Raw genomic sequence first — 111,855 nt, forward strand, 5'->3', positions numbered from 1 at the left:
GAGGACATCCGCGCCATGCAGCGCGCCATGGCGAAGCGCTGCCTCGATCACCAGCGGATGCGCCGAGCAGATCGAGGTGATCCCTCCCTTGCCGCCCGCCGCCCGCCGCGCCCCGATGGCCGCGAATCTCTTGGTCGCGCAGCTCATGCGCGTGTACCGGCCCTGGCGATGAAAGCCTCGGCATCGGCGAGCCGATGAATGCCTTCCATGGGTCCCTTCCGTGTTACGGCCAGCGCGCCGCAGGCGTTGGCGATGCGCAGCGCCTCGGCAGGCACGGCGCCGCGCAGCCAGAAGGATACGAAGGCGGCTCCGAAGCAGTCGCCGGCGCCAGTCGGGTCCACTTCCTCGACGGCGAATCCGGGCATTGCGACCGAGCGCTGGCGATCGTGATAGACGGCGCCGTCAGCGCCTCTCTTCAGCACGATGCAGGCTATGCCCCGACCAAGCAGCTCAGCGATCGCGCCCTGCTCGTCGCCCGCTGAAGAGAACAGGAGCAACTCGTTGCCGCTTGGCAGAAAGACGTCGGTCAGCGCCAGCACCTTGTCCAGCGCGGGGCGCATGCCGGAAACCTGCAGGATCTCGCGGCGGACGTTGGGGTCGAAGGACACTGTGCCGCCCCTGGCCTTCACGGCCGCGGTCGCGGCGAGCACAACGTCGGTCGCCTTGTCCGAGAACAGCGACGAGCCCATGACATGAAAGTGGTCGGCGTCGGCAAGCAAGTGTCTTGCGGCATCATCGATGGCCAGCAGGCCCGCCGCGCTGTTGCGGATGTTGAAGACGAAATGCCTGGAGGCGTCGGCTCTATAGGTGACGAAAGCGGTGCCAGTGGCGTGGCCTCCATGGATTGCGATCGCCGAAACGTCCGCGCCGAGCCGGCGCAGTCGGTCTATGTTCAGTTCGCCGAAATCGTCTCTGCCGACGGCCCCGATGAGCCCCGCTGGCTGGCCAAGCGCTGCCGCTTGGCCGATGAAGATCGCGGGCGCGCCGGATGGGAACGGCCCCACCAGTGGCCCGGGTTCGAGAAAGCTCTGGCCGATCCGATCCGCCATGATCTCGACGAGGATCTCGCCGGCGGAAACCAGCTTCTTCATCACGTCCTCCCGGCAGTTGCCGCGTGTGGCGTAACCTTGAAGCGGAATAAGTCGCGTCATTCTTTACGTCAATCAATAAATTTACGCACGTAATTATTTTCGTCAGCGAATTGAAACTTGAAGCGCTTCCTGTAAAGTTTTTGAACTTGCAGTCCCGGGTCGGCGCACCGTATGGAAGGCGCCGGGACGGCGCATGGACCAGGCAGGAAATCCGTGGCGCGAGGGCTTTGAATGTCGATGACGCACAAGACTATGGAGGATTTCGCCCGCTCCTGCGGCGTCTCCAGACCGACACTGTCGAAATTCTTCGACGATCCGACCAGCGTCAAGCCGGCAACGCGTAAGCGTATCGAGGATGCGTTGCGCTCGTCCGACTACCAGCCGAACCTCTTCGCGCGCAATCTCAACCGCAAACGCACCCGCAGCATCGGCATTGTCGTGCCGACGGTGACCGACCCCTTCTATTCAGAGATGGTCAGCCGCATCGAGCTCAGGCTGCGCGACGAAGGCTACTGGCCGGTCGTCATTTCCTCGCATGGCTCGACCGAACTCGAGATCGAAGCCACCCGAACCATCTTGTCGCTGAAGGTGTCCGGAGCGCTGATCGCGCCGCTGGGCAAACGATCCGATCAGAGAACCCTGGAAAGGCTCACGCAGACCATCCCGATTGTTTATTTCGACACTTTCCTGGAAGGTGACACGCCCTTCGTGGGCAACAACAACGCAAAAAGCGTCGCGACGATCGTGGATTATCTTTGCCGTTCCGGCGATGCCCCGGTCTATTTCGATATCCCGCACGTCAATCACAATTCGGCGGAACGATTGAGCAGCTATGTCGCCTCGATGCAGCGACTGGGGTTCGAGCCGATCGTCTTCGGCGACACCGACGACTATACTTGGGACTTCGAGCGCATCGGCTACGAGCAGACGGAGAAGCTGCTCGGCAATGGCGGCCTGCCGGGCAAGACCATCCTGTGCGCCAACGACCGCCTGGCCTTCGGCGTGATGGCGGCGGCTTTCTCGAAAGGGCTGAAGGTGGGCCGTAAGCCGGGTTGCGACCTGCGCATCGCAGCCCATGATGATCATCCACTCAGCCGCTATACCTGCCCAGCGCTCACCACCATGGCGCAGGATTTCGCCGCCATGGCCGGCCGCAGTGTCGAGACGCTGCTTGCAATGCTCGACGAGGATGCGGCCGCCGTGACGCCGAAGGTCAGCCTCGATGCAACGCTTGTAATGCGCCAATCGGCCTAGACCCCTTCAAATGCCGGATCGAAATTGCGCCAGGCCGCAACAGCAGCCTCGACCGCCTGACGCGACGCCGGACCATGGCGGCCCATCGAGACGAAGCCGTGGATCTGGCCCGGCCAGCGTTTGATCACGATCGGGACGCCGTCCATTTCGAGCCGCCTTGCATAGGCCTCGCCCTCGTCGGCGAGAATGTCGCGGCCTGCGATGGCGACAAAGGCGGGAGCGGCCCCGGCAAGGCTCTTGACCTTGAGCGGCGAGACGCGCCAGTCATTGATGTCGGCGGCGTCACGGACATAGTGGTCGCGGAACCAGGCCATGGTCCTGGCCGTGAGGCCAAAACCTTCGCCGAAGCGGCGATAGCTGTCCGCCTTTTGGGCGGCATCGGTGTTGGGATAGAACAAGAGCTGCGCGGTCAAAGGGCATGTGTCATTGCGGGCAAGCAGCGCCAGCACCGCGGCGAGGTTGCCGCCGGCGCTGTCGCCGGCGACGGCGATGCGGCCGGCGTTGATGCCAAGCCCACCGGGCATATCCTGCATGAAGGAGAGAACGGCACTGCAATCCTTGACCGCAGCCGGAAACTTGTGCTCCGGCGCCAGCCGGTAGTCCGGCGAAACGACAACACAGGCGGCGATGTTGGCGTACCAGCGGCAGATCTCGTCATGCGAATCGAGATTGCCGATCACCCAGCCGCCACCGTGCAGATAGAGCAGCGCCGGCGCGTCGGCCGCCGCAGCGCCCTGCCCGCGATAAACGCGAAGGTTGAGAGGGCCACCGGGCCCGGCAATGGTTTGTTCGCTCACCGAAGCGACCGGCTCGCGCTCGCCTTGCAGGCTCGGAAAGCCTTCCTCGTAGGCGCGTCGCGCCTGCTCGGGTGTGCCGGTCTCGAAGGGCGGCTCATGCGCCTGTCGGCCAAGGTCGAGGACCTTCCGCGCCTGCGGGTCGAGCGATAGGGGCGACGTCGGCATGGGACCGCCTCAGGCCAGCAGGCTCGCAGCCTCGTCCTCGCCAAGCAGCGGCGGCTGGTCGACAGTGCCGGCGATGGTGACCGAGTTGCGGCTCTCGCCCGAGGCGAGGATGGCCTCCATGATCTCCAGCACATGCAGCGCCAGCTCGCCGGACGCGCGCGGCTTTCTCTTCTGCGACAACGAACGCGCCAGGTCGGCGACACCGAGCATGCGGTAATTGGCGCGATCCGGCGCCGCATAAGGCCAGTTGCGCGCGCCATAGAGCTCGGTTTCGCTGGCGAAATCCGTCCACTCGGCACCACGCGCGGAAAGCGAGACCGTGCCGCCGAAAGTGTCGGGGTCGGGCAGCCTGAGCGACCCTTCGGTGCCGTGCAGTTCGATGGGGTGGTTGGAGTGCTTGAAGACATCCCAGGAGGCACCGAAAGTGACGGTGGCGCCGGAGCGGAATTCGAGCAGTGACAGGATGTTGGTCGGCGTGCCGACCCTGAAGCTGGTATTCTTGTAAGGGCCGTCGGCGGTGATCAGCCGCTCCTCCTGCCCGCGCGTGGCCATCGCCATGACACGGGTCACTGGACCGAGCAGGTTGACGAGCATCGTCAGATAGTACGGCCCCATGTCGAAGACCGGGCCGCCGCCTGGCTGGTAGTAGAATTGCGGGTTGGGATGCCAGTGCTCCATGCCGCGCCCCATCATGAAGGCGGTGCCGGTGACGGCGCGGCCGATCGCGCCCTCATCCATCAACCGGCGCGCGCGGCGCCCGGCGGCGCCGAGGAAGGTGTCGGGAGCCGAGCCCAGCAGCAATCCCCGTTTCGCCGCCTCCGCCACCAGCTTGCGGCCGTCGCTGGCCGAGGTGGCGAGCGGCTTTTCGGTGAAGACATGCTTTCCCGCCGAGAGCGCCGAAAACGAGATGTCGAAATGCGCCGCGGGAATGGTGAGGTTGAGGACGAGATCGACCTCCGGGTCGGCGAGCAACGCGTCGACGCCGAGCGCGCGAATGCCATATTCCTTCCCGCGCAAGACAGCCATCTCGGCGGAGATATCGGCGCAAGCGCGCAGTTCCACGCCGGCAAAAAGCGCCGCGTTGCGCAGATAGGTCATCGAGATGTTACCGCATCCGATGACGCCGATACCGAGCTTCGCTCCTGAATTTGCTTGCATTTCCCTTTCGACCTCCCAATCGGCGACACCCGAGACAAGCCGTCGCGATGGCGACGGACAATTTTCGTGACTCGCTATAGCGCATTTTAAATCTTGACGCGCGTAAAATTTTTATAGAGCATGTGAAAACGATGGCCGCATCGCGGGCCGCCGACTTTGTAAATCAAGAGATTAGGGAATTATGAGCCTAGGGACCAAAGTGCGCCTCGCGCGCCTCTTTTCGCATCCATCGGGGAATCTCTTTGGCGGCGCCGTCGACCACTTCGTCGGCTATGGCGACGTGCGCAAAGGCGGCCTTGCCGATCTGCCCGGCGCGCTGGCCCGCGTCATGGCGGGCAAGCCCGATTACGTCAGCATCCAGCCCGGCGCCGCGCGCCATCTGTGGCCGCAATATGCGGGCAAGGCTGCCCTGGTGATCCAGGCCGGCTGCTTCACGCCGGACGACCGTATCAGCGAATTGATCGCAACGCCCGAGGACGCGGTGCGCGCTGGCGCCGATGCCTTGGCCGTAGCCATTCCGGTGCGCGGCGCGACCGAAGGCAAATACATTCGCTGGCTGACTGATTCGGTGAATGCGGCGGCCCGCTACGGCATGCCGGTTGTGGCGCATATCTATCCGCGCGATTTCACCGACGGCGCAAAGATCGTCTTCACCCCCGACGAGATCGCCTATGCGGCGCGCATCGGCTACGAGTCCGGCGTCGACGTCATCAAGATCGGCTACACGGGCGACTTCGAGTCCTTCCGGGAAACCGTGCGAACCTGCCCGGTGCCGGTCGTCATCGCGGGTGGCCCGAAGACCGATACGCTCCTCGGCGCGCTCCAGCAGACGGCGGACGCCATCCGCGCCGGCGCGCGCGGCGCCGTGGTGGGCCGCAATCTCTGGGGGCACGGCGATCCTCAGAAGGCAGCACTTGCCTTTCGGGGCGTCATCCATGACGGGCTTTCGGCGCAAGAAGCGCTTGCGAAGGCGGGCGCCTGAACGATGAGCGCCGTCCCCTCGATCCTCGGCTTCGGCGCCATTGCGATCGACGACATCGTCTATGTCGATCAGCCGTTGTCGGCGGGCAAGGGGAAGGTTCTGCAAAGCACGCGCGCTTTCGGCGGCAATGTCGCGACGGCTCTTGCCGCCGTCGCGAGGCTCGGCGGAAGCGCCGGCTTCATCGGGTGGCTGGGCAGCGCCGATGACGATGCCGCCTTGTGCGACCTCATCGCCAGCGGCGTCGAAACCGCGTTCGCGCCACGCCACCCCGACGCGCGCCCGGTGCGCTCGCGCATCACCGTCGGCTCGGACGGGGACCGGTTCATCGCCTATGACGACGACGCGATGCTGGGCACCGCGCCGGACTTTCCGGACGAGATCCTCAGCCGCGCGAGCGTCCTGATCGTCGACAGCTACGCCGTACGGTCGCTGAATGTCGTGGCACGGGCTCGCGATCTCGGCCTCGCGGTCCTCGGCGATATCGAATGGAGCGCCGGCCCAGCCACGGACAGGCTGATGGCGCTCTGCGACCACCTCATTCTCCCGCTCGGTTTTGCGCGGACCGCCACGGGTCGCCGAGCGCCCGCCGAGATGCTTGATGCCTTGTGGTCGCCGTCGCGCTTCGCCGTGGTTCTGACCGATGGCGGCCGGGGCGTCTATTATCGAGGGCGCGAGGAGACGGCGCTCTGGCACCTGCCTCCGCACCGGGTTGCGATCGTCGATTCGACCGGTGCCGGTGACTGCTTCCACGGCGCCTATGCCCTTGCGTTGACGCGCGGCGCCGACACTGCGGGCCGGGTGGCATTCGCTGCCGCGGCGGCGGCGCTTTCGATAACCGGGCGTGGCGGACGCGAGGCGCTTCCGACCGACAACCAAGTCAAGGAATTGCTGGCATCGGCGAGCGCGCCATCGGCGGTCGAACTGAAATATGCGCAGCTCGATACCGGAACATAGGCTGAAAACCACCCGAGGAAATTTTCACAAGCAAAAAAGCCAAGGCGAAAAAGCAAAAATCATCGGCTTTGACTTGTGGAGGGAGGAACATGGCGGAAGTCATTCTTGAGAATATCTGCAAAACCTACGGGAACAGTTTTCGTGCGATCGACCGATTGAACCTGTCGATCGAGGATGGCGAGTTCCTGATCCTGGTTGGGCCGTCCGGCTGCGGCAAATCCACCGCCTTGCGGATGATCGCGGGATTGGAGGACATCACCAGCGGCAGCCTTCGCATCGGCGGCGTCGACGTCGTCGACATGCCGCCCAAGGACCGCGACATCGCGATGGTCTTCCAGAGCTACGCGCTCTACCCGCATATGACGGTGTTCGAAAACATCGCCTTCTCGATGCGGCTGGCGGGCAAGCCGAAGGCCGAGCGCAAGAAGCGCGTGGACGAGATCGCCAAGACCCTTCAGCTGACGTCGCTGCTGGACAGCAAGCCCGCCAACCTTTCCGGCGGACAGCGTCAGCGGGTCGCCATGGGCCGCGCCATGGTGCGCGAGCCCGCTGCCTTTCTCATGGACGAGCCGCTCTCCAATCTGGACGCGAAACTGCGCGTGCAGATGCGCGCCGAGATCACCAGCCTGCAGAAGCAGCTCGGCGTGACGACCATTTACGTCACCCACGATCAGACCGAAGCGATGACCATGGGCGACAGGGTCGCGGTGCTGAAAGGCGGCGTGCTGCAGCAGGTCGACACACCGAAGCGGCTCTATGAATCGCCGGTGAACGCCTTCGTGGCCGGCTTTATCGGCTCGCCTTCGATGAACCTTTTCGAAGCGACACTGACGGGCGACGAACTGACGGCCGGCACCTTTGCCATCCGGCTGCAGGACGCAGCCTTCGCGCGAAGGCCGAGCTTGAAGTCGTATGCGGGGCGCAAGATCGTGTTCGGGATCCGGCCGGAGCATCTCTATGACAGCAGCCTCGATTCCGGCCGCAAGTACCAGACGCTGCCGGCAAAGGTGACCTCGATCGAAGAGCTCGGGTCCGAACACATCGTCCATCTCAACATCGACGCGGTCCGGGTGGACTCAGGCGACCCGGACGCGGTGAAGGATTTCGGCCTGGCGTCGAACGCGGTGGCGAAATTCGAGCCGGAAAGTGCGGTCCGCTCCGGCTCGGAAATCCGGTTGGCCCTGGATGATACCAAGCTCCATTTCTTCGATCCCGAGACGCATGTGGCGATCTGAAGATTTGCGGCAAGGCCAGCAGGCGGGAGCGAGGCGCCTGCGAATGACGACTGCTGAATGACCAGACGATCTTCCGCATTGTGCGGCCGATCTCAAAGAAGGAGGAGAAAATGACGTTTCGGATAAAGCCCATAATGCTGAAGGTGGCCGCGGCCGCATGGTTGCTTGGCGCAACCAGCGCCATGGCGGACACGACCCTGGAATTCACGCAATGGTGGGAGCCCGAGCTGCCCGCTGGTTCCTTGCGCAAGATCATGGATGATTTCGAAGCCGCGAATCCCGGCATCAAGGTGACGCTGGTCAGCGGCCCCTATGCCGCCACGCGGGATCAGATCTCGGTCGGCGCGGCGACCGGAACGCTGAGCGACGTCGTCGGCCTCGATGGCGCCTGGGTGAACAATCTGAATGCGCAGAACGCGCTCGCCGACATGAACCCGATGATGGACGCCAGCAAGTTCGACAAGGCGCAAGTCGCGGACATTATCAAGGTGGACGGCAAGGCCGTGATGTTCCCGGTCGCTTCCTTCGTCTATCCGGTCTTCGTCAATCTGGACCTTGCCGCCCAAGCGGGCGTGACCAAGCTGCCATCGACCCGCGCGGAGTTCCTCGAAGCCGCCAAGAAGATGACCCATGCCGACAAGAACCAGTATGGCTGGGTGCTGCCGCTGTCGCTGCAGTCGCCGTCCGGCGTGCAGAACGACATGATGTCGTGGGTCTGGGCATCGGGTCAGTCGATGATGGCTGACGGCAAGCCCGCCCTCGACGGCAAGCCGGTGGTGGACATGCTTACCTTCGTCAAGTCGCTCAACGACGCAGGCACCATCTCGCCCGGCATCGCCACCAAGACCGAGCAGGAAAAGGTCGAGGAATTCGTCAACGACCGGGTCGGGATGATGGTCGACTCGCTTGCGCATGTGAATCTCATCCGCAAACGCAATCCCAAACTGAACTTCGACATCATCCCGGTCCCGGTCGTGGAGGGCTATACGGGCAAGCGCGGCCTTCCCTATGCCTCCTGGGGCATCGGCATCTCCGCCGGTTCGAAGCATCAGGAGGAGGCCTGGAAGCTCGTCCAATATCTGATGAGCGAGAAGGTCAACGCCAAGCTTGTATCACTGGCCAACGCTTTCCCGGGCAACGTCAACGCCAAGCCTGATTTCGTGACCTCGGACAAGGCTTTCGGCAAGGCTTTCGAAATCTTCAAGACCGGTTACCTCGCCAACGAGTTCACGGGTCTGCCGGTGGCGGAAGACCTGATGACCCAGTTCGACGTCGAAGCCCAGAAGATGCTGGCCGGCGAGCAGTCTCCGGAACAAGCGGCGGCCAACGCTCAAAAAGGATGGACGGCGAAATTCTGATCGGCCTGTTTACGATCTTCGACCGGGAGGCCTGGCTTCGGGCGGGCCTCTCGGCAGCAACGCACCGGCAACGCGAGTGTTCGCGAAGCTCACCTTCTCTCGAAGGTGTATTCAAGGTTGGCATATGACCCGGCAGAAGCGCTCCCGTCACAGACTTAAACGAACGGTCGCACCGTACCTCTATTTGTCGCCCTCGCTGGTGATTATCGGCCTGCTGATGCTGCTGCCGATGGTGGCGGTGATTTCGTATTCGTTCCAGAACAGCGCGGTGCTGCGCCGCGACCCGTCTTTCGCCGGACTGAAACACTACCAGGCGATCTTTGCCGATCCGGTGTTCTGGGCCTCGCTATGGCACACGCTCTACTTCACCTGCATGAGCGTCATTTTCCACATGACCATCGGCATGATCTTCGCGCTCATGCTGAACAGCGATCGCATCAATCCGACGCTGCGCAATATCCTGCGCGTGCTCTACATTCTGCCCTGGCTCTTCACCGCGGTGATCATCGCTGTGATCTGGCGCCTGCTGCTCGAGCCCAACGGTGTCGTCAACAGCATTCTGATGCAGTTGGGCATCATCGGTTCCAAGATCGAGTGGTTTTCCTCGCCCGAGACCGCGCTGCATGCCGTCACCTTCGCCAATATCTGGGCGGGCTACCCGCTCTTCATGGTCAGCCTGCTCGCAGGCCTGCAGGGCATTCCCAAGGATTTCTACGAGGCCGCCGATATCGACGGAGCGAAGGCCTACCAGAAGCTGATCTTCATCACCATCCCGCAGCTGATGCCGATTATCATCAGCATCTCGCTGCTCGACTTCATCTGGACGATGCAGGTCTTCCCGTTGATCTGGATCACGACGGGCGGCGGTCCGATCTACTCGACCGAGGTGCTCAGCACCTACACCTACAAGCTGGCGTTCTCGAGCTACAACCTGTCCCAGGCGTCGGCGAGCGCCGTGGTCATCCTGCTGATCTCGCTTGGCCTGACGCTGTTCTACATCCGTTATCAGAAGGCCCGGTAATCACCATGAGGAAAAGGCACACGACGAAGGACAGGCTGATCACCGTCGCGCTGCATGTCGCGCTTGCAGCGGGGCTGTTTTTCGCGGCCTTCCCGATCTACTGGATGCTCACCAGCTCGTTCAAGTCGAACACCGAGATCTTCGCCCTGCCGCCGACCATCCTGCCGAAAGCCTTCACGCTGGAAGCCTATGCGGCGATCCTTGGCGACCCGGTCAAGCTGCGCTTCTTCTTCAACAGCTACTTCGTGGCCTTCGCGGTGACTGTGCTGACGGTGCTGATCGCCCTGCTGGCGGCCTATGGGTTCAGCCGCTTCAATTTCCGAGGCAAGGGCAGCCTGAACACCCTCATCATCAGCACGCAGACCATCCCGCCGATCACGCTTCTGATCCCCTTCTTCGGGCTCGTCGTCTCGTATCGCATCTTCGACACCTATACCGCGCTGATCCTCACCTATCTGGTCTTCACCCTGCCCTACGCGATCCTTTTGATGACGGGCTATCTGAACACCTTGCCCCGCGATCTCGACGAAGCTGTCGCCGTCGACGGCGGCACCAGTTGGACAGCGCTCTGGCGGGTGATCGTGCCGATCTCGCTGCCCGGCATCGTGGCGACGTCGGTCTACACCTTCCTTCTGTGCTGGAACGAATTCCTCTTCGCGCTGACGCTGACGAAGTCGACGTCCATGCGCACCGTCCCGATCGGCATTCAGCTTTTGATGGGGCAGCACGCTTTCGAATGGAACCAGATGATGGCGATGAGCGTGCTCGGCTCGCTGCCGCTCTTGCTGATCTACCTCATTGCCCAGAGGTTCTTCCTCGCTGGCATGACCGCGGGCTCGGTCAAATAGACACGTCCCGCGGAGAACCAAGGATTGAAAGGATGAACGTGAAAGACCTCAAAGTCGGCTGCCAGACCTTCACCTGGGAAATGCTGGGAGACCGGTTCACCGGCGGCCCCGACGATCTCATCAAGGCGATCGCCGATGGCGGCTATGCCGGCATCGAGATCACCGACACGATGATCGGCCGCTATGCCGGCAAGCCGGCCGAATTCGCCGCCGCGCTGAAGGCGTCCGGCCTGACGCTCGTGTCCTTCGCCTTTGGTTCGAACAGCGGCTTCACGCTCAAAGAGAAGATCGGCGAGGACCTCGACACAGCCCAGCGCTGGATCGACTTCGCCGCCGCCTTTCCGGGCGCGCTGGTGTCGATGGGCTCGGCGACCATCGTGTCGGATGGGCCGCGCAAGGACAAGTTCGCGATTGCCGCGGAAGTCTACAACCGTGCCGGCGAGCTCGGCCGCAAGGCCGGCGTCCAGGTCGCGGTGCATCCGAGCTCGCACCATAACACGCTGCTGTTCGACCGTACCGACTATGACAGCATCTTTGGGTTGATCGACGCTTCGCTGGTCGGCTGGGTGCCGGACACGGGGCACATCTTGCGCGGCCACAAGGACATGGCCGACACGCTCACGACCTATCGCGACCGCATCCGCTACATGCATCTGAAAGATGTCGATGCGAACGGCACTTGGGCGATGCTCGGCAAGGGCGTCTGCGACACGGCAAAGGTGATCGAGATCGCAAGTGCTGCCCCCAACTTCAACGGCTGGCTGGTGCTTGAGGAAGAATCCGAGACCGCCGCCGCCGATCCAGCCGGCGCGGTCAAGACCAACCGCCAGACCATGCGCGGCTACGGAGCCTGACGATGATCGTCAAGAAAGACCGTCGCCTTCGTGTCGGTGTGCTCGGCTGCGGGCCGATCGCGCAGTTCGCGCATCTGGAATCCTGCGTGAAGGCAAGCAACGCCGACCTCTACGCGATCTGCGATGCGGCGCCCGATCTGCTGGCGCGGATGGGCGCCACCTACGAGCCGCGCAAGATGTATGGCGACTATGATGAGATGCTCGCCGATCCGGAGCTCGAGGCGGTGATTGTCGCCACATCGGACGCCTATCACGTGCCGATGTCGATCAAGGCGCTGGAAGCGGGCAAGCATGTGCTGTGCGAAAAGCCGATCGGTGTCTCGGTCGAGGAAGGCGAGAAGCTTGCCGAAGCGGTCAAACGCTCGGGCAAGGTGCTGCAGGTCGGGCACATGAAGCGCTTCGACCCGGCGCTGGAAGCGGCGCGCGATTTCGTGCGCGACGAGATGGGCGAGATCCTGGCGCTCAAGGCTTGGTATTGCGATTCCACCCATCGCTACACCAACACCGACGCGGTGCAGCCGCTGCCCATCACAAGCAAGCTGGCGAAGAAGCCGGGCGGCAATCCAAAGGCGGACCTGCGGCAGTATTTCATGCTGGCGCATGGCTCGCATCTCGTCGACACGGCGCGCTTCCTGTGTGGCGAGATCACCGCCGTTCGTGCCCGCCTCAACGAGCGCTTCGGCGCCTATTGCTGGTTCGTCGAGACCGAATTCGCCAATGGCGCGCTCGGCCATCTCGACCTCACCGTCGCCGTGCGCATGGACTGGCACGAAGGCTTCCAGCTCTATGGCCAGAACGGCTCGGTGATCGCGAAGACTTTCAATCCCTGGTATTTCCGCGCCAGCGAGGTCGACATCTTCCACGAGAAGGACGCGACATCGCGAAAACCGCTCGGCGCCGACGGCCATTTCTTCCGTCGCCAGTTGGAAGGCCTGGCCGACACGGTGCTCAACGGCGCGCCGCAACGCGGCGCCACGGTTGACGACGGGCTCGCCTCGATCCGCGCCATGGTGGCGATCGCCCGCTCGGTCGAGAGCGGCGAGCGCGTCGCGCTCGCCAGCGTGACGGGAGCGGTCTGATGCAGGTCGGCGTGTTCGCCAAGACTTTCCCGGGCAGCGAGCCGACCGGCGTGCTTGCCGCTGTCCGTGATGCGGGCTTCGCGGCCGCCCAGTTCAACCTCGCCTGCGCCGGCCTGCCCTTGATGCCGGACGTGGTTCCGGACGCGGCGATCGACGCCATCGGTGCCGCTGCCAGGGCGACCGGGATCGGTCTTGTCGCTCTCTCCGGCACCTACAACATGGCGCACCCGGACATCCGGATGCGAGAGGATGGACTGCGACGGCTGGCGGTCGTCATCGAAACAGCAGCCAGACTCTCGATCCCACTTGTCACGCTCTGCACCGGGACGCGCAACGTCGAGGACCAGTGGGCGCATCATCCCGACAATGCCGATCCCTCGGCCTGGGCCGACATGGCGCGTGAGATGGAAAAGGCTTTGCTGATCGCCGACCGTCATGGCGTCGATCTCGGCATCGAGCCGGAGCAGGCCAACATCGTCACGTCCGCGGACGACGCGGTGCGGCTGATCGGCGAGATGGGCTCGCAGCGGCTGCGCATCGTGCTCGATCCAGCCAATCTGTTCGAGCGAGCGAATGCCGAACAGGCACGCTTAATCGTTGCCCAAGCGGTCGAGCGCGCGGCTGGCCATGTCTCTCTGGCGCACGCCAAGGACCGCTTCGCCGATGGTCGCTTCGCCACGGCCGGACAGGGCGTCGTCGACTTCGCCGAGTTCATCGCCCGGCTGAAAGCCACAGGCTTCGACGGGCCGCTGGTGACGCATGGGCTATCGGCCGGGGAGGCGCCGGGCGTCGCGCGTTTCCTCAAGGAGCTGGTGTGATGGCGGGCCAGATTGCGCTTCTTCGCGACGGCGCGACGCTGCTCGGCACCGACACGGGCGAAGGCCCGGCGGTGGTGTTCCAGCACGGGCTCGGCGGCGGTGAGGCGCAGGTCGCGCAGACTTTTCCCACCGGCTTCCGCCGCATCACGCTGGAATGCCGCGGCCATGGCGGCTCCGGCCTCGGTGAACGGCGGCCGTTCTCGTTCGAAATGTTCGCCGACGATGTGCTTGCCGCCGCCGACCGGGCCGGCCTCGACCGCTTCGTTGCCGGCGGCGTTTCGATGGGAGCGGGAATTGCGCTTCGTCTCGCCTGCCGTCATCCGGAGCGCGTCGCCGGCCTGATCCTGGTGCGGCCGGCATGGACATTTTCGCCAGCGCCGCAGAACATGCAGCCGATCGCCGAGGTCGCCGAGCTCATCCTCGAACATGGCGCCGACGAGGCAAGGACGATCTTCCTACGATCGGACACTGCTGCACGGCTCTATCGCGAGGCGCCCGACAATCTCTCTTCGCTGCTTGGCTATTTCGACCGGCCCGACGCCAAAGCCTTCGCGCAGGTGCTTGCCGACATCGCCGGCGATGGACCCGGCGTTTCGGAACGCGACGCTGCCGCGCTCGACATTCCGGCGCTGGTCATCGGCAACGAAATCGATGCCGTGCACCCATTGTCGACTGCCTATGCACTGGCTGCGGCAATACCCGGCGCGACCTTCACGAAAGTAACGCCCAAGGCGCGCGACAGCGCGAAGCATTTCGCCGAGCTGCACGAGCAGATCAGCTTCTTTCTTCACTCCCACTCGAAAGCCCGGAGCCTCATTCCGTCATGATCGCCAAACCTCTCTCCGGTCCCGCGGCCATAGCCGCATTGCCGCGCAACCGGCTCATCGGCGAATTCTCGCTGTGGTCGGCGGATCTCGCCAACATGGAGCGCGACCTGAAGCGGATCGAAGCCCATGCCGACCTGCACCACATCGATGTGGCGGACGCCCGCTTCACGCCCGGCTTCCTGTTCTTCCCGGATCTGGTGGCGCGCATCGCCAGGCTGACGGCCAAACCGATCCACGTGCACCTGATGGTCGAGGCGGAAATTGTCGAGGCGCAGACGCGCCAGTTCATCGAGGCCGGCGCCGACCTCGTCACCATCCACGCCGAAAACGGCGAGGCCGGGTTGCGCGCGGTCAAGCTGGCGCATGAGCTCGGCGCCGAGGCGGGCGTGGTGCTAAGGCTCGAAACACCGGTCGGCGCGATCGAGCCGTTCCTGCCTGACGTCGCCTTCGTGACGCTGCTCGGCACCTCGATCGGCGTCAAGGGACAAAGCCTGTCCGAAAAAGCCTGCCCGCGACTGATCGAGGCACGCGCGCTGATGCGACAGGCCGGCCGCGAGGCCGACATCATTTTGGCAGCCGATGGCGGCATTCGCCATGAGACGGTGCCGCTGCTGCGCGCCGCAGGCGCCGACACTGTGGTGCTCGGCTCGCTCGCCTTTGGCGATCCCGACCTCGCGCGGCGCATGGCCTGGCTGCACGGACTGAAGGCCGCCGCCTGATGAGCACGCTTGCGCTTGCCTTTGACCTCGGCGGCACGGAGCTGCGCGGCGCGCTGATCGGGCGCGGCGGCGAGGTTGTGGCGCGCGTTTCGGAACCGACGATGGCTGAAGCGGGATCGGAGACGGTCATCGGCCGGATCATCGCGCTCGCCAAAAAACTGCTGGACGACCACCCGCAGGCCAAAGTGATCGGCATCGGCGCCTGCGCGCCTGGTCCTCTCGACCCCAAGGCAGGCATCGTCATCGGACCGCCGACGCTCTCCGGCTGGCACAACGTGCCGATGATCGACATTTTGAGCCGGCAGTTCGGCCTGCCGGTGCGGCTGGAGAACGATGCCAACGCGGCAGCGCTCGGCGAATGGCGCTTCGGCGCCGGACGCGGCGCCGGCTCGCTGGTCTTCGTCACCGTGTCGACCGGCATCGGCGGCGGCGTGATCGCCGACGGCCACATCTACCACGGCAGGCGCGGCCTGGCGGCCGAAATCGGCCACATGACGATCACCGGAGAAAGCGATCGCTGCTTCTGCGGCAATATCGGCTGCTTCGAGGCCGTCGCTTCGGGCACCGCTCTCGGGCGCCGGGCGACGCGGCTCACCGCGCCTGGCGACGGATCGGTGCTGAGACGTCTTTCCAATGACCGCGATGTCTCGGCCCGGCATGTCATCGAAGCCGCGCGGACAGGGGACGCGGCAGCGCGCGATCTGGTCGAGGCCGAGGCGAAATGGCTCGGCATCGGCTTTACCAACCTTCTGCATCTCTATTCGCCCGAGGTGATCGTCATGGGCGGCGGACTCGCGAACGGCTTCGACCTGCTGGCGCCGGGGATCAGGGCAACGATCGAGGAGCGCGCCATGCAGGCCTATCGCGACGTACCGATCGTGCCGGCCGAGCTCGGCGACCGCGCCGGGCTGGTGGGTGCGGCAAGCCTGATCCTGTGGGAAGGTGAGCCGGGCACCGCGTTGGCCATGGTGCAGAACGACTAAACCGGGGCGCGCCGGAGAAGCCCGGCGCGCCCCGGGGGCGGTAAGTTCGGCCGAAGCTGGAGTTGCGCAGGGCGTGCAAATCTATCAATCGGCGAAGATCATCGAAGGGCGCCTTCCCCATATCTCAGGCCATAAAAATGCACGGCATTCCATTTTAATTCTTGACGTACGTAAAATTTTTTCCAAACATGCGATAACGCTGATGAGATATCGTCAGCGCTCTGGGAGGAGCAACGCCTGACATGAAAGAAACCCGATCCGGGCGCCTTGTGCGCGCACCAGCTTGTCTTTCCAACGCAAGCGCCGGGCTCGCGTGTGTTTCGTCAGCCATGCCGTTCGCAGAACAACGAGCCGACAATCAGAAATCCGGAGGAGGAAGATATATGCGCATGTTCAATTGCCTGGCGCTCGGCGCTGGGCTGCTTGCCACGCCGCTTGCCGTGCCCGCGCACGCCGAGGACGCCAAGGTCGCGGCGATCGTCAAAGGCCTCGACAATCCGTTCTTCCAGACCATGCAGAAGGGCATCGAGGAACAGGCCAAGGCCGACGGCGTTGGTGTCACCGTGCAGGCCGCCGCCAATATGGGCGATGCGACGGGGCAGGCCGACAAGCTGACAGCCATGGCCCTGCAGGATTACGATTGCTATCTGGTCAATCCGATCAGCGTCTCCAACCTAGTGCAGGCGCTTGTGCCGGTCGCCCAGAAGAAGAAGCCGATCGTCAACATCGACTCGACGATCGACGCCGATCAGGCCAAGGCCGCGGGCTTCGCCGTCTCGACTTATATCGGCACCGACAACGTCGCCGCCGGCGCGCTGGCTGGCGAGGAGATGCTGAAGCTGGTGCCGAAAGGGTCGAAGGTGGCGCTGATTGCCGGTATCGTCGGCGACGTCGGCTCGAACGCCCGCACCAAGGGCTTCAAGCAGGCGGTCGAGGGTAAGCTGGAAGTGGTGGTTATGGTGAGCGCCGATTGGGATCGCGAGAAGGCGCTGACTGCTGCCACCGATATCCTGGCCGCCCACCCTGACCTCGCCGGCTTCTTCGCCGCCAACGACATCATGGCGCTCGGCGTCGAGCGGGCCGTGCAGACGTCCGGCAAGGACGTCAAGGTGATCGGCCTCGACGGCATTGTCGACGCGCTGAAATCGGTCGCCGCCGGCGAACTCACGGCCACCGTCGCGCAATACCCCTATGTGGTTGGCGCGATGGGCGTCGAGGCGTGCAAGCTTGCCGCCATGGGAAAGGAACTTCCCGCCAACGTGCCTGCGCCGGTGCTCCTCATCAACAAGGACAATGCGGAAGCCTCGCTGAAGAACTTCCCGCGTCCAGGCGGCGACTATCCGGATCCCTTGCGTGAGATGCTGAAGTGAGCGTTCCAGCCGACAACGCGCCCGCCTCCCGACAGGCGGGCGTCCGCGAGGAGAGCCGCCCCTCCCTGGCGGCTCTCCTCATCGATCCTTCCTTCTGGGCCGACTGGGCATCCGTCGTCGGCCTGGTCGGTCTCGTCATCCTGTTTGGCGTCACCTCGCCAGTCTTCCTCAGCGTTGCCAACATGCAGGCGATGCTGCTTGCCGCCGCGATCCTGGTGGTGCTGTCGATCGGCCAGACCTTCGTTGTCGCCACGTCCGGCATTGACCTCTCGCTTGCAGCCTCCGTCATGCTCGGCGCGGTCATCCTCGGCTTGGTCCATGCGGCGGGCCTCGGCATCTTCGCCGCCTGCGCGCTCGCGGTGCTCGCCACCAGCGCCATAGGCTTCATGAACGGCGTGCTGATCACCGCCGGGCGGATTCCCGATTTCGTGGTGACGCTCGGCACGCTCTCCGGCATCACTGGTCTTGGCCTCATCCTGTCGGGCGGCGAGCCGACCATGGTGGGCTCGACGTTCCTGCTCAAGCTCGCGTCAGGCTATCTCGGGCCGTTCGGCTATCCGGTCTGGGTGGCGATCGCGGCAGTCCTTGTCGCGCATGTTGCGCTCTACCACACGCGGTTCGGCGTGCATCTGCTTGCCACCGGCGGCCAGGCCGAGAGCGCCAGCGCGCTCGGCATTCGCACGAACCGGGTCAAGATCGCCGCCTATACGATCTCCGGCTTCTGCGCCGGCATCGCGTCGATCCTTCTGGTGGCGCGCATCGGCTCGGCCGAGCCGCAGATCAACACGAGCCTGCTCCTGAACTCCGTGGCGGCCGTGGTGTTGGGTGGCGTCAGCCTGTTTGGCGGCCGCGCCAGCATTCTGGGACCGGCCATCGGCGCGCTGATGCTGACGGCCCTCGTCAACGGGCTGACGCTGCTCAGCGTCTCGGCCTTCTATCAACCACTTGCCGTGGGCGTGATCGTGGTCCTGGCGGCGCTGATCATGCGATATCAGAAATGAGCACCGTCAATCACATCGCGCCTTCCGAGGCGATCCTCGCCTGCCAGGGACTGAGCAAGCATTTCGGCGGCATCCGCGCCTTCACCGATGTCGGGTTTCAAGCCCGGCGAGGTGAGGTCACCGCGGTGATCGGCGACAACGGCGCCGGCAAGTCGACGCTCATCCGCTGTCTGGTCGGCGTGCATATCCCCGACGGCGGCACGATCTATTTCGACGGCCGCCAGCACCCGTTCTCCAATCCGGACGAGGCGCGCAAATCGGGCATCGAGACAGTGCACCAGAACCTGGCGCTGATCGACGAATTGACGGTGACGCAGAACCTTTTCCTCAACCGTGAGATCGTGCGCCGCATCGGCCCGTTCGCCCTGCTCGACCGCAAGGCGATGAAAGACCAGGCGCGCGCCATGCTGTCGCGGCTGTCGATCAACGTGCCGTCCGTGACCCAGCGCGTCCGGCGTCTCTCGGGCGGTCAGAGGCAGGCGATCTCGATCTGCCGCGCCGCGGGGTCCGGCGCCAAGCTGGTGGTTATGGACGAGCCGACGGCGGCGCTTGGCGTGCAGGAAACGGCAAATGTCGAGGCCCTTATCCGCAAGCTGCGCGAGCAGGGCGTAAGCGTCATCCTGATCAGCCACAATTTCGATCAGGTGCGACGGCTCTCCGACCAGATCTGGGTGATGCGCGCCGGCAAGATGGTGGCGACGGTGCGCTCGTCCGAAACCACCGGCAACGAGCTCGTGGCGCTGGTGACCGGCGCGGCGTGACGGCCGCGCCGCGCATGGAATTTGAAACAAACTAGCGAAGGAGTTTGCCGTGGCGCTGATCCGTGTCGGGCTCGTGGGTCTTGGAGAGGTCGCGCAATCGATCCATCTGCCGGTGCTGGTCGACCAGCGCGACCGCTGGGTCATCGCCGGCGCCCATGACGTATCACCGAGCCTGGTGAAACTCATCACCTCGCAATACCCAACCGCCAAGGCCTATGAAAGCGCCGAGGCGCTGATCAATTCGCCGGACATCGACACGGTCTTCGTGCTCTCATCGGACGACACGCACAGCCGCTTCGTCCGCGCCGCGATTGCAGCCAACAAGCATGTCCTGCTCGAAAAGCCCGCCTGTCTGACGGTGCGCGAGATCGACGAGCTGATGGCGCTGAGCAAGGACTACGAAAGGACGATCTTCGTCGGCTACATGCGCCGCTACGCGCCGGCCTATCTGGCGGCGCGAGACGAGTTGCCGACGCACGAAGACATCACCCATGTGCGCATTTTCGATCTGATCTCCGAGGGTCGGCATTTCCTGAAGAAGAGCCAGAATATCCTCTATCCGCGGGACATCGATCCGGCGATTCTTGAGCGCGGCGCAAAGGAACGGGACACGCTTATCCGCGAGGTGGTCGGAAAAGACGCCTCGGCCGAGCTCGTGCGCGCCTATCGCGGCCTGACCGCGCTCTCCTCGCACCACATTTCAGCCATGCGCGGCTTGATTGGCGAGCCGCGGCGCGTGGTGGCGGCGCACCGCACCAATGGCGGCGCCAACACCAGCGTCACCTTCGACTATGGCCACTTCGCCTGCCTCTATGACGCGGTGGTCGACGATCTCGGCCTGTTCGAAGCCATGATCGAAGTGCGCTCCAACACCAAACGGGTACGGATCATCTACGACACGCCCTATATCCGCAGCCTGCCGACGCGCCTGGAGGTGACGGAGGCCGGGCCGCTCGGCCCAGTGACGAAGGCCTTCGGACCGCTCTATGGCGATGCCTTCTCCAACGAGCTGGAGACATTCCACCGCCATATCATGGAGGGCACCAAGCCGGTCACCGATCTTGCGGACTCACGACGCGACCTTGCGCTGATGGCCGAGATCATCGCGCGGATGAGAGAGAGCGGCGGAAGATAAGGTCGCCGGCCGCGATATGTAGGGGGCAGACCCGCCCGGGGTCCGACCGGCAAGCCTGCGATTTGGCCTTTTTGAAGGACACGGAGGCGCAGGCCATGGTCAACGAATCCATCGTTCGTTCTTGTCAGTGCGACGGAGATGGCGGGGCACCATGTGGCTGCCCCCGCCAGAAAGATCAGCAATCGGCGCTTCAAGTCACCCTGCGTTCCTGAATTGGAAGCCGCTGAGCACTTGCTCGTTGGGATCGATCGGACCCAGATTCTTGACGATCCGGAATCGATTGTTCTGTGCCTGCGCGATGTACATGTTCATGCGAACATGGTGTTGTCCGGGAACCATCTCGGCCGGACCGCCTGGGCCTTCGGCGATCCGCACGTGATCGAGCGCCTGTATAACCGCATCTCGCTCGACACTGCCTGCTTCCTTCACCGCAGCTTCCCACATCTTGATTGCCCGGTAGTGGCCGGTGCACCCGCTGCCCGCGGTCAAGGTGGCGCCGCCTGGGAACCGCTCGCTATAGCGGCGCAAGAGCGCGCGGCCTAACGGTTCGTCGAGTTCCTGGTAGTAGTCGAGGCAGCTGTAGAGGCCCTCGATCTGCTCGGACGGCACCAGATTGAAGAAGTTCTCGTCGAAGTAAGTGCAGACGATTCTGCCGCCGCGTTTGCCGAAACCGGCCTTGTGCAGTTCTTCGAGGAATGGCGTCAGGCCCGGCGGGACAATGGTGTTGAAGACCACGTCGGTGCCGCTTGCCATGATCTGCTGCACCGTCCGCCGGAAATCGACGGTGTCGAGCGGGAAATACTCCTCACCGACGATCTCGCCGCCATTGGCGTGCACCGCCCGACTGGCGGCCTTATTGAGCAGATGCGGCCAGATGTAGTCAGCCGACGGCAGATAGAACCGCTTCGCCCCGGTGCTCTTCATCAGCCATGGGATCAGCGGGTCGACCTGCTGCGCGGGCACGGGGCCCGTGCAGAAGATCAGGGGATCATTTTCCTGTCCCTCATACTGCTCGGTATAGATGTAGAGCGTCCTGCCCCGCGTGACCGCCTCGCTTTTGATGGCCAGGCGGGTCGAACTGTAGATACCGCCGACGACCACATCGACCTTGTCGATGTCGACCAGTTTCGCGGCCTTTGCCTTGGCGACACTGTCGGTAGTCTCGCCATCCTCGATGACGAGTTCCACCGGCCGGCCGAGGAGGCCGCCTGTGGCATTGATATCGTCGACGAGCATCGTGGTGAGGTTGGCGTTTGCGATGCCCATGAAAGACAATGGGCCTGTCAGTTCGGCGATGAGGCCGACCTTGATGGGGTTCGGATCCATTTGAAATCTCCGATTACCGGTTTCGTGTTCTGGATTTTGCCGGACGCGCCGCCGCCGACGGCAGGCGACGCGCGGCGCGGACCTCAGGCCTCGTAGTGGCCGAGCAGCAGTGCCGCCTGCGGCTTGCCGACATGGCCGGCTTCCTGCAGGATCGCCGGCACCTCCGGATCCGACACGAAATTCTTCCAGCCCTCGGCGTCCCAATCGAAGATCGCCCAGACGCGGTCCGGTTCGCTCGGGTCGCGGAACACGGTTGCGCCGTTCGAGCCGTGCAGCCGGCGCTTGTCGGCGCCCTTGGTCGAAAAGATGCGGATGAAGTGGTCGACGTCCGCCACCTTGGTCGTTGCGAGAAGCATCGGATTACCCTCCTGTCGGTCGCGGCCACCATTGGTCCGTCGACAGGAGCACGATGCGCGCCTCGCAGCAGGCGCACATGGGGTGAATTCCCTATGCCGGCATTTCGCCCGGCCGTACAAGGCCATGCTCGACCGCGTAGAGCGCGGCCGCGCCACGCGTGCCCACGCCGATCTTGGCATAGAGTGCCTGGATGTGATGGTCCGCGGTCTTGGGCGAGATATCCAGCTTCCGAGCCACTTCCTTCGCCGTAAGCCCAGCGGCGATCAGGCGCAGCACCTCGATTTCGCGCGGCGTCATGCCGGCCAGCGCCTGCGGCAATGCCCGGCGCGACTGCTGCCCGGCGAATGACAACACGGCTTCGGCGGCGTCGGGGCAGATACAGCCGTCACGAACAGCCGCGCGCAGCTGTGCCGCCGCCGCCTCGCTGGACAGCGCCTTGCGGTGCGGACGCTCCTCGCGTGACGTTTGGAAGGCTTCGGCAGCGGCCAAGATCCTCGCCGCCGGAGAGAGGTCGGAGCCGCCGACCTTGCGGTGATATCCCGAACCATCCAAGCATTCGTGATGACGCGACACGAGCGCGCCCATCGCATCGCCGTCATGGCCGAAGGAAGCCAGCGCCCGCTCCCCGTAATAGGCATGCAGTCGCGCCGCGTCGCGCTCGCGCACCGACAGCGGGCCGTTGCGCATCCAGGTCGCCACAGGCACTACGAGCTCTCCGATGTCATGGATGCAGCCCGACCAGCGCAGCGCGCGGACATCGGCGGCGGGCAGACCGATCCTTGCTCCAGCGCCCGCGGCCAGCTCCGACACCATCCGCGAATGGCCCTGCGTGAATGGCATGCGCATGTCGATCATGTCGGCGATGGCGAGGAACGCCTCGTCGCAAGCCCCTTCGTCCAGCGTCACCGGCGGATCCGGCTCCAGCGCTAGAATCGTCTCGCGGTCGATCGTCGCGCCGATACCCCGCATCAGCGTCGCGGCGTTGGCCGAGACGAGCCGGGCCAGATCGGCTTCGTATGGGCCGTCGGCACGACTGGCGATGGTGTCGGCCATCCCGTCGATGCCGACGGCATCGCTGAGCGCGATCGCATCCTGCGCCAGTGTGATCAGGCGCACGGCGGGCAGGACCTCCTCGCCGCTCAGTCCACGCGGCAGGCCCTTGCCGTCCCAGCGCTCGTAGATCTGTCCGAGATTGCGCCGGATCTCGTCGGACAGGCCGAGCCGCTCGCCGATCCGCTGGGCAACCTCGCAATGCGCCGTCAGAACCGGGCGCGCCACGGCGAGCGCCTGCGACATCGCGGCCTCGAACGCCTTGGCCTGCGCGTCAGGTGCGAGATCATAATAGAACCGCTTGAAGGCCTGCACGAAGACCCTGCCCAGTTCCGCACGGTTACCCATGTCGAGACCGACAAGATCCTGGCGAAGCGCGATTTCGTCGCCGAAGAGACCCGAGAGAAGGTCGGTGTCCGCGTTGCAGCCGACATAACGCAGCATGGATTGGTGATAGGCATTGCGCCGAACCTGCTCCGAAACGCCAGCAAGCTCGGCGATCCGCATTGCCAGCACGCAGGATTTCAGCGCGAAGTCGCGGGAATGGCCTGTCGCGAGATCCGAGGCATAAGCGAGGACCATCATGAAGTCTGCTCGGCGTATCGAGACTTCTGTCATCGCACACCCTCAGCCAGGTTATGCCAACTCGGCGCACCAAAATGGTCAAACGTCGACAATGTCTCAGCTTGAAATTTCCGACGTGGACAAACCAGCCTTGACGAGACCTCTTATACCAGCAACTCCTAATGTAGGTAAGCGTTTGATTTCCTCGCGGATAACAGCCGCTTTCGGCTATTCGGCCGCGACCCGCTGACCGCCAGCGCGGCGCAACAGCGCATAACCCGCCTCTTCGACCGCCTGCGCGGCGCGTTTGCGGATCGCTTCGGACACGAGAACGCCATCGGCGAAATCCTTGTCCGTCGCATAAACCCCTGTCGGCAAGGCAAGAGCCTCGAAGAATCCGAACAGCGGCCGAAGCTGATGCTCGACGATCAGCGCGTGCCGTTCGCCGCCGCCGGTGGCGAGCAGCAGCACCGGCTTGCCCCTGAGCGCGGACGGATCGAGCAGGTCGAAGAAGTGCTTGAACAGGCCCGTATAGCTGCCCTTGTAGGTCGGTGATCCGACCACCAGCACATCGGCGTTGACGACCTTGTCGAGGACGTCGCGGCCCTGCTGATCGAGATCGCGCGCCCATTTGGCGCTGCCGAGCGAGGCGCCGACATCCTCGATGTCATAGGTGCTCGCCGACAGATTATTGCGAGCCGCGATATCCCTGACGACATGCTCGACGAAGCCGCGCGTCTTCGACGGCCGTGTGAAATTTCCGGAGAAACCGACAACGGTTGGATTGGGCATGCTGCGGCACTCTCTCGGTATGTCGACACCAAATGTCTAATATCTATAAATTTTATAGACTCCGACCCGCCTTTGAAGGAACCGTCGACCCTTGCAGGGCTTGGCCCCGAACAATTTTTCCATGGATCGAACAGATTATGGATACCGACGGCGAGACACGCATAGGCAGCTTGCCGATCAGCAGGGGAAAAGGACGCCAGGACTCGGGCGCCATCCTCTCTTCAGCCCTGCGGATGAACCTGCGGCAGGGCGGCGGCGAGCGATCGCTCGAACGCATCGACTACCGTGTCGATCTGGGTCTCGGTGATGATCAGCGGCGGACAGAAGGCGATCGCATCGCCCATGTTGCGCGAGATCACGCCATTCTGCTGCAGGAAGCCGTTGACCAGCGCGCCGAGCGCCGCCGGCTTGCCCCAGGGCGCCTTCGTCGCCTTGTCGGCGACGAGCTCGACGGCGGCGATGAGGCCGACGCCGCGCACCTCGCCCACCAGCGGATGCGAGGCAAGCTTGCGCAGCCTTGCCTGCAGATGCGCGCCGACCTTGCGCGCATTGCCGACGAGGTCGCGCTCCTCGATCAGCTTGATGTTCTCCAGCGCGACCGCCGCGGCGACCGGATGACCGCCGCCGGTGAAGCCGTGACCGAAAGTGCCGATGCGGTTGCTCTCGTCGGCGATCGGCTCGAACACATGATCGTTGATGAGCAGCGCCGAGATCGGCAGATAGGAGGAGGAAATCTGCTTCGACAGCACCATGATGTCTGGCCTGATGCCGAAGGTCTGCGAGCCGAACATTTCGCCGGTGCGGCCGAAACCGCAGATCACCTCGTCGGCCACCAGCAGGATGCCGTATTTCGACAGCACCGCCTGGATCTTCTCCCAATAGTCGGCGGGCGGGACGACGACGCCGCCGGCGCCCATGATCGGCTCGCCGATGAAGGCGGCGATCGTTTCAGGCCCCTCGGCAAGGATGAGCTTTTCCAGCTCGTCTGCGAGCCGGGCGGAAAGCTGTTCCTCGCTTTCGCCGGGCTCCGCGTCGCGCCAGTGATGCGGCGTCGACGTGTGCAGGATGTTGGCGATCGGCAGATCGAAGGAGAGATGGTTGTTGGGCAGACCGGTCAGGCTCGCCGAGGCGATGGTGACGCCATGATAGCCGCGCTTGCGGCTGATGATCTTCTTGCGCGCCGGCTGTCCGAGCGCATTCGAGCGATACCAGATCATCTTGATCGCGGTATCGTTGGCCTCGGAGCCGGAATTGGTGAAATAGGCTTTGCTCATCGGCACCGGCGCCATCTGCACCAGCTTCTCGGCCAGGTCGATCAGCGGCGCATGCGCCTTCGAGCCGAAGTCGTGATAAAAGGGCAGCTTCGACATCTGTCTTGTCGCGGCTTCGACCAGCCGCTTTTCCGAGAAACCGACGGCGACGCTCCACAAGCCCGCCATCGCCTCGATGTAGCGATTGCCGGCAATGTCCTCGACATAGACGCCATCGCCCTTTTCGATGACCAGCGGACCTGTTTCCTGGTGCTTGCGGGCGTTGGTGTAGCCATGCATGTGGTAGCGGATATCGCGGGCTTCGGGGGAATTCGGTCGGGGGTCCATCATGGTGGGTCCTGTCTGGGGGTCCAAAGCGGAAATAGAACGAGATTCCTCGTTGAGAAATCCGAAAGTTCCGCGTTGCATTGTCACGGCTGATGCGTCATCGCGAAGGCTGATCGCAAGAGCCGCGAAGCCGGTATCGATAGCGCCAACAAGCCGCGACCGTCGCGGAACTGATGGCGCAGCAGGGTTAGCACATGGAACAAGTCGACTGCATTATCGCCGGCGCAGGCGTGATTGGTCTGGCGGTCGCGCGCGCATTGGCCGCCAAAGGTCTCGACACGCTTGTCCTCGAAGCCGCGGATGCCATCGGCACCGAGACGAGCTCGCGCAATTCGGAAGTCATCCATGCCGGGATCTATTATCCGCAAGGGTCGCTGAAGGCCCGGCTCTGCGTCGCTGGCCGCGACATGCTCTATCGATACTGTGCGGAACGCGCGATCCCGAATCGCCGCGCAGGCAAGCTGATCGTCGCGACCGACGAGGCCCAGGACCCCGTGCTTGCCACGATCCAGGCTGGCGCCGCTGCCTGCGGCGTCGACGATTTACGCTTCGTCTCCGCCGCCGAAGCGCAAGCCCTGGAGCCGGCGCTTCACTGCACCATGGCGCTGCTTTCGCCGTCCACTGGCATCATCGACAGCCACGCGCTCATGCTCGGGCTGCTCGGCGACGCCGAGGACAGCGGCGCGACGCTGTCGCTCAACACCCGCATCGTCTCGGGCCGCGTCGAGCCGAGCAGGATCGTGGTGCGGACGATGGACGCGGCGAGCGGCGAGCAGTTCGAGATCGCCGCACCGCGCCTTGTCAATGCTGCCGGCCTGGGCGCCGTCGCCCTGGCAGGCTCGCTCGAAGGGTTCGGCCGGCAATTCCTGCCAACGCTTCGCTACGCCAAGGGCAATTATTTCTCGGTTGCCGGGCGCGCCCCCTTTTCACATCTTATCTATCCCGTGCCTGAGCCCGGCGGGCTCGGCGTCCATCTTACGCTCGATCTTGCGGGCGCAGCACGCTTCGGACCGGACGTCGAGTGGACGGACACGATCGACTATCGCGTCGATCCGGCGCGCGGCGAGCGCTTCTATGCCGCGATCCGCAGATATTGGCCTGATCTGCCCGATGGCAGCCTGCAGGCGGCCTATAGCGGCATCCGGCCGAAGCTCTCCGGCCCAGGCGACGCCAACAGCGATTTCGTTATCCAGGATGCCGCAACGCATGGCATCGACGGCCTCGTCAATTTGTTCGGCATCGAAAGCCCCGGCCTGACTGCCAGCCTGGCGATAGCCGAGCATGTGATGTGCATCGTCGCGCCCAAGACGGGCTGACGGCGCCGCGACGTCAAGACGCGGCGCCCTCGCACTCAATGCCGGCGCCCATGTCCAACGAGGCGGTATCTGAAGCGATCGCGCACGAATTCGTTGAAGAATTGGCCTTTAGAGAAAGCTGCCTTGAAGGCCATGTAGAGCTCGGGTTCCACATCCTCATAGTCGTAGCGGTCGCCGCTCGGAACGAACCACACCGAAAGGACTCGCCGCGACGGATCGTAGTGAATGTTCTGGATTGCGGTGGAAGGCATGGCCGGCATCCTGCTTCCATCCTAACCCTTCACGCATCCCCAGGTTCCGCGGGCCGGGAGCGGCCTTGCACACGTGCTCCGATCGCCTATCTGAGCCGCATGTCATCAGCCAAACGCCCGACCAAGGAGAGCGCCTGCCAGGGCGATCTCTTTGGCGCGCCCGGACGCGCGCTGCCCGCAAGCCTGCCCGAGGGCTTCTCCTACAAGCCGGACCTGATCACCCGCGACGAAGAGCACGAACTGGTCAGCCACATCGAGGGCCTGCCTTTCAAGCCATTCGATTTTCACGGCCATCTTGCCAACAGGCAGGTCGTCGGCTTCGGCCTGCGCTACGACTATGAGCGCCGCCAAGTGCTCGAAGCGCCGCCCATTCCGGATTTCATGCTGCCGCTGCGCGCCAAGGTCGCCGAATTCGCGGGCGTCGCGGCGAGCGAATTCGCGCAGCTGCTGATCAACGAATATCGCCCAGGCGCTGGCATAGGCTGGCACAAGGATAAGCCGCATTTCGAGCTGGTCGCTGGCGTTTCCCTGCTGGCGCCCTGCAGCTTCCGGCTGCGCTGCAAGAGCGGCGCGGCATGGGACCGTGAAACGATCGAGGTCGAGCCAAGGTCCGTCTATCTCATGGCCGGCCCGGCGCGAAACGAGTGGGAACACTCCATCCCGCCCGTCGAACAACACCGGTACTCCGTGACCTTCCGGACAATGCGCGTCGGCTGAAGGGCCAGGCGTCCAGATGATCCGCTATCGCGCCAAAAACAGAAATGGAGCGGCTCACCGTTTCACTGAAGCGATGAACCGCGTCGGCCCTTATTTCTTGATCGGAAACGTCAGTTCCTGTTGGGAAGTGTCGACGACGAAGACGGCCAGCAGCTTTGCCGGTTTCGTTTTGCTGGCATTTTCGCTGACGCCATGGCGGTCGCCGGGCATTTCCGAAAAGCTCTCGCCGGCCTTGTAGACTGTAACGGGACCGTCATTGACCTGGCTGCGGATCTCGCCTTCCAGCACGGTGGCGTAGATGAAGGCGGACTGGGGATGCGTGTGGCCCTCGGAGAAGCCGCCGGGAGCATATTCGACGAGAACGCCTTTCATGCTCTTGCCGGGCACATTCGGCAGCTCATGGTCGTAGACCAGGGTGACCTTTGCGCCTTTGCCGCCGCCGGGGGTGTCGTTGGCGAAAGCCAAAGCGGGCAGAAACGCCGCGAGAATTGCGGCGGCAGCGAGTGACTTGATCATTTCGATTGTCCTTTCACGGTTGGATGCCGCCGGATGAAGGGCGGCGGGCGGTCATTTTTTTGGCTGGGCAGCGAACCACTGATCGAAACCGACGCGGCCGATGCGGGGATGGTCGTCGGAAACGAGCGAGCCGTCCTGCAGTCTGGTTCCGAAGTACCGCGCTTCCGGATCGGCTATGACGGTGCGCGTGTCGCCGATCGCCTTGAGGTAGCGGGCGACAAAATCGCACAGCCGCAGGCGCTCCGGACCAGATATCTCGACGATGCCGTTGACCGGCGCGGCAAGAGCGGCGTCCGTCACGAAGTCAGCGACGTCGTCGGAAGCGATCGGCTGAAGGTAGCCCGTCGACAGGCGCGTCGTATCGCCGATCGTGCCTTCCTTGGCGATGCCGCCTAGAAACTCGAAGAACTGAGTGGAACGCACGATCGTATAGGGAATGCCGCCTTCCCGGATGATCTTTTCTTGACCGACCTTGGCGCGAAGATAGCCGCTGTCGGGCAATCGGTCCGTCCCGATGATGGACAGCGCGACGTGATGTTTGACGCCAGCGGCCTTTTCGGCGGCAATCAGGTTCCTCTCCGACGTCTGGAAAAATTCGAGCACGGCCTTGTGCTCGAATGAAGGAGAATTTGCGAGGTCGACAACCACCTCGGCCCCGGTCAACACAGCAGCCAGTCCCTCGCCGGTAATGGTGTTGACGCCGGTGTTGGGCGAGGCCGCAATCACCTCGTGACCGCGCTTGCGCAGGCGTTCTGCGGTCTTGGAACCGATCAGGCCGGTTCCCCCGATGATGACAATTTTCATGTGATGACTCCGTTTGCGCCGCTCTTGCGGCACGCTCCTTGTTCGATGGTTCGTCAGGGCGAGCGGCCTGATCGGTCGATCATAACCAGCCTTTCCTTTATTAAGGATATCAGATATCCTTAAGGATGGATAATATCCTTAATTGCCGAAGTGTAAAGCCCCTCTGTGTTGAGCGGCGCGCTTCGAGCTTGAGCAGTTTCAGCAGAGGGTTCGATGCCGCTTGTCCTGACCAACATCCTCGGAATCGCGGGTATCGTCGTCTGGCACCTCCAGGGCAGCAGCCGCCCGACAGGTCGGCTGATCGTCCAGATCCTTTTCTTTGTCGGGATGAGTTCGGTGCTCTATCTGGGCGGCATCTCTCCGCAGCATGTCGACGACACCGAGCTGCGGGGCTTCGTCGCGCTGCTCGCCAAATCGGCCATGATCCTGTGGTGGACGCACCTGGCATGGACGACTATTGGCCTCGTCCACTTCTTGCTGATGCTCAAGCGCGGGCCGCGGGAAGCGCATCTCGTCCAGGATATGGCCGTCGGCGTCATCTATCCCGGCGTGGCGCTATCCATCATAGGCTTCGTTTTCGGCGTGCCGGTCGGCACTTTGGTCGCAACCTCGGGCATCGTCGCGATCGTATTCGGCCTCGCCTTGCAAAACACTTTGGGCGATGTCTTCTCGGGCATCGCGCTGACGCTTGGCAGGACTTATGCGATAGGCGACTGGATCCAGTTGAAGGATGGCGCGGAAGGCCGTGTCATCGAAACCAATTGGCGCTCCGCCAAACTGCTCACCGCGCAGTATAATGTCGTGGTGGTGCCGAACAGCGTGCTGGCCAGGCAAGCGGTGACCAATCTCAGCCGTCCCGACGACACGCGCCAGATCACATTGGGCGTGCGCATCGCCCTCGCAACGCCGACTTTTGTCGAACAGGTGATGTGGTCCGTGCTTGATGGCAGCGCGCGGATCGTCAAAGACCCGCCGCCATTTGTTGTTTTGAAAACGATCGATGCGGTCGCGATCGAAGTCGACTTGCTGTTCCGCATCACAGACCCCGCCGATTGGGCAACGGCCCGCAACGAAATCATCGGCCTCCTCTACAGCCACTGCAAGGCAAAAGGCCTTTCGTTCGCCGCACCGGCGGAAAGCCTCGTCTTCAACATGGCCGCGATGGCTCAGGGTATCGATGCGCGTTCATCCAGCGCGGCCTAACACCCACGCGAAAGTGTCCTTCCAGAGCTTTGCGGGGGTTTCCCGCACGAGCATGCGCTCGAGATCCGAGAGTGTGACGCTGCGCAGTTTTTCACGCCAGGCTTCGTCGGCCTCCCACATGATGCGCGCGACGGCGCACGGACCGCTGTAGCAATAGTCGTCGGGCAGGCAAGGATTGTTCGTGCGGATATTGTTGCACACGAAGGTGCGCGTCTCGCCTTCCACTGCCTCGACGATGTCCAGGAAAGTCACCTGCCCTGGCGACTTTGCAAGGCGGTATCCGCCCGATGGACCCAGGGTCGTATCGACGAGCCCCGCCTGCGACAGGCTCTGCAATGCCTTGGAGAGATATTCTTTCGGAAGTCCATGGAGTTCCGCCAGCGCCTTGGTGGACAGATAGCGCCCCTCAGGCAGACCGGAGAGAATGGCGCAGCAATGCAGCGCCCATTCAACCTGGCTTTTCAAAATCATAGTCTTTTCCGGGAACGACCGATCACCGCATATTAAGGATAAATAATATCCCTATTATAGCACTGTGTAAACATCGAGGGCGTAAGAGGACTGCGATGGGGGAACCATCACCGGGCCCCGGGGTTGTGTCGTCAGATTTCGAGATCGAAAGGAAAGACGATGCGCACCTTGACGATGGTCCTGGCGCTGTCGGCAATTGCATTGGCGCAGCCCGTTTCTGCTCAACGCGCCGATCCGCAGCCGCCGCAAGCCCCGCCTCCTGCTCAGGAGCCTATCCCGCACCAGCCGCAGCCCGGCCAGGACGATGCCGCCCAGAACGTCACCAATATCGTGGTGGTGGCGATCGAGGACCTGCCTTCGGAAGTGAAGGCGCAGGCGGAGGCCGTGGTCACCAGGACGACGGCAAAGGAGTTGGCCAAGCTGCAGAACTCGGTCGACGCCTCGCCGGAGGCAACGTCGGTCCTGCATGCGAACGGGCTGAATTCCTCGCAGGTCGTCGCCGCCAACATCGACGGTGACGGCACGCTGACGCTGATCATCCAGACGACGGCCTGACCTTTGGGGGCATGACCCGGCCGAACGGCCGCCGTCGCCTTCGATCCTCACTCTTGCGGAGGTCGCCATGACCGAAGCCGCAGTTCGCAACTTCACCCTGAATTTCGGGCCGCAGCACCCGTCCGCGCATGGCGTGCTGCGGCTGGTGCTGGAATTGGACGGCGAGATCGTCGACCGCGCCGATCCGCATATCGGCCTGCTCCATCGCGGCACCGAGAAGCTGATCGAGTACAAGAACTACCTGCAGGCGCTGCCCTATTTCGACCGGCTCGACTATGTCGCGCCGATGAACCAGGAGCATGCCTTCTGCCTTGCCGCCGAAAAGCTGCTGGAAATATCGGTTCCCCGGCGCGGGCAACTCATCCGCGTGCTGTTTTGCGAGATCGGCCGGTTGCTCTCGCATCTTCTCAACGTCACCACGCAGGCCATGGATATCGGCGCCCTGACCCCGCCCCTCTGGGGTTTCGCCGAACGCGAGAAGCTGATGGTGTTTTATGAACGCGCATCCGGCGCCCGCATGCACGCGAATTATTTCCGCGTCGGCGGCGTGCACCAGGATCTGCCGGAGCAGCTCCTGGACGACATCTGGAATTTCTGCGATCCGTTTCTGAAGGTCTGCGACAATCTCGAAGGCCTGCTTACCGACAACCGCATTTTCAAGCAGCGCAACGTCGATATCGGCGCGATTTCGCTCGATGACGCCTGGGCTCTGGGTTTCTCCGGCCCGATGGTGCGCGGCTCGGGCGCCGCCTGGGACCTGCGCAAGGCGCAGCCCTATGAATGCTATCCCGAGATGGAGTTCGATATCCCGGTCGGCAAGAACGGCGACTGCTACGACCGCTATCTGGTACGCATGGAGGAGATGCGCCAGTCGGTGCGCATCATGCGGCAGTGCCTGGAGAAGCTGCGCTCAGCCGATGGCCAGGGCCCGGTCGCGGTGGCCAATCAGAAGATCACGCCGCCGCCGCGCGCCACCATGAAGCGCTCCATGGAAGCGACCATCCATCATTTCAAGCTTTATACCGAAGGCCACCGCGTGCCGCGTGGCGAGGTCTATGCCGCGGTTGAGGCGCCGAAGGGCGAGTTCGGCGTCTATCTGGTCTCCGACGGCGGCAACATTCCCTATCGCTGCAAGATACGCGCGCCATCCTTCGCCCATCTGCAGGCGATGGATTTCCTGTCGCGCGGGCACATGGTGGCGGATGTCGCGGCGATCATCGGTTCGCTCGACATCGTCTTCGGCGAGATCGACCGCTAGCGCAACGAGGGCGGAGAACTCGCCAGGTCTCCGTTACTCCTATCAAGATCTCGAACCAATGCCCCGGTGCGCAGGTGCACGCCTAGTGCATGAACACAGCTCTCAGCCACGCAAGGATGCCCGCACCCGGAGAGACCGCCGCGCGCACGCGCGATGCCGCCCAGCGTGCCGGCATGTTGGCGCCGACATGGCAATGGCAGACAACCTCATGCAGTTGCCAGTCGCTCATCTCGAAGAAGCGCTTGGCTTCGCCATACGTGTCATCCTGCAGGCCCTGCGCACGGAAGATCGGATCTTCGAATGCGACGGTGATCGCCGATCCGTCGGTGCGCATTCTTTCACGCACGTCGGGTGGAGCGTATTCGGTGCCCGCCAACGCCGTGAGGCGGCGGCTGGGGCTTTGTTCGAGAAGTTGCGCCCAGCGCTCAAGGCGCTGGCCCCGATTGGCGATGAGAGCCGGTGCTTCGGCCTGAACGTCAGCAACGGCGTTGATTTGGTCAAGGGTTTGGTGCTTCACGGCCGTCTCCTGTATCGACAGATGATCACCCGCCCACACTGGGAACTAAGGCGCCGCCCAACGCCGGCAAGGGCCGAAAGGGACCCGCGGAATCATTTGATCGTTCTCGCGGCGCGATCGTGTGGGAACCATCCGCTGGCGCGGCCGTTCTGCCAGCTTGCGCCGCCGATCGCTCCTGACGAAACCGTCTGAATACGGCGATCGCCTTCATCATTTCAGGTCGGGCAGGACATCCCGCTTGTCGGGATCGCGCAGAGCCTGGCAAGGCGCCGAGCGGAAGGAAAAAGCGATGGCCATTCTCCCCAATCCGGACCCGTCTCCAACGCTGGTGCCGACGCCTCCGCCCATCCCGGAACCCAAGCCGTTGCGCGAGCCGGATCCGGATCGGCTTCCCGATGAGGCGCCGATCCCCAATCCCGATGAGAATGACGCGCCGCCCAAGCATTCCACGCCCAGGCGGCGCAAGTATTGACCCCGTTGCGGGAGGCGCGCCGAACGCACCTCCCGAGCATCGTCATTCTCCGCGCATCGTCGCCTGGAAGGTCGGCAGATGCTTCTTCTGCGCCTCGATCATGCGCTCGCGGTAGACGCCGTAGATGACGTCCGTGTCGTGCAGCGTGACGCCCGCGATGGTCGGCGAGGCGAAGACCGGCAGCTCGATGCCGCGCTTCGACAATTGCTCGGCCGTGCGCGCCAAGAGCTCATGCGCCATGATCATCGCCAGCACCGTCGACGAGCCCGCCACCGGACGGCTCCAGCCTTCGACCGGCACGACCGCATCCTCGATCGGCGAGCAGGTGTCGATGACGAGGTCGGCGGCATCCGCCAGCCTTTTGCCGGAGGAATGCGTGGCCGGCTTGTCGAGATTGTTCTTGCTGGTGACGGCAACGACGAAGATGCCGCGCTTCTTGGCGTAGAGCGCCGTGTCGATGCCCGACGAATTGCGGCCGCTATGACCGAAGATGATGATGGAATCGCCCTTGTTCAGCGGCTGATGGTCCAAGAACTTCTCGGCATATTTTTCGGTCCGCTCCAGCCACAACAGCTCGCGCACGCCGCCGGCGCCGAGCACATTGTGCCACATCACACGCGGGTCGGTCAGCGGGTTGAAGCCGACGAAGCTGCCATAGCGCGGGAACATCTCCTGCGCCGGCAGCACCGAATGGCCCGAGCCGTAGAGATGCACCAGCCCGCCATTTTGCAGCGTGTCGGCGAAACGGCTCGCAGCCTGGCCGAAGGCTTCGGCATTCGCCTTTGAAGCCTGTTCGAGAAGAGCCGTGAGGCGTGGGATGTAGAGATCGGACACTTTGGTACTCCTGTTGATCGTGTCAGCTTCTGGTGTTTGGGAGGCGGCCGGCGCGCAGCGTCGAGCGGATCTCGTAGCGGTCGCCGCGCATGACCGAGACGGTGAATTCGAACGGTCCGCGCTCGTCGATGGTGATGCGTTCGACGACGAAGGCGGGACTGCCCGCAGGCAGCTCGAGCAGCTCGGCGTCGGCCGCGCTGACCGCGCCGACGCGGTAATTCTCGCGCGCCTCGACCGGCACGATGCCGTATTGCCGCTCCAGCGCCTCGTAGAGCGAGCCCTTGAGCAGGCCGGCATCGAGGAAGCCCGGCACGCGCGCCGCCGCCAGTTGCGCCGTCTGGATGCCGATCGGCTCGTTGTTGCCGAGCCGCAGCCGCCGGATCCGCACGATGGGATCGCCCTCCTCGATCTCCAGCGCGCCGGCCGCCGCCGCATTGGCAATCGTCAGGCTGCAGTCGAGCAGGCGCGAGCCGGCGACCACGCCGATATTGCCCATCTCCTGGGTGAAGGAGGTGAGCTCGCGCGTGCCTGCAACCAGCGTGGCCGAGCGCACGAAAGTGCCCCGTCCGTGCTCGCGCCTGAGCAGCCCGCCTTCCTCCAGATTGCGCAACGCGTGGCGCAGGGTGATGCGGCTGACGCCGAACAGCGCGCAGAGCCGGTCCTCGGCCGGGATCTGTTCGCCGGTCGCCCACTCGCCGCTCTTGACGATGGCGCGGATCGCCTCCTCGACCTGGTACCAGAGCGGCTCCGGCCGCCTGCGGTCCGGCTGCTGAAAGCTCGTTTCGCTCATCGGATCTGCCTCCACCCGCTTCCCGCCTGCCCGGCAAGCGCAGCACCCACCAGGCCGGCGCGCGAGCCGAATTTTCCAGGCATGAGTTCGATGCCGCGCAGATGCGGCGGCACTTGACGCCTGAGCGCCCCAAGCAGCGGCGGCGCGATCACATCCAGCGCATCCGCCAGGCCGCCCGAGACCAGGATGACGCCCGGATCGAGCAGCCCCACCGCGCCAGCAAGCGCGACGCCCAGCCGTCGCGCGGTCTCCTCGACGACGGCAAGCGCGGCGGGTTGCCCGGCGCGGGCGGCGGCAATCAACTCGCCGCCATTCGCGAGCCCGACCTCGCTGGCAAGCGCGTCGAGCGCGCGTCCCGAGGCGACGCGCTCCAGCCAGCCGCTGCGTTCATCGCCCTGATCCTCGGCATCGGCGCACGCCCAGCCGAAGGAGCAGGCGCCGCCATGCGCGCCGGCGACGATGCGGCCATTGGCCAGCACCGCCGAACCGATGCCTGTGCCGATGGCCAGCAGGATCGCGTCGGAAACACCCTTGGCCGCACCCTCGGCCGCTTCCGCCAGAAGCGCGACCTGCGCGTCATTGCCGATCGCGACCCGCAAGTCAGGAAACAAGGCCTGAATGTCGACACCATCGAGCCAGGGCAGGTTCGGGATCCAACGGCAGACCGACCCTTCGGTGAGGCCCGGCACGGCAAGCCCGAGCGCTTTGGCTTCACCCGCGACGGCAAGCGCGCGAACGCGCGCGGCGAACGCGTCAGGAGTGCTCGGCGCCGGCTCGCGGACCTGCGGGGCAAGAGCGACGACATCGCCGGTGTGGAGCGCGGCACGCAGATTGGTGCCGCCGAGATCGATGGCAAGGACCCGTGTCATGTCTGTCGGCTCCGATCGACGGGCGGCGCGAACAACCCGCTGCCGGCATTCCAGGAATGCGAGGCCGCCGCGAAGGCCTGCGCATGGCGCGTGCCGCGCAGGCAGCCGCGCAGCCTGTAGAGCGCGCTGTAATAGTCGACATAAGGAAAGCTGCTTAAACCTCGCGCCAGCTCATACTCCATCACCGCCTCGTGCCAGGCGTCGAAACCGGCGCTGACGTCGACGAGATGCTCGGGGCGAAAGCCTTCATCGTCCTCCCAGTTCTCGCCGAAGAGCAGGAGCTGCGGCGTATGCGCGGGTTGGGCTCGCTTCAGCGTCGGCAGCGCCGAGAAGAAGATGCCGGTCTGGGTGAGATGCGCGGCAGCGCGATGGTCCTTGTGCCAGCTGCCGTGCCAGTGGGTGATGACGACCTCGGGCCGCACCTCGCGGATTACGTCGCAAACCTGCAGGGCGGTCGCGTTGTCGTTGGGCAGGAAGGCGTCGCGCAGCTTCATGTTGCGCATGGCGACGCCGAGCCGCGCGGCCGCCTTTTGCGCCTCGTCCTCCTTCTGTCCCGAATAATGCTCCGGGATCAGGCAGGGATGGCCCTGCTCGCCCATCGACAGATGCAGGAAGGTGACCTGGGCGCCGCCCTTGACGGCAGCCGCCGCCAGCGGCCCGGCGATGACCTCGGCGTCGAAGGCATGCGCCCCGACGACCAGGATCGAGCGCGCGGCATAGACCTTGTCCTCGATCATTTCATGCCTCCCCCGGCGCCGACGCCCTCGCGAATCTGGCGCGCCAGCAAACAATACATGATCAGGATCGGCGCCATGGAAATCGCCAGCGACGCGAACACCAGGCCCCAATCGGTGCGGAACTGCCCGACGAACACGCTGATGGCCAGCGGCACTGTCTTGTAGCGGTCGTCGAAGATGAAGATCAGCGGGAAGAAGAAATCGTTCCACACCGCGATCGCCGTGAAGATGGCGACGATCGAAACCGCCGGCTTCACCATCGGCAGCACGATCTGAAACAGGATGCGCGTCTCGCCGGCGCCGTCCATGCGCGCCGCCTCTTCGAGCTCGGCGGGCAGAACGCGCATGAAATTGGCGAAGATGAAGACGGCGAAGGGAATGCGGATCGCCGAATAGACGAGAATCAGCCCGGTGAGCGAATCGAGCAGCCCGAGGCTGCGCATCAGCGTGAACAGCTCAACCGAGGCCAGCCTGATCGGCAGCATGATGCCGGACAGGAAGAGGCCGAGCATGATGCCGTTCCAGCCGAGCTTGTAGCGGCTGAGCGGATAGGCGGCCATCGCCGAGACGACGATCGTGAGGATCACCGCGCCGCCGGTGACGATCAGGCTGTTGATGAAATTGTGGCCGAGATCGGCGCGCGTCCAGGCGCGCACGAAATTGTCGAGGGCCCAGCTCTGCGGCAGGCCGAGCCGGTTGTCGTAGATCTCCGCCGTCGTCTTGAAGCAGGAGACGACGAGGATGTAGAGCGGCAAGAGCACCGCCGCCGTCCACACCAGCAATATCGTCCAGCCGGGCAACCGCGCCAAACGGTGCGGAATAGCAACCGCGCTCATAGCTCCACCGTCCGCTTGTCGAAGAAGCGCAGCATCAACAGCGTGCCGATGCTGAGGATCAGGAACAGCATGGTGCCGAGCGCCAGCGCCAGCCCGATATCGGTGATGCCGACCGCGCCCTCGGCGCCGAAGGCGAGACGGTAGAAATAGGTCACCAGCGTGTCGGTCGCGTAGCTCGGATTGCCTTGCACGCCCTGCATCACATAGACGATGTCGAACTGGTTGAAGGTGTTGATGAAGGAGAGCGTCGTCAGCGTGCCGAGCGCCGGCATCAGCAAGGGCAACGCTATCGCATAGAGCATGCGCGCATTGCCGGCGCCGTCAAGCTTTGCCGCCTCGAACACCTGCGGCGAGATCTGCCTTAGGCCCGCCGTATAGATCAGCACCGGCAGGCCCATCCAGTTCCAGGCGTCGACGGCGATCAGCATGCCGAGCGCGGTATGGCTGTTGCCGAGCACGGTCAGGCTGCCCTGATGCAGGCCAAGCCCGTTCAGCGCCCACTCGACGATGCCGCCGGGCGCGAGCAGCAGCCGCCACAGCGCGCCGACGATGACCGGGCTGAGCACAGCGGGGAAGAAGAACACCGACTGGAAGAAGGCGGCGCCCCTGCCGCGCAGGAAAAGCAGCCAGGCGAACAACAGGCCGAGCCCGTTCTGCAGCAGCATGATGCCGAAGAACCATGCCACATTGTGCCAGAGCGCGCCGTATAGCCGCGCGCCGCTCGGGAACACGAACAGCCGCGAGAAGTTCGCCAACCCGGCGAACTCCTGCATGCGCAGCCCCTTCCAGGTGAAGAAGCTGCCCCACAGCGACATGAGCAGCGGATAGAGCACGAACAGCCCGTAGATGGCCAAAGCCGGCAGGATAAACAGCACCGCCATGCGCTGCTGCGTGCGCTGAAGGCTGGTCGTGCGGCGGAACTTGGTCATGCGCTGCTCGGTGGAAGTGGACTGCCGGCCACGTCGCGACCGGCAGCCTGCCTTACTGCTTGGGTTTGAACCAGGTGGCGACCGCGGCCTCCATGTCGGCCGCCAGCTTCTCCGGCGCGACGTTGCCTTCGACCATGTCGATGATCTCAGACTGCAGCACCGACGACGCGGTCGGCGTCTGCCAGCGGAAACCGACCAGCGTGAGATACGGCGTCGAGTTCTTTGCCATCTCCATCATCTTGGACAGAACCGGATCCTTCACCGTGACGTCGGTGCGCGCCGGTGGCCAGCCGAGCTCGTCGGCGAAGGCCTGCGCGAATTCGGCCGAGGCCATGTAGTTCAGCACCTTGGTCGCCGCTTCCTTGTTCTGGCTTTCCGAGACCAGACCGTAGGAGCCGTCCGAGAAGGCCGAGGTGTAGAGCTTGGTCGAGGCGTCGTCGGCCGGGAACGGGAAGATCGAGAATTTCAGCTTCGGGTTCTGCGACTTGAAGCTGCCATTCTCGAACGAGCCGCCGAAGAACATCGCCGCCTTGCCGCCGATGAATTGCTGCGTCGCGGTGGTATAGTCGATGCCGGCGAAGCCGTCGGAATAGTAAGGCTTCAGCTCGGCGAAGCGCTTCAGCGCCGCGATATAGCGCGGGTCTTCGAATGTGGCCTTGCCGCTCATCATCTCGTCATAGAAGCCGGGACCGTAGAGCGTCGGCCCGATGACGCCAACGCCGATCTCCAGCTCCCAGGCCGAGCCGTTGGCGCCGCCATTGGCGATCGGCGTGATGCCCGCCGCCTTCAACTTTTCGCAGGCGGCGACGAAATCCTTGTAGGTCTTCGGGATCTCGATGCCTTGCGCCGAGAAGATGTCTTCATTGTAGAAGACGCCCATCATCGGCACCGAATAGGGCACGCCGTAGAGCTTGCCGTCGGCGCGGCCGCGTGCACCACCGAGCGCCGCATCGGGCATGTTCTTCAATTCCGCCACGCTGTCGTCGAGCGCGTCGAGATAGCCGCCGTCGATGAAGGGCTGTAACTCGCCATAGGCCTTGAGCTGCGCGATATCGGGACCGCGCCCGCCGCGCAATGCCGTGCTCAGGCGGTTCTGGTAGTCGGCGTCGGGCGTGAACTGGATGTCGACCTTGATATCCGGGTTCTTCTTCTCGAAGGCCTCGAAGATGCGGTGCATGGCGGCCTCGTCTTCGGTGCGCCAGCTCCACAGCGTCACCGTCGAGTCGGCGCGGGCCGGCAGCGTCGTAAGGATACCCACACCGGCAGCAGCGAGGCCGCCGATCAGGCCAAGCGCGGCGCGCCGGTGTATGGAAAGCATGCTCATTGCCAGTTCTCCCATTTGTCTCTGTTTTGAAGCTCGCATCGCAGCAGCCCGGAAGCGTTCGTCTGCTTTACCGCAAAGTCATTATAACGACATGATGCCCTTCGCAAGAGCCGCGAAGACGTCGACAACCATTGGTCGATCGGAAACCCGGCACGGGGATTTATGTTAAATTGTTGATTTTTATATATTATCTTGACAAGACCGGTATCGTCCAGGCTTTTCGACCGACAAACAGGATCCAAGCATTCACGCGGAGGGGCTTGCGCCTTTGCTCAAACTTGTCATAACGTCGTTGCTCTTGTCGCAGCTTGTGTGGAGGATGCCGATGTCGCTTGCCTGGATCTCGAAGCTGACGCTTGCCGCGGGGCTCGTCGCGCTGCCCGCGACCGGCTGGGCGCAATCGGTCAACATCTCCTATCTGACGCATTGGTCGCCTGAGACGGTGGCGCTGCTCGAGGCGGCGGCCAAGGATTTTTCCAGGCAGAATCCCGATGTCGCCGTCACCGTGCGCGCGGTTCCTTTCGGCGATCTCTTGACCACGCTGCGCTCGCAGGGCGGCTCCTCCGATGGTCCGACGATCGGCGGCATCTATGATCTGTGGCTGCCGGAACTGGCCAGGGACAAGCTCGTCGCCCCTGCCCCCGATGCTGTTGCCAGCGAGGTGAAGAGTGCCTGGCCGGCCGGCGTCGTCAGCGCCGCTTCCGTCGGCGGCACGCTTTACGGCATCCCGAACGAGATCGACGTCTACGCGCTGAACTACAACAAGGAACTGTTCAAGGCGGCAGGCATTGCCGCGCCGCCCAAGACCTGGGTCGAATTCAAGGATGCCGCCGCCAAGCTGACCGACAAGGACAAGGGCCAGCAGGGCTTCGGCATGATCAACTCATGGGCGGCGGGCGTGGTCCATCCTTTCGCCTCGCTGCTCGTCTCCAATGGTGGCAACCTGGTCAAGGATGGCAAGCCGGCGCTGGACAGTCCCCAGGCCGGCGAGACCTTCGCGCTCTATGAAGACTTGATAAAGTCCGGCGCGAGCATTCCGGCGATGGCGACGGCGGACGCCAACACAACCGGTCCGTTCCTCGACAATTTCGTCTCCGGCAAGACCGGCATGATCATCATGGCCAATTGGTGGGAAAGCGCGCTCAAGACCGGCATGGGCGACAAGTTCGCAAACATCGCCACCGCGCCGATCCCGGTCGGCCCGAGCGGCGACAAGCCGCATTCGATCTCCTATTCCTGGATGACCGTGGTCAACGCCAAGGCCGGCGACGCCGAGCAGAAGGCGGCCTGGGAATTCCTCGCCTGGCTGAACAGCCCGAAATCGGGCAAGAACGGCGCTTCGGCCATGTCGGACATTTTGATGTCGATGGGCATCCTGCCGTCGCGGACCTCCGACATCGAAGCGCATAAGGATAAGCTCGGCTCGGATTTCCTCTCCGGCTATGTCTCGGTGTTGGCAGACGCACGGCCCTTCCCCGTCGTGCTCGGCGGTCAGGAGTTCTCGGAATCCCTGCAGCAGACGCTCGAGGCGTTGCAGTATGGCCAGGTCTCGGCCAAGGATGCGCAGGCGAACGCGCAGGCCGACGCCACGTCGATCCTGGAGCGCGCCGCCAAGTAAAGTTCGGGTCGCTGACCGGAAGCAGGTGAATGGCCAAAGCTTTTCGTGCCTCGGCGGGCATCATGCTTGCGCCCGCCGTGACATTGATCGGCGTGTTCGTGCTGTTGCCGATGCTGCTCACCGTCTGGCTGTCCTTCCAGGACTGGTCGACGCAGACGCCCTTTTCCGAGGCGAGCTTCGTCGGCTTCGGCAATTTTAACGAGATCTTCGGCCCCACCTCGGTGGGCCGTGACTTCAAGACCGCGCTCCTCAACACCGCGATCTACACCGCGCTGTCGGTCGCCCTCATCCTGCCGCTGTCGGTCGTCTTCGGCCTGCTGGTCTATCAGCGCGAGGTCGCCGGCGGCACGGCGCTGCGCACCGTGCTGTTTTCGACCTACATGGTGCCGATGATCGCGGTGGCGCTGGTCTGGTCGAAGCTCTATTCGCCGAGCGAGGGCCCGCTCAACCAGTTGCTCGGCCTGATCGGCATCGGTCCGCAGCCCTGGCTCTCCTCGCCGCGCTCGGCCCTGGTCTCGATCGTTCTGCTCAACGTGTGGCAGCAGGTCGGCTATTTCACCGTGCTCGCCATCGCCGGGCTGACGCAGATTCCCGGCAGCCTCTATGAGGCCGCGACGCTCGACGGCGCCAACGGCCGCGAGCAATTCCGCTTCATCACCTTGCCCCTGCTTCGCCGCACGCTTCTCTTCAGCGCCGTCATCGCCATCATCAACGCCGTGCAGGTGTTCGAGCCGGTGGCGCTGATCACGCAAGGCGGGCCGGTGGGCTCCACCAATGTGCTCACCTACCATATCCGCCGCGTCGGCATCGAGCGCGCACAGGGCGGTCTCGGCTCGGCCATGGCGGTGACGCTGATGCTGTCGCTGATCGTCTGCGTCTCGGCGCTGTTTGCCTTCGTCAACCGCAAGGACAGCGAATGAGCCCGGCTACCCGATCGCTGTCACGCAAGCGTCCTTCCGGCCGCAAGGCGCTGCTTGCAACGGCCATGCTGCTGGTCGCGGTTGCCTCTGCTTTCCCGCTCGCCTGGATGGTGCTGTCCAGCCTGAAGACGCCGGCCGAGACAATGCAGGTGCCGCCGGTCTGGATCCCGCGCACGCCGACTTTGGAAGCCTATGAGAAGGTCGCCGGCGTCATCAATGTCGGGCGCTCGATGTGGAATTCGCTTATTATCGCCTCGGTCACCACCGCCGGCATCCTGGTCACCAGCATGATGGCCGGCTACGCCTTCGCCAAATACTCCTTTCCCGGCCGCTCGCTGCTCTTCTCGGTGCTGATCGCCACCATGTTCCTGCCGCCGATCGTGACGCTGATCCCGCTCTACCGCATGGTCGGGTCGCTCGGTTTGAGCGCCAGCCTCGCCGGCATCATCGTGCCCAACCTCGCCAACGCCTTCGGCATCTTCCTGATGCGCCAGTTCATCGCCGGCGTGCCAGACGACCTCATCGACGCCGCCCGCATGGACGGCGCCTCAGAGCTGCTCATCCTGTTCAAAATCGTGGCGCCGAGCGTGGCGCCAGCGATCGCAGCGCTGGCGCTCTTCGCCTTTGTCTATCACTGGAACAGTTACCTTTGGCCGCTGACCGTGCTGCAGGGCAATGCCGACGCCTACCCGATCGTCATCAGCCTCAGCCGGCTTCTCAGCTACAACCGCGGCGCCGTCAACACCGGCCTGGTGATGGCGGGCGCGACGCTCGCCGTGCTGCCGCCGCTGGTGCTCTTCGTCTTGCTGCAGCGCTTCTTCGTCGATTCGATTGTGGGATCCGCGATCAAGGGATAAGTCGAGATCAGCACACACCCGTCGGCCAGACGGCAATCTTCAAGATCTGACGCCGCGTAGATAATGCAGGCCGAGCCAGCCGAGCGGGCCGCCTTCGATGCGCTCGAAGCCCGCCGCCGCCAGCGGTTCTCGGAGGCGATGCAGGTCGAACTGGCCATGCAGACCGTGCTTTGCCGACATGTGTCCGCGCTCGCTGATGGGGCCAGCATAGTCGATCAGCAACAGGCGTCCGCCCGGGGGAAGAACACGAGCGGCCTCGTGCAGGCAAAGGCTGCGTCGCGCTTCCGGCACCATGTGCAGCACCGTGGTGAAAGTGACGACGTCAAAGCGACCGTCCTCGAACGGCAGACTGGCCCCATCAGCATGATGAAAAGGAATTTCGAGGCCCGCTCGGCTGGCCTTGCGGCGAGCGGCGGCAAGCATCTTTTCAGAGACGTCGACGCCAACCACCGATCCGCCGGGCTGCACGCGGCGCCAGGCGGAAATCGCCTGCGTGCCGGTGCCGCATCCGACGTCCAGCAGTTGGAAACCGGGTGCCAGATCGGCCAGATCGAGCAAAGCCTCCCGGTAGGATCTGTCACGCCCTCGGGTCAACATGAGGACCAGCAGATCGTAGAGGCGCGGAAAGCCGATACCTCTGTTGGCTTCAGGGCCGATTGCCGCCCCGGCGGCACGTATTTCGCTTCGCATGTGGTGCATGTCCCGTTCTTTCCTCGTAGCCCGAGAGTGGCCAATGCCGCGCTAGGGCCTGTAATTTCGAAACAGATCGTATGATAATGGACAGCTTGTTCGGGATTTTCGACGAACGAAGCGGATAGAAAGTTCGTTAGCGGACGATCCGAGCCCGTTGTCTCGGAAAAGTCGCCCATCCATATGCAGAGCGAAGGAGGCTGCCCATGCCCCGGGAGATCGACCGGCGGTCCGCCCGGACCCGCAAAGCCCTTCACCAGGCATTGCTGGAACTGATGCTGCGCAAGGGCTACGAGGCCCTTTCGGTGCAGGACATTATCGACGAGGCCGATGTGGGCCGGTCGACCTTCTACGCGCACTACACCAGCAAGGAGGACCTGCTGCGCAGCGGCTTCCACATGCTTCGGGAGGAACTCACGGAGGCGCAGTCGGCATCGCACGCCCGAGCCGAAGCGTCGCGCGACGATCCGCTACGCTTCAGCGCGGCCATGTTCGAGCATGCGGCCCGCTACGCCGACCACTTCCGGACGATGATCGGCGGGCGAGGCGGTGCCGTGGCGGAGAACGAGATCCGCCTGATCCTATCGGATATGGTGCGGCAGGAACTGTCCTCCACTCTCCAGGACGGCACCATTCCGCGCGACTTCGTCGTGCAATTCGTCGTCGGCGCTTTCCTCACGGCGCTGAACTGGTGGTTCGAGCGGAAGCCGAAACTGTCGCCATCAGAGGTCGACGCCATGTTCCGCAGCCTGGTGCTCGGCGGGCTGGCACAGATGATCACCAAAGAGCGCCGGCAGGCCGCTCGGCCCGCTGCCGGTCGCGACAACGATTGATTGGTCTCGAGGTCGCAAGAGACGCAGCGCTTATCCAAAGCGCGCAGTCGTCCAAGCCCCTCCCGCCGCATTCGACTCCACCGCCGCGGCGACGAACTTCACACCCCGCGCCCCGTCGACCACATCGGGCACCTGCGCCGCGCGGCCCGCATCGACCGTTCCGCCCTTGCGGTGCGAGCGAATGATGTCGGCGGCGTCGCGGTAGAAATTGGCGAAGGCCTCGATATAGCCTTCCGGATGCGCCGCCGGCATGCGCGAGACGCGCCTCGCTTCCGCTGTCGAGCCATGGCCGCCGCGCACCAGCGTGCGGGTTTCCTCGCCATAGGGCGAGAAGCGCAGTTCCTCCGGTCGCGATCCAGACCATTCGAGCCCGGCCTTCTCGCCATAGATGCGCACCGAGAGGTCGTTGTAATGGCCGGGCGAGGTCTGGCTGGCGAGGATCGTGCCGCGCGCCCCGCCCGACCAGCGCATCAGCACATGCGCGTTGTCGTCGAGGCGACGCCCGGGCACGGCGGTGAACAGGTCGGCCGAAACCGCCTCCGCTTCGAAACCGGAAATGAAGCTTGCCAGGTTGAAGGCATGCACGCCGATATCGGCAAGCACGGCCGACTGGCCGGCGCGCGCCGGATCGGTGCGCCATTCGGCCTGCTTCTGACCCTCGGCGTCGATCGGCCTGGTCAGCCAGTCCTGGATATAGGCGCCATGCACCGACACGATGCGGCCGAGCTCGCCCGCCGCCACCATCTCGCGGGCCTGGCGCACCATGGCGTAGCCGGTGTTGTTGAGCGTGACGACAAAGCGGCGCTTCCGCGCTTTGGTCAACGCAACCAGCGCCTCGGCCTCGGCAAGCGTCGTCGACAGCGGCTTGTCGCAGATGACGTCGATGCCGGCCTCGAGGAAGGCCGTTGCGATCGGCGCATGCAGATGGTTGGGCGTGACGATGACCACCGCCTCGATACCGTCCGGCCGTGCCGCTTCGGCCTTGGCCATGCCATGGTAGTCGGCATAGCTGCGCTCGGGCGCAATGCCGATCTCGGCGGCAGACGCCGCGGCATTCTCCGGATCCGAGGACAACGCGCCGGCGACCAGCGCGATCTGGTCGTCGAGCCGCATGGCCAGGCGATGCACGGCGCCGATAAAGGCATTGCGGCCGCCTCCGACCATCCCGACCCGAAGGCGTTGGCGCGTGGCTCCGTCCGCTGTTGCATAGACCATGATTGCGATTATCCTCCCCAAGTTTCGATATGCCGGTCGGTGTGGATGTTGTGACCGGGCGACGGTATTTTCGAATGATATTTCTATTTTTTGTTTTGTAAAACGATTGTGCCGCGTTAGCTTTTTACCCTCGGTCCAGGTGACGGACCGCATCCGGTGGGCAGGGATCGGATTATGCATCCGATGGTTGGGGTCACGATGAGGCATATCCTATGAGCGGCCGCGGCAAGGTGGCCGACGAGCCGTCCTCGCATAGCCTGGAGACGGCAGCGAGGAAGAGGAGCCGATCACTGGCAGCGCTTGGCTACACCAAGCCGCAGACCTACGAAGAGCTGCGTGCGGTGCTTTCGTCAGGCACCGTGCATTTCCCGAAACGGCTTCGCCAGGTGGCGATCTTCCTCTGGCAGCATCCGAGCGAAGTTGCGTTGGGCACGATCGCGCAGGTGGCGGAGCAGGCCGGCGTGCAGCCCTCGACCCTGGTGCGCTTCGCGCAGATCTTCGGCTATTCGGGCTTTTCCGATTTCCAGCTCCTGTTCAAGGACCGCATGAAGGGCTCCTGGCCGGAGACACAAGGCAGCCCCGACAGGGCCGAGGAGCCGAATGCCGACCTGCATTTCCTCAGCGGCATGGTCGGCGCCTGCCAGGCCTCGCTCGGCCGCATCGGCAACAATTTCGATATCGCCGCTTTCGAGGGGATGGTCGATCATTTGGCGGCGGCCGATCTGATCTACGTCATCGGCAGCAAGCGCGCCTTTCCCGTCACCACCTATCTGTCGCTGACGCTGTCGCAGCAGGGCGTGCGCAATGTGCTGGTCGACAATGTCGGCTCGACCGCGCTCGACCAGGTCGGCTGCATCACGCCGCGCGACGCGGTGCTCGCCGTCTCCTTCAGTCCCTATAATTCGATCACGCCCGACCTCGTCGCCGTCGCGCATGAGCGCAAGGCGCGCATCCTCGCCATCACCGACAGCACATTTTCGCCGCTGGCAAAACTCTCCGACACCTGGCTGGAAGTGGTCGAGCAGGATTTTGGCGGCTTCCGTTCGCTAGCCGCCTCGCTCGCGGTCGGCATGGCCTTGGTCCACGGCGTCGTCGCGCGCCGGACAGGCTGACCGGCGCGGTTGACTAAAAGGAACTATCGTTCCATATTCTAAAAAATGGAAACTTTGTTCCGGGAGGAGGAATGGAGGTTCGTCTCGACGGCAAGGTGGTGCTGGTCACCGGCGCGACGCAAGGCATCGGCCGGGCGATCGCCGACACGCTTGCGCGCTCCGGCGCCGCCGGCCTGCTGATCACCGGCCGGGACCAGAAGCGCGGCGATGCTGTCGCCGCCGAGCTTGCAGCCATGGGCACCCCTGCCGCCTTCGCTTCCGCCGACCTCGGCGATCCCGAAGCTCCTGCGCGGCTGGCGCAAGCCTGCATTGAACGCTTCGGCCGCATCGACGGTCTCGTCAACGCCGCCGGCCTCACCGATCGCGCGTCCTTCACCGACGCCAGCCTCGACGATTGGGCGTCGCTGTTTGCGGTTAACGCCCGCGCGCCCTTCTTCCTGATGCAGGCGGCGATCGCCGACATGAAGAAACGCGGCCAGGGCGGCGCCATCGTCAACATCCTGTCGATCAACGCGCATTGCGGCACGCCGGAGCTTGCCGTCTATTCCGCCACCAAGGGCGCGCTGGCGACGCTGACCAAGAACGCCGCCAACGCCCACCGCTTCGACCGCATCCGCGTCAACGGCATCAATGTCGGCTGGACCGACACCCCGGCCGAACGGATCATGCAGGCCGACACGCTCGGCCAGGGTCCAGGCTGGCTCGACGCCGCCAACGCAACGCAGCCCTTCGGCCGGCTGTTCTCCGTGACCGACATAGCCAATCTTGCCGTCTTCCTGCTCTCCGACGCGGCCGGCCCGATGACCGGCACGCTGGTCGACCAGGAGCAATGGGTGATCGGAGCCAACCGGTGAGCGCGTCATCGCCCGAAAGCCTCAGCCCTGCCCTGCTCGGCCGTTTGCCATCCGAAGTCCGCAAGCCGGCTTACAATCGCGCAGCACTCAAGCCAGGCATCGCCCATATCGGCGTCGGCGCCTTCCACCGCTGCCACCAGGCCGAATACACCGACGACCTCTTGGCGAAGGATTTCGATCGCTGGGGACTGGTCGGCATCAACATCCGCCCGCCTCTTCTTTCCGACACGCTGGGGCAGCAGGACGGTCTCTACACGCGGCTGATCCACCAGAACGACGAAGTCGAGGCGCGCGTCATCGGCAGCATCATGCGCGTCGTCGACAGCCAGGACAATGCCGCGCCGGCGCTGGACGTGCTCGCCTCGCCCGAGATCGAGATGGTCACCATGACGGTGACCGAGAAAGGCTATTGCCACATCCCGTCGAGCGGCGCGCTCGACCTTGAGCATCCCGATATCGTCCACGATCTCGCCAATCCGGAAACGCCGCGCAGCGTGCCCGGCATCCTGGCACGGGCGCTGGAACTGCGCATGGCCTCGCATGGCAGGCCGGTGACGCTGCTCTCCTGCGACAACATCCCGACCAACGGCACCATCCTGGGCAATGTCGTGCGTGCATTCGCAGAGCGGCGCGGCGGGAAGCTGGCGGACTGGATCGAAGCCAATGTCGCCTTCCCTTCGGCCATGGTCGACCGCATCGCGCCGGCGACGACCGCGGCCGATATCGATACGGTCGAGCAGCGCTATGGCTACCATGACAGCGCCTTGGTGGTCGGCGAGCGTTTCCGCCAATGGGTGATCGAGAACCGCTTCGCCGGACGCGTGCCGCGCTGGGACCTTGTCGGCGCGGCCTTCGTCGACGATGTCACGCCGTTCGAGCATCTCAAGATGCGGGTGCTGAACGGCGCCCAGACGACGCTCAGCTATCTCGGGGTTCTGGGCGGTTTCGAGCACACTTTCGAGGCGATAGCCAACCCGCTTCTGGCAGGCTTCGTCCGCCGCATGCTGACCGAGGAAACACTGCCGACGCTGATGCCGGTCCCCGGCATTGCGCCCGCGGCTTATGTCGAGCAGAGCCTGTCGCGGCTCACCAACACCGCGATCCGCCATCGCAACCACCAGATTGCTACAGACGGCTCGCAGAAGATCGTGCAGCGCCTGCTCAACCCGATCCGCGACCGCCTGGTGAAGGGCTTAAGTGTCGAGCTTCTTTCGGTTCCAGTGGCAGGCTGGATGGCCTACCTGATCAAGGCATCCGCGCGCTTCGGCCGCGCCTGGCAGGTGTCCGACCCCTTTGCCGAAAGAATTGCGACAATCGCCGACCGCGTTGGTTCCGACAGCAAACTGCTCGCCGACGCGATCCTCGCCATCGACGCCATCTTCGACCCGTCCTTGGCCGCCAACGCGACTTTCCGCGCGCATGTCGTCGCCGGCCTCGACGGCTTGCTCTCGAACGATCCGATGGGCTTTGTCAGACAAGTCTGCTCTGGGCCAACGGATGCGCGGTTGAAGCAGCCGGCTCGATCTGCATAGTTTGGTATTGGGAGGCATCATGAAACTTGGACTGCTCACGGCACCATTTCCGGATACTGCTCTCGGCGAGGTCGCCGACTGGGCGCGTTCGGCCGGTTTCGAGGCGCTGGAAATCGCCTGCTGGCCGAAGACTTCCGGGGCCAGCCGCCGCTATGCCGGCACCAGCCATATCGACGTGGACATCCCCGCCGCTGAAGCCAAGGATATTGCCGCCGGGCTTGCCGGCAAAGGCCTGGCCATCTCCGGCCTCGGCTTCTACCCCAACCCGCTCCATCCCGATCGGGCACATCGCGAAGCGGTGATCGATCACCTGAAGAAGGTGATCGTGCTGGCGAGCCGCATGGGGGTCTCGCTGGTCAACACCTTCTGCGGCGGCGACGCCTCGAAGACTGTCGACGCCAATTGGGAAGACGCGCAAAAGGTCTGGCCGGCGATCATCGCTCACGCCCGCGAACACGGTGTGAAACTCGCTTTCGAGAACTGCCCGATGATCTTCAGCTATGACGAATGGCCGGGCGGGCACAACATCGCCTACTCGCCCTATGTCTGGCGCCGCATCCTCGAAGCCTGGGGCGGCGATGTCGGCATGAATTTCGACCCCTCCCATCTCGTCTGGCAGATGATCGACAAGGAGCGCTTCATCCGCGAGTTCGGCAAGAGCATGCTGCATGTGCATGCCAAGGACCTGATGATTGATCATGATGGTTTGTACGAGCGCGGAATCCTTTCCGCTGGCATAGGCTGGCAGGTGCCGCGCATGCCGGGGCTTGGGGACATCGATTGGAGCAGGATTTTTTCGGGCCTCTACCGGGCCGGTTATGACGGGCCGGTCATCATCGAGCATGAGGACCGGCGCTTCGAGGGGACGGATGAAAAGGTCAAGCGCGGCTTCCTGCTTGCCCGCGACGTGCTGCGCCCCTTCATCAAATAACGAAAGCTCGGCGCCGACCATGTCGGCGCCCTGGAACTGAACTGAACAATCGACTGAACTGAAAAGATCAATGTGGAGGAGTACTGACATGAAAAGACATCTGACCGTGGCCTCGCTACTTGCCGGCGCCGCCTTGCTCGCCTCGGTAGGCGCCTCGGCCGCCGCCGGCAAATACACGATCGGCATTTCCAACACCGTGCAGGGCAATGGCTGGCGCGAGGAAATGATCTGCGCGATGAAGGCGCAGGCGCTCGCTTCCGGTGAAGTGGCGAAGCTCAACATCGCCCACCGGAACACCGACGCCGCCGGCCAGCTCGAAGACATCCGCAACCTGATCAGCGCCAAGGTCGATGCCATCGTCGTCAACCCGGCCGATCCGGCCGGCATCAAGGCAGGCCTCGAGGAAGCCACCAAGGCCGGCATCGTCGTCGTCGCCGTCGACCAGGCGGTGACCGAACCGTCCGCCTACATCATCTCCAACAACCAGGAGCAGTATGCCTATTTGGGGGCCAAGTGGCTGTTCCAGCAGATGGGCGGCAAGGGCGAGGTGTTCTATATGCGGGGCGCCGCCGGCGCTTCGGCCGACAGCGATCGCGACAAAGGCTTCAAGAAGGCGCTCGCCGAATTCCCCGACGTGAAGGTCGCGCAGGAAGTCTTTACCGGCTGGCAGCAGGATCAGGCGAAGCAGCAAATCCTGTCCTTCCTCGCCACCGGCACGCCGATCAACGGCATCTGGACCTCCGGCATCGACAACGTCATCGTCGACGCGCTGGTCGAGCAGCAGGCGCCGATGGTGCCGGTCGTGGGCGCTGACAATGCCGGCTTCGTCGGCCAGTTGAGCTCGGTCAAGGGCCTGGTGGGCGCGGCCGTCACCAATCCCGGCTCGATCGGCGGGGCCGGCGTGACGCTGGCGCTGCAGATCCTCGACGGCAAGAAGCCGGCGCAGCAGACCGTGCTGGTCGAGCCGCAGCTTTGGGAAAACGCCACCGAGGAAGGCAAGGCCAAGCTGAAGAGCGTCGTCGACCCCTCGCTCAGCCCCGAATGGCCGGTCTCGATCTCGATCCCGGACTGGACGACCTACACCAAGGACCAGATCGTGGCCTGCAAGGGCCCGGGCGAATAAGGGCCTGATCCGAACGCAAGCGCAGGGCGCCGGACCAAGGTCTGGCGTCCTTGCCATTTGATTTGGCACGCATAGTTTGAGCCTTCGAGCAATTCCAGGAAAAGTGTGAGCGGTTTTCCGTCCGGAATTGCGTAAAAACAAAAGGATAGAGCGGTTCGCCGTTTCCGTGAAACGGTGAAACGCTCCAGATCGAGAACGCTTTGACCACCAGCCCTCTCCTCGACGCCACCAGCGTGGCTAAGAATTACGGCGCGGTTGCCGCGCTGCGCAACGCTTCGCTGTCCGTGCTGCCGGGTGAAGTGCATGCGCTGATGGGCGCCAACGGCGCCGGCAAGTCGACGCTGGTGAAGATCCTGACCGGAGCGATCAAGGCGGATGCCGGGCGCATCCTGATCCGCGGCCAGCAGTTGGATGTCCGCTCCCCCGCCGCCGCCCGCCGCGCCGGCCTGCTGCCGGTGTACCAGGAACCTTCGCTGATCCCCGATCTCGACGTGCTCTCCAATCTCAGGCTCACCGGCACGCCGGTCGAACCCTTCCGCGCCTGGGTGCGCGAGCTCGGCATTCCCGACCTCGACATCCGCGAGACGGCCCGCCATATCCCTCTGGCCATCCTGCGCGTGCTCGACCTCGCGCGCGCTCTCGCCGTCGAGCCCGATGTGCTGCTGCTCGACGAGATGACCGCGGCGCTGCCGGCGAACCTCGCCGAAAAAGTGCTGGAAGTCGTGCGCCGCCAGGGTGACGCCGGCCGCTCGGTCATCTTCATCTCGCACCGTTTCGTCGAGATCTCCGCGCTCTGCGACCGCGCCACCGTGCTGCGCGACGGCGCCACCGTCGGCGTCGTCGACATCGAGCCGGGCGTCGAGGAAAGAATAGTCGAGATGATGCTCGGCACCCGCATCGAGAAGACACGCATCGCCGCGCGCGCGCCGAATGAGGTGGCGGTTGCGGCCGGCGGCCGTCCGCGCCTGTCCGTCCGCAACCTGCAGCTCGGCACCAAGCTCAACGACGTCTCCTTCGATCTCGCCAATGGCGAGGTCGTCGGCGTCTTCGCGCTCGAAGGCCAGGGCCAGGACGAGCTCTTCGCAGCGCTTGCCGGCTCGATCCGCCCGACCGGCGGCACGATCGACGTCGACGGCGCGCCGGTGAAATTCTCGCATCCGAGCGACGCCATCCAGGCCGGCATCGCCTATGTGCCGGGCGACCGCACCGAGGCCTTGGCCATGCAGCGTTCGGTGCGTGAGAACATCGCGCTGCCCTTCAGCGCCGGGCTGCGCAAATGGGGGCCGATCCGCATGCGCCGTGAGCAGGTGGTGGTTTCCGGCGCCATCGGCAGATTGCAGATTGATACCCGCGCCCAGGGCGAGGTGCAACGCCTTTCCGGCGGCAACCAGCAGAAGGTGACCATCGCCCGCTGGATCGCCGCCAACGCCCGCACCATTCTCTGCTTCGACCCGACGCGCGGCATCGATGTCGGCACCAAGCAGGAAATCTACAAGCTGTTGCGTGAGCTCGCCGGCCAAGGCAAGTCGGTATTGTTCTACACCTCCGAAATGGAAGAGGTGCAGCGCGTCTGCGACCGTGTCATCGTCATCTTCGGCGGCCGCGTCGTCGACACTTTCCCGGTGGAAGAAGCCGACGAGCCGGCGCTGATGCGTGCCGCCTACGGCCTGCCGCGCGGCGCCAAGGCCGATGTCGGCATCCTTGCCGAAGTCAGGCCCGCCTCCGATGCGGAGGCCGCGTCATGAGCCGCTTCATCCGCAACCAGGGCTGGGTCGCCGGCTTGTTCGCCCTGCTGATCTTTCTCTTCGTCATCACCAAGCTGATCCAGCCGGGCTATGGCAGCGGCGACTTCGGCTCGCTGGCGCGGGCAGTCCTGCCTTACGCCTTCGCGGTCGCCGCGCAGACCGTCGTCGTCATCGCCGGCGGCATCGACCTGTCGGTCGCCGCCATGATGGCGCTGACCAGCGTCACCGCCGCTTCGATGATGAACGGCGCCACCGAGGAATATGCGCTCTTCGTCGTGCCCTTCGTGCTGGCCATGGGGCTGGTGCTCGGCGCGCTGAACGGTGTCCTGATCGTCGTGACCCGGGTGCCCGACATCGTTGTCACCCTGGCCATGCTGTTCGTGCTGCAGGGCGCGGCGCTCCTCGTGCTCGGCGCTCCCGGAGGCGCAGCCGCCGAATGGCTTAAGGCGAGCGTCATCGGCACGGTGCCGGTCCCCGGCCTGCCGGACTGGGCCGATGCCTGGGTACCGAAGGCGCTGGTGCTGCTCGTCGTATGCCTCTGCGTCGTGTGGATTCCGCTCAGGCGCTCACGCCTCGGCCTCTCCATCTACGCCATCGGCAGCAACGAGCTCGCCGCCTTCCGCAGCGGCGTGCCGGTGGCCCGCACCAGGATCATCGCCTACGCGCTCTCCGGCCTGTTCGCGGCGCTCGGCGGCCTGTCGCTGACCATCAGCACCGGCATTGGCGCGCCCATCCCCGGGCCTTACCTGCTCGCCAGCGTCGCCGCCGTGGTGCTGGGCGGCGTCGCGCTCGGTGGCGGCAAAGGGGGCCTGCTCGGGCCGATTATCGCCGTCTTCGTGCTGAGGCTGGTGCGCACGGACCTGACGCTTCAGGCCATCGATCCGAATGTCACCGCGATCATCGAAGGCGCAATCATGGTCGCGGTCGTGATGTTCGGCGCCTTCATCACCATGCGGAGCCGCCCGGCAGGAGCAACGCCATGACCGACATCGCGACCATGCCCCGGCCCGTTTCGTTCGGCCGCCGCCTGAAGCGCTTCATGGCGGACCGGCCGCTGATCCCGCTGATCATCCTTTTGATCGTTCTCGTGGTGATCCTGCAGATCCTGCGTCCCGGCATCGTCAACGAGCGCTGGCTCGCCAACACGGCGAAGTTCGCCATTCCGCTGGCGATCCTCGCCGGCTGCCAGACCATGACCATGCTGACCGGCGGCATCGACCTTTCCGTCGGCACCGTGGCGACGATGAGCGCCTTCATCATGGCCACCCAGATCGTCAACCAGGATCCGACGGTGGCTTTCCTGCTCGCCATGCTGCCCGCCGTGCTGATCGGCCTCGTCAACGGCATCGGCGTCGGCGTGTTCCGGGTGCATCCGCTGATCATGACGCTCGGCACCAGCCTGATCGGCACCGGCTTCCTGCAGGTCTACCAGCGCACAGTGATCGCATCCGGCGCCAAGATCCCGGATTTCCTCAACTGGCTGGGCACCGGCGTCACCTACGGTTTTCCCAACGCGCTTCTCCTGTTCGTGCCGGTGGCGGTGCTGATTGTCTTAATGCTGAACCGCACCGGCTTCGGCCGCCTGCTCTACGCCGTAGGCGACAATGAACGCGCCGCAAGGCTGTCCGGCGTCCGCTACTGGCAGGTGATCACGGCGCTCTACATCCTCTCAAGCCTGCTCGCCGGCATCACCGGCCTGCTCTATATCGGCCTGATCAAGGCGCCCTCGCTGTCGCTCGCCGAGCCGCTGGTGCTGCCTTCGGTGGCCGCCGCGGTCATCGGCGGCACCTCGATCTTCGGCGGCCGCGGCGGCTACACGGGCACCATCATCGGCGCGCTCATCCTGACCGTGCTGACGACGCTGCTCACCATCCTGCAGATGCCCGAAGGCGGCCGCCGCATCCTGTTCGGCTTCATCGTGCTGTTCGTGACGGCAGCCTATCTGCGGATTATCGAGGACCGGTAGAACCGGTCGAACGGCAGGCACAGCTCACTCCGCCGCTTGCACGTGCCGGCCGTCGATGATCGCCCTGATCTCGGAGCGGCAGGAGCCGCAATTGGTGCCCGCGCGCAACGTCGCGCCGATGGCCTCAAGGCTGTCGCATCCCGAAGCAACCGCCGACGCGATTTGGTTGACGCCGACATGGAAGCACGCGCACACGACCCGCCCGATCGCAGGCATAGGTACGGGCGAGCGGCCGGACAGAAGCGCGCGGCGGTCGGCCGTCGACAACGGCTGGCGCGTGGCGAGCAGCGACACCAGCCAGTCGCGCGTCGGCAACTGGTCCGGGCCGGCGACCAGCAGGGCTTCCGCCATGGCGCCCCCATCGTCGATGGCTGCTGCGCGATAAGAGAGCCCGCGGCGATCAGTGTATTCCAGAAGCTGATCCTGCCGCTGGGCAGCGAGCAGCTTGCTCGCCAGGAGAATGCCCTGATCCGGCGGCTCGGTTCCGGTCAGTTCGTAGACCCAGCCGCCCGCGACCGCTTGCCGGCTCCAGTGAACGAAACCCGTCGGCCGCAGATCACGGCGTGTGATGAGCACTCCGGCCCAGCCGGTCTCTTCCCGCACGATCCTGACCGGGACATGCTTGAGCTCCGGTTGGCCGGAATGCGGATCGGTGACCGGCGAGGACAGCAGACCGGCGGCGGCCCTGGCCGCAAACTGCCCGCTCCAATGCATGGGCAGGAAAGCATGGCCGCCCCGCTGCGCGTTCGAAACCCGCACTCTCGCCCGAACGAAGCCGAAGCGGGTTGAAAGATGAGCGAGGTCGCCATCCTTGAGGTGTCGCGCGGCCGCATCCGCCGGATGGAGATCGACCGCCGGCTCCGGCACGTTAGCCATCAAACGCGGCACATTCCCGGTGCGAGTCATCGTGTGCCACTGGTCGCGCAGCCGGCCGGTGTTCAGGGCAAGCGGATAATCGGCATCGACGTTGAAGGCGGTTGCCTCCTGCCGCACCGCCACGAAGCGCGCGCGCCCGTCGGGCGTCGGGAAACGGCCGTCGCCGAACAATCTCGTCTCGCGCTCGTGCCGGTTCGAAGCGGGCCAGTGGCGTGGTGCGAAGGCATCGTAATCCGTGTCGCTAAGGCCGGTCAGCCCGCCAAGATCGAACAGCCGCGCGCCGCTATTCTCGAAAGCAGACAGCGCGGCGTGCTCGCGGAATATCTCTGCCGGTGTCTTGTAGGCGAAGGCGTCGCCCAAGCCCATGCGGGCGGCGACATCGCAGACGATGCGCCAGTCGGCTCTCGCCTCGCCCGACGGCGGCAGGAACGGTCGCAGGCGCGAGATACGCCGTTCCGAATTGGTGACCGTGCCGTCCTTCTCGCCCCAGGCGGCGGCCGGCAGCAGCACGTCGGCATAGCGCGTGGTGTCGGTGCGGGTGACATCCGAGACCACGACGAAATCGCATTTGGACAGAGCGGCTCGCACGCGCGTAGCGTCCGGCATGGAGACCGCGGGATTGGTGCCCATCACCCACAGCGCCTTGATGCGGCCGTCGGCGACCGCCTGGAACAGGTCCACGGCTTTCAGGCCGCCGCGCCGCGCGATGTCGGGCGCCCTCCAGAAGCGGGACACGCGGTCGATGTTGGCCTCGTCCGCAAAGTCCATATGCGCGGCAAGCTGGTTGGCCAGGCCACCCACCTCGCGGCCGCCCATCGCGTTCGGCTGCCCGGTGACCGAGAACGGCCCCGTGCCGGGCTTGCCGATGCGGCCGGTGGCGAGATGGCAGTTGATGATGGCGTTGACCTTGTCGGTTCCATGCGCCGATTGGTTCACACCCTGGCTGTAGACGGTAACCGTATGGTCGGTCTCGGCGAAGAGATCATAGAAGGCTTGGACGTCGGCGGCCGACAATCCGCAGCCTTTCGCGACACGCGCGATCGACGGCGCATCGGCGCCGGCCAGGGCGGCCGCGGCGTCGAAGCCCGAGGTGCTGTCGCGGATGAAATCGGCATCGATCTTTCCGCTCTGGACGAGATGCGCGAGCAGCCCGTTGAACAACAGCACGTCCGTGCCTGGATCGAGCGCCAGATGCAGGTCGCACTCGTCAGCGGTCGCGGTGCGGCGGGGGTCGATGACGACGATTTTCGTTCCACGCTCCCGGCGCGCCGCAAGCATGCGCTGGTAGAGCACGGGATGGCACCATGCGGTGTTGGAGCCGGTGAGCACGATGAGATCGGCGCACTCGAAATCCTCATAGATGCCCGGAACGATGTCCTCACCAAAGGCGCGGCGGTGGCCGGCGACGGACGACGCCATGCAGAGCCGTGAATTGGTGTCGATATTGGCCGAGCCGACAAAACCCTTCATCAGCTTGTTGGCGACGTAATAGTCCTCGGTGAGCAACTGGCCGGAGACGTAGAAGGCGACCGAGTCCGGTCCATGCTCGGCGATGGCTCGCGAGAATTTTTCGGCCACGAGGTCGAGCGCTTCGTCCCAGTTCGCTGGCTTGCCGAGAATTTCCGGCCGCAGCAAACGGCCTTCGAGGCCGAGCGTCTCGGCAAGGGCGGAACCCTTCGAGCACAGGCGGCCGAAATTGGCCGGATGGTCGGGATCGCCGCGGACGGCTGTCGTGCCGTCCGCGGCGACCTTGGCCAGCACGCCGCAGCCCACCCCGCAATAGGGGCAGGTGGTCCTCACCTCGCGCGCTTCCTCCATGCCTCAGGCCGCTTTCGAGGCCAGCGCCTCGAGCGCGATGAACAGCCGTCCGCCCTCGACCTTGACCGGGATCGTTCGTACCGCGCCCTCGTCGGCGCCGAGCGCCTTGCCCGTCTCCAGCGAGATCACCCAATTGTGCAGCGGGCAGGTCACCGCCGCGCCATGGACGATGCCTTGGCTGAGCGGCCCGCCCTTGTGCGGGCAATGGTCGTCGATGGCGAAGACCTGGTCGTCCGCCGTGCGGAAGATCGCGATCTTGCCCTGCGGCGTTGCCACGCAGCGCGCCCCGCGCGGTGGAATATCCGCGATGGTGCCGATGGCGATCCAGTTCATGCCGTCTCTTTCCTGCCGACTCACTCCGCCGCCTCCGCGAACCCGACCGACGCCATCGGCCGGAACTCATGCTTGTCCTTGCCGGAGACGCGCTCCGACCATGGATCGACCTGCGCGAATTTCTGGCTGAAGACGAAGCGCTCGAAATAGGCCCGGCGCTTCTCGGCATCGTCGAGGATCTGCTTCTGGATCTCGGCGGTGCCGATGCGCTTGGCCCATTTGTAGATGCGCTCGAGATAGCGGGCTTGCTCGCGATACATCTGGACGAGCGCCACGATCACCTCCAGCGCCTCGTCCTCGGTCTTCACCAGTCCGAGCACTTCCGTGCCCTTGATGTCGAGACCGGCGGCGCCCGCGAAATGGATCTCGTAGCCGGAATCGACGCAGACCACGCCGACGTCCTTGCAGGTCGCCTCCGCGCAGTTGCGCGGGCAGCCCGACACCGCCATCTTCACCTTGGCCGGCGTCCACGACCCCCACATGAATTTCTCGATGCGGATGCCGAGCCCGGTCGAATCCTGCGTGCCGAAACGGCACCAGTCGGTGCCGACGCAGGTCTTCACCGTGCGCAGGCCCTTGGCATAGGCATGGCCCGAGACGAAGCCGGCCTTGCCGAGATCGGCCCACACCGCCGGCAGGTCTTCCTTGCGGATACCCAGCATGTCGATGCGCTGGCCGCCGGTGACCTTGACCATCGGGATCTCGAACTTGTCGACGACATCGGCAATGGCGCGCAATTCGTTTGCGCTGGTCACTCCGCCCCACATGCGCGGCACCACCGAATAGGTGCCGTCCTTCTGGATGTTGGCGTGGACGCGCTCATTGATGAAGCGCGACTGATAGTCGTCGGCATATTGGTCGGGCCAGTCGCAGACCAGATAATAGTTGAGCGCCGGCCGGCATTTGGCGCAGCCGCAGGAGGTCTTCCATTCGAGCTCCTGCATGATGGCCGGAATTGTCTTCAGGCCCTTCGCCTTGATCAGGCGCCGCACGTCGTCATGGCCGAGGCCGGTGCAGCCGCACATCGGCTGCACCGCCGCAGGATTGTACGCTTCGCCCAGCGTCAGCTTCAGCAGCTGTTCGACCAGACCCGTGCATGAGCCGCATGAGGCCGAGGCCTTCGTATGCGCGCGCACATCGTCGAGACCGGTCAGCCCCTTGGTCGTGATCGCGCCGGTGATCTTGCCCTTGCAGACGCCGTTGCAGCCGCAGATTTCCGCATCATCCGCCAGTGCCGCAACGGCCGCCAAAGGGTCCGAGGAAACGCCTCCCTGGAACGCCTGGCCGAAGATCAGCGTATCGCGCATCTGAGAGATATCGGTGGCCTTCTTCTTGAGGTCGTTGAACCAGGCGCCGTCACCCGTCTCGCCGAACAGCACCGTGCCGATGATGCGGTTGTCCTGCAGCACGAGGCGCTTGTAGATGCCGGCGGATGCGTCGCGCAGGATGATCTCCTCGCGATCCTCGCCATCGGCGAAATCGCCCAGCGAATAGAGGTCGATACCGGTGACCTTGAGCTTGGTCGGCGTGTCGGAATGGACGAAGCGCCTGTCCTCGCCATCCGCCAGCCCGGCGGCCGCGACGCGCGCCATCTCGTAGAGAGGCGCAACCAGTCCGTAGACATGGCCGCCGACTTCGGCGCATTCGCCGAGCGCCATGATCGCGGGATCGGAGGTCAGCATGCGGTCGTCGACGACGATGCCGCGATTGACCTCAAGCCCGGCATCCTTGGCCAAAGCGGTGCTCGGGCGGATGCCGACCGCCATCACCACCAGCGTTGCCGGGATGATCGTGCCGTCCATCAGCTCCACACCCTCGACCTTGCCGTTGCCGACAATCGCCTTGGTGTTAGCCTTGGTCATGACCTTGATGCCCCGCGCCTCGACGGCCTTCTGCAGCAGGTATCCGGCGGCCGGGTCGAGCTGGCGCTCCATCAGCGTCGGCATGACGTGGAGCACTGTGACGTCCATGCCGCGTTCCTTGAGCCCTGCCGCGGCTTCGAGGCCGAGCAGGCCGCCGCCGATGACGACCGCCTTGGCGCGCGACTGGGCCGCGAGCAGCATGGCGTTGACGTCGTCGAGATCGCGATAGCTGAGCACGCCCGGCAAGTCCTTGCCCGGCACCGGAATGATGAACGGCACCGAGCCGGTGGCGATGACCAGCCGGTCGTAGCTCTCGGTCACGCCGTGGTCCGAGGTGACGGTCTTGGCCTCGCGGTCGATCGCGACGATGCGGTGGCCCTTGTAGAGGGTGATGCCATGCTTGATATACCAGCCGTCGCCATGGATGACGATTTCCTCGAACGCCTTCTCGCCCGACAGCACCGGCGACAGCATGATGCGGTCATAGTTCACGCGCGGCTCGGCGTTGAAGATGGTGACGGCGTAGCGGTCGGGCGCTTCCTCCAGCAGGTGCTCCAGCATCCTGCCCGGCGCCATGCCGTTGCCGATGATGACGAGTTTTTGGCTCATGTCGCTCTCCGGTCTATTCGGCGGCGTAGGAAAGGGACGATGTCTTGACGGCGGCCTGGCGCTCCATCCGGCGGATGCTGAAGTGCATCCAGACCAGACAGGACAAGACGATCACGAAGAGCAGCATGAAGCAGCTCGACCAGACGCCGGTGAGGTCGTTCAGCGCGCCGAAAACGATCGGCAGGATGAAGCCGCCAAGGCCGCCGATCATGCCGACCACGCCACCGACCGCGCCGACGCTCTGCGGATAATAGGCAGGGATGTGCTTGTAGACGGCGGCCTTGCCGAGGCTCATGAAGAAGCCGAGCACGGAGGCGACGGCGATGAAGGCGAGCGGGCCGATCTCGAAGTGGAACGGGATCGGCCCGCTGATGCCGCGCACCACGTAATCTGCCGAGGGGAGAGACAGAACGAGGGTCGCGACGGCAGAGACGCTGAAGGTCCAATAGAGCACGGTGCGGGCACCGATGCGGTCGGACAGCACGCCGCCATAGGCGCGGAAGATGCTTGCGGGGATCGAATAGGCGGCGCCGATCATGCCGGCGGTGGCGATGCCAAAGCCGTAGACGCCGATCAGGTAGCGCGGCAGCCAGAGCGACAGCGCCACGAACGCGCCGAAGGCGAAGAAATAGTAGAAGGCGAAGCGCCAGACCTGCAGGTTCTTCAGCGGCGCGAATTCCTGCCAGAAGCTCCTCGCCGGCGCCGCCTTGCCGGCACGGCGCTCGCGGATGACCGGATCGTCGTTGGTGGTGAACCAGAAGACGATCGCCATGACGACCAGCGCCGCGGCCCAGATCAGCGCCACCGACTGCCAGCCCCAGGCAAGCAGCACGAGCGGCGCCAGGAACTTGGTGACCGCCGCGCCGACATTGCCGACGCCGAAAATGCCGAGCGCCGTGCCTTGTCTGCCAGCAGGGAAGAAGCGCGAGACATAGGCGACGCCGACGGCGAAGGAGCCGCCTGCAAGGCCGACGCCGAGCGCGGCGACCAGCATCTGCTGATAGGTATGCGCGAAGGCGAGCAGGAAAGTCGCGACCGCGGCGGCAAGCATCGTCAGAGTGTAGACTAGGCGTCCGCCATAACGGTCGGTCCAGACGCCGAGCACCATGCGCACGAGCGAACCGGTGAGGATCGGCGTGCCGACGAGCAGGCCGAACTCGGTCTCGTTGAGGCCGAGCTCTTGCTTGATGCGCACGCCGATGATGGAAAAGATCGTCCACACCGCGAAGCAGACGGTGAAGGCGATGGTGGACATGACGAGCGCCTGCCGGGGAGCACTGTCCTGGCTGGGCGCGGCTGGGAGGTTTGCGGTCATGGTCGGCTCCGGTTTGCGGCGCAGGGCGGCGCGCCGTGTGTTGTGTTGATCAGCGGCGTGGCATCCGTCAGCGCGCCGAGACTTGTGGGCTCATTTGCAGCACCTTGGCCTCGGTTTCGTGATTGGCGGGAAACAGCAGCATTGCGGCAGCGAAGAGCACCGCAGTCAGCGCGCTGCTCAGCAGGAAATCGCGGCGGGCGAAATCCTTGAGGGATGTCGTTGCGATCCATGTTGCCATCGTCGTCTCCCGTTGAGCGCCGCTTGGGGCCAGCGCCGTCGATTGCGTGTCGGCCAAAACGAAAAAAGCTGCCGTCCAGGCCCCCTCGCGTCCGTACATCCGGGATCGCGTGTTGACCTGAGCGGCAGCTTTGCCTGTGGCGCCCGCCATTGGACGCCTGTTCTGTTGCCCACGAGGGCTCGGTTATTTCAAAGCATGAAGCGTGCCAGTTTAACGAGAGATCAGAATTTCATTTAAAATCAACATGCTAACACAATGGGCCTGCGGCGGAGCCAAGCTGCAACGCGGTCAAACATTGATCAATGGCATGGACGTGCCGCACAAATTTTGTGCATCGCACAAGACTGATGCGGAAATGATCAGGCGCGTTTCTGGCCGGCAATGTAGGCGTCGATCCGGTCCGGATCGAAGATCTGGCCGTCGAAAAATCCGTCGGGACCAAGCACCAGGCTCGCCCCCGCCGAACCGACCGGCGTCGCAACCTTCAGCGCCCCTTCGACCTTGGCATTGGCGCCGGGCAGCGCCACGCCGAGCGGTTTCAGCGCCGAGCGGTAGAGATCGGGCCGATAGCAGTCGCGGGCGATGGCGAGGTTCTGCGGCGTGTGCGGCAACTGTCCCCAGCGCACCATTTGCGTGTAGAACCACAGCGCATGGCTCTTCCAGGGGAAGTTCGCCGCCTTGTCGAAGGGCAGGAAGAAATCCTCGACGCTCCGCTCGACGCCGCCGCCAAGCTGAAGGCGTCCGGTGAGCGCCGGCATCTGGATCGCCTCCGGCTGGCCAAGGAAGGCGGGCCTCGCCATCAGCACGGCCAGCTCGCCGCGGTTCGCCGGGTCTTGGCACCAGCGTGCGGAATGATGCAGTGCCCTCAAGAGCGCCGCCATCGCCTCTGGATTCTCCTCCGCCCACACCTTACGCGCGCCGATCACCTTCTCCGGGCTGTTGCGCCACAAAAGCGCTTTGACGGTGACGATGTGGCCGGTGCCGGCCGCCACGGCCGCGCTGTTCCAGGGCTCGCCGACGCAATAGCCGTCGATGCGGCCGGCAGCCAGCGCATCGGCCATGAAGGGCGGCGGCACGATGACGATCTCGATGTCGCAGTCGGGATCGATGCCGCAGGCGGCAAGCCAGTAGCGCAGCTCGTAATTATGCCCGGAATGCGGATGCACGACAGCGAAACGCAGCGGCTCGCGGCCGGCACGCGCCCGCTCGCGGATCAGCGCGCCAAGCGCTGCCCCGGCGCGCCCCGGATCGAGGTCGGGCGCAGCACCTTGCGCTGCCATGCCGTCCCAAACCGCGTTGGACACGGTGATGCAGTTGCCGCCGAGCCCGAGCGAGAAGGGCACGATGGTCTCCGAGGCAAGCGGAGTCAGCCCGAGGCTGCAGGCGAGCGGCATCGGCCCCAGCATATGGGCGACGTCGAAATGGCCGATGGCGATGCGGTCCCGGATATTGGCCCAGGACGTCTCGCGCTGCAGCTTGAGCTCGATGCCCTCGCGGGTGGCAAAGCCCATCTCGCCGGCCACGACCAGAACGGCGCTGTCGAAGAGCGGCATGAAGCCGGCGGTGATTTCGTGCGCCATGCTCATTCGCCCTCCAGCGGTCCCAGCAAGCCCGCCGCCGTCACCAGGCTCTGGGCGATCTCGGCGATCTTGCGGTTCTGGTTCATGGCGGTCTTGCGCAGAAGCGTGTAGGCCGCCTCCTCGCTCAAGCCCCGCGACTTCATCAATATGCCCTTGGCCCGGTCGATGACCTTGCGATTCTCCAGCTCGCTGCGCGCCTCCTCCAATTCGCGCGCCATGCGCGAGAAGGCGTTGAAGCGGCTGATCGCCATGTCGAGGATCGGCTTGATGCGTTCCTTCTTCAGTCCGTCGACGACATAGGCGGACACGCCCGCATCGACCGCGGCCTCGATCGAGGCCTGGTCGGAGCGGTCGACGAACATGGCGATCGGCCGCTTCACCGCGCGCGACAGCTGGAACATGTTCTCCAGCATGTCTCGGTTGGGATTTTCCAGATCGATGACGATGACGTCCGGCTCGATCTCGGCGATGCGCCGGGCAATGCCGGCCACGTCATGGATCACCGTGACTTGCCGATGGCCGGCATCCCGCAACCCGGCCTCTATGATCGAGGCCCGGATGCGGTTCTCGTCGATAACAAGGATGGTCAACGAACCGGTGGACATGCGCCTATTGTGCAGCCAGACCGCAATTGTGCAATGCGGCGATCGACGGATTGGTTTCCATCCGATCGTCGAGGCACGGGCTGCGACGCTTTCGCGTCCCGGCCTGCGTTGCCGGTGAAGGGCGGGAACACTATAGATGTTCCATCGTGCGCGAAGATATTCACACGGCAGGCGTCCCGGTACTCTGCGTTTCATGCGAGGCGCGGCATCGTGGCATATGCGGCGCGCTCAACGCCGGGCAGCTCGTCGATCTTGCCAAATCGACGAAACGGCACAAGGCCGAGGCCGGCAAGGAGCTGGTGGGCGATTCCAGGAGCGTCGAGCGTTTCTCGAACGTACTCTCAGGCGTCGTGAAGCTGACCAAGACGCTTTCCGACGGCCGCCAGCAGATTGTCGGCCTGCAATTCGCTCCCGATTTCCTCGGCAGGCCGTTCCAGAGCGAGAGCACGCTCAGCGCCGAGGCGGCGACAGACGTCGAACTGTGCTCGTTCCCGCGCCAGGCGCTGGAGCGCATGATAAAGGAGCAGCCCGATCTTGAGCATCGCCTGCTCGAACAGAAGCTGCGCGAGCTCGACCAGGCGCGCGACTGGATGGTGGCGCTCGGCCGCAAGACGGCCTCCGAGAAGATAGCGAGCTTCCTTCTGATGATCGCGCGCAACATCGACCCCGCCGCCGGGCCGGAGCGGCGCGGCGCCGCTTTCGATCTGCCTCTGTCGCGCGCGGAGATCGCGGATTTCCTGGGTCTCACCGTCGAAACGGTGAGCCGGCAGATCACCCGGCTGCGGGGCGAGGGCGTCATCCGCGTCGAAAACAACCGCCACGTCATCGTCGACGACATCGGGCGCCTGGCCGCGCGGGCCGGAGACTGATCCCCGGGACGTTCGTTTAGAGCAATTCCAGGAAAAGTGCATAGCGGTTAGGCTCGGCGACTTAGCCATAGCCTTCCGCATAAGAACAAATACTTACTGATTGCCGAGAACCTTTGGCAGCACGTGGTCGCGCTCAAAGGCGATGTGGCGGCGCAACGATTCGAAGAAGGCACGCAGCATGTAGCCAAACGCCTCGGGATTTTCGATCTGCCGACCGTGGCCGTAGGCCAGCAGCGCCTCGCTGAGATCCGCCGCCGCGCTTTCATCCTCCAGGTGCTCGAGCTTCAGTCGCTCGACGGTGTCTTCCTCGCCCGTCTGCCGCACGAAGGTTGGGAAGACGATCTCTTCCTCGAAGCGGTGGCATTCGCGCAGCAGCGGCAAGAGGTCGGCCGCCACGGCGAGGCACTGGAGCCGGTCGACGCGCGAGGGCAGGTCGTCGGCGATGCCCTCGAGCATGTGGCAGAGCGCGAGCTTCTGCATATGCGCCCGCCGCATATCTGCCGGGCTATGCAGCGGCTCCGGCTCGGCGCTCGTCATGATAGCTCCTCCGTCACGCCCGGGCTCAAGGAGGGTTGCTGCTCGACGGCAACAGGATCGGGAACATCGCCAGCCCACCGTGGCGATTACCGTCGCGACGCCGAGGAAGAAAGTCGGACATGGAGCATCCTTTCTGGACATCGCCTCATAGCGCGGCACGAATGCTGGAGACTTGACCTGAATCAACTCATGTCCTCCTCGCCTGTGCGAGAAGCGGGCCATGAAAACGCAGGTCGTTCCAGCACCGATTCCTGATCCCGGCGCTTCGGGGCCGGCCGCCTTCGAGGCGCTTTCCGCCGCCGAGCGATTGGCAAGGCCCGGATTGCGTGGTCTTCTCGCCTTGCAGGCGGTCCGCACCGTGCTCAGGCTCGGCTTCGCCGCGACGGCGGCGATGGCCGCCGGCCGGCTCGTGATGGGCGAGACGGTCGAGCCACGGCTCGTCGCCGGGATGATCGCGCTGCTCGCGGCCGCATGCCTCGCCGGATTCGCCGCCGAAAGTATGCAGGCTTCCGCGGAAAACGTCGTGGCGACGCGACTGCGGGCGCTCGCAGGCGAGCGACTGGGCAAGATGCCGGCGCGGCAGCTGCAGTCGCTCTCGACGGGCGCCTTGATCGTCTCGATGCAGCGCCATCCGGAATCGATCGCCGCGCTGGTGGTGGGTCATCGTGCCGCCACGGCCATGATGGCGGCTGGGCCATTGCTCGCGGCAATCGCGCTTTGCTTCGTCTCCTGGCAGGCCGCGCTGCTGGTCATCTGCCTCACGCCGGTCATGATCCTGTTCTTCGCGCTGGTGGGCAATGCGATCCGCCGGCGCGCCGACGCCCAGGAGCGTGCCTTCGGCCGGCTGGCGGGCCAGTTCGCCGACCGCGTCCGCACGCTGCCCACGATTCTTGCCAACCACGCCACGGCAAGCGAGGAGGCAAAACTCGGCCGGCGCCTGGAGGGCTACGCCGGCGAGACGATCGGTCTGCTCCGCATAGCCTTTGCCAATGCCGGGATCATCGACTTCTTCGCCTCGCTCTCGATTGCGATCCTCGCCATCCTCCTCGGCCTGGGCCACCTGAAGCTTGCGACGATCCCGGGCTTCTCCAATCTCGAGCTCTGGCAGAGCCTGTTCATCCTGATGATCGCGCCGGAATATTTCGCGCCATTCCGCCGCTTCTCGGAGCAGTACCATGCCAAGGCGGAAGGGTTGGCGGCGGCCGCCGCGCTGAACCGGCTGCTCGGCGCCGAACCGATCGCGTCGACCACCTTGCCGGTGCTCGACCGGTTGCGCCTGACATTGCCTGCACATGGCCTCGTCGCCATCGTCGGTCCGAGCGGATCGGGCAAATCGACGCTTCTGCGCCGTCTCGCCGGGCTCGAGCCGGGCGCCATGCCGACGCCGGGAACCCGTCCGCTGGCCGCTGAAGAGATCGCCTGGGTTTCGACGGACGCCTACGTGCCCGAAGGAACGCTGGCGGAGGCTATGTCGTGGAATGGCGGCGCGCTGGACCGGAGCCGGCTGGAAAATGCCGCGCGCGCGATCGGGCTGCTCGACGACGCCCTGCTGCCGGGCGGTCTCGATGCAAGGCTGGACAAGGGCGGCGCCAATCTTTCGGGCGGCCAGCGGCTCCGCATCGCCGTCGCCCGCGCGCAGCTTTCCGGACGAACCGTGCTCGCCGACGAGCCGACGGCAAAGCTCGACCGCGCGACCGCCGAGGCCGTGCGGCGCATGCTGATCGGGATTTCAGGGGCGCGGCTGGTCGTCGTCGCGACGCATGACCGGGACCTTGCCGCCGCCGCCGACCTGGTTGTCGATCTCACCCGTGACGATACCGTCGAGGTGGCGGCATGAGCACCGCGTTTCAGTCATCGAGCCGGAAGTCGTGGCGGCTGGCGACGGGCTTCGCCTTCACCGCGCTGGCCTGCGCCATATTGCTGGGCGGCGTTTCAGCCTGGCTGCTCGGATCCGTGGCGATCGCCGGCCTTTCCGCCGCCGCTTTCACTTTCAACTTTCACACTCCCGCAGCCTTCATCAGGCTGTTCGCAGTCGGCCGCACCGCTGCCCGCTATGGCGAGCGCCTGACCGGCCACAAGGCGGCACTCGCCGATCAGGTATCGCGTCGCGTCGAGCTGTTCGCCGCGATGGCGGCGGCGCCGGCGGTGCGACGGGCCGGATGGCAGCTCGGCAACGATTCGCGCCTTGCCGACTATCTCGACGACGTCGAGGACCTCGACTTCGCCAGGCTGCGCGCCGGCCTGCCGGCTCTGACGCTCGCCTGCGGCCTCGCGGTGCTGATCGCCGGCTCGGCGGTGCTGGCGCCTTTGTCCCTCCTGCCCATCATAGTCTTGCTGCTTGCCATCCTGTTCGCGGGGAACCGGGTGGCCAGAGCTGGCGCCATGGCATGGCGTGAGACCAGGTCGCTGCGCCGCGGGGGCGCGAGCCGGCTTGGCGCGGCCATGGCGTCAGCCGTACCCTTGAAGGCGGAGGGCGCCTGGAACCGCGAATGCACTGAGGCCCTCGCCGCGCTCTCTCGCGCCGGCGCCGCGCAGCTTGCCCTTCGCCGGCTGCAGGCCATGCTGGACATGATCGGCGGGGCGTTGGGCCCGGTTGCCGGCGTCAGTGTGATGGCGGCTGCCTGGTATGCGGGCAGACAAGGCACAGAGCTTCTCGCGCCCATGCTGCTCGCCTTCTCCTGGCTGGCGCTGGGCGAAACCATGAATGGCGCATCGCGCATGCTGGTTGCCGTGCTTCGCCGCAACGCGGCTCGCGCCGAGATCGGCCAATGGACACGCGGCACCGCGGCCGGCAGGCGCGAATTCGCCCTGGATGACATCAAGCCCGCCCTGCTGCTTCATGGCGGCCTGCAACGCCGTGCACCCGACGGCCGGTCGATCGGAACGCCCATCTCCCTGCTCCTCGCGCGGGGCCAGCCGACACTGCTCGTCGGCGCAAGCGGCTCGGGCAAGACGAGCCTGCTCAAGCAGATCGCCGGCTGGATCGGCGACGATGCCTTCGCAACCGACGACCGCATCCTGTCGGCAGGCGAGCGGCGGGCGCTCGTGTCCCTCGTCCTGCACGACGCGGTCGTGCTGGAGGATACCGTCCGCGCCAATCTCTTTGCCGGCGATGCTCCGGATGCCGTACTCTGGCGGGCGCTCGAAGCCGTCGAGATGGACGGGCGTATCCGTGAAGCGGGCGGGCTGGACAGCTGGGTCAGGCAGGACAGGTTCTCGCTCGGCGAAGCGCAGCGCATCAACCTCGCGCGCGCCTGGCTGTCATCCCCACCCGTTGCGCTGCTTGACGAACCGACCGAACACCTCGACGAGGCGCAGGGCGAGCGTATCCTCGAGCGGCTGCTCGTCCGCTTCAGCGATAGGATCGTCGTCGTCTCCACCCATCGCGCGCCGCCGCTTCGCGATGTCCGCACGATCGAGTTGCAGCCGTAATCACGCGGCCGAGCTGTCCTGCTCCAAGGCATTCGGGTCGCCCGGCGCCGTCGCCCAGGCGAGCTCGACCAGCGTCACGGTGCGCCGGCCCGTGCCGTCGACCTGACAGACGATAAGGCCCTGCTCCTCGATATAGTCGAGCAGTCGCCGCGCGCGGCGCAGCGAATGCGAGCCGTAGGCCCGCGCAATCGCCGCGTCGCTCGGGCAAGGCCAGCCTTCCTTGGCGGCGCGGGCGATCATCATGAACACGCCCTGCATGTCCTCGGGCAGCAGCGAGGCGCGCACGGAGACGTCCCGCCAGGCATCGTCCTCGGCCATGTCGGAGCCGACGCCGGCTCGCGCCCTGGTCAGCATGCGGCGGAATTCCGGAAGATCGGGCACCACCGACGCAAGCCCTTCGATGCGGCAGCGGACCACGAACTCCTGATAGAGCACGCCGATGACGCGGAAACCCGCATCGGGCTCGGCCAGAATGGCGCGCAGGATGCGGTCCATGCGCTCGCGCCGTTCGGCCAGGTCCTCGGCGCTGGGCTGCGGCTCCGCCGGCTCAGGGCGTATCTCCAGCGGCGCGGCCTTGGCCGCCATCAGCTGGTCGAGGAGGTCCGGCGATGGCCGGCGCTGCGGCCTCACCGTCTCCGGCGGCGGCGCGGCAAGAATGACCGAACGCGCATCCTCCAGTGCCGCTTGCGGCAGCGGCATCAGCCGCGGCGTGCCGTTGCGCGGGCTGGTCTCGGTCTGGCCGATGCGCACGCCGAGCGGACGCCGCGACAGCGCCGGTCCGAGCGCCATGAAATGCCCGCGCTCCAGGTCGCGGAAGGCTTCGGCCTGGCGCCGCTCCATGCCGAGCAGGTCGGCCGCGCGCGCCATGTCGATGTCGAGGAAAGTGCGGCCCATCAGGAAGTTGGAGGCTTCCGCCGCGACGTTCTTGGCGAGCTTCGCCAGCCGCTGCGTGGCGATGATGCCGGCCAGCCCGCGCTTGCGGCCGCGGCACATCAGATTGGTCATGGCGCCGAGCGAGAGCTTGCGCGCCTCGTCCGAAACCTCGCCGGCGGCGGCGGGCGCGAAGAGCTGCGCCTCGTCGACCACCACCAGCATCGGATACCAATGGTCGCGCGCCACCTCGAACAGCCCGCCGAGGAATGCGGCGGCGCGCCGCATCTGGTTCTCGGCATCGAGCCCTTCGAGATTGAGCACCGTCGAGACGCGGTGGATGCGCGCGCGCTCGCCCGCCGCCTGCAGGCCGCGCTCGGTATGCTCCTCGGCATCGATCACCAGATGGCCAAAGCGTTCGCCTAGCGACACGAAGTCGCCTTCAGGGTCGATGATGGTCTGCTGCACCCAGGGCGCGCTCTGTTCGAGCAGCCGGCGCAGCAGATGCGACTTGCCGGAGCCCGAATTGCCTTGCACCAGCAGGCGGGTCGCCAGCAGTTCCTCAAGGTCGAGGGCGGCCGGCGCGCCTGCGCTCGTCTGCCCCATCTCGATTGCAACCGTCATATTTCGACTCAGAACGCCTCCATGCGCGCAAGCGGGCTTATCAACCGAAGCCGGGCGCGTCGAGCATGGCCGCGCACCGCTGAGCGGTGTTCCACATCTAAGGGCGAGCGTCGGCTCGTCCCTATGGGCGAGCGTGAGCTCGTCCCTAGGGGCAACTGGCGGCAGGCTGTCGCCATCGGCTCTGGTCGGACCACCATTTCGCTGGCGCAATCCCGCTATTGGCGTATCATCTTTGCAGGGAGGGTTCATGGCAGGAGGAGGCCAATGAACGTCGCTGCGGAAGTGCCCGTCATGGACCCGACGGTGCAAGACCTTGTTTCGTCTGCCCTTTCGAAATTTCGCGCCGGCGACACCGTGTCCACACGCGCCATGCTCGAGGCCATACGCCATGCCGATCCATCCTGCGAAGACAGCGATGACCATCTGGTCGAGCTGATCGTGATGGCCGCCGTTGGTAAGACCATGGGGGTCGTGTTCGACCACCGCTCGCCTGACGAGCGGTTGCCGCGGCTGTCATAGGCCCGAAGCGTTGCCTGCGTATATGCGAGCACCGGAAGACCGGCCTCACCGGAACATCGGTACGCCTTAGCCCAGCGGATGCGGCATGTAACCGACAAAACCCGCGATCTTCCAGCGGCCGCCGACCTTGCGGCAGAAATAGAGCGTCTGCCATTTCAGCCGGTCGACACCGCCATCCGCCTTGGCGACCGAGCCGTCGAACTTCTTGTGCAGCACCGCGCGATCACCGTCGACATCGATGTCGCGCATGTTGGTGACGCGAAACAGCGCCTCGCGCAGCGGCTCGGCGAATTTCGTCGCTGCTGTCTCCTTGGCCTGGCGCAGCCATTCGTCGCGATAGACCGCCAGCCTCGGGAACTGCAGCCGCCAGGCATCGGCATTGGCGAGGAAATGCGCGTGCATGCCGAAGAAGCTCTCGGCGATGAAATCGTCCTCGACCATCGCCCAGTCCTGTCCGAGGAAGGCATCGATGTCGCGCCGGACCAGCATTTCCCACAGGTCGTGACGATCGGCATCGCCTTCCGGAAACGGATTCTTGTCGAAGGTCATGCTGGATCTCCCCTCATATCGCGGCCGATGAAAGCGGTATCGACCGCAAGATGCTCAGGCTTCTGTAATAAAGCAACATGGATTTCGAAAAAATGTTGCTTTCCGACATTGCCTCTATGAGGATCGTGCTGACAGACGTAGACGGCTATGCGACCGGTTCGCTCAATCGCCAAGAGGAGGCTCACTTGCCCAAGCAGTGCTTTGGAAAATCGCATGTCCCGCTCTCGCCCGCCGTGCGCGCCGGCGATTTCGTCTATGTCTCCGGCCAGGTGCCGGTGGGCAGCGACGGGCTGGTGGTGAAGGGCGGCATCGCCGAGCAGACCGAGCAGGTGCTGCAGAACGTCAAGGCGGCGCTGGCGCTGGCCGGCTGCGGCATGGACGATGTGGTGAAGACCACCGTCTGGCTGGAGGACGCGCGCGATTTCGGCACCTTCAACACCGTCTATGCAAAACATTTCCCAAACGACCCGCCGGCGCGCACCACGGTCGAATCGCGCCTGATGATCGACATCAAGATCGAGGTCGAGGCCGTCGCCTACCGGCCGGTCTGATCGCGATCACTTTCACATAAGGGAGGGCGCCGATGCAGTTCGATCTCCTGATCAAGGGCGGGCGCGTCATCGACCCCGCATCGGGCCTCGACGCGCAGCGTGATGTCGCCATTGCCGATGGCCGCGTCGCCGCGATCGAGGCCGCCATCGATGCCGAACATGCTGCGCAGGTGGTCGACGCCAGGGACTGCATCGTTACGCCCGGCCTCGTCGACCTGCATAGCCACGTCTATTGGGGTGGCACCTCGCTCGGCGTCGACGCCGACCGGCTGGCCGCCAAGAGCGGCACCACCACCTTCATCGACGCCGGCAGCGCCGGCGCGGGCAATTTCCTTGGCTTTCGCCGCCATGTCATCGAGCGCTCGAAAGTCCGCATCCTCGCTTACGTCAACATCTCCTTTGCCGGCATATTCGGCTTCGCCAAGACCGTGTCGGTCGGCGAATGCAGCGACCTCAGTCTCTGCGAGCCGCGCGAAACGGTTGCCGCGGTGCGCGAGCATGCCGATGTCGTCGTCGGCGTGAAAGTCCGCTCCGGCAAGCATGCTGGCGGCACCAGCGGCATTGCGCCGGTCGACCTCGCGCTCGAAGCGGCCGACAAGGTCGGCCTGCCGCTGATGGCGCATATCGACGAGCCGCCGCCAGGCCGTTCTGAAGTGCTGCCCAGGCTGCGGCGCGGCGATATCCTCACCCACTGCTTCCGGCCATTCCCCAATGCCCCGGTCTTCGCGTCCGGCGCGGTGCGGCCGGACATGCGGCTGGCGCGCGAACGCGGCGTTATCTTCGACATCGGCCACGGCATGGGCTCCTTCGACTTCGAGGTGGCGAAGGCGATGCTCGCCGAGGGCCTAGCGCCGGATGTAATCTCCAGCGACGTGCACCTCTACTGCGTCGACGGCCCGGCCTTCGACATGCTGGTCTGCATGTCGAAGCTCATGGTGCTCGGCATGCCGCTGGTCGAGGTGCTGCGCGCGGCGACCGTGAACCCCGCGCAGGCGATCGCCCGACCCGAGCTCGGCGCGCTGAAGGTCGGCGGCATCGGCGATGTCGCGGTGCTGCGGCTCCAGCCCGGCCGCTTCACCTTCGTCGACGCCGTCGGAGCGTCATTGGTCGCGGACCAGCGCCTGGTCTCCAACGGCATCGCCATCGCCGGCAAATGGTGGCCGAACGAGACGCCCGATCACAACGAGACCGAACGCTTCGAAGCGCATGCGCATCACACGCATGTGGATATGGCGGCCAGGCATTTTGGGCGCGGGTGATCTCCCCCCTTGAGGGGGAGATGTCGCTGAAGGCGACAGAGGGGGTTGCCGCGCGTGAAGCGCCAACCCTCACCTGCCGCAAAAGTCGAGCCCAGTCGTACCGACCCCCTCTGCCCTGCCGGGCATCTCCCCCTCGAGGGGGGAGATCGAACGTCACCGCCCAGCATTACTCGGCTCGCCATAAACCGGCGTTGCTATCCCCTCCATCCGCGCCTTGAGCTGCAGCGCCACATATTTCGAATAGAAGCGCGACAGCGCCAGATTGCCGCCATGGAACCACAGCGCCTCCTGCGCCGTCGGCTTCCACATGTTGCGCAACTCGCCCTGCCAGGGACCGGGGTCGCCCTTCACGCCGGAGCCGAGGCCCCAGCACGGGCCGACCTTGTCGGCGACCTCGCGCGAGACGATTGCGGCAACCGTCTCGTTCATCGACTGGTAGCCGGTGCAGCAGACGATCGCGTCGACCTCCAATTCGCTGCCGTCCTCGAACAGGATACCGGCCGGCGTCAGCGACTTGATGCCGACGCCGCTCTTCACCTTGATCTCGCCGTTCAGGATCAGCTCGCAGGCGCCTACATCGATGTAATAGCCCGAGCCGGTGCGGTAGGCCTTCATCAAGAGCCCGGTCTCGTCCTCGCCGAAATCGATGGCGAAGCCGCTGTCGCTGAGACGCTTGTAGAAATCCGCGTCTCGCGCCCTGATCACGTCGTAGAGCGCGCGCTGCCCCTTGGGCACCAAAGCGAAGGGCGTGGAGGCGACGATCATGTCGGCCTTGTCGGTGGTGATGCCGCGCGCCAGCGCCTTCTCGGAAAAGATCTCGAAGCCGACATCCATCAGCGTGTCGGATTTCACCACGGTCGTCGGCGAGCGCTGCACCATGGTGACCTTGGCGCCGGCTTCCCAGAGATCGACGCTGACATCGTGGCCGGAGCTTGCGGCACCAATCACCGCGACGCGCTTGCCGCGGAATTTCTCGCCGGTGGAATACTGGCTGGAATGCAGGAGCTCGCCCTTGAAGCTATCGGCTCCCGGCAACTCGATCTGCCGCGGCGGCCCGTAGGCGCCGGTGGCGAAGACGATGTGTTTCGGCTTCAGCGTGACGCGTTGGCCGACGCGGTCGACCACCACGGTCCAAACCTTTTCGGTCTCGTCATAGGCGGCGCTGATGCATTTGGTGGCGACCCAATAATTTAGCTCCATGACGCGGGTATACATTTCCAGCCAGTCGCCCATCTTGTCCTTGGGCGTGAAGACCGGCCAGTTTTCCGGGAAAGGAATATAGGGCAGATGGTCGTACCAGACCGGATCGTGCAGCACGAGCGAGCGGTAGCGGTTGCGCCAGGAATCGCCGGCGCGCGCATTCTTCTCGATGATGAGCGTCGGAACGCCGAGCTGACGCAGCCGGGCGCCGAGCATGATGCCGCCCTGCCCGCCGCCGATCACCAGGCAGTAGGGCTGCTCGTGCACGCCGAGATCGCGCGTCTCACGCGCTCTCGCTTCGGCCCAGGTCTCGCGCTTGGGGTCGGGCTTGTGGCGGATGCCGAGCGGCCGCGCCGGGCCCTTTTGCTCCTCGAAACCCTTGAGCTCGCTCATCGCCGTGAACAGCGTGCGGCAGCGGCCGTCCTTGAGCCGCAGGATCCCCTCGCCCCGCGCCACCGCCGTCTCGAAGCTGAACCAGGCCTCGACGATCCCGTCGTCGACGCTTGGCTCTCCGGTCAGGTGCCAGTGCGACGGCTGCGCTTGCGACAGCGTGGCCTTCAGCATCTCGCGGATCGCGGCCTGCCCTTCCATGGTCTTGATGTTCCATGTGAAGGTCAAAAGATCGCGCCAGTAGCAATCCTCGACGAAGAGGTTCGTCGCCGCCTCGATATCGCCGGCCTCCAGCGCCCGGCCGAACGAGCCGAGCCAAGTCGCCGCCTGTTGCGATGGTGCGATGTCGAGCATTTTTGTCCTTCCCTTCGAATGTCGACTGGCACCGCCAGCTTCCCTGACGATGCCAGAGAGTGCGCCTTGAGGCAGTCGAGATTCAGGTCAGGCCGAGTCGAAAATGGTGGATTCCGAGAACCGGAGCGGAGCGTACTAAAGTACGTGAGCACCGGAAGCGCAGGAAACCGCCATTTGCAGGCCGGCCTCACCTGAATATCGGCTGCCTCAATCTCCCAGCGGCTCCATCTCCTTGCCTGTCCTGTGGATCTGCGCATTGTATTTGATCCTGCGCACCGTCTCGCGCGCCGGGCCGTCGATCTTGTAGGCTGTCGCCACCGCCAGCAGATCGATCGCCGCCAGGAATGCGTAGCGCGATGCGGTCGGCTTCAGTGTGTCGGGATATTCGGGCACGGCAACCGTCAGCCGTACATCGCAGACGCGGGTCAGCTCGGTGTCCGGCGCCGTCACGCAGATCGCGTTCGCGCGGTAATGCTTGGCGAGCTCCACCGCCTCGATCACCTCGCGCGTGCGCCCTGTGGCCGAGATCGCGATCACCAGATCGCCCGGCTTCAGCGTCGAGGCGGTCATGCGCATCAAATAGGGATCGCATTGCGCGCTGATGGTGATGCCGTAGCGGAACAGGCGGTATTGCGTCTCCTGCGCCAGCGCCGACGAGCTGCCGCCGAGGCCGAACACCGTCACCTGCCGTGCCTTGGCGATCAGTTCCGCCGCCTTCTGCAGCTGTCCCGGATCGATCTGCCGCTCCGCCTCCTGCAGCGCGCGCCGCGCCTCGCCGAACACGGCGTTCCAGAACGGCATGCCGCTGTCGCTGTTCGCGGATTGCGGCTTGGTGGCGAGATAGAGCGCGCCGACGACGAGGCTCTGCGCCAGCTTCAGCTTGAAATCGCGCACGCCCTCGCAGCCGATGGCGCGGCAGAACCGTGTCACCGTCGGCTCGCTGACCCGGGCACGTTGGGCAAGCGCGGCATTGGACGCATCGACCGCATATTTGACGTCGTCGAGCACGACATCGGCGACGCGGCGCTCGGCCGGCCGCAGCTCCGCATAGCTGTCCTTCACCTGCGAGATGATATCGGGAAAGCGCCTGACATGGTCGTGCCGGTCGCCGTCTTCGTCCGCAATTCGCAATGCCTGGCTGTCAGCTTCGGTCATTCGCCAGTCCTCCCCAGCCCGCTTCTGGATCCGTCATCTTCGCGATTATCCGCCCGCTGGCCATAGGCAATCAACCACGACGAGTATGTAGGAAAGTAACACACACCGCAAGGGATGATAAAATTGTTTCAGATCAGCATATTAGCTAATATCTGGTTGAACCTGATTGCTTCCACCATCCGTCAGCGCTTGACAGTAAAGTAGGATAGTTACAGACTGATTTTGCGGACAGATGGGGCCTTGGCAACTCATCGCGCAGTCTCCGAGGGGGAGCATGAGTACGGCAAGCGCAAGAACGCCGAAGCTCGGCGTGCAGGCAGCGACCAAGGTCTATCAGACAGGTTCCGGCGATCTTCTGGCGCTGGATCGCTGCAGCCTGGATGTTCAGCCCAACGAGATCGTTTCGATCGTCGGCCCCTCCGGCTGCGGCAAGACCACGCTGTTGTGGTCCATGTCGGGCCTGCACCGGCTGACCGGCGGCGCGATCCTGCTCGACGGCAAGGAGATCACTGGACCGCGCCCCGAGATCGGCATTGTCTTCCAGGAAGCGAACCTCCTGCCCTGGCGCAATCTCGACGCCAACATCAACTTCCCCTTCGAGATCAAGGGCGAGAAACCCGACCGCGCCTGGATCGCCCATCTCTTGCACCGTGTCGGGCTGGACGGCTTCGGCGGCAAGTTCCCGCGCGAGCTGTCCGGCGGCATGCAGCAGCGCGCCGCGATCGTGCGCGCGCTGGCGCTGAAACCTTCGGTGCTTTTGATGGACGAGCCCTTCGGCGCGCTCGACAGCTTTACCCGCGAGGAGATGAACCGCCTCGTCGAGGAGATCTGGCTCGACACCAAGACCACCATCGTCTTCATCACCCACAGCATCGAGGAGGCGATCTTCCTCTCCGATCGCGTCGTGGTGCTGACCACGCGGCCCGGCCGCGTCGCCAAGATCTATGAGGTGCCGTTCGCGCGCCAGCGGTCTCTGGAGATCATGGCGACGAAGGAGGTCTTCGACCTCACCAACCGCATCAAGATGGACATTGTCGGCGAGCGTCGGCCGCAGGCCCAGCAACAGCCGGAGCACAAGAGCGCTGAAATCGTGAGGATCAGGCCGTGAGCGGAGGCGACGCCATTCCGGAATTCTCGAAGGCGAAGTCGGGCGGCGACGGGCAGGACGTCAGCCTGACCAACCTTTCCGCCTTCGCCAGCGGTCCCGGTATCAAGTCCGGAGCCGAGGTGGCGGCGATCCTTGCCGTGGCGGTGGTCATCATCGGCGGCATTGAGCTCGCGCTACGCCTCTTCCACGTGCCGCAATATATCATGCCGCCGCCGAGCTCGATCGTTTACGCGCTGTTCGACGAGTTCCCGCTGATCGCGCCGCATCTCGGCTACACGCTGGTCGAGCTTGTCTCAGGCTTCGCCATCGGCGCCATCGTCGGCCTGGTGATGGCGGCGGTGATCACGCAGTTTCCCTTCGCCGAGAAGATCGTCGCGCCTTACATCCTGATCCTGGTCACCACGCCGATGCTGGCGCTGGTGCCTTTGCTCATCCTGCGCTTCGGCTTCGGCTACACGCCGCGCATCATCGCGGTCGCTCTGGCTGCCGGCCCGATGGTGATGATCAACGCAGCGACCGGCTTCCGCCGCGTCGACAGCGCCAAGATCGCCTTGGCCCGCTCCTATGGCGCCAGCACGCTGCAGATCTTCTGGAAGATCCGCGCGCCGATGGCGCTGCCGATGATCCTGGTCGGGCTGATGATCGGCGCGATCTTCGGCCTGCTCACTGCCGTCGGCGCCGAGATGGTCGGCGGCGGTTTCGGCCTCGGCAACCGGCTCACCTCCTATTCGTCGATGATCCAGATGCCGCAATTCTTCGCCGTGGTGTTGATACTCTCGACGCTCGGCATCCTGATCTACGTGCTGTTCTTCCTGATCGGCAAGAAATGGGCGAGTTGGGAGACCTGACGACAGGAAAAAATCGCGCCCGGGAGGCGGGCGAAGGCAAGGCAAGCGATCAATAAGGGCAATCAACAAAAGGGGAATGCCATGACCAACGACAATCCGATCCATTCCAGCGTCCCGGCCGGCATCAGCCGCCGCTACTTCCTGCAGGTGACCGCGGCCGGCGTCGTGACCGCCACCGCGCTTGGCGCATCCGGCCTGAAAGCCAGGGCGGCGGCCTATGAGAAATTCACCTGGATCTCGCCGCGCGGCACGCTCGAAGTGCTGGACGATTATCCCTACTGGTCAGCGAAGAAGGCCGGCTATTTCGGCGACCTTAACACCGACATGCAGCCCGGCCCTTCGGATGGCACCGCAACTGTGAAGTTCGTCGATGTCGGCCAGGCCGACATGGGCTTCCCCTCGCCCGGCGTCTTCTCTTTCGCCATCCAGAACGGCATGAAGCTTAAGTCCGTCTTCCACATGGGCGCGCGCGATACTTTCAGCCTCGCTTTCCGCAAGGGCCAGGGCACCAACAACCTGAAGGACCTCGAGGGCAAGACCATCCTGCTCGGCTCCGCCGCCTGGCAGGCGATCGTCGATCCGCTGCTGGCGGCCCAGGGTGTCGACATCAAGAAGGTGAAATATGTCGAGGCCGGCTGGCCGACCTGGGGCACCGCGCTCGCCGGCGGCCAGGGCGACGCCGCGCTTTCCTGGGAAGGCTTGCGCGCCGAATGGATCGCCAAGGGCCTCGATTTCGAGTACTGGCTCGGCGTCAAGAATTCCAAGCTGCCGGCCAACACCTTCGTCGTGCGCGCCGCCGACCTCGAGGACGCCGACAAGAAGGCCTTCCTGGAGAAATACCTGCGCGGCTGGGCGATGGGCCTGGAGTTCGGCTACCAGAACCCGCGCGCGGCGGTCGAAGCCGTGTTCGAGCAGTTCCCGACGCTAGCCAAGAACCTCGGTCCGGAACTCGGCACCACCTCGATCCTGCAGCAGATCAACGTCTTCCGCGGCGACATGGACAAGCGCGGCGGCTGGGGCTCGCACGACATGGCGAGCTGGCAGGGCTTCTTCGACGAGATCCTCAAGATCGGCCAGATCAGCGCGCCGGTGAAGGCCGAGGACGTCTGCACCAATGACCTGATCCCGGCCGCCAACGACTTCGACAAGGCCAAGGTCAAGGCCGATGCCGACGGCGTCAAACTGTCGGAAGGCTTTGCCGCGCTCGACGTCGACAAGATCAAGGCGCATCTGTTCGATTCCGCCGTCAAGTAACGCGACTGCCGTGACCATCGGGCGGCGGGAGGCGCCGCCCGCCATTCGTTCAAAGAGCATTGGGGAGGCTTCGATGGCCGACAAGGTGAAAATACTGGTGGTTGGTCTGGGCAATATGGGCGCATCGCATGCCAGCGCCTATCACCGCTCCGAAGGATTCGAGATCGTCGGCATCATGAGCCGCTCGATCAAGAGCAACAAGAAGATCCCCAAGGAACTTGCCGGCTACCCGCTCTATGAGGATTTCGACCTGGCGCTGAAGGAGACGAAGCCGGACGCGGTCTCGATCAACAGCTGGCCGAACACGCACGCCGAATACGCGCTGAAGGCGATCGCCGCCAACTGCCATGTCTTCATGGAAAAGCCTCTCGCCACCAACATCGAGGATGCCGAGAAGGTGGTGGCCGCAGCGCGCGCCAAGAACCGCAAGCTGCTGCTGGGCTACATCCTGCGGGTGCACCCGTCCTGGATCAAGTTCATCGAGGTCGGCAAGACGCTCGGCAAGCCGCTGGTGATGCGCCTGAACCTCAACCAGCAGAGCAGCGGCAGCGCCTGGCATTGGCACAAGAACCTGATCGACTCGCTGATCCCGATCGTCGACTGCGGCGTGCATTATGTCGACGTCATGTGCCAGCTGACCGGCGCCAAGCCGGTGCGCGTGCACGGCATCGGCGCAAAACTCTGGGCCGAGGCCGACAAGCAGAATTACGGCCATTTGCACGTCACCTTCGACGACGGCTCGGTCGGCTGGTACGAGGCCGGCTGGGGCCCGATGATGAGCGAGACGGCCTATTTCGTGAAGGACGTGGTCGGCCCGAAGGGCGCCGTCTCGATCGTCGCCGGCCAGGGAGCGAGCAGCGCCAAGGATGCCGAGGAAGTGTCCGACTCGGCCGACATCGACCGCCATACCAAGACCGACGCGCTGAAGATCCACTATGCGCAGGTCGACGGCGACAAGAATTTTGCCAAGCCCGACGAGATCGTCAGCATGGAGGACGAGCCCGGGCACCAGGAACTCTGCGACCGCGAGCAGGCCTTCTTCCTGCGCGCCATCCGGGAGGACCTCGATCTGACCGAGCAGATGGACGCGGCCGTCAACAGCCTGCGCATCGTGCTGGCGGCGGAGCAGAGTATCGCGGAGAAGCGGACCGTCGAGCTGGCGTGAAATATCCCGTTCAGCGGCGGCGCCACTCCCCCTCATCCGGCCGCTTCGCGGCCACCTTCTCCCCGAGGGCAGAAGAGGGAAGCGCCGGCGCTGACAATCTCCTCTCCCCGCCGGGGAGAGGTCAGCCGAGCGAAGCGGAGGCTGGGTGAGGGTGAGTCCCGCGGTCGGCTATCATAAGGGGAGGAATATATGGCCGCGATTTCGGAGAGCTTGATTGAGACCTACACCAACTCCGACGCGCTGGCGCTCGCCGCCCTGGTGAAGCGCGGCGAGGTCGCCCCCGCTGAGCTCGTCGAAGTGGCGATCACGATGATCGAACGCCTCAACCCGTCGCTCAATGCTGTCATCCACCGCCTCTACGACATGGCGCGCGCCCAGGCGGCGACGGTCGGCAAGGACGCACCCTTCGCCGGCGTGCCCTATCTGCTCAAGGAGCTCGCCTCGTCCTGGAAAGGCGCGCCCCTTACCAACTCCTGCTTCTACCTGAAGGACTTCGTCGCCGATTCCGACAGCGAGGTGGTGCGCCGCATCAAGGCCGCCGGGCTCGTCCTCGTCGGTAAATCCAACGCGCCGGAAAACGGCTGGTCGATCACCACCGAGCCGAAACTCTACGGCGCGACGAAAAACCCGTGGAAGCAAGGCATCACCCCGGGCGGATCGAGCGGCGGCGCTGCCGCCGCGATCGCTTCGCGCATGGTGCCGATCGCCGAGGCCAGCGACGGCGCCGGCTCGATCCGCGTGCCGGCGTCCTGCTGCGGCATTGTCGGCCTGAAACCGTCGCGCGGCCGCGTCAGCCTCGCGCCCTACGGCGACTATTGGTATGGCGGCGCCTATTTCCTCTGCTGCTCGCGCACCGTGGGCGACACCGCCGCCTATCTCGACGCCGTGGCCGGCGCCCTGCCCGGCGACGCCTACACCCCGCCGGCGCCGGCGGAAAGTTGGCTGAACCTTTCCGCGCGGGCGCCGAAGAAGCTGCGCATCGGCTTTACCGTCACGCCGCCGAACGGCGCCGCGATCGATCCTGAAGTTAGGCAGGCGCTGCTCTCCGCGGTCGCCCTGCTCGAACGCCTCGGGCACGACGTCGAGGAGCACGACTTGCCGCTCGACGCCGATGCCGCGTGGAAGACCTACACCGACATGACCAACGTGCAGACGGCCGCCACCTTCGGCTTCCTCGAAACGCTGGCCGGCCGCCCCGTGACGCCGAAGGATGTCGAGCCGGTGACCTGGGCGGTCATCGAGCGCGGCCGCGCGACCAGCGGCATCAAGCATGTTTCCGACGTCGAGCAACTGAGGCTGATCGGCCGCGATATCGTGGGCGACCTAAACCCCTATGACGTCTTCATCACCCCGACGCTGACGCAATTGCCGCGCCCGCTCGGCTACTACGACATGTCGGAGACCGATCTCGACCGCTACAACGCCAAATGGGGCGACGCGGTCTTCAACTTCCCCTTCAACATCTCCGGCCTGCCGGCGATCTCGCTGCCGCTCGGGCAATCGGCGGGCGGCGTGCCGATCGGCGTCCAACTCGTCGGCCGCTATGGCGACGAGGCGACGGTGCTGGCGCTATCCACACAGTTGGAAGGCGAGATACCGTGGAAGGACCGGCGGCCGGCGCTGTAGGCGATCACCTTGTCGGGCAAGGCTATCAACGTCTGTTGGGGTAGTCATCACAAACGCCGGTAATGAGCTGAGGTCTCCTGAACCTCGTCATTCCGCGGTCTGCACGCGTCGCTTCGCTCCTTGCTCCGCCCGTGGATGACGATGCGATAGGCGTCTCGGCCAGTCGCCAAGGCATGGAATCTGCCAACGCACACTAACCAACCGGACCTTCGGACGGCGTCGCCCAAAACCCCTATAAAATTCCTATATCTTTCCCATCCGCCCCGTCTCGAACCTTTATGGCGATCGGGTCCATATCTCCCTCCGAAGGAAACGCTTTGATCGCCGTCGCCGCCAAGGTGACGTGCGTCCGCGTGCAGTTTTGAGCCCGCCAACGCGAGCCCGCAAACACAAAGTGGAAACAAGGAAGACCTGAAATGGACCTGATAGTTCTCGGGATCGGGATTTTGTTCTTCGCCCTGTCCTTAGCCTACGTCAAAGCCTGCGACAGAATCTAAGCGGAAGGGTCGGATCATGCTTCTCGATTACATTCTTGGCGGCGCGGTGACCTTGTTCCTGCTCGCCTACCTCACCTACGCCCTCATCCGCCCCGAGCGTTTCTGAACGTTCCGGCGCCAGGCACGGAAAGCCATCACAATGACAATCTACGGCTGGATACAAATCCTTCTCTATTGCGGCATCCTCGTCGCGCTCGTTAAGCCGGTCGGCTTCTATATGTATCGCGTCTTCAACGGCGATCGCACCTTCCTCTCGCCGGTGCTCGTCCCGTTCGAGCGCGGCCTCTACCGTCTCTCCGGGACAAGCGAGAAGGAAGAACAGCATTGGGCCGTTTATGCGACGGCTATGCTGCTCTTCAACCTTGTGGGCCTTCTCGTTCTCTATGCGCTGCAGCGGCTGCAGGGCGTGCTGCCCTACAACCCCGCAGGCATGACCGCGGTCGACCCGCAGCTCGCCTTCAACACCGCCGCGAGCTTCATCACCAACACCAACTGGCAGAACTACGGCGGCGAAAGCACGATGTCCTACCTCGTGCAGATGGCGGGCCTCACCGTCCAGAATTTCGTTTCGGCCGCCACCGGCATTGCGATTGCAATCGCGCTGATCCGCGGCTTCGCTCGTGCTTCGGGCAAGTCGATCGGCAATTTCTGGGTCGATCTGACCCGCTGCACGCTCTACGTGCTCCTGCCGATGTGTATCGTGCTGACGCTGGTCTATGTCTGGCTCGGCATTCCGCAGACGCTTGGGCCTTATGTCGACGCCACCACGCTGGAAGGCGCCAAGCAGACCATCGCGCTCGGTCCGGTCGCCTCGCAGGTCGCCATCAAGATGCTCGGCACCAATGGCGGCGGCTTCTTCAACGCCAATGCCGCGCATCCGTTCGAGAATCCGGACGCGATCTCGAACATGATCCAGATGCTAACCATCTTCGTGCTCGGCGCCGGCCTCACCAACGTCTTCGGCCGCATGGTCGGCAATCAGCGCCAGGGCTGGGCGATCCTCGCTTCGATGGGTGTGCTGTTCATAATCGGCGTCATCGTCTGCTATTGGGCCGAGGCCGCCGGCAACCCGCTGGTCCATGCGCTCGGCATCGACGGCGGCAACATGGAAGGCAAGGAGACGCGCTTCGGCATCGCCGCCTCGGCACTGTTCGCGGTCATCACCACGGCTGCCTCCTGCGGCGCCGTCAACGCCATGCACGATAGTTTCACCGCGCTCGGCGGCATGATCCCGCTCATCAACATGCAGCTCGGCGAAGTCATCGTCGGCGGCGTCGGCGCCGGTTTCTACGGCATCCTGATGTTCGTCGTCATCGCGGTTTTCGTTGCCGGCCTGATGGTCGGCCGCACGCCGGAATATCTCGGCAAGAAGATCGAGGCCACGGAGGTCAAGATGGCAATGCTCGCCATCCTGTGCCTGCCGCTGGCCATGCTGATCTTCACGGCGATCGCCGTGGTCCTGCCCAGCGCCGTGGCCTCGATGGCCAATGGCGGGCCGCACGGCTTCTCCGAGGTGCTCTATGCCTATACCTCGGCGGCCGCCAACAACGGCTCGGCCTTCGGCGGCCTCACCGGCAACACGCCTTGGTACAACCTGACCATGGCCATCGGCATGCTGATGGGCCGGTTCCTGGTCATCATCCCGGCTCTGGCCATTGCCGGCTCGCTGGCGGCGAAGAAGACCGTGCCCGCCTCGGCCGGCACCTTCCCGACCGACGGCACGCTGTTCGTCGGCCTGCTGGTCGGCGTCATCATCATCGTCGGAGGCCTCACCTTCTTCCCGTCGCTCGCCGTCGGTCCGATCGTCGAGCATCTGGCGATGATCCATGGACAGACCTTCTGAGATGACCATGCCACGCCTCAACGACATACGTCGGCACGACGGTCACCAGACCGGTGACGGAGCGCCCGACAACGGAAGGGACGAGAAGCCTCGTCCTTTCCCGACGCTTTCAACCTTTCTCGGCATGGCGGCCGTGCTGTTCGTGCTGTGGCTGCTGGCTTCCGGTCTTCCGAGCCTGTTTCCGAAGACAGAACGCCCGGCGCCGTCCAACATAACCGATACTGGAGCCCAAAAATGAGCCAGTCCAAATCCGCGAGCATTCTGGATGCCCGCATCCTGGTGCCCGCCATCGGCGGCGCCTTCCGCAAGCTCGATCCGCGCACGCTGGTCCGCAATCCGGTGATGTTCGTCGTCGCCGTCGTCTCAGCTCTCACCACCGTTCTGTTCGTCAAGGATCTCATCGCCGGGGGCGGCGATCTCGGCTTCACCCTGCAGATCATCATCTGGCTGTGGTTCACCGTGCTGTTCGCCAATTTCGCCGAGGCAGTCGCCGAAGGCCGCGGCAAGGCGCAGGCCGATTCGCTGCGCAAGGCGCGCACCGAGACCCAGGCCAAGCTGCTCAGCAACGGCGACCGCACGAAATTCAAGCTGGTGCCGGGCACCAGCCTAAAGGTCGGCGATGTCGTGCTGGTCGAGGCCGGCGACATCATCCCGTCCGACGGCGAGGTGATCGAAGGCGTGGCCTCCGTCAACGAGGCGGCGATCACCGGCGAATCCGCGCCCGTCATCCGCGAATCCGGCGGCGACCGTTCGGCCGTCACCGGCGGCACCCAGGTGCTTTCCGACTGGATCCGCGTGCGCATCTCCGCCGCGTCCGGCCAGACTTTCCTCGACCGCATGATCTCGCTGGTCGAGGGCGCCGAGCGCCAGAAGACGCCGAACGAGATCGCGCTCAACATCCTGCTCGTCGGCATGACGCTGATCTTCGTGCTGGCGACTGCGACCATCCCGAGCTTCGCCTCCTATTCGGGCGGCTATATCCCGGTGACGATCCTCGTCGCGCTGTTCGTGACGCTGATCCCGACCACGATCGGCGCGCTGCTGTCGGCCATCGGCATCGCCGGCATGGACCGCCTGGTGCGTTTCAACGTGCTTGCCATGTCCGGCCGCGCCGTCGAGGCCGCCGGCGACGTCGACACGCTGCTGCTCGACAAGACCGGCACCATCACGCTCGGCAACCGCCAGGCGACCGAGTTCCGTCCGGTCAAGGGCGTCACCGAGCAGGAGCTGGCCGACGCGGCCCAGCTCGCCTCGCTCGCCGACGAGACGCCGGAAGGCCGTTCGATTGTCGTGCTGGCCAAGGAGAAATACGGCATACGCGCCCGCGACATGGCGACCCTGCACGCGACCTTCGTGCCCTTCACCGCGCAGACCCGCATGAGCGGCGTCGACATCGACGGCTCGTCGGTGCGCAAGGGCGCCGTCGATGCGGTGCTCAATCACGTCAACCAGGCGACCGTCGCAGCCCACGGCACGCGCCCGACAAGCGACACCATCCGCGATCTCCAGGCCGTTGCCGACGGGATCGCCAAGGCCGGCGGCACCCCGCTGGCGGTCGAGCGGGACGGCCGCCTGCTCGGCGTCGTCCACCTCAAGGACATCGTCAAGGGCGGCATAGCCGAGCGTTTCGCCGAGCTGCGCAAGATGGGCATCCGCACGGTGATGATCACCGGCGACAACCCGCTCACCGCGGCGGCCATCGCCGCCGAGGCCGGCGTTGACGACTTCCTCGCCCAGGCGACGCCGGAGAACAAGCTGTCGCTGATCCGCGAGGAGCAGGCCAAGGGCAAGCTGGTTGCCATGTGCGGCGACGGCACCAATGACGCGCCGGCGCTCGCCCAAGCCGATGTCGGCGTCGCCATGAACACCGGCACGGTCGCCGCGCGCGAGGCCGGCAACATGGTCGACCTCGACAGCGACCCGACCAAGCTGATCGAGATCGTCGAGATCGGCAAGGCGCTGTTGATGACGCGCGGCTCGCTGACGACCTTCTCGATCGCCAACGACGTGGCCAAGTACTTCGCCATCATCCCGGCGATGTTCGCTGTCTTCTACGTCGCGCCCGGCCAGTCCACTGGACCGCTGCAAGCGCTCAACATCATGCATCTGGCGACGCCGCAGAGCGCCATCCTGTCGGCCATCATCTTCAATGCGCTGATCATCATCGCGCTGATCCCGCTGTCGCTAAAGGGCGTGAAATATCGTGCCATCGGCGCCGGCTCGCTGCTCACCCGCAACCTGCTCGTCTACGGCCTCGGCGGCATCGTCGTGCCCTTTGTCGGCATCAAGGCGATCGACCTGATCGTCACGGCCCTCGGCCTCGCATAAGGATTTCCCGATGTTCAAGCAACTCAGACCCGCTTTTGTCATGATCGTCTTCTTCACGGTGCTGACCGGCCTGATCTATCCGATCGGCATGACCGGCATTGCCCAGGCGCTGTTCCCGAACCAGGCCAATGGCAGCCTGATCGAGAAGGACGGCAAGGTCATCGGCTCCAGCCTGATCGGCCAGACCTTTGCCGGCGACCGCTATTTCCACGGCCGGCCGTCGGCCGCCGGCGACGGCTACAATGCGACGTCCTCCAGCGGCTCGAATCTCGGTCCGACAAACGCGAAACTGATCGACCGCATCAAGGGCGACGCCGAGAAGCTGAAGGCCGAGAACCCGAACGCGCCGGTGCCGATGGACCTGGTCACGACCTCCGGCAGCGGCCTCGATCCCGACATCAGCCCCGAGGCGGCCTATTTCCAGGTGCCGCGCGTCGCCAAGGCCCGCGGTGTTGACGAGGCCAAGGTCAAGGCGCTCGTCGACGGCCATGCCGAAGCGCGCGAGCTTGGCGTCCTCGGCGAGCCGGTGGTCAATGTGCTGGCGCTGAACCTGGCGCTTGACGAGCTGAAGTGATCCACGCGCGCCGGGGATCGACACGGTCCCCGGCGCAATCCATGATTGGACTGATGCCCGACGACCGGACCGACTCCGAGAACCGCCCCTCCCCCGACGCGCTGCTGGAGCATGCCGAGCGCGAGGGCCGCGGCCGGCTGCGCATATTTCTCGGCGCGGCACCCGGCGTCGGCAAGACCTACGAGATGCTGATGGCGGGCCGCGCCCGCCGCGCCGACGGCGTCGATGTCGTCATCGGCATCGTCGAGACCCACGGCCGCAAGGAAACCCAGGCGCTGGTCGACGGCTATGAGGTGATCCCGCGCCGACTGGTCAACTATCGCGGTCAGACCTTGGACGAGATGGACATCGACGCCATCCTGAAGCGCCGCCCCGACCTCGTCCTGGTCGACGAGCTTGCCCACACCAACGCGCCAGGCAGCCGGCATCCCAAGCGCTATCTCGATGTGCAGGAGATCCTGGCGCAAGGCATCGACGTCTACACCACGCTGAACATCCAGCATGTCGAGAGCCTGAACGACGTCGTCGCCCAGATCACCCGCGTCAGGGTGCGCGAGACGGTCCCCGACTCCATTATCGACGAGGCCGACGACATCGAGGTCATCGATCTCACCCCCAACGACCTGATCAAGCGGCTGCATGACGGCAAGGTCTATTTCCCCAACACCGCGCAGCGCGCCATCGAGAATTATTTCTCGCCGGGCAATCTGACGGCGCTGCGCGAGCTGGCGCTGCGCCGCACCGCCCAGCGCGTCGACGAACAGCTGCTCAACCACATGCAGTCGCACGCCATTCCCGGTCCCTGGGCGGCCGGCGAGCGCGTGCTCGTCTGCGTCGACTCGCAACCTGGCGGCGCGGCCCGCATCCGCTATGCGCGCCGGCTCGCCGACCGGCTGCGCGCGCCCTGGACGGCGCTTCACATCGACACGCCGCGTTTGGCCGGCATGTCCGAGGAAGACAAGGACCGCCTGGCCAGGAACCTGCGCCTTGCCGAGCAGCTCGGCGCCGAGATCACCACCATCCCCGGCCAGAACGTCGCTCAGGACATCGTGCGCCACGCGACGGCCAACAATTTTACCCATATCGTCATCGGCCGGCCTACCCGTTCGCGCTGGCGCGAGCTGATCGAGGGCTCGCTCACCTATGATCTGATCCGCAACGCCGGCGACATCAGCGTCCATGTCATTTCCGGCGCCGAGCGCGATACCGACACGCCCTCGGCGCGGGTCAAGGCCGCGACCGAGCAGAAGCCTTTCCAGATCTGGCCCTATCTGATCTCGACCGTTTATGTCGCCGGCGCGCTGGCTGTCAGCTCGATCCTCGACCAGTTCCTCGACGTCCGCAATCTCGCCAGCGTCCTGCTGCTGGCGGTGCTGACATCGGCGGTCACCTTCGGGCTCTGGCCGGCGCTCTATGCCTGTTTCCTCTCCGCGCTTGCCTTCAATTTCTTCTTCCTCGAGCCGCGCTACACGCTGACGATCCGGGACCCGGAAAGCATCGTTGCCTTCGCCGTCTTCCTCGTCGTCGCCGTGATCGCCAGCAATCTGACGGCGCGCGTGCAGCGCCAGGCGGTCGCCGCGCGCTCGCGGGCGCGCGCGACCGAGGATATCTATTCCTTTTCCAAGAAGCTCGCCGGCGCCGGCACGCTCGACGACGTGCTGTGGGCCACCGCCTTCCAGATCGCCTCGATGCTGAAAGTCCGCGTCGTGCTGCTTCTGCCGGAAAACGGCACCATCACCGTCAAGGCCGGCTATCCGCCGGACGATACCTTGGCCGAGGCCGATATCGCGGCCGCGCGCTGGGCCTGGGAGCACAACCGCGCCGCCGGCCGCGGCGCCGACACCTTGCCCGGCGCAAAACGCCTCTATCTGCCCTTGCGGACGGGGCGGACCGCGATCGGCGTGGTCGGCCTCGACAATGACAAGCAGGGACCGCTGCTGACGCCCGAGCAGCAACGTCTGCTCGACGCCCTGGTCGACCAGGCCGCCGTCGCCATTGAGCGGGTCCAGCTCGTCGCCGATGTCGACCGCGCCCGGCTTGCGGCTGAAGCGGACCGGTTGCGCTCGGCGCTGCTCACCTCGATCTCGCACGACCTGAAGACGCCGCTCGCCGCGATCATGGGCGCGGCCGGCACGCTGAAGGAATTCGCGCCGGCGCTGCCGGAAAAGGATCGCGCGGAGCTTCTGTCGACGGTTGTCAGCGAGTCGGAGCGGCTGAACCGCTTCATCGCCAATCTGCTCGACATGACCAGGATCGAGTCGGGTGCGATGGAGCCGAATTACGCGCTCCATTATGTCGGCGATGTCGTCGGCTCAGCGCTGAACCGGGCGCAGAAGATCACCGCCGAGCATACAATAGAGACCGACATTCCGGCTGACCTGCCGATGCTGCGGCACGATCCCGTGCTGTTCGAGCAGGCGCTGTTCAACCTCCTCGACAATGCCGCCAAATATGCCTCGCCCGGCTCGATCATCCGGCTGCAGGCCTGGGTCGACAACGGCGCCGTCATCCTGCAGGTGATGGATGAGGGACCGGGCATCCCGCCGGGCGACCTGGAGCGGATATTCGATACCTTCTACCGCGTGCGCAAACGCGACCAGGTGCGCGCCGGCACGGGCCTCGGCCTGTCGATCAGCCGCGGCTTCATCGAGGCGATGGGCGGCACGATCGCGGCGGCCAACCGCACCGACCGTCCCGGCGCGATCTTCACGATCCGCATGCCGGTGCCGGCTGACTTGCCGGCGCTCGGCGCGCCCCTTACGGATGATGCGGCATGACAAATCAGACCGTGTCCATATTGGTCGTCGACGACGAGCCGCCGATCCGCAAATTGCTGCGCGTCGGCCTTTGTAGCCAGGGTTATACGGTCTCCGAGGCGTCGAACGCCAAGGCCGCGATCGAGCTCTTGCAGACCGAACGGCCGGACCTGATCCTGCTCGATCTCGGCCTGCCCGGCATGACCGGCCTGGAGCTGCTCGGCAAATGGCGCGGCGAGGGTCTCGACATTCCGGTCGTGATCCTGTCCAGCCGCACCGACGAGGCCGGCATCGTCTCGGCGCTCGAGCTTGGCGCCGACGACTATGTGACCAAGCCGTTCGGCATGAACGAACTGGTCGCGCGCATCCGCGTGGCGCTGCGCCATAAGTTCCAGCAGCAGGGCGAGAAGCCGGTGTTCCATACCGGCGATCTTTCGGTCGACCTGGTGAAGCGCATCGTCAAGGTCGAGGGCAAGGAAGTGAAGCTGTCGCCCAAGGAATACGACATCCTGCGCATGCTCGTGCAATATGCCGGCAAGGTGCTGACCCACCAGTTCCTGATGAAGCAGATCTGGAACGACTCGACCGACGTGCAATATCTGAGGGTCTATGTCCGCCAGCTGCGGCAGAAGATCGAGAAGACCCCGGATCAGCCGCGCTACATCATCACCGAGACGGGCGTCGGCTATCGTCTGCGCGAGGTGGACGGAAACGAATAAGGCGACCGGCTTTCGCCGATCGCCCAGATGCGGACACGCTTGCCGCTGGTCAATCCGCCGACAGATCCGCCGTCCGCGCCAGCGCGCTGCCAAAACCGTTGAGCGAGATGGTGAAGGAGATCGGCTGCATGGTGTCCGCGGCGATAGCGTCGATCTTCAGCGTGGTGGCGTTCTGCAGCAGCGGCGTGGTGTCGGCGTCGAACGTCACCGGCACCAGGCAACCCACCGCCTGGCAGGTGTTGAACTGCAGCGTACCGTCAAGCTTCTTGTCGTCGATCTCGAGCGCGACGCCGTTGGCGAGCGCAAGTCCGAAGGGCAGCGCCAGCGTGCCGCTGGCGTCCTGGCCGGTCTTGGTCGTCAATTCGATCGCCAGCAGCCGCTGGCCGCTCTGCTTGTTGAACTGCTGATGCGACAGGCTGCAGACCTTGTTGGTGCCGGTGACCTGGCAGTTCACCGTCCAGTCGCCATGCGTTTCCGAAAGCGCCGACGCGCCACCCGGCAGTTGCGGCTTGGCCGCCGCGCCGGCGGGCTGAGCGGCCACCTTGTCGCCCTTGTTCTGCGCGGCGAATGCCGGCGGACCGACGATGCCCGCGACGGCCAGCATCGCTATGGCAAACTTATACCTGATTTTCATCGAATCCCTCTTTGCAACCGGCCAGTCGCGTGGACGGGGCGGAGCCGCTGTTAGAGCCGCCAGCCGCCGCCGCCGTCAAGTGCAATGCTGAGGCACGGGCCGGATTTTCATTGGCATGACAATCGATCAGCTGACCATGGCGCCGCCGCTCGAACACCCTATATTAGGCAGAGGTTCTGTTTTTCATGCGGACAAGGAAGCCATGTCGTCCCGCCGCCTATCGACGTTTCTGATTTCAGCTGTCCTGGCGGCCACCGGCTTGCTGGGCATGGCTTCCGGCGTATCGGCCCAGGTCGTCATCCCGACGAATCGCAACGCATTGGTGCAGCAGAACCAGCTGCAACAGTTGCAGAACCAATTGCAGCGGCAGCAATACCAGCAGCAGCAGCAGATTTATCGTGAGCTCGACCGGCCGACCGCGCGCCAGCCTCAGCCCAACGTGCCGGTATATGATCAGACATGTCGAATGGAAGCGGTCGGCAACACGATTTCGCGGGTTTGCCGCTGACATTTTGTTTTTTTCAGTTTATTAGCCGACTTACTTACCGGCAAAATACCGGATTGCAAGGGCGGTGGTTTTAGGGTTTGCAGGGGGACAGGTTTTTGCCGCGCGGTAGCTTGCGGCGGGACGCTGCTCCTACCGGAATTTGGGATGGCAACAACCAAGAAGAAAGCAGTTCGCAAAGCCAAGAAAGGGCAACGGATCCGCCAGGTGGCGGCCATTCCGTTTCGGTTGCGGGAAGACGGCGGCCTCGAAGTGCTGCTCGTCACCTCACGCACCACGCGGCGCTTCATTGTGCCCAAGGGTTGGCCGATGAAGGGCAAGAGCGGACGCAGGGCGGCGACGATCGAAGCTCAGGAAGAGGCCGGCGTTCTCGGCAAGGCCCTGAAGCAGCCTGCCGGTACCTATTCCTATTGGAAACGCATGACCGATGGCTTCATTCGGGTGGACGTTTCGGTCTATCTCCTCCAGGTCACGGAGGAACTTGCCGATTGGCGGGAGGCCGCGAACCGGCAACGCGCATGGCTGCCGCCGGCAGACGCTGCCCTGCTCATCGACGAGCCTGAGCTTTCGACGCTGCTGCGGGATCTGACCATTCCGGCGACCGGTCCGTCCTAGGCGGACAGCTGTCAATATCGTTCGGCCCATTCCGGCATGCCGGCGACGCCCCCGTCGCGGTCGCGGCCGGGCCATCCCTATTCACCGCTTGACTCATACATATCCCAACGGTTATACGTCAATCAATAGCCACCGGGTTATTGATTAGAAATGACGACCGCGCACGATATGCTGTTCAGGACGCTTGCCGATCCGACCCGCCGCGCCATTTTCGAGCGCCTGTGCCGGCAGGGCGAGCAGACGGTCGGAGCCCTGACCGCGCAGGCCGGTGTGTCGCAGCCGGCGGTGTCGAAGCATCTGGGCGTGCTCAAGGAGGCGGGTCTGGTTCGTGACCGTCATGAAGGGCGCCAGACCCATTACAGCGCGCAGATCAAGGCGCTTGCGCCATTGATGGATTGGACGCGCGACATGGCGGGGTTCTGGGAAAGCCGGTTCGACGATCTCGAAGACCTGCTCAAAAGGATGGATCAATGAACGAAGCCGCAACGCGCTCCGTCATCGTCGAGCGCGAGATACCTTTTGCGCCGGAAAAGATTTGGCGCGCGCTCACCCAACCGCATCTCATCGAGGCGTGGCTGATGAAGAACGACTTCATGCCGGTCGTAGACCATCGCTTCAATCTGAGCGCCGAATGGGGTGGCGTCGACTGCCAGGTGCGGACGGTCGAACCAAACCGGACGCTGTCCTACAGCTGGGACACCAAGGACCTCGAGAGCGTGGTCACCTGGACGCTGACCCCGACGGGCACGGGCACGCATCTGCGTATGGAGCAGGTCGGCTTCCGCACGGATCAGGAGCCGTACTACCGCGGCGCCACCGTCGGCTGGAAGAGATACCTGGCGACCTTGGAGGAGGTCCTTTCGCGGCTCGACTGAAGGTCGCCGCCAACGGCAGGACTGCTCGGAACAACACACTGTTTGGCGGGCCGGGACGCCGCAGGCGTAAGCCATGGAGATATCGAAATGAAGATCAAGTTGACCAGCATCTATGTCGACGACCAGGAGAAGGCCCTCGCCTTCTACACCGGCATTCTGGGCTTCACCAGGAAGGCGGATTTCACCAACGGTCCATTCCGCTGGCTGACCGTCGCCTCGCCCGACGATCCGAATGGCACCGAACTGCAGCTGGCACTCAACGACAATCCGGCGGCAAAGACCTATCAGCAGGCCATCTTCAAGCAGGGCCAGCCCGCGCTGATGCTGTTCAGCGACGACATCAAGGCCGACCACGAGCGCATCAAGGCCAAGGGCGGCACCTTCGCCATGGCGCCAACCGCGGTGACCGGCGCCACCATCGCGCAGCTCAACGACACCTGCGGCAACCTCGTCCAGCTTTCGCAGCTGGCGCGCTGGTAGGCGCCTCGTCTTGTCATTTGCAAGGGAGGTTAGATTGAACTGGAGCAAATGGATCAGGCAGCTTCACCGCTGGCTATCGATCATCTTCACCGTCACCGTCATTGCCAATTTCGCCGCCATGGCCATGGGCCCGCCGCCCGCCTGGATCGTCTATTCGCCGTTGATCCCGCTTTTCCTGCTTTTGTTCAGCGGGCTCTACATGTTCGTGCTGCCCTATGCCGCCAGATGGCGCGGCGAGCCGTCGCGCGAGCGCACGGGATCGGCCTGATGGCGAAGGCGAAATCGAAAGCCGACGCATCTCAGGACGAGACGCCGGTCCTGCTTTCGGGCGGCAATCCGCAGATCGCCAAGGGCCATGGTGACCCTCCCGTGCAGGCCTATATCGCGGCGATGCCGGGCTGGAAGAGCGAGGTCGGGCGCCGGCTCGACCAGCTCATCGTGCAAGCCATTCCCAACGTGCAAAAGGCCGTCAAATGGAACTCTCCATTCTACGGCATGGAGGGCGAAGGCTGGTTTCTCGGCATCCATTGCTTCGCCAGATACATCAAGGTGGCGTTCTTCCGTGGTCTGTCGCTCAAGCCCGTGCCGCCCGTCGAATCCAAGAGCAGGGACACGCGCTATTTGCATATCCATGAGAACGATCGGCTCGACGAGGAGCAATTCGTCTCCTGGGTGAAACAGGCGAGCCGGCTGCCCGGCGAACGGATGTAAGCGCACGAAGGATCAAGCGCCGTCTCCCCGAAGGGCCACGGTGGCGATCTCATATCCAGCATCGAGGAGAAACCAGACATGCAAAAAGACGGCGAGCAGGACGGCAAGTCCGCATCCGATCTGATCGACGGAAGGATCGAGGAACTCGGCGACTGGCGCGGCGAGATGCTTGCCCGGCTCCGCGCCCTGATCCGCCAGGCCGCGCCGGAAGCCGTCGAGACGTGGAAATGGCGCGGTGTGCCTGTCTGGGAGGATGCCGGCATCATCTGCACCGGCGAGACCTACAAGGCCGTCGTCAAGCTGACCTTCGCCAGGGGCGCGGCGCTGCCCGATCCCAAGAAGCTCTTCAACTCCAGCCTCGAAGGCAACACGAGGCGCGCCATCGATTTCAAGCAAGGCGACAGGGTCGACGAAGCTGCGTTGACGGCGCTCGTCCGCGAAGCCGTGACCCTCAACAGATCGAAGGCCAAGCGGTGAGAGACGACTGCGGTGTAACATTATCGGGTTGATGTTGCCGGCTTTTCTTCCGCGCCCCGGCAACGCGGATCGATACTATGCACCCAATATCGCCGTCACGCAGCGTAAGCGTCCTTCTGTAACTTAGCAATAATTCATGAAACAAATACTGGGCAAATTCATCGGACGTTAAGCCGGGCGCGCTATCTGGATCGATGTCGCCAGCAACCGGGCGACATGCGGGGAAGAATATTGTCTCAACCGACGGATGAGCCGGTCGGACAGACACCGGGGGAGCCAGAACGAGCTCCATGGGAATGGGATGAAGCTCTCGTCGACCGATGCCGGTCCGCGCCTGATAGGGCTGGTCTGGCCCTTCGTCGCGGTAGTCCTGGTCCAGGCGCTGGTCGCAACCCTCAGCCTCCACACATTATCGGCCGTCCGCGCCTATGTCGGCGGCGAAAGCCAATGGTCGAAAGGCCAGAAGCACGCCATCTACTTCCTGAACCTCTATGCCGATACCGGCCGGCAGGAATATTTCAACGAATATCGTCAAGCCATCGCCGTGCCGCTCGCCGATCGCGCCGCGCGGCTGGCGCTCGAACAGGCCGAGCCCGACACGAATGCGGCCCGGCTTGGCTTTCTCGGCGGCAACAACCACCCCGACGATGTTGACGGCCTGGTCTGGCTGTTCCGGAATTTCCGCGGCGTCAGCTATCTCGACACCGCGATCCGCCACTGGACGGATGCCGACGAGATGATCCTCGCCATCGAGGGACTTGGCGACGAGATGAATCGAAGGCTGGAAAAAGGGCCGGCAACGCTAGCCGAGATCAGCCTCTGGAAGGCGAAAATCCACCAGCTCGACCGCCGGATCGGGCCGCTGGCCAAAGCCTTTTCCGACAGCCTCGGCGAGGGATCGCGCTTCATCAAGATGGCGCTGACGGCGGCCAATCTCGCCACCGCCGCCTTGCTTATCCTGCTCGTCGTCTGGCGCACGCGCAAGCTGATGATACAGCGCCAGGCGTTTCAGAGCGCCCTCAACGCTGAGCGCGAGCGTGCCCAGATCACGCTCGCCTCGATCGGCCAGGCCGTCATCAGCACCGATGCCGAGGGGCGGCTTGACTATATGAATGCCGGGGCGGAGCGGCTGCTTGCCTGCTCGCTGGCTGCAGCCAGGGGCAGGCCCATCGCCTCGTTGTTCCGGCTTGTCGACAAGGACAGCGGCGTCGAGGAGACCGATCTGATCGCGCGCCTGCTGGCAGGCGAGCCGCGCCGCTCCAATGTGCGCCCGCAACTCCTGGAGCGTCCCGACAGCTCGGTCGTGCCGGTGGCGCTGAATGGCGCGCCGCTGATCGTCTCAGGCCAGATCCTCGGCTGTGTCCTGGCCCTGCACGACATGACGCGCGAGCAGGATTATATCGAGCGCCTGTCGTGGCAGGCATCGCATGATGCGCTGACCGGTCTCGTCAACCGCCGCGACTTCGAGAACCGGCTGGCGGGCGCGATCTCCGAAGCGCCGGAAAGGTCGCGCAGGCATGCGCTGATGTATCTCGACCTCGACCAGTTCAAGCTGGTCAACGACACATGCGGCCATGCCGCCGGCGACCAGCTGCTGCGCCAGATCTCGGTGCTGCTCGCCAACGAGCTGCCGCCCGGCGACATCCTGGCCAGGCTGGGCGGCGACGAGTTCGGCGTGCTGCTCTTCGATTGCGATGCCGACTGTGCCGCCGCAACCGCCGAACGGCTGCGCGCCACGGTCCAGGACCTGCATTTCTCCTGGGACGGACGTCCCTTCAACATCAGCGTCAGCATCGGCATGGTCGAAGTCGCCAATGTCGGCATGACGCTGGAGGAGGTGCTGCGCGCAGCCGACGTCGCCTGCTACATGGCGAAGGAAAAGGGCCGCAACCGCATCCATTTCCACAGCGAGGGCGACACCGCGCTGCGCGAGCGCTTCGGCGAGATGGCCTGGGTGCAGCGTCTGCACGCCGCGCTGGATCAGAACCGCTTCAGGCTGCATGCGCAAGAGATCGCGCCCCTGCGCGACGATATCCCGGAGCAGGGCGCGCATATCGAAATCCTGCTCAGGCTGACCGACGAGGACGGCAGCTTCGTCACGCCGCAGAGCTTCATCCCGGCGGCGGAGCGTTACGGATTGATGCCGGCGATCGACCGCTGGGTGGTGCGCAACACCTTCGCCACCTTGGCGGCCAGGCGCGCCGATCCGCACGCGACCCAGATATCCACCTGCGCGATCAATCTCTCCGGCGCCACCTTCGGCGACGAGACGTTCCTCGGCTTCATGCGCGAGCAGTTCGCCGCGCACGCCATCGTCCCCGAAACGATCTGTCTGGAGATCACCGAGACCAGCGCCATTGCCAATCTTTCCGAAGCCATGCGCTTCATCGCCGATCTGCGCGGGCTTGGCTGCCGCTTCGCGCTCGACGATTTCGGCTCCGGCATGTCGTCCTTCGCCTATCTGAAGCATTTGCCGGTCGACTACCTCAAGATCGACGGCAGCTTCGTCAAGGACATGCTCGACGACCGCATCGACCGCGCGATGGTCGAGATGATCCATCACATCGGCAAGGTGACGGGAAAACGCACCATCGCCGAATTCGTCGAAAGCGAAGGCATCATCGACGCCTTGAAAGCGATCGGCGTCGACTATGCGCAGGGCTATGCGATTGCGCGGCCCCAGCCATTCGACGCAACCACGGTGCTGCGCGGCAATCGCAGCGAGCGCGATGCAACGACGGATGGATGGGAGACTTTGGCGCGGACGCTGCGCCGCAAAGCGGGCTAATCTAGGCGACAATTCCTCCGACCCGCCGTTCGAGCAGGATCGTCGGCTTCTCGTGATAGGTGGTCCGCAGAATCTCTGCATAGCCGTTCTTTTCGGCCACCTTTAGCGAAGCGCCGTTTTCCGGATCGATGATGCAGACGGTTCTCGCTTGTCCGAACGCCTCGTCGCTCCAGGCGACGAGCCGCCCGACAACCTCGCTCGCAAGCCCTCGGCCATGCGCCTCCGAGGCCAGGGCCCAGCCGGCTTCCGGCACGCCTTCGATCGAAGGTTCGATCTCGCGCTTCAGATCATGGAAGCCGGCCTCACCGATGAAGCGCCCTGTCGCCTTGTCCTCGATCGCCCAGAAGCCGTAGCCGATCAGCGACCACAGGCCGGCATGGCGCAGGAAGCGCATCCAGCTTTCCTCGCGCGTGCGCGGCTTGCCGCCGATGAAACGGGTCACCGCAGGTTCTGCCCACATGGCGGCATAGGTCTCGAAATCGCCCGGACGATGCGGCCGCAGGATGGTCCGCGCCGTCTCGAGGATCGGCACGCCAGCTTCCGTCTTGATGCTCATGGCACTCCTCTCGTCTAAGGTGTGTTGAGATTCAGGTCAGGCCAAGCCGAAAACGGTGGATTCAGAACCGGAGCGGAGCGTACTTAAAGTACGTGAGCACCGGACGCGCAGGAAGCCGCCGTTTGCAGGCCGGCCTCACCTGAATATCAACACGCCTTAGCAAACCGACGTCCTCCGGCAAGGGCCAGGGTTGGCCGAGATCATCCTCCAGTGCAACGGTTTCGCCGTCTGGGAATCTTGACCGATGATGCTACTCTTCGGACACGGTATCCAGCCGCGTCGCGGCCGCCAGGCGCAGGGAAGAACATGGACACCACCGACCTTGTATTGGCCATTCTCCATCACCTGCTGGTGTTCTCGCTGGCCGGCATTATCGGTGCCGAGTTCGTGCTGGTGCGCGGCAATCTGGGTGCGGCGACGCTGAAGCGCCTTGCCGGCATCGACCGCCATTACGGCATCATCGCCGCGCTGATCATCATCGTCGGCATCTGCCGGGTGTTCTTCGGTCTGAAGGGTTGGGAGTTCTACGTTTACAATTGGGTGTTCTGGGCAAAGATGGCGGCCTTCGCCATCGTCGGCCTGCTGTCGATCGTGCCGACCATGCGCTTCCTCTCCTGGAACAGGCAGGCGAACGGCAATCCATCTTTCGCGGTGCCGGAGGCTGAGCTCGCTTCGGTGAAGAACTATGTCCGCGCCGAAGGCTTCATCTTCCTGCTCATCCCGGGTTTTGCCGCGGCCATGGCGCGCGGCTACGGCTACTGAGCAATTCCAGGAAAAGTGCGCAGCGGTTTTGCGTCCGGAGGCAAAGCAACCTCTAGGCCTCGGCCGCAAACGTCTCATCCAGCGGCGCGATCGGCACCAGCGGGGCGGGTATGTCGGTGGTCTTTTCCTTCGACTTGCAGATATCGGCGATGACGCAGGCCGGGCAATCGGGCTTGCGCGCCTTGCAGACATAGCGGCCATGCAGGATCAGCCAGTGATGCGCATGCCGCATGAACTCGGCCGGGATGACCTTGAGCAGCCCCTGCTCGACCTGTTCCGGCGTCTTGCCGGGGGCCAGCCCGATCCGGTTGCCGATACGGAAGATATGCGTGTCGACCGCCATCGTGTGCTGGCCGAAGGCGACGTTGAGCACGACGTTGGCGGTCTTGCGCCCGACGCCCGGCAGCTTCACCAGCTCGTCGCGACCCTCCGGCACCTTGCCAGCATAATCGTCGATGAGCGCCTTCGACAGCGCGATCACGTTCTTGGCCTTGTTGCGCCACAGACCGATGGTGCGGATATAGTCGCCGACCTTGGCCTCGCCCAATGCCAGCATCCTGGCTGGCGTGTCCGCAGCCGCGAACAGCGCCTTCGTCGCCTTGTTGACGCCGGCGTCCGTCGCTTGCGCGGACAGCACCACCGCGACCAGTAGGGTGAAGGCGTTGACATAGTCGAGCTCGCCTTTCGGCTCAGGGCGCTGCACGGAAAAGCGCCTGAAGATCTCATGCACCTCGGCGGCACTGTAGAGCGACCGGGAAGCGGCTTTTCGCGACCGTGTACCAGTCACCCGGCCGCCGCCGGCAGCGGCGGGTTGAAGCTTTTTGACAGCGATGGATTTTTTGGACTTGGGAGGCGCCATGTCCCTTCCTATAATATTCCCTCATGAGCGACACAAACGCGTCATTCGAAGCCGACCAGCCATTTTTCCAGGCCCTGCTGACGCCACACCGCTCGCTCGGCCGCACCGGTTTCCTGATCCTGATGGGGGCGCTTGTCTTCGGCTGGGCGGTCACCGGCGCGTTCTTCCTGGCACATGGCGCCTGGCCCGTGTTCGGCTTCTTCGGCCTCGATGTGATCGCCGTCTATATCGCTTTCCGCGCCAACTATCGCGCCGCGCGCGCCCGCGAGGAAATCTCGGTGTCGCGCACCAGCCTCGACATCCGCAAGACAGCACCTTCCGGCCGCTCGGAGGCGCATCATTTCAACCCGTTCTGGACGCGGTTCTCGATCGCCCGCCACAGCGAGATCGGCATCACCAGGATGGCCGTCGAAGCGCAGGGCAAGAGCGTGGCGATCGGCGGCTTCCTCAATCCCGACGACCGCGAGAGCTTCGCCACCGCCTTTGCGCGCGCGCTGGCGACCGCCAAGACGCGCTGAGCATGATCCCGAACCGAAGGTCCGCGTCAGCGAAAAGTGGACGCCGGTTTTTGCTTTCGCTGACCTGCGGTTCGGACAAGATCATGCTCTGAGCAAAACAAGCAAATCAGAACCGGTAGCGCAGCAACCTGCCGACCTTGCGCATGGCGGGGATAAGCTTCCAAAGGCCGACGAACAAGCGCGCGGACCAGCCAAGTCGCGCCCCTTGCTGCGGCTTGTAGGATGGTCTGGGGTGCCGGCGTCGGGAAGGCAAGTTTCGGGTGGTTGCAAAGCTCTGGAAGACCGATATTCGCGGCCAAGGAGATATTGCCATGAACGCGCAGATGACCATGAATACGCAGATGAAGCCGATCGCGATCCTTGAGAACGACATCACCCCGGAAGGCAGCGACTATGACGTCGTGCGCCGCGCCATCGAGAAGATCAGCCTCGATTATCGCGACCAGCCTTCGCTGGAGGTGCTGGCCGAGGAAGTCGGCGAGACGCCGACCGGCCTGCAGAAGCTGTTCACCCGCTGGGCCGGCCTGTCGCCGAAAGCCTTTCTGCAGGCGGTGACGCTCGACCACGCGCGCAGGCTGCTCGATTCCGGCATGCCGCTGCTGGAGACCTCGTTTGAGCTCGGCATGTCCGGCCCAGGCCGGCTGCACGACCTCTTCGTCACCCATGAGGCGATGTCACCCGGCGACTACAAGACGCGGGGCGCGGGCCTCACCATCCGCTACGGTTATCACATCTCGCCTTTCGGCATCGCGCTGATCATGGTCACTGACCGCGGCCTCGCCGGCCTCGCCTTTTGCGATGCCGGCGGCGAGCGGGCTGCCTTCGCCGACATGTCCGGCCGCTGGCCGAACGCGACTTATGTCGAGGACATGTCGGCCACCCAGGCTTACGCCGCGCGGGTCTTCGACCCGACGAAGTGGCGCGCAGACCAGCCGCTGCGCGTGGTGATGATCGGCACCGATTTCCAGCTGCGCGTCTGGGAAGCCTTGCTGCGCATCCCGATGGGCAGGGCCTGCACCTATTCCTCGATCGCGGCTAGTATCGGCGCGCCAAGCGCCAGCCGGGCCGTCGGCGCGGCCGTGGGCGCCAACCCGATGTCCTTCGTGGTGCCCTGCCATCGGGCGCTGGGCAAGTCGGGCGCACTCACCGGTTACCACTGGGGTCTGACACGCAAACGCGCCATCCTCGGCTGGGAAGCGGGGCAAGTGGGTTCCTGAAACAATCGATTTTTTGGCATACCATTGTGAAAAACCGCATATCGTAATATAAATCGATACAGCCTAAGTAAACTAATCGACATATTTGCAAAATACAACCGGTGACAACCTGCGTTGGTTATCGCCGGTTTTCCGTTAAGTTGCTTCCAGACATTATTTCACTTAACGCTAAATTAACCACGATAAAGGGAAGATGACCCGACGTTGGGCCGGCACCATCCGGTTCGAAGGAGGGGTCTCAATGAAATTCGCTCGCGCCGCAATGGCAGCAGGCCTGTTGGCCGGCTGCGCCGGCCAGACGGCATCGGCCGCGACCGGAAACGTGCTCTTCAACGGCACGATCACCGCGACCTGCACCATCACGATCAACTCCAACGGCACGATGACCGTGAGCAGCAATCTTCAGTCGCTGAGCTCGCACAATGCCGGCGGATCGGCAGGCAGCGCCCAGGTCGATACAACGGGCGGCGTCTCGCTCAGCGTGGACCCGGTGACAACGACGACCGTGCCGGCATCGGACACGACGGCGACGACATGGACTCCGACCTTCGCCACGTCAGGCGCGCAGACGATTGCCGAAACCGGCACCGCGACCGCGCTGACGGTGCCGGGCACATCGACGGTGGCGGTCAATCTCGCCGGCACCAAAAGCGGCACGAACCGGTTCTCCGCCGGCAACTACCAGGCAACGGTGACGCTGCGCTGCGAATAGTCCTTACGCGAAAGGAGCGGTCCTTGAGAAGAATCGCATTGAGAAGAATTGCAATCCTGGCGGCAGGCCTGATCGCCGCGCTGTCTCCCGTTGCGGCGACCGGCCAGTCGATGACGCCGATGCGAGGCGAGGTGCGATCCTTCACCGATGCCTTTGCTGTCCGCGTCTTTCCGGGCAACCCGTACAACCAGCGTATCCGCGTCGAGGTCCATGTCTACGACCAGGATTTCCAGCCCGTCGCGGCCAGGATCACGCCGAGCGCCTTCCTTCTGGCCGGCCAGGCGTCGCGCCCTGTCCTGGTGGTCGTCCCGTTCGACGGCGCGAACGAGCGTAAAGTGCGTATCTGTACCGAGAGTATCCCCTTTCCAAGCGAGCAGACCCAGATAAGGGCACAGATATGCGGAAAGTTCTTCGGGCATCGCAGGTTCTGACCTTGTCCTTGCTGCCCGCCCTGGCTGTCGTCAGTCGGGGATTTGCCGAGGATATACTGAACCTGAACCAGAACCAGACCGGTTTCAGCCTGCCCGGCGTTACCCTGCCCCAAGGCCAGGACGAGGTTCATGCCAGCGACGGCACGACTTGCCGCTCAGCCGTTTCCGGCAGCGGCGCCTATCTCGACCTCGGCGTCATCCGCGGCAACAACTCCAGCAACCAGGCCAATAGCGACCTCGCCACCTATGGTCGCGTGGTGATTCCGATCGGGCGGACGCCCAAACGCGTCGATTGCAGACGCCTCTACGAGTTGGAAGTCGAGCGCCTGCAGCTTGAATTGAAACTCCTCAAAATGGGTCTCGGCGCCGACGGCCAGACGACGGGGAGTGTGGCCGCCTCCCCGCCTCAGGGCGCCGCACCCCAAGCCAGCGCGGCTCAGATCAGCGCTGCCCAGGTGAAATCAGCAGGGTGGGCCAACGAAGGCTGGACCATCAGAGGCACGACCGGCAGTGAGAAGAAAAAGAAGCGGAAATAGAAGCGCGCTGTTAGCGCTTGCGGCGCTTGCCGGTCTCTGCCTTCCGGCGCAGGCGGCGATCATCGGCACCTGCACGATCATGATCGGCGCCTCGGGGACGATGAAATCGAATCCCACCATCAACATCTTAGGCTCCAAGCAGGCAGGCGGGTCGAGCGCCGGCGCCACCATCACGGCGAACTCGCTTCTGTGCACCATCCTTAACCTCCTGGACTGCTATTCCGTATCTGCGCCGGCGCCGATCGCCTTCACCTCGGCGCCGAGCGGCGGCGACACCAATGTCACCTTCGCCTCCGTCTTCCGCCTCGACGGCTCAGGCTTGGACATACCGGGCAGCTCGCCGCAGCGGGTGACCAACGGCACCCACACCATCCAGGTCGATCTCACCGCTACCAAGTCGCCCGGCATCTTCCCGGCAGGCAACTACCAGGGTACGGTCACGGTACGCTGCGAATGATGCCTGTGGGCCAAGAGCCCGCGCAACCGGCATGATCTGGCAACCGGCGGTCTTTGCGGCTAGCTTCGCGCCCAGCACGCAATTCCAGGACTAGCGCTTCGCCGCACATTTCGCCAGGAATTGCAAAAGCAGAATCTTGGAGCAGGTCCGCCTTCAAGCACGGGCCCGGGCCGCTTCAACGGGAGGCAGTTTTTGTGATTATCGTTGTCGGCTCGATCAACCTCGATCTCATCGCCAATGTCGACCGCCTGCCGGAACCCGGCGAGACGGTGCGCGGCTCGAGCTTCGCCACCGCCCCCGGCGGCAAGGGCGCCAACCAGGCGCTGGCCGCGGCGCGCGCGGGAGCCCAGGTACGCATGGTGGGCGCGGTCGGCAAGGATAGTTTCGCCGCCGACGCGCTCGCCCTTCTCAAGGCCGGCAATGTCGATCTCTCCGGTGTCGGCCAGAGCTTCGCCTCGACCGGCACGGCGCTGATCCTGGTCGGCGCCGATGGCGAGAACGTCATCGCCGTCGTGCCGGGCGCCAATGATTCGGTGGTGCCGGGCGATGTCGCCAAGGCCTATCTCAAAAAGGGCGATGTCGTGCTCCTGCAACATGAGATCCCGCTGCAGACGGTAGAAGCCGCGCTCGACGCGGCGCGCGCGGCGGGCGGCGTCAGCGTGGTCAACACCGCGCCCTTCCGAGCCGAAGCCGCCGGCTTCCTCGGTAAGGCGGACTATGCGGTCGCCAACGAAACCGAGTTCGATCTCTACGGCGAGGCGCTGGCGCTTTCCGGGCGCGACCGCCCTGCCCGCATGCGCGACTACGCTCAAAAGACCGGCCGCGCCATCGTCGTCACGCTGGGCGGCGACGGCGTGCTGGCCGCCACGCCCGATGATTTCCTCACCGTTCCGGCGCTGAAGATCACGCCGGTCGACACCGTCGGCGCCGGCGACACTTTTTGCGGCTATTTCGGCGCCGGCCTGTCGTCCGGCCTGTCGCTTCAGGACGCAATCACCCGCGCCGCCGCGGCCGGCTCGCTCGCCTGCCTGAAGCCCGGCGCGCAACCGGCGATCCCGCTCGGCAAGGATGTCGACGCGGCTTTGGCGGGAACGCGTTAAGCATGCGTCCCGTCACCAAGCATGCCGTGCCGGCGGCCGGCGATGTCTGCCGCCTCTCCGCCGTCGAGCTCGCCGACAGCATCAGGCAGCGACAACTGTCGGTGCGTGAAGTCGTCAGCGCTTTCCTCGACCGCATCGAGGCCGTCAACCCGCTGGTCAATGCGATCGTCTCGCTGCGCGAGCGCACCGACATCCTGGCCGAGGCCGACAGTGCCGATGCTCATCTGGCGCGAGGCAGCGAGGTTGGATCGCTGTTCGGCCTGCCGATCGCCATCAAGGACCTCGCCCTGACCAAGGGGCTGAGGACCACCTTCGGCTCGCCGATCTTCGCCGATTTCATCCCTGACACGGACGACTTCTTCGTCGAGCGCATCCGCAAGGCCGGCGCCATCATCATCGGCAAGACCAACGTTCCGGAATTCGGGCTGGGTTCCAACACCTACAATCCGGTCTTCGGGCCGACACTCAACGCCTTCGACCCGGCGCTGACCGCCGGCGGCTCGAGCGGCGGCGCGGCGGTGGCACTGGCGCTCGACATGCTGCCGGTCGCCGACGGCAGCGACTTCGGCGGCTCGCTGCGCAATCCGGCCGCCTACAACAATGTCTACGGCTTCCGTCCCTCGCAGGGGCTTGTGCCCGCCGGCCCCGACATCGACGTCTTCTATTCGCAAATGGGCGTCGAGGGACCGATGGGCCGCAGCGTGCGCGACATCGCGCTCTTGCTCGACGAACAGGCGGGCTACCATCCGCAGGCGCCCTTGTCCTATGCCAAGGAGGGCTCGTTCCTCGACGGCTTGGGGACGAAAGCCTCCGGCGGCCGCGTCGCCTGGCTGGGCGATCTCGGCGGCCATCTGCCGATGGAACCGGGCGTGCTCGACCTCTGCGAGACCGCGCTTGCCCGCTTTGCGGACGCCTCGTTCCACAGCGAAGCACTGGTGCCGGATGTCGATTTCGAGGCGCTGTGGCAGGCTTTCGTCACCTTGCGCCAGGCAAGCAGCGGCTGCGGGTTGAAAGCGCATTACGATGACCCGGAAAACCGCAGGCTTCTGAAGCCTGAGGCCGTCTGGGAAGTGGAACAGGCGATACGCCTCACCGCGCCGCAGATCCACGCCGCCAGCGTCCGGCGCACCTCCTGGCACCAGACGCTGCTGTCGCTGTTCGAGCACTTCGACCTCATCGCCCTGCCGACCGCGCAGGTGCTCCCCTTCGGCGTGACCACCCATTGGCCGCGCGAGGTCGCGGGGCGGACCATGGACAGCTATCACCGCTGGATGCAGGTCTCCGCCTTTGCCACGCTGGGCGGCTGCCCGGCGCTCAACGTGCCGGCCGGCTTCGACGCAAAAGGCCGGCCGATGGGCATGCAATTGATCGGCCGCCCGCGCGGCGACCTCGCCGTGCTCAAGGCCGGCGCCGCCTACGAGGCGACGCTGCCCTGGCCGGTGGGGGCCGCGTGACGGGCCGCCCTGCTCGGCCAGCTTGCGCCAACGCCAATCCCGTGCATTGATCGCGCTCCGCCCAAATCGGCGCCGTCCTGTTCGAGGGAAATCATGTCGCTGGAACTCTACGCAACCTATGTCGTCGCCTGTATCGTCATCATCCTGGTGCCGGGTCCCACGGTCACGCTGATCATCGCCAACAGCATCCGCCACGGCTCGCGCGCGGGCCTGGCCAACGTTGCTGGCACGCAGGCCGGGCTCGCCATCATGATCGCGATCGTCGGCATCGGCCTCAACACGCTGATCGCCGGCATGGGCCACTGGTTCGAATGGGTGCGGCTGCTCGGCGCCGCCTACCTGATCTGGATGGGCATCCAGATGTTTCGCGCAAAAGGCGCGCTGAACCCGGACGGGTCGGCGAAGAAGCCCCGCGGCGGCTTTTTCCTGCAAGGCTTTCTCGTGGCGATCAGCAATCCGAAGACCTTGGTGTTCTTCGGCGCCTTCTTCCCGCAGTTCATCGCGCCGCAGGGCAATTACACGCTGCAGATCGTGGTCATGGGCCTGACGGCGATGATCTTCGCCGCCATGTCGGACTCGACCTACGCCCTTGCCGCCGGCCGCGCAGGACGCCTGCTGTCGGCCAGCCGCGTCAGGCTGATGTCGCGCATCAGCGGCAGTTTTCTCGTTGGCGGTGGCCTCTGGCTGGCGTTTTCGAAGGCCAAATAAAACAAAACGCATAGGCCTTCACAACAGCGCTTCTGCTCCCCACATCATAGTTGCTGGGGGCCAAGCAAAATGCTTAGGAGCTACACTGAACTGTGTAAGAACGCGCTCGGCGTTTTGCTGGTTGGCGCCATATTTGCATTGGGTGGATTCGTTTTCTTGCGGCAAGTGACAAATGACGCCAGCCCCATCCGCTCGGTCGACACCCTGGATGCCACAATCAAGAGCGTTCATTGGGGTAAAGATGCGCCGACAACCTATGTGCTTATCCTCGATGATGGCGGTACGGTTCTTATCACTGACGATAGGCCGCATCTTCTCGGCTCACACGCGAATATAGAACGCGTCGTCCGCCACAACGGCTTCGTTTTCTATCGGTTTCCAGAATAAGCTCCGGCTTTCGGCCAGAATTATTTCAAGAACACCACAAGCACGGCGTCGGCACCTATCGATTGCTCAATGGGTGACGACGCCAGCCTTGTTGGTCTGACGCTCAGTTGAGCCGCCCCAGCCTTTCCACCAGCAGCGCGAAGAAGCCGTCATGGTCGATGTCGCGCATCACCGTGGCGTTCTTTTCCCGCTTGGTGACGCCCCACCAGTCGATCACCGTCATGCCCATGGTGAGCTCCGACGCGGTCTCCACGCTGACATTGCAGCGGCGACCCTTGAACAGTTCCGGCTTCAGGAGATAGGCGATCACGCACGGATCGTGCAGTGGCCCGCCATCGGTGCCGTATTTCTCCTCGTCATACCGTTCGAAGAACTCCAGCATCTCGGCGGTCGCGGTGCCGACCTTGGTGCCGAGCTGGCGGAAAGCCTGTATGCGCTTTGACGAGGTCAGCGCCTTGTGGGTGACGTCGAGCGGCATCATCACGATCGGGATGCCCGATTTGAACACCAGATCGGCGGCCTGCGGGTCGACATAGATGTTGAATTCGGCGGCCGGGGTGACATTGCCGCCCTCGAAGAAGCCGCCGCCCATCAGGACGATTTCCTTGATGCGCGGCGCGATCCTGGGCTCGCGGATCAGCGCCAGCGCGATGTTGGTGAGCGGTCCGAGCGGGCAGAGCGTGATCGTGCCGCTTTCTTCGCGCATCAGCGTCTCGACGATGAAATCGACCGCGTACTGTTCCTGCAACGGCATGGTGGGCTCAGGCAACTGCGGGCCATTGAGGCCCGTCTTGCCATGCACTTCCTCGGCGGTGACCAACTCGCGCGTCAGCGGGCGGATGGCGCCGGCATAGACCTTGATGTCGGGTCTGCCGGCCAATTCGCAGATCTTGCGGGCATTGTTCTGGGTCAGCTTCAGCGGCACGTTGCCGGCAACGGCGGTGATGCCGACGATCTCCAACTCGGAACTGCCGAGCGCCAGCAATATGGCGACGGCATCGTCCTGGCCGGGATCCGTGTCGATGATGATCTTTCTGGACTGGGGCATTTCAATTCCTTTTTGGGGAGTCTTTTTGGGCGGGGTTTCGAGCATGATCCCGAAAAGTGGAAAGGTTTTCGGACAAGATCATGCTCCAACGAAGAGCTGAGCCAGGAGGACGGTTCAACGAAACGTCATCCTGATTCAGCGGCTTGAACTTGATCGCGCGGCGGACCATATCAAGACCATCGGGAAAAATGCCATCCGGGTTTTTCCAGTTTGTGTCGCTCTTCAGAGGACAGTGTAACAATGAGTCGAATGACGCCCTTCTCCAGCCCGCTTCTTCTGGGCTTCGATGCCATGGAAAAGACGCTGGAGCGTCTGGCGAAGACCGGCGACAGCTATCCGCCCTACAACATCGAACGCCTCAGCGCCGCTGACGGCAAGGCCGAAAGGCTGCGCATCACATTGGCCGTTGCCGGTTTCGCCGAGAGCGATCTCGATGTCACCACGGAGGAAAACCAGCTGATCGTGCGCGGTCGCCAGACCGACGACACCGAGCGCGAATTCCTCCACCGCGGCATCGCCGCGCGCCAGTTCCAGCGCTGTTTCGTGCTGGCCGACGGCATGCGGGTGATAGCGGCCGAGCTGAAGAACGGCCTTCTGTCGATCGATCTCGATCGGCCGGAGGCCGAGCGGCTGGTACGGAAAATAAACATATCGGTGAAAGACTGACCTTCGCCGATGGCTCTATGCGAGGCGGCCGATCCTGGCGTCCTCGCGCCAAGGAGGCTTGAAATGACCAGAACTGACGAAATGATCACCATGACCAGCGGCGAACTCGCCCATCTCGGCGAAGGCTCTGTCGCTTATCTGCGGAAAGTGTCGAGCGACGACCTGCGCGGCCGCTTCCCCGGCCTCGGCGAAATCGCGCCCGGCCTGGAGCTGTGGGCTTTGTTTGCCGCCAACGGCCAGCCGATCCTGCTTTCCGATGCCCGTGACCGGGCGCTGGCGGGTGCGTTGGAGAACGACCTGACCACTGTCGCCATCCACTAAAGCATGTCTCCCGAAAGTGGGAACCGGTTTCGGGATAAAGACATGCGTAAAATCAAAACCTAAAGCGCATGGAGCGAATCTGAAAGATCGCGACGCGCTTTAGGGCGATTGCTGGCAGTCCGAAATGGAAAGGGCCGCTCCCGGCGGCCCTTGGAAGCTTTAATCCCAAAACTTCAGGCCGCGTGCGAGGCCTGCGTGTCTGACAGCAGGGCGTGGATCGCCACCGCGTCGCGCGTACCCCTGATCTTGGCCACCGTGTCGGCATCGCGCAGCACGCGCGCGATGCGCGACAGTGCCTTGAGATGGTCGGCGCCGGCGCCTTCGGGCGCCAGCAGCAGAAACACCAAGTCGACCGGCTGGTCGTCCAATGCCTCGAAATCGACCGGCGTTTCCAGCCGCGCGAAGACACCGGCGATCCGCTTCACGCCGGCGAGCTTGCCGTGCGGAATGGCGATGCCGTTGCCGACGCCGGTCGATCCCAGCCGCTCGCGCTGCAGGATGGTGTCGAACACCTCCCGTTCCGGGATTCCCGAAATCGCCGCCGCCCTCTCCGACAGCAATTGCAGAAGCTGCTTTTTGGAATTCGCCTTCAACGCCGGCATGATCGCCGGGACGCTGATGAGATCGCTGAGATCCATGCTTGAAAAATCCCTTGCTCGCCTGCCGCGCCAGTCGTCGCCCCCTCGCGCGGCCGGCTTTTTATGCTTGTGCGACTTTGGTCGTCGACGGATCGATCCAGCCGATATTGCCATCCGGCCGGCGGTAGACGATGTTGAGATGGTCGGTCCCGGCGTTGCGGAACAGGAATACCGGGCTGTCGCTGTTGTCGAGCTCGATGACAGCTGACGCCACCGACATGGTCCGCAGCGTCATGCTTGATTCG

General features: G+C 64.5%; 116 protein-coding genes (1 of these 116 cut by a window edge). 75 read left to right on the plus strand and 41 right to left on the minus strand.

Translation table 11 applies throughout. The features are described from left to right. Positions 1–147: class II D-tagatose-bisphosphate aldolase, non-catalytic subunit (locus tag E5X34_RS05580; protein ID WP_292562377.1), on the minus strand; the 147-nt coding region annotated here is incomplete at its 3' end. Further along, positions 144–1,091 (minus strand): sugar kinase, encoded by a 948-nt coding sequence (locus tag E5X34_RS05585; protein WP_292562079.1) that lies wholly within the window; start codon positions 1,089–1,091, stop codon positions 144–146. The genes E5X34_RS05580 and E5X34_RS05585, both read right to left, overlap by 4 nt. A 231-nt stretch (positions 1,092–1,322) precedes the next feature. Here E5X34_RS05585 and E5X34_RS05590 point away from each other — a divergent pair, with 231 nt between their 5' ends. Beyond that, a complete protein-coding gene (locus E5X34_RS05590; protein WP_292562081.1) occupies positions 1,323–2,345 on the plus strand; it encodes a LacI family DNA-binding transcriptional regulator in 1,023 nt (340 codons plus the stop codon). On the opposite strand, the gene E5X34_RS05595 is transcribed toward E5X34_RS05590, so the two are convergent. Both E5X34_RS05595 and E5X34_RS05600 read right to left on the minus strand, forming a co-directional pair. Beyond that, positions 2,342–3,307 carry an alpha/beta hydrolase gene (locus E5X34_RS05595; protein ID WP_292562083.1) on the minus strand — a complete coding sequence of 322 codons (966 nt, stop codon included), beginning with the start codon at positions 3,305–3,307 and terminating at the stop codon, positions 2,342–2,344. The genes E5X34_RS05590 and E5X34_RS05595 overlap by 4 nt on opposite strands. A 9-nt stretch (positions 3,308–3,316) precedes the next feature. After that, the gene (locus E5X34_RS05600) at positions 3,317–4,465 is read right to left on the minus strand and encodes a Gfo/Idh/MocA family oxidoreductase (RefSeq protein WP_292562084.1); all 1,149 of its coding nucleotides are present in this window, start codon (positions 4,463–4,465) and stop codon (positions 3,317–3,319) included. A 181-nt stretch (positions 4,466–4,646) separates the two neighbouring features. Between E5X34_RS05600 and E5X34_RS05605 the strand changes: the two genes are divergently transcribed. From E5X34_RS05605 to E5X34_RS05680, 16 genes are all read left to right on the plus strand, one after another. Beyond that, positions 4,647–5,447, plus strand: a complete 801-nt coding sequence (locus E5X34_RS05605) for a class I fructose-bisphosphate aldolase (RefSeq protein WP_127878249.1) — start codon at positions 4,647–4,649, stop codon at positions 5,445–5,447. Positions 5,448–5,450: 3 nt separating this feature from the next. Beyond that, positions 5,451–6,401: a PfkB family carbohydrate kinase gene (locus E5X34_RS05610; protein WP_292562087.1), complete on the plus strand. Its 951-nt coding sequence runs from the start codon at positions 5,451–5,453 to the stop codon at positions 6,399–6,401. An 89-nt stretch (positions 6,402–6,490) separates the two neighbouring features. Further along, complete coding sequence (locus E5X34_RS05615; RefSeq protein WP_292562089.1) at positions 6,491–7,636, plus strand: ABC transporter ATP-binding protein; 1,146 nt, start codon at positions 6,491–6,493, stop codon at positions 7,634–7,636. Positions 7,637–7,746: 110 nt separating this feature from the next. Next, on the plus strand, positions 7,747–8,994 hold the full coding sequence (locus E5X34_RS05620) for a sugar ABC transporter substrate-binding protein (RefSeq protein ID WP_292562090.1): 1,248 nt from the start codon (positions 7,747–7,749) through the stop codon (positions 8,992–8,994). A gap of 124 nt (positions 8,995–9,118) precedes the next feature. Then, entirely contained in the window at positions 9,119–10,015 is an 897-nt protein-coding gene (locus tag E5X34_RS05625; RefSeq protein ID WP_292562092.1) for a sugar ABC transporter permease, read from the plus strand. A 5-nt stretch (positions 10,016–10,020) separates the two neighbouring features. Further along, on the plus strand, positions 10,021–10,863 hold the full coding sequence (locus E5X34_RS05630; RefSeq protein ID WP_292562094.1) for a carbohydrate ABC transporter permease: 843 nt from the start codon (positions 10,021–10,023) through the stop codon (positions 10,861–10,863). Positions 10,864–10,895: 32 nt separating this feature from the next. Then, entirely contained in the window at positions 10,896–11,717 is an 822-nt protein-coding gene (locus E5X34_RS05635) for a sugar phosphate isomerase/epimerase (protein WP_292562096.1), read from the plus strand. A gap of 2 nt (positions 11,718–11,719) precedes the next feature. After that, a complete protein-coding gene (locus E5X34_RS05640) occupies positions 11,720–12,796 on the plus strand; it encodes a Gfo/Idh/MocA family oxidoreductase (protein WP_292562098.1) in 1,077 nt (358 codons plus the stop codon). Continuing rightward, positions 12,796–13,614, plus strand: a complete 819-nt coding sequence (locus tag E5X34_RS05645) for a sugar phosphate isomerase/epimerase family protein (RefSeq protein WP_292562100.1) — start codon at positions 12,796–12,798, stop codon at positions 13,612–13,614. Before E5X34_RS05640 ends, E5X34_RS05645 begins: the two co-directional genes overlap by 1 nt. Further along, a complete protein-coding gene (locus E5X34_RS05650; RefSeq protein WP_292562103.1) occupies positions 13,614–14,441 on the plus strand; it encodes an alpha/beta hydrolase in 828 nt (275 codons plus the stop codon). The genes E5X34_RS05645 and E5X34_RS05650 overlap by 1 nt, the downstream gene beginning before the upstream one ends. Then, a complete protein-coding gene (locus E5X34_RS05655; protein ID WP_292562104.1) occupies positions 14,438–15,160 on the plus strand; it encodes a ribulose-phosphate 3-epimerase in 723 nt (240 codons plus the stop codon). The genes E5X34_RS05650 and E5X34_RS05655 overlap by 4 nt, the downstream gene beginning before the upstream one ends. Next, on the plus strand, positions 15,160–16,143 hold the full coding sequence (locus tag E5X34_RS05660; protein ID WP_292562106.1) for an ROK family protein: 984 nt from the start codon (positions 15,160–15,162) through the stop codon (positions 16,141–16,143). The genes E5X34_RS05655 and E5X34_RS05660 overlap by 1 nt, the downstream gene beginning before the upstream one ends. A gap of 383 nt (positions 16,144–16,526) precedes the next feature. Continuing rightward, positions 16,527–17,513: a substrate-binding domain-containing protein gene (locus E5X34_RS05665; RefSeq protein ID WP_292562108.1), complete on the plus strand. Its 987-nt coding sequence runs from the start codon at positions 16,527–16,529 to the stop codon at positions 17,511–17,513. After that, positions 17,510–18,514 carry an ABC transporter permease gene (locus tag E5X34_RS05670; protein WP_292516464.1) on the plus strand — a complete coding sequence of 335 codons (1,005 nt, stop codon included), beginning with the start codon at positions 17,510–17,512 and terminating at the stop codon, positions 18,512–18,514. The genes E5X34_RS05665 and E5X34_RS05670 overlap by 4 nt, the downstream gene beginning before the upstream one ends. Next, positions 18,511–19,275, plus strand: a complete 765-nt coding sequence (locus E5X34_RS05675; RefSeq protein WP_292562111.1) for an ATP-binding cassette domain-containing protein — start codon at positions 18,511–18,513, stop codon at positions 19,273–19,275. Before E5X34_RS05670 ends, E5X34_RS05675 begins: the two co-directional genes overlap by 4 nt. Before the next feature lie 49 nt (positions 19,276–19,324). Beyond that, positions 19,325–20,410 carry a Gfo/Idh/MocA family oxidoreductase gene (locus E5X34_RS05680; RefSeq protein WP_292562113.1) on the plus strand — a complete coding sequence of 362 codons (1,086 nt, stop codon included), beginning with the start codon at positions 19,325–19,327 and terminating at the stop codon, positions 20,408–20,410. A 195-nt stretch (positions 20,411–20,605) separates the two neighbouring features. Here the strand turns inward: E5X34_RS05680 and E5X34_RS05685 are convergent, their stop codons facing one another. The 5 genes from E5X34_RS05685 to E5X34_RS05705 form a co-directional block, all read right to left on the minus strand. Beyond that, positions 20,606–21,736, minus strand: coding sequence for a substrate-binding protein (locus tag E5X34_RS05685; RefSeq protein ID WP_292562114.1), 1,131 nt, complete (start codon positions 21,734–21,736; stop codon positions 20,606–20,608). An 83-nt stretch (positions 21,737–21,819) separates the two neighbouring features. Then, a complete protein-coding gene (locus E5X34_RS05690; RefSeq protein ID WP_027024197.1) occupies positions 21,820–22,092 on the minus strand; it encodes a hypothetical protein in 273 nt (90 codons plus the stop codon). A gap of 91 nt (positions 22,093–22,183) precedes the next feature. Beyond that, on the minus strand, positions 22,184–23,728 hold the full coding sequence (locus E5X34_RS05695; protein ID WP_292562115.1) for an HD domain-containing phosphohydrolase: 1,545 nt from the start codon (positions 23,726–23,728) through the stop codon (positions 22,184–22,186). Positions 23,729–23,935: 207 nt separating this feature from the next. Then, the gene (gene msuE / locus E5X34_RS05700; protein ID WP_292562117.1) at positions 23,936–24,499 is read right to left on the minus strand and encodes an FMN reductase; all 564 of its coding nucleotides are present in this window, start codon (positions 24,497–24,499) and stop codon (positions 23,936–23,938) included. 221 nt (positions 24,500–24,720) lie between these two features. Next, the gene (locus E5X34_RS05705; RefSeq protein WP_292562379.1) at positions 24,721–26,097 is read right to left on the minus strand and encodes an aspartate aminotransferase family protein; all 1,377 of its coding nucleotides are present in this window, start codon (positions 26,095–26,097) and stop codon (positions 24,721–24,723) included. Positions 26,098–26,291: 194 nt separating this feature from the next. On the opposite strand from E5X34_RS05705, the gene E5X34_RS05710 reads away from it, so the two are divergent. After that, positions 26,292–27,413 (plus strand): NAD(P)/FAD-dependent oxidoreductase, encoded by a 1,122-nt coding sequence (locus E5X34_RS05710; protein ID WP_292562119.1) that lies wholly within the window; start codon positions 26,292–26,294, stop codon positions 27,411–27,413. 35 nt (positions 27,414–27,448) lie between these two features. Here the strand turns inward: E5X34_RS05710 and E5X34_RS05715 are convergent, their stop codons facing one another. After that, positions 27,449–27,664: a KTSC domain-containing protein gene (locus E5X34_RS05715; RefSeq protein ID WP_292562121.1), complete on the minus strand. Its 216-nt coding sequence runs from the start codon at positions 27,662–27,664 to the stop codon at positions 27,449–27,451. 99 nt (positions 27,665–27,763) lie between these two features. Here E5X34_RS05715 and E5X34_RS05720 point away from each other — a divergent pair, with 99 nt between their 5' ends. Beyond that, positions 27,764–28,381 carry an alpha-ketoglutarate-dependent dioxygenase AlkB gene (locus tag E5X34_RS05720; protein WP_292562123.1) on the plus strand — a complete coding sequence of 206 codons (618 nt, stop codon included), beginning with the start codon at positions 27,764–27,766 and terminating at the stop codon, positions 28,379–28,381. Between the two features lie 90 nt (positions 28,382–28,471). Here the strand turns inward: E5X34_RS05720 and E5X34_RS05725 are convergent, their stop codons facing one another. Together E5X34_RS05725 and E5X34_RS05730 are read right to left on the minus strand one after the other, a co-directional pair. Continuing rightward, the gene (locus E5X34_RS05725; protein ID WP_292562124.1) at positions 28,472–28,897 is read right to left on the minus strand and encodes a cupin domain-containing protein; all 426 of its coding nucleotides are present in this window, start codon (positions 28,895–28,897) and stop codon (positions 28,472–28,474) included. Between the two features lie 51 nt (positions 28,898–28,948). After that, positions 28,949–29,701 carry an SDR family oxidoreductase gene (locus tag E5X34_RS05730; protein WP_292562125.1) on the minus strand — a complete coding sequence of 251 codons (753 nt, stop codon included), beginning with the start codon at positions 29,699–29,701 and terminating at the stop codon, positions 28,949–28,951. Positions 29,702–29,914: 213 nt separating this feature from the next. Between E5X34_RS05730 and E5X34_RS05735 the strand changes: the two genes are divergently transcribed. After that, positions 29,915–30,904, plus strand: a complete 990-nt coding sequence (locus tag E5X34_RS05735; RefSeq protein ID WP_292562127.1) for a mechanosensitive ion channel domain-containing protein — start codon at positions 29,915–29,917, stop codon at positions 30,902–30,904. Here E5X34_RS05735 and E5X34_RS05740 read toward each other — a convergent pair. Beyond that, complete coding sequence (locus tag E5X34_RS05740) at positions 30,887–31,375, minus strand: Rrf2 family transcriptional regulator (protein WP_292315495.1); 489 nt, start codon at positions 31,373–31,375, stop codon at positions 30,887–30,889. The two genes, E5X34_RS05735 and E5X34_RS05740, sit on opposite strands and share 18 nt — an antisense overlap. Positions 31,376–31,534: 159 nt before the next feature. Here E5X34_RS05740 and E5X34_RS05745 point away from each other — a divergent pair, with 159 nt between their 5' ends. Next, on the plus strand, positions 31,535–31,930 hold the full coding sequence (locus tag E5X34_RS05745; protein WP_292562129.1) for a hypothetical protein: 396 nt from the start codon (positions 31,535–31,537) through the stop codon (positions 31,928–31,930). Between the two features lie 67 nt (positions 31,931–31,997). Continuing rightward, positions 31,998–33,188 (plus strand): NADH-quinone oxidoreductase subunit D, encoded by a 1,191-nt coding sequence (locus E5X34_RS05750; protein WP_292562131.1) that lies wholly within the window; start codon positions 31,998–32,000, stop codon positions 33,186–33,188. Positions 33,189–33,270: 82 nt separating this feature from the next. Here E5X34_RS05750 and E5X34_RS05755 read toward each other — a convergent pair whose 3' ends face one another. Then, the gene (locus E5X34_RS05755) at positions 33,271–33,705 is read right to left on the minus strand and encodes a hypothetical protein (RefSeq protein WP_292562134.1); all 435 of its coding nucleotides are present in this window, start codon (positions 33,703–33,705) and stop codon (positions 33,271–33,273) included. Positions 33,706–33,994: 289 nt separating this feature from the next. Here E5X34_RS05755 and E5X34_RS05760 point away from each other — a divergent pair, with 289 nt between their 5' ends. After that, positions 33,995–34,177 (plus strand): hypothetical protein, encoded by a 183-nt coding sequence (locus E5X34_RS05760; protein ID WP_292562136.1) that lies wholly within the window; start codon positions 33,995–33,997, stop codon positions 34,175–34,177. 42 nt (positions 34,178–34,219) lie between these two features. Here E5X34_RS05760 and E5X34_RS05765 read toward each other — a convergent pair whose 3' ends face one another. The 7 genes from E5X34_RS05765 to E5X34_RS05795 are packed head-to-tail and all read right to left on the minus strand — an operon-like array spanning position 34,220 to position 40,496. Further along, entirely contained in the window at positions 34,220–35,011 is a 792-nt protein-coding gene (locus E5X34_RS05765; RefSeq protein WP_292562138.1) for an SIS domain-containing protein, read from the minus strand. 22 nt (positions 35,012–35,033) lie between these two features. After that, on the minus strand, positions 35,034–35,801 hold the full coding sequence (locus tag E5X34_RS05770; protein WP_292562140.1) for a GntR family transcriptional regulator: 768 nt from the start codon (positions 35,799–35,801) through the stop codon (positions 35,034–35,036). Further along, on the minus strand, positions 35,798–36,670 hold the full coding sequence (locus tag E5X34_RS05775) for an ROK family protein (RefSeq protein WP_292562142.1): 873 nt from the start codon (positions 36,668–36,670) through the stop codon (positions 35,798–35,800). Before E5X34_RS05775 ends, E5X34_RS05770 begins: the two co-directional genes overlap by 4 nt. Then, on the minus strand, positions 36,667–37,407 hold the full coding sequence (locus tag E5X34_RS05780) for a PIG-L family deacetylase (protein ID WP_292562144.1): 741 nt from the start codon (positions 37,405–37,407) through the stop codon (positions 36,667–36,669). The genes E5X34_RS05775 and E5X34_RS05780 overlap by 4 nt, the downstream gene beginning before the upstream one ends. Beyond that, a complete protein-coding gene (locus E5X34_RS05785; protein ID WP_292562146.1) occupies positions 37,404–38,243 on the minus strand; it encodes a carbohydrate ABC transporter permease in 840 nt (279 codons plus the stop codon). The genes E5X34_RS05780 and E5X34_RS05785 overlap by 4 nt, the downstream gene beginning before the upstream one ends. Continuing rightward, positions 38,240–39,172 (minus strand): sugar ABC transporter permease, encoded by a 933-nt coding sequence (locus E5X34_RS05790; protein WP_292562148.1) that lies wholly within the window; start codon positions 39,170–39,172, stop codon positions 38,240–38,242. The genes E5X34_RS05785 and E5X34_RS05790 overlap by 4 nt, the downstream gene beginning before the upstream one ends. A gap of 52 nt (positions 39,173–39,224) precedes the next feature. Further along, positions 39,225–40,496, minus strand: coding sequence for an extracellular solute-binding protein (locus tag E5X34_RS05795; protein WP_292562150.1), 1,272 nt, complete (start codon positions 40,494–40,496; stop codon positions 39,225–39,227). Between the two features lie 325 nt (positions 40,497–40,821). On the opposite strand from E5X34_RS05795, the gene E5X34_RS05800 reads away from it, so the two are divergent. From E5X34_RS05800 to E5X34_RS05810, 3 genes are read left to right on the plus strand one after another with little or no spacing between them, the layout of a single operon-like run. Continuing rightward, positions 40,822–42,114 carry an extracellular solute-binding protein gene (locus tag E5X34_RS05800; RefSeq protein ID WP_292562152.1) on the plus strand — a complete coding sequence of 431 codons (1,293 nt, stop codon included), beginning with the start codon at positions 40,822–40,824 and terminating at the stop codon, positions 42,112–42,114. Between the two features lie 29 nt (positions 42,115–42,143). Next, positions 42,144–43,034 (plus strand): sugar ABC transporter permease, encoded by an 891-nt coding sequence (locus tag E5X34_RS05805; RefSeq protein ID WP_292562154.1) that lies wholly within the window; start codon positions 42,144–42,146, stop codon positions 43,032–43,034. Further along, positions 43,031–43,891: a carbohydrate ABC transporter permease gene (locus E5X34_RS05810; protein ID WP_292562156.1), complete on the plus strand. Its 861-nt coding sequence runs from the start codon at positions 43,031–43,033 to the stop codon at positions 43,889–43,891. The genes E5X34_RS05805 and E5X34_RS05810 overlap by 4 nt, the downstream gene beginning before the upstream one ends. Before the next feature lie 39 nt (positions 43,892–43,930). Here E5X34_RS05810 and E5X34_RS05815 read toward each other — a convergent pair whose 3' ends face one another. Continuing rightward, a complete protein-coding gene (locus tag E5X34_RS05815) occupies positions 43,931–44,590 on the minus strand; it encodes a methyltransferase domain-containing protein (protein ID WP_292562158.1) in 660 nt (219 codons plus the stop codon). A 197-nt stretch (positions 44,591–44,787) separates the two neighbouring features. Here E5X34_RS05815 and E5X34_RS05820 point away from each other — a divergent pair, with 197 nt between their 5' ends. Next, positions 44,788–45,414, plus strand: coding sequence for a TetR/AcrR family transcriptional regulator (locus E5X34_RS05820; RefSeq protein ID WP_292562160.1), 627 nt, complete (start codon positions 44,788–44,790; stop codon positions 45,412–45,414). Between the two features lie 30 nt (positions 45,415–45,444). Here E5X34_RS05820 and E5X34_RS05825 read toward each other — a convergent pair whose 3' ends face one another. After that, a complete protein-coding gene (locus E5X34_RS05825) occupies positions 45,445–46,629 on the minus strand; it encodes a Gfo/Idh/MocA family oxidoreductase (protein ID WP_292562163.1) in 1,185 nt (394 codons plus the stop codon). A 212-nt stretch (positions 46,630–46,841) separates the two neighbouring features. On the opposite strand from E5X34_RS05825, the gene E5X34_RS05830 reads away from it, so the two are divergent. The 8 genes from E5X34_RS05830 to E5X34_RS05865 all read left to right on the plus strand — a co-directional run bounded on the left by E5X34_RS05830 (position 46,842) and on the right by E5X34_RS05865 (position 55,892). Then, positions 46,842–47,741, plus strand: a complete 900-nt coding sequence (locus E5X34_RS05830) for a MurR/RpiR family transcriptional regulator (protein WP_292562165.1) — start codon at positions 46,842–46,844, stop codon at positions 47,739–47,741. Between the two features lie 71 nt (positions 47,742–47,812). Next, positions 47,813–48,595 (plus strand): SDR family oxidoreductase, encoded by a 783-nt coding sequence (locus tag E5X34_RS05835; protein ID WP_292562167.1) that lies wholly within the window; start codon positions 47,813–47,815, stop codon positions 48,593–48,595. Beyond that, positions 48,592–50,127 carry a mannitol dehydrogenase family protein gene (locus tag E5X34_RS05840; protein ID WP_292562169.1) on the plus strand — a complete coding sequence of 512 codons (1,536 nt, stop codon included), beginning with the start codon at positions 48,592–48,594 and terminating at the stop codon, positions 50,125–50,127. Before E5X34_RS05835 ends, E5X34_RS05840 begins: the two co-directional genes overlap by 4 nt. A gap of 19 nt (positions 50,128–50,146) precedes the next feature. Beyond that, complete coding sequence (locus E5X34_RS05845; protein ID WP_292562171.1) at positions 50,147–51,058, plus strand: sugar phosphate isomerase/epimerase; 912 nt, start codon at positions 50,147–50,149, stop codon at positions 51,056–51,058. Between the two features lie 88 nt (positions 51,059–51,146). Beyond that, positions 51,147–52,181, plus strand: coding sequence for an ABC transporter substrate-binding protein (locus tag E5X34_RS05850; RefSeq protein ID WP_292562173.1), 1,035 nt, complete (start codon positions 51,147–51,149; stop codon positions 52,179–52,181). A gap of 200 nt (positions 52,182–52,381) precedes the next feature. Further along, positions 52,382–53,926: a sugar ABC transporter ATP-binding protein gene (locus E5X34_RS05855; RefSeq protein ID WP_292562175.1), complete on the plus strand. Its 1,545-nt coding sequence runs from the start codon at positions 52,382–52,384 to the stop codon at positions 53,924–53,926. Continuing rightward, positions 53,923–54,909: an ABC transporter permease gene (locus E5X34_RS05860; protein WP_292562177.1), complete on the plus strand. Its 987-nt coding sequence runs from the start codon at positions 53,923–53,925 to the stop codon at positions 54,907–54,909. The genes E5X34_RS05855 and E5X34_RS05860 overlap by 4 nt, the downstream gene beginning before the upstream one ends. After that, entirely contained in the window at positions 54,906–55,892 is a 987-nt protein-coding gene (locus E5X34_RS05865; protein ID WP_292562180.1) for an ABC transporter permease, read from the plus strand. Before E5X34_RS05860 ends, E5X34_RS05865 begins: the two co-directional genes overlap by 4 nt. A 24-nt stretch (positions 55,893–55,916) precedes the next feature. Here the strand turns inward: E5X34_RS05865 and E5X34_RS05870 are convergent, their stop codons facing one another. The 7 genes from E5X34_RS05870 to E5X34_RS05900 all read right to left on the minus strand — a co-directional run bounded on the left by E5X34_RS05870 (position 55,917) and on the right by E5X34_RS05900 (position 65,128). Beyond that, positions 55,917–58,586, minus strand: coding sequence for a nitrate reductase (locus tag E5X34_RS05870; protein WP_292562182.1), 2,670 nt, complete (start codon positions 58,584–58,586; stop codon positions 55,917–55,919). A 3-nt stretch (positions 58,587–58,589) separates the two neighbouring features. After that, positions 58,590–58,919 (minus strand): nitrite reductase small subunit NirD, encoded by a 330-nt coding sequence (gene nirD / locus E5X34_RS05875; protein WP_292562183.1) that lies wholly within the window; start codon positions 58,917–58,919, stop codon positions 58,590–58,592. Positions 58,920–58,939: 20 nt separating this feature from the next. Beyond that, the gene (gene nirB / locus E5X34_RS05880; protein ID WP_292562185.1) at positions 58,940–61,390 is read right to left on the minus strand and encodes a nitrite reductase large subunit NirB; all 2,451 of its coding nucleotides are present in this window, start codon (positions 61,388–61,390) and stop codon (positions 58,940–58,942) included. Between the two features lie 13 nt (positions 61,391–61,403). Further along, complete coding sequence (locus tag E5X34_RS05885; RefSeq protein ID WP_292562187.1) at positions 61,404–62,705, minus strand: nitrate/nitrite transporter; 1,302 nt, start codon at positions 62,703–62,705, stop codon at positions 61,404–61,406. A 67-nt stretch (positions 62,706–62,772) separates the two neighbouring features. Continuing rightward, positions 62,773–63,093 carry a hypothetical protein gene (locus E5X34_RS05890; RefSeq protein ID WP_292562189.1) on the minus strand — a complete coding sequence of 107 codons (321 nt, stop codon included), beginning with the start codon at positions 63,091–63,093 and terminating at the stop codon, positions 62,773–62,775. Positions 63,094–63,302: 209 nt separating this feature from the next. Then, complete coding sequence (locus tag E5X34_RS05895; RefSeq protein ID WP_292562191.1) at positions 63,303–64,529, minus strand: CmpA/NrtA family ABC transporter substrate-binding protein; 1,227 nt, start codon at positions 64,527–64,529, stop codon at positions 63,303–63,305. Continuing rightward, positions 64,526–65,128, minus strand: coding sequence for an ANTAR domain-containing response regulator (locus E5X34_RS05900; RefSeq protein ID WP_292075243.1), 603 nt, complete (start codon positions 65,126–65,128; stop codon positions 64,526–64,528). Before E5X34_RS05900 ends, E5X34_RS05895 begins: the two co-directional genes overlap by 4 nt. A gap of 146 nt (positions 65,129–65,274) precedes the next feature. Between E5X34_RS05900 and E5X34_RS05905 the strand changes: the two genes are divergently transcribed. After that, positions 65,275–65,997, plus strand: coding sequence for a Crp/Fnr family transcriptional regulator (locus tag E5X34_RS05905; RefSeq protein ID WP_363485839.1), 723 nt, complete (start codon positions 65,275–65,277; stop codon positions 65,995–65,997). Positions 65,998–66,090: 93 nt separating this feature from the next. On the opposite strand, the gene E5X34_RS05910 is transcribed toward E5X34_RS05905, so the two are convergent. Next, a complete protein-coding gene (locus E5X34_RS05910) occupies positions 66,091–66,534 on the minus strand; it encodes a hemerythrin domain-containing protein (RefSeq protein WP_366664874.1) in 444 nt (147 codons plus the stop codon). A 220-nt stretch (positions 66,535–66,754) separates the two neighbouring features. Here E5X34_RS05910 and E5X34_RS05915 point away from each other — a divergent pair, with 220 nt between their 5' ends. After that, the gene (locus tag E5X34_RS05915; protein ID WP_292562194.1) at positions 66,755–68,371 is read left to right on the plus strand and encodes an ATP-binding cassette domain-containing protein; all 1,617 of its coding nucleotides are present in this window, start codon (positions 66,755–66,757) and stop codon (positions 68,369–68,371) included. Then, complete coding sequence (locus E5X34_RS05920; RefSeq protein WP_292562196.1) at positions 68,368–69,966, plus strand: ATP-binding cassette domain-containing protein; 1,599 nt, start codon at positions 68,368–68,370, stop codon at positions 69,964–69,966. Before E5X34_RS05915 ends, E5X34_RS05920 begins: the two co-directional genes overlap by 4 nt. Here the strand turns inward: E5X34_RS05920 and E5X34_RS05925 are convergent, their stop codons facing one another. Next, entirely contained in the window at positions 69,967–71,460 is a 1,494-nt protein-coding gene (locus E5X34_RS05925) for an ATP-binding protein (protein ID WP_292562199.1), read from the minus strand. It lies immediately after the preceding gene. Between the two features lie 264 nt (positions 71,461–71,724). On the opposite strand from E5X34_RS05925, the gene E5X34_RS05930 reads away from it, so the two are divergent. Then, entirely contained in the window at positions 71,725–71,979 is a 255-nt protein-coding gene (locus E5X34_RS05930; RefSeq protein WP_042638212.1) for a hypothetical protein, read from the plus strand. Between the two features lie 66 nt (positions 71,980–72,045). Here the strand turns inward: E5X34_RS05930 and E5X34_RS05935 are convergent, their stop codons facing one another. Continuing rightward, positions 72,046–72,528, minus strand: coding sequence for a hypothetical protein (locus E5X34_RS05935; RefSeq protein ID WP_292562200.1), 483 nt, complete (start codon positions 72,526–72,528; stop codon positions 72,046–72,048). Between the two features lie 185 nt (positions 72,529–72,713). Here E5X34_RS05935 and E5X34_RS05940 point away from each other — a divergent pair, with 185 nt between their 5' ends. Together E5X34_RS05940 and E5X34_RS05945 are read left to right on the plus strand one after the other, a co-directional pair. Continuing rightward, the gene (locus tag E5X34_RS05940) at positions 72,714–73,079 is read left to right on the plus strand and encodes a RidA family protein (protein WP_126081235.1); all 366 of its coding nucleotides are present in this window, start codon (positions 72,714–72,716) and stop codon (positions 73,077–73,079) included. A gap of 32 nt (positions 73,080–73,111) precedes the next feature. Then, positions 73,112–74,338: an amidohydrolase/deacetylase family metallohydrolase gene (locus E5X34_RS05945; RefSeq protein ID WP_292562202.1), complete on the plus strand. Its 1,227-nt coding sequence runs from the start codon at positions 73,112–73,114 to the stop codon at positions 74,336–74,338. Positions 74,339–74,491: 153 nt separating this feature from the next. On the opposite strand, the gene E5X34_RS05950 is transcribed toward E5X34_RS05945, so the two are convergent. Beyond that, a complete protein-coding gene (locus E5X34_RS05950) occupies positions 74,492–76,282 on the minus strand; it encodes an NAD(P)/FAD-dependent oxidoreductase (RefSeq protein ID WP_292562204.1) in 1,791 nt (596 codons plus the stop codon). 207 nt (positions 76,283–76,489) lie between these two features. Beyond that, on the minus strand, positions 76,490–77,437 hold the full coding sequence (locus tag E5X34_RS05955; protein ID WP_292562206.1) for a MurR/RpiR family transcriptional regulator: 948 nt from the start codon (positions 77,435–77,437) through the stop codon (positions 76,490–76,492). A gap of 274 nt (positions 77,438–77,711) precedes the next feature. On the opposite strand from E5X34_RS05955, the gene E5X34_RS05960 reads away from it, so the two are divergent. The 12 genes from E5X34_RS05960 to E5X34_RS06015 all read left to right on the plus strand — a co-directional run bounded on the left by E5X34_RS05960 (position 77,712) and on the right by E5X34_RS06015 (position 92,155). Then, positions 77,712–78,545, plus strand: a complete 834-nt coding sequence (locus E5X34_RS05960) for an ABC transporter ATP-binding protein (RefSeq protein ID WP_292562208.1) — start codon at positions 77,712–77,714, stop codon at positions 78,543–78,545. Further along, positions 78,542–79,393 (plus strand): ABC transporter permease, encoded by an 852-nt coding sequence (locus tag E5X34_RS05965; RefSeq protein WP_292562209.1) that lies wholly within the window; start codon positions 78,542–78,544, stop codon positions 79,391–79,393. The genes E5X34_RS05960 and E5X34_RS05965 overlap by 4 nt, the downstream gene beginning before the upstream one ends. Before the next feature lie 81 nt (positions 79,394–79,474). Further along, positions 79,475–80,647 (plus strand): ABC transporter substrate-binding protein, encoded by a 1,173-nt coding sequence (locus E5X34_RS05970; protein WP_292075218.1) that lies wholly within the window; start codon positions 79,475–79,477, stop codon positions 80,645–80,647. Positions 80,648–80,720: 73 nt separating this feature from the next. After that, positions 80,721–81,812, plus strand: a complete 1,092-nt coding sequence (locus E5X34_RS05975) for a Gfo/Idh/MocA family oxidoreductase (protein WP_292562211.1) — start codon at positions 80,721–80,723, stop codon at positions 81,810–81,812. A 189-nt stretch (positions 81,813–82,001) separates the two neighbouring features. After that, complete coding sequence (locus E5X34_RS05980) at positions 82,002–83,438, plus strand: amidase (protein WP_292562213.1); 1,437 nt, start codon at positions 82,002–82,004, stop codon at positions 83,436–83,438. A gap of 513 nt (positions 83,439–83,951) precedes the next feature. Continuing rightward, positions 83,952–84,041, plus strand: coding sequence for a K(+)-transporting ATPase subunit F (locus E5X34_RS05985; protein WP_040990279.1), 90 nt, complete (start codon positions 83,952–83,954; stop codon positions 84,039–84,041). Between the two features lie 33 nt (positions 84,042–84,074). Beyond that, a complete protein-coding gene (kdpA, locus tag E5X34_RS05990; RefSeq protein WP_292562215.1) occupies positions 84,075–85,778 on the plus strand; it encodes a potassium-transporting ATPase subunit KdpA in 1,704 nt (567 codons plus the stop codon). Between the two features lie 7 nt (positions 85,779–85,785). Beyond that, positions 85,786–86,016 (plus strand): hypothetical protein, encoded by a 231-nt coding sequence (locus E5X34_RS05995; protein ID WP_292562217.1) that lies wholly within the window; start codon positions 85,786–85,788, stop codon positions 86,014–86,016. Next, positions 86,013–88,106, plus strand: a complete 2,094-nt coding sequence (gene kdpB / locus E5X34_RS06000) for a potassium-transporting ATPase subunit KdpB (protein WP_292562219.1) — start codon at positions 86,013–86,015, stop codon at positions 88,104–88,106. The genes E5X34_RS05995 and kdpB overlap by 4 nt, the downstream gene beginning before the upstream one ends. 10 nt (positions 88,107–88,116) lie before the next feature. Further along, complete coding sequence (gene kdpC / locus E5X34_RS06005) at positions 88,117–88,680, plus strand: potassium-transporting ATPase subunit KdpC (RefSeq protein WP_292562220.1); 564 nt, start codon at positions 88,117–88,119, stop codon at positions 88,678–88,680. Positions 88,681–88,733: 53 nt separating this feature from the next. Continuing rightward, entirely contained in the window at positions 88,734–91,457 is a 2,724-nt protein-coding gene (locus E5X34_RS06010) for a sensor histidine kinase KdpD (RefSeq protein WP_292562384.1), read from the plus strand. Next, complete coding sequence (locus E5X34_RS06015) at positions 91,454–92,155, plus strand: response regulator transcription factor (protein ID WP_292562221.1); 702 nt, start codon at positions 91,454–91,456, stop codon at positions 92,153–92,155. Before E5X34_RS06010 ends, E5X34_RS06015 begins: the two co-directional genes overlap by 4 nt. A 49-nt stretch (positions 92,156–92,204) precedes the next feature. On the opposite strand, the gene E5X34_RS06020 is transcribed toward E5X34_RS06015, so the two are convergent. After that, on the minus strand, positions 92,205–92,789 hold the full coding sequence (locus tag E5X34_RS06020; protein ID WP_292562222.1) for an invasion associated locus B family protein: 585 nt from the start codon (positions 92,787–92,789) through the stop codon (positions 92,205–92,207). A 115-nt stretch (positions 92,790–92,904) separates the two neighbouring features. Here E5X34_RS06020 and E5X34_RS06025 point away from each other — a divergent pair, with 115 nt between their 5' ends. From E5X34_RS06025 to E5X34_RS06065, 9 genes are all read left to right on the plus strand, one after another. Then, positions 92,905–93,297: a hypothetical protein gene (locus E5X34_RS06025; protein WP_292562224.1), complete on the plus strand. Its 393-nt coding sequence runs from the start codon at positions 92,905–92,907 to the stop codon at positions 93,295–93,297. 144 nt (positions 93,298–93,441) lie between these two features. Then, a complete protein-coding gene (locus E5X34_RS06030) occupies positions 93,442–93,909 on the plus strand; it encodes an NUDIX hydrolase (protein ID WP_292562226.1) in 468 nt (155 codons plus the stop codon). 150 nt (positions 93,910–94,059) lie between these two features. Next, positions 94,060–94,383 (plus strand): metalloregulator ArsR/SmtB family transcription factor, encoded by a 324-nt coding sequence (locus E5X34_RS06035; RefSeq protein WP_126064393.1) that lies wholly within the window; start codon positions 94,060–94,062, stop codon positions 94,381–94,383. Further along, positions 94,380–94,784 carry an SRPBCC domain-containing protein gene (locus tag E5X34_RS06040; protein ID WP_292562228.1) on the plus strand — a complete coding sequence of 135 codons (405 nt, stop codon included), beginning with the start codon at positions 94,380–94,382 and terminating at the stop codon, positions 94,782–94,784. Before E5X34_RS06035 ends, E5X34_RS06040 begins: the two co-directional genes overlap by 4 nt. 87 nt (positions 94,785–94,871) lie before the next feature. Beyond that, entirely contained in the window at positions 94,872–95,264 is a 393-nt protein-coding gene (locus E5X34_RS06045; RefSeq protein ID WP_292562230.1) for a VOC family protein, read from the plus strand. A 34-nt stretch (positions 95,265–95,298) separates the two neighbouring features. Beyond that, positions 95,299–95,532 carry a hypothetical protein gene (locus tag E5X34_RS06050; protein ID WP_292562232.1) on the plus strand — a complete coding sequence of 78 codons (234 nt, stop codon included), beginning with the start codon at positions 95,299–95,301 and terminating at the stop codon, positions 95,530–95,532. Then, a complete protein-coding gene (locus tag E5X34_RS06055; protein WP_292562235.1) occupies positions 95,532–95,975 on the plus strand; it encodes a DUF1801 domain-containing protein in 444 nt (147 codons plus the stop codon). Before E5X34_RS06050 ends, E5X34_RS06055 begins: the two co-directional genes overlap by 1 nt. Before the next feature lie 78 nt (positions 95,976–96,053). After that, positions 96,054–96,452 carry a DUF1801 domain-containing protein gene (locus tag E5X34_RS06060; RefSeq protein ID WP_292562237.1) on the plus strand — a complete coding sequence of 133 codons (399 nt, stop codon included), beginning with the start codon at positions 96,054–96,056 and terminating at the stop codon, positions 96,450–96,452. A gap of 301 nt (positions 96,453–96,753) precedes the next feature. Then, positions 96,754–99,240 (plus strand): EAL domain-containing protein, encoded by a 2,487-nt coding sequence (locus E5X34_RS06065; RefSeq protein WP_292562238.1) that lies wholly within the window; start codon positions 96,754–96,756, stop codon positions 99,238–99,240. 1 nt (position 99,241) lies between these two features. On the opposite strand, the gene E5X34_RS06070 is transcribed toward E5X34_RS06065, so the two are convergent. Next, entirely contained in the window at positions 99,242–99,796 is a 555-nt protein-coding gene (locus E5X34_RS06070; protein WP_292562240.1) for a GNAT family N-acetyltransferase, read from the minus strand. A gap of 306 nt (positions 99,797–100,102) precedes the next feature. Here E5X34_RS06070 and E5X34_RS06075 point away from each other — a divergent pair, with 306 nt between their 5' ends. Beyond that, positions 100,103–100,558 (plus strand): DUF2214 family protein, encoded by a 456-nt coding sequence (locus tag E5X34_RS06075; RefSeq protein WP_292562242.1) that lies wholly within the window; start codon positions 100,103–100,105, stop codon positions 100,556–100,558. 52 nt (positions 100,559–100,610) lie between these two features. On the opposite strand, the gene nth is transcribed toward E5X34_RS06075, so the two are convergent. Beyond that, positions 100,611–101,417, minus strand: a complete 807-nt coding sequence (gene nth / locus E5X34_RS06080) for an endonuclease III (protein WP_292562244.1) — start codon at positions 101,415–101,417, stop codon at positions 100,611–100,613. A gap of 23 nt (positions 101,418–101,440) precedes the next feature. On the opposite strand from nth, the gene E5X34_RS06085 reads away from it, so the two are divergent. The 10 genes from E5X34_RS06085 (at position 101,441) to E5X34_RS06130 (ending at position 108,937) form a co-directional block, all read left to right on the plus strand. Continuing rightward, complete coding sequence (locus E5X34_RS06085; protein ID WP_292562246.1) at positions 101,441–101,935, plus strand: DUF2244 domain-containing protein; 495 nt, start codon at positions 101,441–101,443, stop codon at positions 101,933–101,935. Positions 101,936–102,246: 311 nt separating this feature from the next. Beyond that, positions 102,247–103,152, plus strand: a complete 906-nt coding sequence (locus tag E5X34_RS06090; RefSeq protein ID WP_042641085.1) for a methylated-DNA--[protein]-cysteine S-methyltransferase — start codon at positions 102,247–102,249, stop codon at positions 103,150–103,152. A gap of 241 nt (positions 103,153–103,393) precedes the next feature. Beyond that, positions 103,394–103,864 (plus strand): hypothetical protein, encoded by a 471-nt coding sequence (locus E5X34_RS06095; protein ID WP_292562248.1) that lies wholly within the window; start codon positions 103,394–103,396, stop codon positions 103,862–103,864. Positions 103,865–103,911: 47 nt separating this feature from the next. Then, on the plus strand, positions 103,912–104,295 hold the full coding sequence (locus E5X34_RS06100) for a hypothetical protein (RefSeq protein WP_245430037.1): 384 nt from the start codon (positions 103,912–103,914) through the stop codon (positions 104,293–104,295). Beyond that, positions 104,262–104,831: a hypothetical protein gene (locus tag E5X34_RS06105; RefSeq protein WP_292562250.1), complete on the plus strand. Its 570-nt coding sequence runs from the start codon at positions 104,262–104,264 to the stop codon at positions 104,829–104,831. Before E5X34_RS06100 ends, E5X34_RS06105 begins: the two co-directional genes overlap by 34 nt. Next, positions 104,806–105,288: a hypothetical protein gene (locus tag E5X34_RS06110; protein WP_292562251.1), complete on the plus strand. Its 483-nt coding sequence runs from the start codon at positions 104,806–104,808 to the stop codon at positions 105,286–105,288. Before E5X34_RS06105 ends, E5X34_RS06110 begins: the two co-directional genes overlap by 26 nt. A 194-nt stretch (positions 105,289–105,482) precedes the next feature. Beyond that, positions 105,483–106,388 carry a ribokinase gene (locus tag E5X34_RS06115; protein ID WP_292562253.1) on the plus strand — a complete coding sequence of 302 codons (906 nt, stop codon included), beginning with the start codon at positions 105,483–105,485 and terminating at the stop codon, positions 106,386–106,388. A 2-nt stretch (positions 106,389–106,390) separates the two neighbouring features. Further along, complete coding sequence (locus E5X34_RS06120) at positions 106,391–107,842, plus strand: amidase (RefSeq protein WP_292562255.1); 1,452 nt, start codon at positions 106,391–106,393, stop codon at positions 107,840–107,842. A 93-nt stretch (positions 107,843–107,935) separates the two neighbouring features. Next, positions 107,936–108,550, plus strand: a complete 615-nt coding sequence (locus E5X34_RS06125) for a LysE family translocator (protein WP_292562257.1) — start codon at positions 107,936–107,938, stop codon at positions 108,548–108,550. Positions 108,551–108,619: 69 nt separating this feature from the next. Beyond that, positions 108,620–108,937: a hypothetical protein gene (locus E5X34_RS06130; RefSeq protein ID WP_292562259.1), complete on the plus strand. Its 318-nt coding sequence runs from the start codon at positions 108,620–108,622 to the stop codon at positions 108,935–108,937. Positions 108,938–109,040: 103 nt separating this feature from the next. Here the strand turns inward: E5X34_RS06130 and E5X34_RS06135 are convergent, their stop codons facing one another. Continuing rightward, a complete protein-coding gene (locus tag E5X34_RS06135; protein ID WP_292562260.1) occupies positions 109,041–109,985 on the minus strand; it encodes a nucleoside hydrolase in 945 nt (314 codons plus the stop codon). A gap of 240 nt (positions 109,986–110,225) precedes the next feature. Here E5X34_RS06135 and E5X34_RS06140 point away from each other — a divergent pair, with 240 nt between their 5' ends. Together E5X34_RS06140 and E5X34_RS06145 are read left to right on the plus strand one after the other, a co-directional pair. Next, positions 110,226–110,651: an Hsp20 family protein gene (locus E5X34_RS06140; RefSeq protein ID WP_042641067.1), complete on the plus strand. Its 426-nt coding sequence runs from the start codon at positions 110,226–110,228 to the stop codon at positions 110,649–110,651. A 63-nt stretch (positions 110,652–110,714) separates the two neighbouring features. Then, complete coding sequence (locus tag E5X34_RS06145; RefSeq protein ID WP_126081194.1) at positions 110,715–110,972, plus strand: DUF1150 family protein; 258 nt, start codon at positions 110,715–110,717, stop codon at positions 110,970–110,972. Between the two features lie 173 nt (positions 110,973–111,145). Here the strand turns inward: E5X34_RS06145 and ptsN are convergent, their stop codons facing one another. Together ptsN and raiA are read right to left on the minus strand one after the other, a co-directional pair. Further along, positions 111,146–111,610, minus strand: a complete 465-nt coding sequence (gene ptsN / locus E5X34_RS06150; RefSeq protein WP_042641064.1) for a PTS IIA-like nitrogen regulatory protein PtsN — start codon at positions 111,608–111,610, stop codon at positions 111,146–111,148. Positions 111,611–111,671: 61 nt separating this feature from the next. Beyond that, on the minus strand, positions 111,672–111,855 hold the final stretch of the coding sequence (gene raiA / locus E5X34_RS06155; RefSeq protein WP_042641062.1) for a ribosome-associated translation inhibitor RaiA. Its footprint extends 404 nt past the window's final position; the window shows 184 of its 588 coding nt (coding positions 405–588); the start codon falls outside the window, past its right edge; the stop codon is at positions 111,672–111,674.

It is taken from the genome of Mesorhizobium sp. (assembly GCF_004963255.1).
In the GTDB taxonomy this organism is placed as follows: domain Bacteria; phylum Pseudomonadota; class Alphaproteobacteria; order Rhizobiales; family Rhizobiaceae; genus Mesorhizobium.

Bases quoted from the DNA above. Each gene is read 5' to 3' on its own strand.
- E5X34_RS06065 (WP_292562238.1), top strand. From the start codon at position 96,754: ATGAAGCTCTCGTCGACCGATGCCGGTCCGCGCCTGATAGGGCTGGTC.
- E5X34_RS05740 (WP_292315495.1), bottom strand. From the start codon at position 31,375: ATGATTTTGAAAAGCCAGGTTGAATGGGCGCTGCATTGCTGCGCCATT.
- E5X34_RS05920 (WP_292562196.1), top strand. From the start codon at position 68,368: ATGAGCACCGCGTTTCAGTCATCGAGCCGGAAGTCGTGGCGGCTGGCG.
- E5X34_RS05785 (WP_292562146.1), bottom strand. From the start codon at position 38,243: ATGAGCGCGGTTGCTATTCCGCACCGTTTGGCGCGGTTGCCCGGCTGG.
- nirB (WP_292562185.1), bottom strand. From the start codon at position 61,390: ATGAGCCAAAAACTCGTCATCATCGGCAACGGCATGGCGCCGGGCAGG.
- E5X34_RS05850 (WP_292562173.1), top strand. From the start codon at position 51,147: ATGAAAAGACATCTGACCGTGGCCTCGCTACTTGCCGGCGCCGCCTTG.
- E5X34_RS05695 (WP_292562115.1), bottom strand. From the start codon at position 23,728: ATGATGGTCCTCGCTTATGCCTCGGATCTCGCGACAGGCCATTCCCGC.
- E5X34_RS05605 (WP_127878249.1), top strand. From the start codon at position 4,647: ATGAGCCTAGGGACCAAAGTGCGCCTCGCGCGCCTCTTTTCGCATCCA.
- E5X34_RS05900 (WP_292075243.1), bottom strand. From the start codon at position 65,128: ATGTCCACCGGTTCGTTGACCATCCTTGTTATCGACGAGAACCGCATC.
- nirD (WP_292562183.1), bottom strand. From the start codon at position 58,919: ATGAACTGGATCGCCATCGGCACCATCGCGGATATTCCACCGCGCGGG.
- E5X34_RS05870 (WP_292562182.1), bottom strand. From the start codon at position 58,586: ATGGAGGAAGCGCGCGAGGTGAGGACCACCTGCCCCTATTGCGGGGTG.
- nth (WP_292562244.1), bottom strand. From the start codon at position 101,417: ATGGCGCCTCCCAAGTCCAAAAAATCCATCGCTGTCAAAAAGCTTCAA.
- E5X34_RS05780 (WP_292562144.1), bottom strand. From the start codon at position 37,407: ATGATCGAGGACAAGGTCTATGCCGCGCGCTCGATCCTGGTCGTCGGG.
- E5X34_RS05915 (WP_292562194.1), top strand. From the start codon at position 66,755: ATGAAAACGCAGGTCGTTCCAGCACCGATTCCTGATCCCGGCGCTTCG.
- E5X34_RS06010 (WP_292562384.1), top strand. From the start codon at position 88,734: ATGCCCGACGACCGGACCGACTCCGAGAACCGCCCCTCCCCCGACGCG.
- E5X34_RS06105 (WP_292562250.1), top strand. From the start codon at position 104,262: ATGCGGAAAGTTCTTCGGGCATCGCAGGTTCTGACCTTGTCCTTGCTG.
- E5X34_RS05630 (WP_292562094.1), top strand. From the start codon at position 10,021: ATGAGGAAAAGGCACACGACGAAGGACAGGCTGATCACCGTCGCGCTG.
- E5X34_RS05625 (WP_292562092.1), top strand. From the start codon at position 9,119: ATGACCCGGCAGAAGCGCTCCCGTCACAGACTTAAACGAACGGTCGCA.
- E5X34_RS05985 (WP_040990279.1), top strand. From the start codon at position 83,952: ATGCTTCTCGATTACATTCTTGGCGGCGCGGTGACCTTGTTCCTGCTC.
- E5X34_RS05725 (WP_292562124.1), bottom strand. From the start codon at position 28,897: ATGATCAAGTCACTCGCTGCCGCCGCAATTCTCGCGGCGTTTCTGCCC.
- E5X34_RS05825 (WP_292562163.1), bottom strand. From the start codon at position 46,629: ATGGTCTATGCAACAGCGGACGGAGCCACGCGCCAACGCCTTCGGGTC.
- E5X34_RS06040 (WP_292562228.1), top strand. From the start codon at position 94,380: ATGAACGAAGCCGCAACGCGCTCCGTCATCGTCGAGCGCGAGATACCT.
- E5X34_RS06130 (WP_292562259.1), top strand. From the start codon at position 108,620: ATGCTTAGGAGCTACACTGAACTGTGTAAGAACGCGCTCGGCGTTTTG.
- msuE (WP_292562117.1), bottom strand. From the start codon at position 24,499: ATGCCCAATCCAACCGTTGTCGGTTTCTCCGGAAATTTCACACGGCCG.
- E5X34_RS05745 (WP_292562129.1), top strand. From the start codon at position 31,535: ATGCGCACCTTGACGATGGTCCTGGCGCTGTCGGCAATTGCATTGGCG.
- E5X34_RS05895 (WP_292562191.1), bottom strand. From the start codon at position 64,529: ATGAGCATGGCGCACGAAATCACCGCCGGCTTCATGCCGCTCTTCGAC.
- E5X34_RS05600 (WP_292562084.1), bottom strand. From the start codon at position 4,465: ATGCAAGCAAATTCAGGAGCGAAGCTCGGTATCGGCGTCATCGGATGC.
- E5X34_RS05710 (WP_292562119.1), top strand. From the start codon at position 26,292: ATGGAACAAGTCGACTGCATTATCGCCGGCGCAGGCGTGATTGGTCTG.
- E5X34_RS05845 (WP_292562171.1), top strand. From the start codon at position 50,147: ATGAAACTTGGACTGCTCACGGCACCATTTCCGGATACTGCTCTCGGC.
- E5X34_RS05800 (WP_292562152.1), top strand. From the start codon at position 40,822: ATGTCGCTTGCCTGGATCTCGAAGCTGACGCTTGCCGCGGGGCTCGTC.
- E5X34_RS05980 (WP_292562213.1), top strand. From the start codon at position 82,002: ATGGCCGCGATTTCGGAGAGCTTGATTGAGACCTACACCAACTCCGAC.
- E5X34_RS05615 (WP_292562089.1), top strand. From the start codon at position 6,491: ATGGCGGAAGTCATTCTTGAGAATATCTGCAAAACCTACGGGAACAGT.
- E5X34_RS06060 (WP_292562237.1), top strand. From the start codon at position 96,054: ATGCAAAAAGACGGCGAGCAGGACGGCAAGTCCGCATCCGATCTGATC.
- kdpB (WP_292562219.1), top strand. From the start codon at position 86,013: ATGAGCCAGTCCAAATCCGCGAGCATTCTGGATGCCCGCATCCTGGTG.
- E5X34_RS05675 (WP_292562111.1), top strand. From the start codon at position 18,511: ATGAGCACCGTCAATCACATCGCGCCTTCCGAGGCGATCCTCGCCTGC.
- E5X34_RS05790 (WP_292562148.1), bottom strand. From the start codon at position 39,172: ATGACCAAGTTCCGCCGCACGACCAGCCTTCAGCGCACGCAGCAGCGC.
- E5X34_RS05835 (WP_292562167.1), top strand. From the start codon at position 47,813: ATGGAGGTTCGTCTCGACGGCAAGGTGGTGCTGGTCACCGGCGCGACG.
- E5X34_RS06030 (WP_292562226.1), top strand. From the start codon at position 93,442: ATGGCAACAACCAAGAAGAAAGCAGTTCGCAAAGCCAAGAAAGGGCAA.
- E5X34_RS05910 (WP_366664874.1), bottom strand. From the start codon at position 66,534: ATGACGAGCGCCGAGCCGGAGCCGCTGCATAGCCCGGCAGATATGCGG.
- E5X34_RS06025 (WP_292562224.1), top strand. From the start codon at position 92,905: ATGACAATCGATCAGCTGACCATGGCGCCGCCGCTCGAACACCCTATA.
- E5X34_RS05610 (WP_292562087.1), top strand. From the start codon at position 5,451: ATGAGCGCCGTCCCCTCGATCCTCGGCTTCGGCGCCATTGCGATCGAC.
- E5X34_RS05730 (WP_292562125.1), bottom strand. From the start codon at position 29,701: ATGAAAATTGTCATCATCGGGGGAACCGGCCTGATCGGTTCCAAGACC.
- E5X34_RS05590 (WP_292562081.1), top strand. From the start codon at position 1,323: ATGTCGATGACGCACAAGACTATGGAGGATTTCGCCCGCTCCTGCGGC.
- E5X34_RS06135 (WP_292562260.1), bottom strand. From the start codon at position 109,985: ATGCCCCAGTCCAGAAAGATCATCATCGACACGGATCCCGGCCAGGAC.
- E5X34_RS05885 (WP_292562187.1), bottom strand. From the start codon at position 62,705: ATGACCGCAAACCTCCCAGCCGCGCCCAGCCAGGACAGTGCTCCCCGG.
- E5X34_RS06140 (WP_042641067.1), top strand. From the start codon at position 110,226: ATGAGTCGAATGACGCCCTTCTCCAGCCCGCTTCTTCTGGGCTTCGAT.
- E5X34_RS06085 (WP_292562246.1), top strand. From the start codon at position 101,441: ATGAGCGACACAAACGCGTCATTCGAAGCCGACCAGCCATTTTTCCAG.
- E5X34_RS05775 (WP_292562142.1), bottom strand. From the start codon at position 36,670: ATGACACGGGTCCTTGCCATCGATCTCGGCGGCACCAATCTGCGTGCC.
- E5X34_RS06055 (WP_292562235.1), top strand. From the start codon at position 95,532: ATGGCGAAGGCGAAATCGAAAGCCGACGCATCTCAGGACGAGACGCCG.
- E5X34_RS05705 (WP_292562379.1), bottom strand. From the start codon at position 26,097: ATGGACCCCCGACCGAATTCCCCCGAAGCCCGCGATATCCGCTACCAC.
- E5X34_RS05665 (WP_292562108.1), top strand. From the start codon at position 16,527: ATGCGCATGTTCAATTGCCTGGCGCTCGGCGCTGGGCTGCTTGCCACG.
- E5X34_RS05945 (WP_292562202.1), top strand. From the start codon at position 73,112: ATGCAGTTCGATCTCCTGATCAAGGGCGGGCGCGTCATCGACCCCGCA.
- E5X34_RS05650 (WP_292562103.1), top strand. From the start codon at position 13,614: ATGGCGGGCCAGATTGCGCTTCTTCGCGACGGCGCGACGCTGCTCGGC.
- kdpC (WP_292562220.1), top strand. From the start codon at position 88,117: ATGTTCAAGCAACTCAGACCCGCTTTTGTCATGATCGTCTTCTTCACG.
- E5X34_RS05585 (WP_292562079.1), bottom strand. From the start codon at position 1,091: ATGAAGAAGCTGGTTTCCGCCGGCGAGATCCTCGTCGAGATCATGGCG.
- E5X34_RS05925 (WP_292562199.1), bottom strand. From the start codon at position 71,460: ATGACGGTTGCAATCGAGATGGGGCAGACGAGCGCAGGCGCGCCGGCC.
- E5X34_RS06015 (WP_292562221.1), top strand. From the start codon at position 91,454: ATGACAAATCAGACCGTGTCCATATTGGTCGTCGACGACGAGCCGCCG.
- E5X34_RS05760 (WP_292562136.1), top strand. From the start codon at position 33,995: ATGGCCATTCTCCCCAATCCGGACCCGTCTCCAACGCTGGTGCCGACG.
- E5X34_RS05935 (WP_292562200.1), bottom strand. From the start codon at position 72,528: ATGACCTTCGACAAGAATCCGTTTCCGGAAGGCGATGCCGATCGTCAC.
- E5X34_RS05955 (WP_292562206.1), bottom strand. From the start codon at position 77,437: ATGACCGAAGCTGACAGCCAGGCATTGCGAATTGCGGACGAAGACGGC.
- E5X34_RS05735 (WP_292562127.1), top strand. From the start codon at position 29,915: ATGCCGCTTGTCCTGACCAACATCCTCGGAATCGCGGGTATCGTCGTC.
- E5X34_RS05640 (WP_292562098.1), top strand. From the start codon at position 11,720: ATGATCGTCAAGAAAGACCGTCGCCTTCGTGTCGGTGTGCTCGGCTGC.
- E5X34_RS05860 (WP_292562177.1), top strand. From the start codon at position 53,923: ATGAGCCGCTTCATCCGCAACCAGGGCTGGGTCGCCGGCTTGTTCGCC.
- E5X34_RS05685 (WP_292562114.1), bottom strand. From the start codon at position 21,736: ATGGATCCGAACCCCATCAAGGTCGGCCTCATCGCCGAACTGACAGGC.
- E5X34_RS05715 (WP_292562121.1), bottom strand. From the start codon at position 27,664: ATGCCTTCCACCGCAATCCAGAACATTCACTACGATCCGTCGCGGCGA.
- E5X34_RS05995 (WP_292562217.1), top strand. From the start codon at position 85,786: ATGCCACGCCTCAACGACATACGTCGGCACGACGGTCACCAGACCGGT.
- E5X34_RS06075 (WP_292562242.1), top strand. From the start codon at position 100,103: ATGGACACCACCGACCTTGTATTGGCCATTCTCCATCACCTGCTGGTG.
- kdpA (WP_292562215.1), top strand. From the start codon at position 84,075: ATGACAATCTACGGCTGGATACAAATCCTTCTCTATTGCGGCATCCTC.
- E5X34_RS05660 (WP_292562106.1), top strand. From the start codon at position 15,160: ATGAGCACGCTTGCGCTTGCCTTTGACCTCGGCGGCACGGAGCTGCGC.
- E5X34_RS05720 (WP_292562123.1), top strand. From the start codon at position 27,764: ATGTCATCAGCCAAACGCCCGACCAAGGAGAGCGCCTGCCAGGGCGAT.
- E5X34_RS05620 (WP_292562090.1), top strand. From the start codon at position 7,747: ATGACGTTTCGGATAAAGCCCATAATGCTGAAGGTGGCCGCGGCCGCA.
- E5X34_RS06145 (WP_126081194.1), top strand. From the start codon at position 110,715: ATGACCAGAACTGACGAAATGATCACCATGACCAGCGGCGAACTCGCC.
- E5X34_RS05930 (WP_042638212.1), top strand. From the start codon at position 71,725: ATGAACGTCGCTGCGGAAGTGCCCGTCATGGACCCGACGGTGCAAGAC.
- E5X34_RS06020 (WP_292562222.1), bottom strand. From the start codon at position 92,789: ATGAAAATCAGGTATAAGTTTGCCATAGCGATGCTGGCCGTCGCGGGC.
- E5X34_RS05820 (WP_292562160.1), top strand. From the start codon at position 44,788: ATGCCCCGGGAGATCGACCGGCGGTCCGCCCGGACCCGCAAAGCCCTT.
- E5X34_RS05830 (WP_292562165.1), top strand. From the start codon at position 46,842: ATGAGCGGCCGCGGCAAGGTGGCCGACGAGCCGTCCTCGCATAGCCTG.
- E5X34_RS05645 (WP_292562100.1), top strand. From the start codon at position 12,796: ATGCAGGTCGGCGTGTTCGCCAAGACTTTCCCGGGCAGCGAGCCGACC.
- E5X34_RS06070 (WP_292562240.1), bottom strand. From the start codon at position 99,796: ATGAGCATCAAGACGGAAGCTGGCGTGCCGATCCTCGAGACGGCGCGG.
- E5X34_RS06045 (WP_292562230.1), top strand. From the start codon at position 94,872: ATGAAGATCAAGTTGACCAGCATCTATGTCGACGACCAGGAGAAGGCC.
- E5X34_RS05865 (WP_292562180.1), top strand. From the start codon at position 54,906: ATGACCGACATCGCGACCATGCCCCGGCCCGTTTCGTTCGGCCGCCGC.
- E5X34_RS05890 (WP_292562189.1), bottom strand. From the start codon at position 63,093: ATGGCGGGCGCCACAGGCAAAGCTGCCGCTCAGGTCAACACGCGATCC.
- E5X34_RS05960 (WP_292562208.1), top strand. From the start codon at position 77,712: ATGAGTACGGCAAGCGCAAGAACGCCGAAGCTCGGCGTGCAGGCAGCG.
- E5X34_RS06090 (WP_042641085.1), top strand. From the start codon at position 102,247: ATGAACGCGCAGATGACCATGAATACGCAGATGAAGCCGATCGCGATC.
- ptsN (WP_042641064.1), bottom strand. From the start codon at position 111,610: ATGGATCTCAGCGATCTCATCAGCGTCCCGGCGATCATGCCGGCGTTG.
- E5X34_RS05595 (WP_292562083.1), bottom strand. From the start codon at position 3,307: ATGCCGACGTCGCCCCTATCGCTCGACCCGCAGGCGCGGAAGGTCCTC.
- E5X34_RS05975 (WP_292562211.1), top strand. From the start codon at position 80,721: ATGGCCGACAAGGTGAAAATACTGGTGGTTGGTCTGGGCAATATGGGC.
- E5X34_RS06035 (WP_126064393.1), top strand. From the start codon at position 94,060: ATGACGACCGCGCACGATATGCTGTTCAGGACGCTTGCCGATCCGACC.
- E5X34_RS05635 (WP_292562096.1), top strand. From the start codon at position 10,896: ATGAACGTGAAAGACCTCAAAGTCGGCTGCCAGACCTTCACCTGGGAA.
- E5X34_RS05810 (WP_292562156.1), top strand. From the start codon at position 43,031: ATGAGCCCGGCTACCCGATCGCTGTCACGCAAGCGTCCTTCCGGCCGC.
- E5X34_RS05750 (WP_292562131.1), top strand. From the start codon at position 31,998: ATGACCGAAGCCGCAGTTCGCAACTTCACCCTGAATTTCGGGCCGCAG.
- E5X34_RS06125 (WP_292562257.1), top strand. From the start codon at position 107,936: ATGTCGCTGGAACTCTACGCAACCTATGTCGTCGCCTGTATCGTCATC.
- E5X34_RS05950 (WP_292562204.1), bottom strand. From the start codon at position 76,282: ATGCTCGACATCGCACCATCGCAACAGGCGGCGACTTGGCTCGGCTCG.
- E5X34_RS05805 (WP_292562154.1), top strand. From the start codon at position 42,144: ATGGCCAAAGCTTTTCGTGCCTCGGCGGGCATCATGCTTGCGCCCGCC.
- E5X34_RS05655 (WP_292562104.1), top strand. From the start codon at position 14,438: ATGATCGCCAAACCTCTCTCCGGTCCCGCGGCCATAGCCGCATTGCCG.
- E5X34_RS06095 (WP_292562248.1), top strand. From the start codon at position 103,394: ATGAAATTCGCTCGCGCCGCAATGGCAGCAGGCCTGTTGGCCGGCTGC.
- E5X34_RS05815 (WP_292562158.1), bottom strand. From the start codon at position 44,590: ATGCACCACATGCGAAGCGAAATACGTGCCGCCGGGGCGGCAATCGGC.
- E5X34_RS05690 (WP_027024197.1), bottom strand. From the start codon at position 22,092: ATGCTTCTCGCAACGACCAAGGTGGCGGACGTCGACCACTTCATCCGC.
- E5X34_RS05795 (WP_292562150.1), bottom strand. From the start codon at position 40,496: ATGAGCATGCTTTCCATACACCGGCGCGCCGCGCTTGGCCTGATCGGC.
- E5X34_RS06120 (WP_292562255.1), top strand. From the start codon at position 106,391: ATGCGTCCCGTCACCAAGCATGCCGTGCCGGCGGCCGGCGATGTCTGC.
- E5X34_RS05770 (WP_292562140.1), bottom strand. From the start codon at position 35,801: ATGAGCGAAACGAGCTTTCAGCAGCCGGACCGCAGGCGGCCGGAGCCG.
- E5X34_RS05970 (WP_292075218.1), top strand. From the start codon at position 79,475: ATGACCAACGACAATCCGATCCATTCCAGCGTCCCGGCCGGCATCAGC.